At 71.8% G+C, this 114,525-nt stretch carries 93 protein-coding genes, 6 tRNA genes and 3 pseudogenes (2 of these 102 running past the window's edge); 52 read left to right on the forward strand and 50 right to left on the reverse strand.

Annotated elements, in window-relative coordinates; genetic code table 11:
- On the reverse strand, positions 1-882 hold the 5' portion of the coding sequence (locus BR98_RS27930) for a nicotinate phosphoribosyltransferase (RefSeq protein ID WP_035848859.1). Its footprint begins 474 nt before the window's first position; the window shows 882 of its 1,356 coding nt (coding positions 1-882); its start codon is at positions 880-882; its stop codon lies beyond the left edge, outside the window.
- Between the two features lie 191 nt (positions 883-1,073).
- Between BR98_RS27930 and clpS the strand changes: the two genes are divergently transcribed.
- The 6 genes from clpS (at position 1,074) to BR98_RS27960 (ending at position 4,092) form a co-directional block, all read left to right on the forward strand.
- Positions 1,074-1,367 (forward strand): ATP-dependent Clp protease adapter ClpS, encoded by a 294-nt coding sequence (gene clpS / locus BR98_RS27935; RefSeq protein WP_035848862.1) that lies wholly within the window; start codon positions 1,074-1,076, stop codon positions 1,365-1,367.
- 40 nt (positions 1,368-1,407) lie between these two features.
- Positions 1,408-1,986 carry a DUF2017 domain-containing protein gene (locus tag BR98_RS27940; RefSeq protein ID WP_035848865.1) on the forward strand — a complete coding sequence of 193 codons (579 nt, stop codon included), beginning with the start codon at positions 1,408-1,410 and terminating at the stop codon, positions 1,984-1,986.
- Positions 1,987-2,078: 92 nt separating this feature from the next.
- Complete coding sequence (locus tag BR98_RS27945) at positions 2,079-2,501, forward strand: Mov34/MPN/PAD-1 family protein (protein WP_035848871.1); 423 nt, start codon at positions 2,079-2,081, stop codon at positions 2,499-2,501.
- Between the two features lie 127 nt (positions 2,502-2,628).
- Positions 2,629-2,733, forward strand: a complete 105-nt coding sequence (locus BR98_RS42385) for a putative leader peptide (protein WP_324606693.1) — start codon at positions 2,629-2,631, stop codon at positions 2,731-2,733.
- Between the two features lie 112 nt (positions 2,734-2,845).
- A complete protein-coding gene (locus BR98_RS27955; RefSeq protein WP_035848877.1) occupies positions 2,846-3,124 on the forward strand; it encodes a MoaD/ThiS family protein in 279 nt (92 codons plus the stop codon).
- Positions 3,124-4,092, forward strand: a complete 969-nt coding sequence (locus BR98_RS27960; protein ID WP_035848878.1) for a PLP-dependent cysteine synthase family protein — start codon at positions 3,124-3,126, stop codon at positions 4,090-4,092. Before BR98_RS27955 ends, BR98_RS27960 begins: the two co-directional genes overlap by 1 nt.
- A gap of 22 nt (positions 4,093-4,114) precedes the next feature.
- Here the strand turns inward: BR98_RS27960 and BR98_RS27965 are convergent, their stop codons facing one another.
- Positions 4,115-4,561, reverse strand: coding sequence for a type II toxin-antitoxin system PemK/MazF family toxin (locus tag BR98_RS27965; protein WP_035848879.1), 447 nt, complete (start codon positions 4,559-4,561; stop codon positions 4,115-4,117).
- A 164-nt stretch (positions 4,562-4,725) separates the two neighbouring features.
- On the opposite strand from BR98_RS27965, the gene BR98_RS27970 reads away from it, so the two are divergent.
- Positions 4,726-4,920 carry a MerR family transcriptional regulator gene (locus BR98_RS27970; RefSeq protein WP_035848880.1) on the forward strand — a complete coding sequence of 65 codons (195 nt, stop codon included), beginning with the start codon at positions 4,726-4,728 and terminating at the stop codon, positions 4,918-4,920.
- A gap of 233 nt (positions 4,921-5,153) precedes the next feature.
- Complete coding sequence (locus BR98_RS27975; protein ID WP_035848882.1) at positions 5,154-5,900, forward strand: MBL fold metallo-hydrolase; 747 nt, start codon at positions 5,154-5,156, stop codon at positions 5,898-5,900.
- 61 nt (positions 5,901-5,961) lie between these two features.
- On the opposite strand, the gene BR98_RS27980 is transcribed toward BR98_RS27975, so the two are convergent.
- Positions 5,962-7,203, reverse strand: coding sequence for a PTS transporter subunit EIIC (locus BR98_RS27980; protein ID WP_035848885.1), 1,242 nt, complete (start codon positions 7,201-7,203; stop codon positions 5,962-5,964).
- Between the two features lie 194 nt (positions 7,204-7,397).
- Positions 7,398-8,642 carry a PTS transporter subunit EIIC gene (locus BR98_RS27985; protein ID WP_035848891.1) on the reverse strand — a complete coding sequence of 415 codons (1,245 nt, stop codon included), beginning with the start codon at positions 8,640-8,642 and terminating at the stop codon, positions 7,398-7,400.
- Positions 8,643-8,696: 54 nt separating this feature from the next.
- Here BR98_RS27985 and BR98_RS42130 point away from each other — a divergent pair, with 54 nt between their 5' ends.
- The 4 genes from BR98_RS42130 (at position 8,697) to rdgB (ending at position 11,191) form a co-directional block, all read left to right on the forward strand.
- Positions 8,697-9,230 (forward strand): PTS glucose/sucrose transporter subunit IIB, encoded by a 534-nt coding sequence (locus tag BR98_RS42130; RefSeq protein WP_267886096.1) that lies wholly within the window; start codon positions 8,697-8,699, stop codon positions 9,228-9,230.
- 122 nt (positions 9,231-9,352) lie between these two features.
- Positions 9,353-10,078 carry a ribonuclease PH gene (gene rph, locus BR98_RS27995; RefSeq protein ID WP_035848897.1) on the forward strand — a complete coding sequence of 242 codons (726 nt, stop codon included), beginning with the start codon at positions 9,353-9,355 and terminating at the stop codon, positions 10,076-10,078.
- A gap of 83 nt (positions 10,079-10,161) precedes the next feature.
- Positions 10,162-10,551, forward strand: a complete 390-nt coding sequence (locus BR98_RS28000) for a hypothetical protein (RefSeq protein ID WP_035848904.1) — start codon at positions 10,162-10,164, stop codon at positions 10,549-10,551.
- A gap of 31 nt (positions 10,552-10,582) precedes the next feature.
- Positions 10,583-11,191 (forward strand): RdgB/HAM1 family non-canonical purine NTP pyrophosphatase, encoded by a 609-nt coding sequence (gene rdgB, locus BR98_RS28005; RefSeq protein WP_035848910.1) that lies wholly within the window; start codon positions 10,583-10,585, stop codon positions 11,189-11,191.
- Positions 11,192-11,247: 56 nt separating this feature from the next.
- On the opposite strand, the gene BR98_RS28010 is transcribed toward rdgB, so the two are convergent.
- Positions 11,248-11,330 (reverse strand) — tRNA-Leu (locus tag BR98_RS28010).
- 13 nt (positions 11,331-11,343) lie between these two features.
- Complete coding sequence (locus tag BR98_RS42390) at positions 11,344-11,793, reverse strand: HNH endonuclease signature motif containing protein (RefSeq protein WP_083977065.1); 450 nt, start codon at positions 11,791-11,793, stop codon at positions 11,344-11,346.
- A 128-nt stretch (positions 11,794-11,921) separates the two neighbouring features.
- Between BR98_RS42390 and BR98_RS28015 the strand changes: the two are divergent.
- From BR98_RS28015 to BR98_RS28030, 4 genes and pseudogenes are all read left to right on the forward strand, one after another.
- Positions 11,922-12,398 (forward strand): annotated as a pseudogene (locus tag BR98_RS28015) (glycosyl hydrolase family 18 protein); the annotation flags it as partial.
- A 363-nt stretch (positions 12,399-12,761) separates the two neighbouring features.
- Positions 12,762-13,811: a substrate-binding domain-containing protein gene (locus BR98_RS28020; protein WP_083977067.1), complete on the forward strand. Its 1,050-nt coding sequence runs from the start codon at positions 12,762-12,764 to the stop codon at positions 13,809-13,811.
- 1 nt (position 13,812) lies between these two features.
- Complete coding sequence (locus BR98_RS28025; protein ID WP_035848912.1) at positions 13,813-15,336, forward strand: sugar ABC transporter ATP-binding protein; 1,524 nt, start codon at positions 13,813-13,815, stop codon at positions 15,334-15,336.
- Complete coding sequence (locus BR98_RS28030) at positions 15,333-16,376, forward strand: ABC transporter permease (RefSeq protein WP_035848915.1); 1,044 nt, start codon at positions 15,333-15,335, stop codon at positions 16,374-16,376. Before BR98_RS28025 ends, BR98_RS28030 begins: the two co-directional genes overlap by 4 nt.
- 77 nt (positions 16,377-16,453) lie before the next feature.
- Here BR98_RS28030 and bcp read toward each other — a convergent pair whose 3' ends face one another.
- On the reverse strand, positions 16,454-16,927 hold the full coding sequence (gene bcp / locus BR98_RS28035; protein WP_035848918.1) for a thioredoxin-dependent thiol peroxidase: 474 nt from the start codon (positions 16,925-16,927) through the stop codon (positions 16,454-16,456).
- A gap of 203 nt (positions 16,928-17,130) precedes the next feature.
- Between bcp and BR98_RS28040 the strand changes: the two genes are divergently transcribed.
- The 9 genes from BR98_RS28040 to BR98_RS28080 all read left to right on the forward strand — a co-directional run bounded on the left by BR98_RS28040 (position 17,131) and on the right by BR98_RS28080 (position 25,043).
- Complete coding sequence (locus BR98_RS28040; RefSeq protein ID WP_407639502.1) at positions 17,131-17,502, forward strand: DUF3618 domain-containing protein; 372 nt, start codon at positions 17,131-17,133, stop codon at positions 17,500-17,502.
- Positions 17,503-17,653: 151 nt separating this feature from the next.
- Positions 17,654-17,956, forward strand: a complete 303-nt coding sequence (locus tag BR98_RS28045) for a GroES family chaperonin (RefSeq protein WP_232247936.1) — start codon at positions 17,654-17,656, stop codon at positions 17,954-17,956.
- A gap of 171 nt (positions 17,957-18,127) precedes the next feature.
- Positions 18,128-18,496, forward strand: a complete 369-nt coding sequence (locus BR98_RS28050) for a hypothetical protein (RefSeq protein WP_157537958.1) — start codon at positions 18,128-18,130, stop codon at positions 18,494-18,496.
- Positions 18,497-18,681: 185 nt separating this feature from the next.
- Positions 18,682-19,494 (forward strand): ABC transporter permease, encoded by an 813-nt coding sequence (locus tag BR98_RS28055; RefSeq protein WP_051970280.1) that lies wholly within the window; start codon positions 18,682-18,684, stop codon positions 19,492-19,494.
- Positions 19,487-20,299 (forward strand): ABC transporter permease, encoded by an 813-nt coding sequence (locus tag BR98_RS28060; RefSeq protein WP_035848933.1) that lies wholly within the window; start codon positions 19,487-19,489, stop codon positions 20,297-20,299. Before BR98_RS28055 ends, BR98_RS28060 begins: the two co-directional genes overlap by 8 nt.
- An 11-nt stretch (positions 20,300-20,310) precedes the next feature.
- Positions 20,311-21,294 carry an ABC transporter ATP-binding protein gene (locus BR98_RS28065; protein WP_063774852.1) on the forward strand — a complete coding sequence of 328 codons (984 nt, stop codon included), beginning with the start codon at positions 20,311-20,313 and terminating at the stop codon, positions 21,292-21,294.
- Positions 21,295-21,429: 135 nt separating this feature from the next.
- Positions 21,430-22,617: a glycosyltransferase family 2 protein gene (locus BR98_RS28070; RefSeq protein WP_051970281.1), complete on the forward strand. Its 1,188-nt coding sequence runs from the start codon at positions 21,430-21,432 to the stop codon at positions 22,615-22,617.
- Positions 22,618-22,688: 71 nt separating this feature from the next.
- Entirely contained in the window at positions 22,689-23,987 is a 1,299-nt protein-coding gene (locus BR98_RS28075; RefSeq protein ID WP_232247938.1) for a DUF445 domain-containing protein, read from the forward strand.
- A gap of 42 nt (positions 23,988-24,029) precedes the next feature.
- Positions 24,030-25,043 (forward strand): adenosine deaminase, encoded by a 1,014-nt coding sequence (locus tag BR98_RS28080; protein ID WP_035848935.1) that lies wholly within the window; start codon positions 24,030-24,032, stop codon positions 25,041-25,043.
- A 19-nt stretch (positions 25,044-25,062) separates the two neighbouring features.
- Here the strand turns inward: BR98_RS28080 and BR98_RS28085 are convergent, their stop codons facing one another.
- Positions 25,063-26,133 carry a Gfo/Idh/MocA family oxidoreductase gene (locus BR98_RS28085; protein ID WP_035848937.1) on the reverse strand — a complete coding sequence of 357 codons (1,071 nt, stop codon included), beginning with the start codon at positions 26,131-26,133 and terminating at the stop codon, positions 25,063-25,065.
- Positions 26,134-26,254: 121 nt separating this feature from the next.
- On the opposite strand from BR98_RS28085, the gene BR98_RS28090 reads away from it, so the two are divergent.
- The 4 genes from BR98_RS28090 to BR98_RS28105 all read left to right on the forward strand — a co-directional run bounded on the left by BR98_RS28090 (position 26,255) and on the right by BR98_RS28105 (position 29,972).
- Positions 26,255-27,034 (forward strand): HAD-IIA family hydrolase, encoded by a 780-nt coding sequence (locus BR98_RS28090; RefSeq protein WP_035848941.1) that lies wholly within the window; start codon positions 26,255-26,257, stop codon positions 27,032-27,034.
- 26 nt (positions 27,035-27,060) lie between these two features.
- Positions 27,061-28,173 carry a low temperature requirement protein A gene (locus BR98_RS28095; protein ID WP_035848943.1) on the forward strand — a complete coding sequence of 371 codons (1,113 nt, stop codon included), beginning with the start codon at positions 27,061-27,063 and terminating at the stop codon, positions 28,171-28,173.
- Between the two features lie 101 nt (positions 28,174-28,274).
- Entirely contained in the window at positions 28,275-28,961 is a 687-nt protein-coding gene (locus BR98_RS28100; protein WP_035854165.1) for a uracil-DNA glycosylase, read from the forward strand.
- A gap of 117 nt (positions 28,962-29,078) precedes the next feature.
- A complete protein-coding gene (locus BR98_RS28105; protein ID WP_035848945.1) occupies positions 29,079-29,972 on the forward strand; it encodes an alpha/beta fold hydrolase in 894 nt (297 codons plus the stop codon).
- Positions 29,973-29,994: 22 nt separating this feature from the next.
- Here BR98_RS28105 and BR98_RS28110 read toward each other — a convergent pair whose 3' ends face one another.
- The 3 genes from BR98_RS28110 to BR98_RS28120 all read right to left on the reverse strand — a co-directional run bounded on the left by BR98_RS28110 (position 29,995) and on the right by BR98_RS28120 (position 33,861).
- Positions 29,995-31,299, reverse strand: a complete 1,305-nt coding sequence (locus BR98_RS28110; protein ID WP_035848947.1) for a polysaccharide deacetylase family protein — start codon at positions 31,297-31,299, stop codon at positions 29,995-29,997.
- A gap of 238 nt (positions 31,300-31,537) precedes the next feature.
- On the reverse strand, positions 31,538-32,170 hold the full coding sequence (locus BR98_RS28115; protein WP_063774853.1) for a DedA family protein: 633 nt from the start codon (positions 32,168-32,170) through the stop codon (positions 31,538-31,540).
- A 413-nt stretch (positions 32,171-32,583) separates the two neighbouring features.
- Positions 32,584-33,861: a multidrug effflux MFS transporter gene (locus BR98_RS28120; protein WP_035848949.1), complete on the reverse strand. Its 1,278-nt coding sequence runs from the start codon at positions 33,859-33,861 to the stop codon at positions 32,584-32,586.
- Between the two features lie 132 nt (positions 33,862-33,993).
- Here BR98_RS28120 and BR98_RS28125 point away from each other — a divergent pair, with 132 nt between their 5' ends.
- Complete coding sequence (locus tag BR98_RS28125) at positions 33,994-35,079, forward strand: LLM class flavin-dependent oxidoreductase (RefSeq protein ID WP_051970283.1); 1,086 nt, start codon at positions 33,994-33,996, stop codon at positions 35,077-35,079.
- A 55-nt stretch (positions 35,080-35,134) separates the two neighbouring features.
- Here the strand turns inward: BR98_RS28125 and BR98_RS28130 are convergent, their stop codons facing one another.
- The 3 genes from BR98_RS28130 to BR98_RS28140 all read right to left on the reverse strand — a co-directional run bounded on the left by BR98_RS28130 (position 35,135) and on the right by BR98_RS28140 (position 38,654).
- Positions 35,135-37,105 carry a putative bifunctional diguanylate cyclase/phosphodiesterase gene (locus BR98_RS28130; protein ID WP_232247645.1) on the reverse strand — a complete coding sequence of 657 codons (1,971 nt, stop codon included), beginning with the start codon at positions 37,103-37,105 and terminating at the stop codon, positions 35,135-35,137.
- A gap of 287 nt (positions 37,106-37,392) precedes the next feature.
- On the reverse strand, positions 37,393-37,818 hold the full coding sequence (locus BR98_RS28135; protein WP_035848952.1) for an OsmC family protein: 426 nt from the start codon (positions 37,816-37,818) through the stop codon (positions 37,393-37,395).
- Positions 37,819-37,886: 68 nt separating this feature from the next.
- Positions 37,887-38,654: a VOC family protein gene (locus tag BR98_RS28140; RefSeq protein ID WP_035848956.1), complete on the reverse strand. Its 768-nt coding sequence runs from the start codon at positions 38,652-38,654 to the stop codon at positions 37,887-37,889.
- Between the two features lie 215 nt (positions 38,655-38,869).
- Here BR98_RS28140 and BR98_RS28145 point away from each other — a divergent pair, with 215 nt between their 5' ends.
- Positions 38,870-39,202, forward strand: coding sequence for a chorismate mutase (locus tag BR98_RS28145; RefSeq protein ID WP_035848958.1), 333 nt, complete (start codon positions 38,870-38,872; stop codon positions 39,200-39,202).
- An 88-nt stretch (positions 39,203-39,290) separates the two neighbouring features.
- On the opposite strand, the gene BR98_RS28150 is transcribed toward BR98_RS28145, so the two are convergent.
- The 4 genes from BR98_RS28150 to BR98_RS28165 all read right to left on the reverse strand — a co-directional run bounded on the left by BR98_RS28150 (position 39,291) and on the right by BR98_RS28165 (position 42,436).
- Positions 39,291-40,298 carry an EamA family transporter gene (locus BR98_RS28150; RefSeq protein WP_051970284.1) on the reverse strand — a complete coding sequence of 336 codons (1,008 nt, stop codon included), beginning with the start codon at positions 40,296-40,298 and terminating at the stop codon, positions 39,291-39,293.
- A gap of 92 nt (positions 40,299-40,390) precedes the next feature.
- On the reverse strand, positions 40,391-41,548 hold the full coding sequence (locus tag BR98_RS28155) for a sensor histidine kinase (RefSeq protein WP_035848961.1): 1,158 nt from the start codon (positions 41,546-41,548) through the stop codon (positions 40,391-40,393).
- 169 nt (positions 41,549-41,717) lie between these two features.
- Positions 41,718-42,272 carry a TetR/AcrR family transcriptional regulator gene (locus BR98_RS28160; RefSeq protein ID WP_035848964.1) on the reverse strand — a complete coding sequence of 185 codons (555 nt, stop codon included), beginning with the start codon at positions 42,270-42,272 and terminating at the stop codon, positions 41,718-41,720.
- Between the two features lie 90 nt (positions 42,273-42,362).
- Positions 42,363-42,436: transfer RNA gene (locus tag BR98_RS28165), tRNA-Lys, on the reverse strand.
- A 231-nt stretch (positions 42,437-42,667) separates the two neighbouring features.
- On the opposite strand from BR98_RS28165, the gene BR98_RS41615 reads away from it, so the two are divergent.
- Positions 42,668-42,949, forward strand: coding sequence for a hypothetical protein (locus BR98_RS41615; protein WP_051970285.1), 282 nt, complete (start codon positions 42,668-42,670; stop codon positions 42,947-42,949).
- A 16-nt stretch (positions 42,950-42,965) separates the two neighbouring features.
- Here the strand turns inward: BR98_RS41615 and BR98_RS28175 are convergent, their stop codons facing one another.
- The gene (locus tag BR98_RS28175) at positions 42,966-43,406 is read right to left on the reverse strand and encodes a MarR family winged helix-turn-helix transcriptional regulator (protein ID WP_051970286.1); all 441 of its coding nucleotides are present in this window, start codon (positions 43,404-43,406) and stop codon (positions 42,966-42,968) included.
- A 66-nt stretch (positions 43,407-43,472) separates the two neighbouring features.
- Here BR98_RS28175 and BR98_RS28180 point away from each other — a divergent pair, with 66 nt between their 5' ends.
- Positions 43,473-43,880 (forward strand): VOC family protein, encoded by a 408-nt coding sequence (locus BR98_RS28180; protein WP_035848966.1) that lies wholly within the window; start codon positions 43,473-43,475, stop codon positions 43,878-43,880.
- 31 nt (positions 43,881-43,911) lie between these two features.
- Here BR98_RS28180 and BR98_RS28185 read toward each other — a convergent pair whose 3' ends face one another.
- The 5 genes from BR98_RS28185 to BR98_RS28205 form a co-directional block, all read right to left on the reverse strand.
- The gene (locus BR98_RS28185; protein WP_035848970.1) at positions 43,912-44,478 is read right to left on the reverse strand and encodes a DJ-1/PfpI family protein; all 567 of its coding nucleotides are present in this window, start codon (positions 44,476-44,478) and stop codon (positions 43,912-43,914) included.
- A gap of 120 nt (positions 44,479-44,598) precedes the next feature.
- Positions 44,599-44,672, reverse strand: a tRNA-Lys gene (locus tag BR98_RS28190).
- 109 nt (positions 44,673-44,781) lie between these two features.
- Positions 44,782-46,827 (reverse strand): ABC transporter ATP-binding protein, encoded by a 2,046-nt coding sequence (locus BR98_RS28195; RefSeq protein ID WP_035848973.1) that lies wholly within the window; start codon positions 46,825-46,827, stop codon positions 44,782-44,784.
- Complete coding sequence (locus BR98_RS28200) at positions 46,824-47,825, reverse strand: ABC transporter permease (RefSeq protein ID WP_083977071.1); 1,002 nt, start codon at positions 47,823-47,825, stop codon at positions 46,824-46,826. The genes BR98_RS28195 and BR98_RS28200 overlap by 4 nt, the downstream gene beginning before the upstream one ends.
- Entirely contained in the window at positions 47,825-48,808 is a 984-nt protein-coding gene (locus BR98_RS28205) for an ABC transporter permease (protein WP_035848976.1), read from the reverse strand. Before BR98_RS28205 ends, BR98_RS28200 begins: the two co-directional genes overlap by 1 nt.
- A gap of 375 nt (positions 48,809-49,183) precedes the next feature.
- Between BR98_RS28205 and BR98_RS28210 the strand changes: the two genes are divergently transcribed.
- The 4 genes from BR98_RS28210 to BR98_RS28225 all read left to right on the forward strand — a co-directional run bounded on the left by BR98_RS28210 (position 49,184) and on the right by BR98_RS28225 (position 55,595).
- Positions 49,184-50,893: an ABC transporter family substrate-binding protein gene (locus tag BR98_RS28210; protein ID WP_035848981.1), complete on the forward strand. Its 1,710-nt coding sequence runs from the start codon at positions 49,184-49,186 to the stop codon at positions 50,891-50,893.
- 443 nt (positions 50,894-51,336) lie between these two features.
- On the forward strand, positions 51,337-52,530 hold the full coding sequence (locus BR98_RS28215) for a low temperature requirement protein A (RefSeq protein ID WP_051970287.1): 1,194 nt from the start codon (positions 51,337-51,339) through the stop codon (positions 52,528-52,530).
- A 78-nt stretch (positions 52,531-52,608) separates the two neighbouring features.
- Positions 52,609-53,250: a pentapeptide repeat-containing protein gene (locus BR98_RS28220; RefSeq protein ID WP_035848984.1), complete on the forward strand. Its 642-nt coding sequence runs from the start codon at positions 52,609-52,611 to the stop codon at positions 53,248-53,250.
- A 278-nt stretch (positions 53,251-53,528) separates the two neighbouring features.
- The gene (locus BR98_RS28225; protein WP_035848987.1) at positions 53,529-55,595 is read left to right on the forward strand and encodes a phosphocholine-specific phospholipase C; all 2,067 of its coding nucleotides are present in this window, start codon (positions 53,529-53,531) and stop codon (positions 55,593-55,595) included.
- Positions 55,596-56,228: 633 nt separating this feature from the next.
- On the opposite strand, the gene BR98_RS28230 is transcribed toward BR98_RS28225, so the two are convergent.
- Positions 56,229-57,404, reverse strand: coding sequence for an alpha/beta hydrolase family protein (locus BR98_RS28230; RefSeq protein WP_232247650.1), 1,176 nt, complete (start codon positions 57,402-57,404; stop codon positions 56,229-56,231).
- Positions 57,405-57,738: 334 nt separating this feature from the next.
- Between BR98_RS28230 and BR98_RS28235 the strand changes: the two genes are divergently transcribed.
- Genes BR98_RS28235 through BR98_RS28245 form a run of 3 tightly spaced genes read left to right on the forward strand, consistent with a single transcriptional unit; the run spans position 57,739 to position 59,003 of the window.
- Complete coding sequence (locus BR98_RS28235) at positions 57,739-58,203, forward strand: SRPBCC domain-containing protein (protein WP_035848992.1); 465 nt, start codon at positions 57,739-57,741, stop codon at positions 58,201-58,203.
- Positions 58,200-58,553, forward strand: a complete 354-nt coding sequence (locus BR98_RS28240) for an ArsR/SmtB family transcription factor (RefSeq protein ID WP_035848994.1) — start codon at positions 58,200-58,202, stop codon at positions 58,551-58,553. Before BR98_RS28235 ends, BR98_RS28240 begins: the two co-directional genes overlap by 4 nt.
- A gap of 12 nt (positions 58,554-58,565) precedes the next feature.
- On the forward strand, positions 58,566-59,003 hold the full coding sequence (locus tag BR98_RS28245; RefSeq protein WP_035848996.1) for an SRPBCC family protein: 438 nt from the start codon (positions 58,566-58,568) through the stop codon (positions 59,001-59,003).
- 47 nt (positions 59,004-59,050) lie between these two features.
- Here BR98_RS28245 and BR98_RS28250 read toward each other — a convergent pair whose 3' ends face one another.
- Positions 59,051-59,473 (reverse strand): MarR family winged helix-turn-helix transcriptional regulator, encoded by a 423-nt coding sequence (locus tag BR98_RS28250; protein ID WP_035848998.1) that lies wholly within the window; start codon positions 59,471-59,473, stop codon positions 59,051-59,053.
- 95 nt (positions 59,474-59,568) lie between these two features.
- Between BR98_RS28250 and BR98_RS28255 the strand changes: the two genes are divergently transcribed.
- A complete protein-coding gene (locus BR98_RS28255; protein ID WP_035849000.1) occupies positions 59,569-60,360 on the forward strand; it encodes an SDR family NAD(P)-dependent oxidoreductase in 792 nt (263 codons plus the stop codon).
- Between the two features lie 142 nt (positions 60,361-60,502).
- A complete protein-coding gene (locus BR98_RS28260; protein WP_157537959.1) occupies positions 60,503-60,739 on the forward strand; it encodes a hypothetical protein in 237 nt (78 codons plus the stop codon).
- Positions 60,740-60,853: 114 nt separating this feature from the next.
- On the opposite strand, the gene BR98_RS28265 is transcribed toward BR98_RS28260, so the two are convergent.
- The 3 genes from BR98_RS28265 to BR98_RS28275 all read right to left on the reverse strand — a co-directional run bounded on the left by BR98_RS28265 (position 60,854) and on the right by BR98_RS28275 (position 64,753).
- Complete coding sequence (locus BR98_RS28265; protein WP_035849005.1) at positions 60,854-64,072, reverse strand: S41 family peptidase; 3,219 nt, start codon at positions 64,070-64,072, stop codon at positions 60,854-60,856.
- Positions 64,073-64,146: 74 nt separating this feature from the next.
- On the reverse strand, positions 64,147-64,590 hold the full coding sequence (locus BR98_RS28270; protein WP_035849007.1) for a hypothetical protein: 444 nt from the start codon (positions 64,588-64,590) through the stop codon (positions 64,147-64,149).
- Positions 64,591-64,679: 89 nt separating this feature from the next.
- A tRNA-Lys gene (locus BR98_RS28275) sits at positions 64,680-64,753 on the reverse strand.
- Positions 64,754-64,866: 113 nt separating this feature from the next.
- Here BR98_RS28275 and BR98_RS28280 point away from each other — a divergent pair.
- Entirely contained in the window at positions 64,867-66,447 is a 1,581-nt protein-coding gene (locus BR98_RS28280; protein ID WP_035849010.1) for a Na+/H+ antiporter, read from the forward strand.
- A gap of 147 nt (positions 66,448-66,594) precedes the next feature.
- Positions 66,595-68,256 (forward strand): glucose-6-phosphate isomerase, encoded by a 1,662-nt coding sequence (gene pgi, locus BR98_RS28285; protein WP_035849012.1) that lies wholly within the window; start codon positions 66,595-66,597, stop codon positions 68,254-68,256.
- 73 nt (positions 68,257-68,329) lie between these two features.
- On the opposite strand, the gene BR98_RS28290 is transcribed toward pgi, so the two are convergent.
- Entirely contained in the window at positions 68,330-69,091 is a 762-nt protein-coding gene (locus tag BR98_RS28290; protein WP_035849014.1) for an RICIN domain-containing protein, read from the reverse strand.
- Positions 69,092-69,223: 132 nt separating this feature from the next.
- On the reverse strand, positions 69,224-73,909 hold the full coding sequence (locus BR98_RS42135) for a ricin-type beta-trefoil lectin domain protein (protein ID WP_157537960.1): 4,686 nt from the start codon (positions 73,907-73,909) through the stop codon (positions 69,224-69,226).
- A gap of 354 nt (positions 73,910-74,263) precedes the next feature.
- On the opposite strand from BR98_RS42135, the gene BR98_RS28300 reads away from it, so the two are divergent.
- Positions 74,264-81,682, forward strand: a complete 7,419-nt coding sequence (locus BR98_RS28300) for a polymorphic toxin-type HINT domain-containing protein (protein WP_157537961.1) — start codon at positions 74,264-74,266, stop codon at positions 81,680-81,682.
- A 182-nt stretch (positions 81,683-81,864) separates the two neighbouring features.
- Here the strand turns inward: BR98_RS28300 and BR98_RS28305 are convergent.
- From BR98_RS28305 to BR98_RS28330, 6 genes and pseudogenes are all read right to left on the reverse strand, one after another.
- Positions 81,865-81,938 (reverse strand) — tRNA-Lys (locus BR98_RS28305).
- A 66-nt stretch (positions 81,939-82,004) separates the two neighbouring features.
- Positions 82,005-82,694, reverse strand: a complete 690-nt coding sequence (locus tag BR98_RS28310; protein ID WP_035849023.1) for a bifunctional DNA primase/polymerase — start codon at positions 82,692-82,694, stop codon at positions 82,005-82,007.
- A 142-nt stretch (positions 82,695-82,836) separates the two neighbouring features.
- A complete protein-coding gene (locus BR98_RS28315; RefSeq protein WP_035849025.1) occupies positions 82,837-83,181 on the reverse strand; it encodes a hypothetical protein in 345 nt (114 codons plus the stop codon).
- A 207-nt stretch (positions 83,182-83,388) separates the two neighbouring features.
- Positions 83,389-84,857: pseudogene (locus BR98_RS28320) on the reverse strand (AAA family ATPase).
- A complete protein-coding gene (locus BR98_RS28325; protein WP_035849028.1) occupies positions 84,854-86,443 on the reverse strand; it encodes a hypothetical protein in 1,590 nt (529 codons plus the stop codon). The pseudogene BR98_RS28320 and the gene BR98_RS28325 overlap by 4 nt, the downstream one beginning before the upstream one ends.
- Positions 86,440-87,708 carry a hypothetical protein gene (locus BR98_RS28330; RefSeq protein ID WP_063774854.1) on the reverse strand — a complete coding sequence of 423 codons (1,269 nt, stop codon included), beginning with the start codon at positions 87,706-87,708 and terminating at the stop codon, positions 86,440-86,442. Before BR98_RS28330 ends, BR98_RS28325 begins: the two co-directional genes overlap by 4 nt.
- A 205-nt stretch (positions 87,709-87,913) precedes the next feature.
- Between BR98_RS28330 and BR98_RS28335 the strand changes: the two genes are divergently transcribed.
- Positions 87,914-88,564, forward strand: a complete 651-nt coding sequence (locus BR98_RS28335; RefSeq protein ID WP_035849032.1) for a histidine phosphatase family protein — start codon at positions 87,914-87,916, stop codon at positions 88,562-88,564.
- Between the two features lie 30 nt (positions 88,565-88,594).
- On the opposite strand, the gene BR98_RS28340 is transcribed toward BR98_RS28335, so the two are convergent.
- Complete coding sequence (locus BR98_RS28340; protein ID WP_035849034.1) at positions 88,595-90,010, reverse strand: hypothetical protein; 1,416 nt, start codon at positions 90,008-90,010, stop codon at positions 88,595-88,597.
- A 404-nt stretch (positions 90,011-90,414) separates the two neighbouring features.
- On the opposite strand from BR98_RS28340, the gene BR98_RS28345 reads away from it, so the two are divergent.
- Entirely contained in the window at positions 90,415-90,870 is a 456-nt protein-coding gene (locus tag BR98_RS28345) for a hypothetical protein (protein ID WP_051970288.1), read from the forward strand.
- A 186-nt stretch (positions 90,871-91,056) separates the two neighbouring features.
- Positions 91,057-91,977 carry a spermidine synthase gene (locus tag BR98_RS28350; RefSeq protein ID WP_035849036.1) on the forward strand — a complete coding sequence of 307 codons (921 nt, stop codon included), beginning with the start codon at positions 91,057-91,059 and terminating at the stop codon, positions 91,975-91,977.
- Positions 91,978-92,017: 40 nt separating this feature from the next.
- On the opposite strand, the gene BR98_RS28355 is transcribed toward BR98_RS28350, so the two are convergent.
- The 6 genes from BR98_RS28355 to BR98_RS28385 form a co-directional block, all read right to left on the reverse strand.
- Positions 92,018-93,031, reverse strand: coding sequence for a hypothetical protein (locus tag BR98_RS28355; RefSeq protein ID WP_157537963.1), 1,014 nt, complete (start codon positions 93,029-93,031; stop codon positions 92,018-92,020).
- 103 nt (positions 93,032-93,134) lie between these two features.
- Positions 93,135-93,581, reverse strand: coding sequence for a DUF4442 domain-containing protein (locus BR98_RS28360; RefSeq protein WP_035849040.1), 447 nt, complete (start codon positions 93,579-93,581; stop codon positions 93,135-93,137).
- A 103-nt stretch (positions 93,582-93,684) separates the two neighbouring features.
- Positions 93,685-93,760 (reverse strand) — tRNA-His (locus tag BR98_RS28365).
- 205 nt (positions 93,761-93,965) lie between these two features.
- Entirely contained in the window at positions 93,966-94,568 is a 603-nt protein-coding gene (gene orn, locus BR98_RS28370; protein WP_035849043.1) for an oligoribonuclease, read from the reverse strand.
- Positions 94,569-95,406: 838 nt separating this feature from the next.
- Positions 95,407-96,969, reverse strand: a complete 1,563-nt coding sequence (locus BR98_RS28380) for a helix-turn-helix domain-containing protein (protein WP_232247651.1) — start codon at positions 96,967-96,969, stop codon at positions 95,407-95,409.
- Positions 96,970-98,206: 1,237 nt separating this feature from the next.
- On the reverse strand, positions 98,207-98,926 hold the full coding sequence (locus tag BR98_RS28385) for an HAD family hydrolase (protein WP_063774950.1): 720 nt from the start codon (positions 98,924-98,926) through the stop codon (positions 98,207-98,209).
- Positions 98,927-99,723: 797 nt separating this feature from the next.
- Here BR98_RS28385 and BR98_RS28390 point away from each other — a divergent pair.
- Complete coding sequence (locus tag BR98_RS28390) at positions 99,724-100,176, forward strand: universal stress protein (RefSeq protein WP_232247652.1); 453 nt, start codon at positions 99,724-99,726, stop codon at positions 100,174-100,176.
- A gap of 282 nt (positions 100,177-100,458) precedes the next feature.
- Here the strand turns inward: BR98_RS28390 and BR98_RS28395 are convergent, their stop codons facing one another.
- The 5 genes and pseudogenes from BR98_RS28395 to BR98_RS28410 all read right to left on the reverse strand — a co-directional run bounded on the left by BR98_RS28395 (position 100,459) and on the right by BR98_RS28410 (position 107,134).
- The gene (locus BR98_RS28395) at positions 100,459-101,649 is read right to left on the reverse strand and encodes an acyl-CoA dehydrogenase family protein (RefSeq protein ID WP_035849052.1); all 1,191 of its coding nucleotides are present in this window, start codon (positions 101,647-101,649) and stop codon (positions 100,459-100,461) included.
- Between the two features lie 144 nt (positions 101,650-101,793).
- Entirely contained in the window at positions 101,794-102,765 is a 972-nt protein-coding gene (locus BR98_RS28400) for a hydroxymethylglutaryl-CoA lyase (RefSeq protein ID WP_035854181.1), read from the reverse strand.
- Between the two features lie 65 nt (positions 102,766-102,830).
- Positions 102,831-104,183 (reverse strand): biotin/lipoyl-containing protein, encoded by a 1,353-nt coding sequence (locus BR98_RS42800; RefSeq protein ID WP_456152117.1) that lies wholly within the window; start codon positions 104,181-104,183, stop codon positions 102,831-102,833.
- 27 nt (positions 104,184-104,210) lie between these two features.
- Positions 104,211-105,278, reverse strand: a pseudogene (locus BR98_RS42805) (ATP-binding protein); the annotation flags it as partial.
- A gap of 89 nt (positions 105,279-105,367) precedes the next feature.
- Positions 105,368-107,134: a carboxyl transferase domain-containing protein gene (locus BR98_RS28410; protein WP_407639544.1), complete on the reverse strand. Its 1,767-nt coding sequence runs from the start codon at positions 107,132-107,134 to the stop codon at positions 105,368-105,370.
- 142 nt (positions 107,135-107,276) lie between these two features.
- Here BR98_RS28410 and BR98_RS28415 point away from each other — a divergent pair, with 142 nt between their 5' ends.
- The 3 genes from BR98_RS28415 (at position 107,277) to BR98_RS28425 (ending at position 113,818) form a co-directional block, all read left to right on the forward strand.
- Positions 107,277-107,948, forward strand: a complete 672-nt coding sequence (locus BR98_RS28415; protein ID WP_035849060.1) for a TetR/AcrR family transcriptional regulator — start codon at positions 107,277-107,279, stop codon at positions 107,946-107,948.
- 439 nt (positions 107,949-108,387) lie between these two features.
- A complete protein-coding gene (locus BR98_RS28420) occupies positions 108,388-112,188 on the forward strand; it encodes an ABC transporter ATP-binding protein (RefSeq protein WP_035849072.1) in 3,801 nt (1,266 codons plus the stop codon).
- A gap of 211 nt (positions 112,189-112,399) precedes the next feature.
- On the forward strand, positions 112,400-113,818 hold the full coding sequence (locus tag BR98_RS28425) for an MFS transporter (RefSeq protein ID WP_063774855.1): 1,419 nt from the start codon (positions 112,400-112,402) through the stop codon (positions 113,816-113,818).
- Between the two features lie 73 nt (positions 113,819-113,891).
- On the opposite strand, the gene BR98_RS28430 is transcribed toward BR98_RS28425, so the two are convergent.
- Positions 113,892-114,525: the 3' portion of an ATP-grasp domain-containing protein gene (locus BR98_RS28430; RefSeq protein ID WP_035849075.1), read on the reverse strand. Its footprint extends 302 nt past the window's final position; 634 of the gene's 936 nt are visible here — the last part of the coding sequence; its start codon lies off the right edge, out of view; it ends in the stop codon at positions 113,892-113,894.

Here is a 114,525-nt window from a genome sequence, read left to right on the forward strand (position 1 = left end):
CCGGGTGTCCCGGGCGCCCAGCTCGTCCAGCTGGCGGCGGACCCGGTGGGCGAGCAGGGTGAGGTCGCCGGAGTCGATCCGGACCGCGCCCAGCGCGGGCCCGGCCACCTCGACGGCGGTGCGCACCGCCTCGGCCAGGTCGTAGGTGTCCACCAGCAGGGTGGTGCCGGTGCCCATCGAGGCGATCTGCGCGGTGAAGGCGTCCTTCTCGCTGTCGTGCAGCAGGGTGAAGGCGTGCGCGGCGGTGCCGGTGGTCGGGATGCCGTGCGCGAAGCCGGCCTGCAGGTCGGAGGTGGCCGCGAAGCCCGCGATGTAGGCCGCCCGGGCGGCCGCCACGGCGGCGCTCTCGTGGGCCCGCCGGGCGCCCATCTCGATGCACGGCCGCTCCCCTGCGGCGGCCGTCATCCGGGAGGCGGCGGCGGCGATCGCGGAGTCGTAGTTGAGGATCGACAGGATCACCGTCTCCAGGATCACCGCCTCGGCGAAGCTGCCCTCCACGGTGAGCAGCGGGGAGCCGGGGAAGTAGACCTGGCCCTCCGGGTAGCCGTGGATGTCGCCGGAGAAGCGGTAGTCGGCCAGCCAGTTCAGGGTGGTCTCGTCCACCACGCGCTGGTCGGCCAGCCAGTCCAACTGGTCCGTGCCGAAGCGGAAGTTCTGCACTGCGTCGAGTACCCGGCCGGTGCCGGCCAGGACTCCGTAGCGACGGCCGTCGGGCAGTCGCCGGGTGAAGACCTCGAAGACCGAGCGGCGGTGGGCAGCGCCGCTGCGCAGCGCCGCCTGCAGCATGGTCAGCTCGTAGCGGTCGGTGAGCAGCGCGGTCGAACCGGCTGCCGACTCGGTGGGCGCGGCGGACCGCGCCGCCGCGAATGCCTGGGCGTCCATGAGGATGATGCTACTACCACTTAACGTCAGTTTGACGATTTCCCGGGATGAACACAGGTGAACAGTCGGGTCGGAATCGCTCCGAGGTCCCCCGGATGGCAGCATGGGAGGTCAGAGGAGCCATGCCGGGCCGGGCCCAGACCCCGGCCGCGGGATCCCACCGAGTCGTCCCCCGTGAGGAGAAGCCAGCCGTGAGTGTCGCGCCGGCCGAGATCGAACGCCCCGAGGCCGAGAGCCTCCCGGTGGCGGAGCCGGACACTCCGTGGGTGACGATCGTCCACAACGATCCGGTCAACCTCATGAGTTATGTCCTCTACGTGTTCCAGGCCTACTTCGGCTACCCGAAGGAGAAGGCCCGCAAGTTGATGATGGACGTCCACACCCGCGGCCGCGCGGTGGTCTCCAGCGGCACCCGCGAGGAGATGGAACGCGACGTCCAGGCCATGCACGGCTACGGCCTGTGGGCCACCCTGCAGCACGACTGATCACTCGACAGATACGCGAACCGGGACGGTTGTCAGACATATGGCTGGGTTGTTCGAGCAGACCGGCGACGGCGGAGCGGCGATCGCGCTGGAGGAGGTGGAGGCGGCGATCCTGCGCTCGCTCGAAGTGCAGATGCTGGAGTTGATCGGGCCCGGGCCCGGCAGCAGCGAGGGCGAGGACCCGCTGGCCGCGCTCTTCGCCGAGGGCCCCTCCGAGGCGCCGGCCGACCCCGCGCTGGCCCGCCTCTTCCCCGACGCCTACGGCGAGCCGGGCCAGCCGGTGGACGGCGAGACCAAGGCCTTCGCCGGGGAGTTCCGCCGCTACACCGAACTCGACCTGCGGGCCCGCAAGCGCGAGGACGCGCTGCTGGTGGTCCGCTCGCTGGACACCCTCGGGGACGGCGGCGGGGTGCTGCGGCCCAGCGCCGAGGAGTGCCCGCGCTGGCTCGGCGCACTCAACGACCTGCGGCTCACCCTCGGCGTGCGACTGGACGTCACCGAGGAGGACGAGCAGGGCCTGTACGACCTGCCGGACACCGACGACCGCAAGCCGCTGGTGATGGCCTACCTCTGGCTGGGCGCGATGCAGGAGTCGCTGCTGGAGGCGATGACCGGCTGACGGAGGCCCGGTCGACCGACCGGCGGACGGCCGGCCGACCGGTTGACGGACGGCCCGGCCGGGCCCGAGGCGGCTGCCCCTATCCTGGCCGCATGCTGACCATCTCCCGAGAGCTGCACGACGCGATCGTCGCCCACGCCCGCGCCGACCACCCGGACGAGGCCTGCGGCGTCGTCGCCGGCCCGGCCGGCAGCGACCGCCCGGAGCGCTTCATCCCGATGCTGAACGCGGCCCGCTCGCCCACCTTCTACGAGTTCGACTCGGCGGACCTGCTCAAGCTCTACCGCGAGCTGGACGACCGGGACGAGGAACCGGTGATCGTCTACCACTCGCACACCGCGACCGAGGCCTACCCCTCGCGGACCGACGTGAGCTACGCCTCCGAGCCCAACGCGCACTACGTGCTGGTCTCCACCGCCGAGGGCAACGGCAGCGAGGACCCGTTCCAGTTCCGCTCGTTCCGCATCGTGGATGGCGTGATCAGCGAGGAAGACGTGCAGGTCGTCGAGGCCTGACCGGGTGGCCCGCCACCAGTGGTGGCGGGCAGTCCCGTTTCCGTCGAATCTCACAGGGCGACACGAAAGCATCCGAGGAACGAGACGGGCATGGAGGAACCGGGCCGGGAATCTATACGATGAGCCCATGCGTTCCGTCGATGTGAGCAATCAGGCCCCGGGCATCCGCCTCGTGGCGCGCCTGCACATCGACCTGTGCCGGCACGCCGCGGCGATCTGTCCCGACGCCTGAGCACGTCCCGCCCGACCCCGGTCGGCGCGTGCGGCACCACGCCCCACGAGCTTTCGTCAGTCAGTCCCCGCCGCGCCCTGCGGCTCACCACCACCTGCCCAGGAGCGCAGCCATGGCCACTGAGGTCCGCATCCCGACCATCCTCCGCAGCTACACCGACGGCGCCAAGGCCGTAGAAGCCACCGGCGCCACCCTCGGGGAGCTGATCGCCGACCTCAACGTCCGCCACCCGGGCATCGCCGACCGCCTGCTGGACAACGGCGAGCTGCGCCGCTTCGTCAACGTCTACCTGAACGACGAGGACGTCCGCTTCCTCGAGGGCATCTCCACCGGCCTCAAGGACGGCGACAGCGTCACCATCCTCCCGGCCGTGGCCGGCGGCGCTGTCTGATGCGTTACGACAGTCCGCTCGAAGCCGTCGGCAACACGCCGCTGGTCCGGCTGCCCCGGCTCTCCGCGGCCGTGCCCGGCAACGCGGACGGCCTGGTCACGCTCTGGGCCAAGCTGGAGGACCGGAACCCGACCGGCTCGATCAAGGACCGGCCGGCGCTCTACATGATCGAGCGGGCCGAGGCGGCCGGCCGGCTCACCCCCGGCTGCACCGTCCTCGAGCCGACCAGCGGCAACACCGGCATTTCGCTGGCCATGGCGGCCAAGCTCAAGGGCTACAAGATGGTCTGCGTGATGCCGGAGAACACCAGCGAGGAGCGGCGCGAGCTGCTCCGGATGTGGGGCGCGGAGATCATCTCCTCGCCCGCCGCCGGCGGCTCCAACACCGCGGTGCGGGTGGCCAAGGAACTGGCCGCCGAGCACCCGGACTGGGTGATGCTCTACCAGTACGGCAACCCGGACAACGCGGGCGCGCACTACGCCACCACCGGCCCGGAGATCCTGGCCGACCTGCCCACCGTCACCCACTTCGTGGCGGGCCTGGGCACCACCGGCACCCTGATGGGGGTCGGGCGCTTCCTGCGCGAGAAGGTCCCGGGCGTCAAGATCGTGGCCGCCGAGCCGCGCTACGACGACCTGGTCTACGGCCTGCGCAACCTGGACGAGGGCTTCGTGCCCGAGCTGTACGACGCCGAGGTGCTGACCACCCGGTTCAGCGTCGGCTCGGCCGACTCGGTCCGGCGCACCCGCGAACTCCTCGCCGAGGAGGGGATCTTCGCCGGTGTGTCGACCGGCGCGATCCTGCACGCCGCGATGGGCGTGGGCCGGCGCGCCGCCGAGGCCGGCGAGCGGGCCGACATCGTCTTCGTGGTTCCGGACGGCGGCTGGAAGTACCTGTCCACCGGCATCTACAGCGCCGCCACCACCGAGGAGGCGGTCGAGGCGCTGCAGGGCCAGCTCTGGGCCTGACCCAGCCTCAGCCGACGCAGTCTCAGTGGGCCCGTACCGCACGCTCGGTACGGGCCCACGTCGTTGCGTCGAGCAGTCCGACCCGGCGCCGGAACGCACCGAGCTCCACCTCGCGCAGCTCGTCCGTCTCCAGCCAGCTGGCCCGGCCCTGCTGGTCGCCGACCGAGCCCGGCGGCAGGGCCAGGACGCCCGGGCGCTCGGCGTGGTGCTTGCTGGTGATCTTGACCACGGTGGCGGTCCGCCCGTGCACCCGCAGGACCAGGCAGGGCCGGTCCTTGCTGCCGGGCCCGTCCTCGAACGGGACCTCGGCCCACCAGATCTCGCGCGGCGCGGGGCCGCCGCCCGTCCGCTGCGGCCGTGGCCGCGGGGCCGGGACCGGCACGGACTGCTGCTGGCGCAGCCGGGTGTAGCCGAAGACGCCCAGCGCCACGATCACCAGGCCGGCGAGGGCCTCCATCCACACATTCATGTGCTGACCGTACCGGTGTGACAGTTGGGCATTTATCCGTTCCAGGCTGCCGATCTGTCACGGAACCGCCACGGTGCCCGCCGCGCGCTCGAGGGCGACCCCTGCGCCGAAAGGCTGACCACGCACCAGCCCGCTCCGGCCTCGCAGCACCAGGAGGTGGCCAGATGAGCCAGCACAGCACCGATGCGTGGTCCTATCCCGAGATCGCCCGCCACATCGGCGTGCAGGTCGACACCGTTCGCAACTACCGGCGGCACGGCCTGCTGCCCGACCCCGACTTCGTCGACGCGGCCGGCCACCCGCGCTGGTACCCCGACACGGTCCGGGCCTGGGCCCGCCGCCGGCCGGGCCACCGCTGAGCCGCCCCCGCGCCCGCCGCAGCGGCTCTCGTACGGGCCTCCCGCACCGCCTCCCGCACGCCCGTCCCCCGGGCCGCCCCGTTCTGGTGATTCCAGCCACAGCGCGGCACGGGGACGGGGGCAAAGTGCCGCTCCGCCCTTACCCTCGGACTCGCGACCGCTGCCGCTACCCGCCGGTGTGACCCGGCGGTAACCGGCGTGCGCGGGACCTGGATCCGGCGGAGGGGCTCGGGATGAAACTGACTGTGGTGGGGTGCTCGGGGAGCTTCCCGTCGCCCGAATCACCCTGTTCCAGCTACCTGGTCGAGGCAGACGGCTACCGGCTGGTCCTGGACCTCGGCAACGGCGCGCTCGGCGCACTGCAGAGCCACATCGGACTCTACGACGTGGACGCCATCGCGCTCAGCCACCTGCACGCCGACCACTGCATCGACCTGTGCGCCTACTGGGTGGCCCGCAACTACCGCCAGGAGGGCTGCCCCGACCCGCTGCCGGTCTACGGCCCCGTCGACACCCCGGGCCGGCTGGCCCGCGCCTACGACATGCCCGAGCGGCCCGGCATGACCGAGGTCTTCGACTTCCACACCCTGGGCGACGGAAGGCTCACCCTCGGCCCACTGACCGTGACCACCGTGCGGGTCAACCACCCGGTGGAGGCCTACGCCTTCCGGATCGAGCACGACGGCCGCTCGCTGGTCTACTCCGGCGACACCGGTGAGAGCGCCGAGCTGGTGGAGCTGGCCCGCGATTGCGACCTGTTCCTGTGCGAGGCGGCCTACACCGACGGCAAGGAGACCTACCGCTCGATCCACCTCAACGGCCGCGAGGCCGGCGAGCACGCCGCCGCCGCCCGGGCCCGCCGCCTGGTGCTCACCCACATCCCGCCGTGGACCGACCCGCAGCGCAACCTGCGCGACGCCGAGGCGGCCTTCGCCGGGCCGGTGGAGCTGGCCAAGGCCGGGGCTGTCTACGAGATCTGAGTGAACGTCGAAGGGGCACCGACCGTGGCGGTCGGTGCCCCTTCGGCAGCTCGGGCGGGCGTTACGCCTTGGTGAGGTCCTCGAGTTCCTCGTCGCTCTCGCGACCGGGGGTCTTGAGGTTGAACTTGGTGATCGCGAAGCGGAACACGAAGTAGTAGACCGCCGCGAACGCCAGGCCGATCGGGATGATCAGCCACGGCTTGGTGGCCAGGTGCCAGTTGATCCCGTAGTCGATCAGGCCGGCCGAGAAGCCGAAGCCGTCGTGCACCCCCAGGGCCCAGGTGATCGCCATCGAGGCCGCGGTGAGCACCGCGTGGACCGCGTACAGAACGGGGGCGATGAAGAGGAAGGTGAACTCGATCGGCTCGGTGACACCTGTGACGATGCTGGTCAGGGCCATGGACATCATCATGCCCATGACGACCTTGCGGCGCTCCGGCCGGGCGCAGTGCGCGATGGCGAGCGCGGCGGCGGGCAGTGCGAACATCATGATCGGGAAGAAGCCCGAGGTGAACTGGCCGGCCGTCGGGTCACCGGCCAGGAAGCGGTTGATGTCACCGTTGACCACGGTGCCGCCCGGCTTGGTGAAGCTGCCGAGCTGGAACCACGCGTAGGTGTTGACGAACTGGTGCATGCCGATCGGGATCAGCGCGCGGTTGACCAGGCCGAAGAGACCGGCGCCGACCGCGCCCGCGCCCGCGAGCTTGTCGTTGCCGCTGGCGATGGCGTCACCGATCGGGCCCCAGCAGAGGCCGAACAGAATGCCGAGCGCGGTGCCGACGAAGGCCATGATGATCGGCACCAGCCGGCGCCCGTTGAAGAAGCCGAGCCAGTCCACCAGCTTGGTCCGGTGGAACTTCTGCCAGAGCACGGCGCTGAGCAGGCCGACCACGATGCCGCCGAAGACACCCGGGTTCTGCGGCTTGCCGTCGTTGATGCCGCCGTGGATCGGGAACGCGGTGAGGACGTTCTTGAACACCAGGTATCCGACCAGGGCCGCCAGTGCCGTGGAGCCGTCGGCCTTCTTGGCGAAGCCGATGGCGATGCCCACGCAGAAGAGCAGCGGCAGGTTGTCCAGGATGGCACCACCGGCGGTACCGAAGACCTGCACGAGCTTGGCCGGGAAGTGCCACTGGGTGTGGATGTCGTCCTGGCCGAGCCGGGCCAGCAGGCCGGCTGCGGGAAGTACGGCGATCGGGAGCTGGAGGCTGCGGCCGATCTTCTGAAGGCCGGGCAGCACGCCCGAGCCGAACTTCTTGGTCGGCGCCGCGGCGGGCGCCGGTGCCTGCGCAGTCGTACTCATGGGGGTGGTTCCTAACGCCATGGCGTGCCGGGCGGGGTGCGGGCCGGGTCCGGTACGCAAACTGGTCTACACCACTAGTGGTGTAGACCAGTTTTCTAACACGCTGCGAGAAGCCATGGAACCCTGGACGGCCTCGCAGGTGGGAAGAGCTATGAAATCGAAACCTTGTTGAGGATTGGCGATCATTGCCGGGGTCAGTCCTTGGTGACGTCGACCACTTCGTCCTCGGGCTCGCGCCCCGGGGTGTGCAGGTCGAACTTGGTGATCATGAATCGGAAGAGCGCGTAGTAGACCACCGCGAAACAGAGGCCGATCGGAATGATCAGCCAGGGCTTGGTGGCCAGGGTCCAGTTGATCAGATAATCGATCAGTCCGGCAGAGAAACTGAAACCGTCGTGCACGCCCAGTCCCCAGGTGACACCCATCGACACACCGGTCAGCAGTGCGTGTGCGACGTACAGCAGCGGGGCGACGAAGAGGAAGGCGTACTCGATCGGCTCGGTCACGCCGGTCACGAAGCTGGTCAACGCGACCGAGATCATCAGGCCGTAGATCTCCTTGCGGCGGTGCGGCTTGGCGCAGTGGGCGATGGCGAGCGCGGCGGCCGGCAGCGCGAACATCATGATCGGGAAGAAGCCCGAGGTGAACTGGCCGGCCGTCGGATCGCCGTGCAGGAACCGGGGGATGTCACCGGTCCAGGTGTGGCCCTGCGCGTCCTTGTAGGTCCCGTACTGGAACCACATGAAGGTGTTCAGGAACTGGTGCATGCCGATCACCAGCAGTCCGCGGTTGGCCACGCCGAACAGCCCCGCGCCCAGCGCTCCCCGGGCCGAGAGCCAGTCGCTGAAGTGGGTCAGGCCGTGGCCGACCGGCGGCCAGATCCACAGGCAGAACACCGCGAACACGATCGCCACCCCGGCCATCAGCATCGGCACCAGCCGGCGGCCGTTGAAGAAGCCCAGCCAGTCGGGCAGCTTGGTCCGGTGGAACCGCACCCAGAACCAGGCGGTCAGCAGGCCCAGGATGATGCCGCCGAAGACCCCCGGATTCTGGAAGGTCGGCGGAATGGTCGGCGGCTTCACCGGGAACTGCAGCAGGATGTTGTGGTAGACGAGGAAGCCGGCCACCGCGGCGAGCGCCGTCGACCCGTCCGCCTTCTTCGCCATCCCGATCGCCACGCCGACACAGAAGAGCAGCGGCAGGCCCAGTACCGGGTCCAGCAGTGACCCGCCCGCGCCGGCCAGCACCTTGGCGACATTGGGCCAGTCGGCGATCCTCCCGTCCGGGCCGAAGACGTCCGGCTGGCCCAGGCGATTGAGAATGCCGGCCGCGGGAAGCACCGCAACCGGCAGTTGGAGGGAGCGGCCCATCTTCTGCAAGCCGCCGTAGAAGCCCTGCCACCACTGTTTCGGTGGCAGCGCCGCGCTCGCTGAGCTCATCCTCGTCCTTCCGCCGCCGGCCGTCGGGGTGCGAGAGGAGCTGGGGAGCAATCGGTGCAGACCCGCACGTTTTGGAAGTACGCCAAGATTGGTGTAGACCAGCTGTGGTGCAGCCGTACGTGCCATGGACCCGAGCCCCACTCACCGTCATCCTGGGAGGAAGATCCACCAGGCGCGCGCGGTACTGGGCCAATCGAGGACCAGCGTGGCGCACCACTCCGAACCGGGCGATCCTGGTCGCGCGGGTGCGCGCGGCGGGCAACTGAGTCCGCGTCACCCGGCACCGTCGTACGGCACACCGCAGGACGGCCCCCGGCAAGGCAGCCGGAGCGCCGAGACAGAGGGAGAAAGACCATGGCCAGCAAGGCTGAGAAGATCGTCGCCGGTCTCGGCGGTATCGACAACATCGAAGAGGTCGAAGGCTGCATCACCCGGCTGCGCACCGAGGTCAAGGACCCCTCCCTCATCGACGAAGCCGCCCTCAAGGCCGCCGGCGCCCACGGCGTCGTCAAGATGGGCACCGCGATCCAGGTCGTCATCGGCACCGACGCCGACCCGATCGCCGCCGACATCGAGGACATGATGTAAGTCCCACCGCACTCCCGAGGGCCCGTCACCGACGCCGCGGTGACGGGCCCTCGGGCATGCCGGGCCGGGGTACGCCCCCGGCTGGGGCCCGGCCGCGCCCGGACCGACTACGCTCAAGCGCTATGTCACGCATCGACGGCCGCACCCCCGACCAGCTCCGCCCGATCACCATCGAACGCGGCTGGAGCAAGCACGCCGAAGGCTCCGTACTCGTCTCCTACGGCGACACCAAGGTGCTCTGCACCGCCAGCGTCACCGAAGGCGTCCCGCGCTGGCGCAAGGGCAGCGGCGAAGGCTGGGTCACCGCCGAGTACGCCATGCTGCCGCGCGCCACCAACACCCGCGGCGACCGCGAATCCGTCCGCGGCAAGATCGGCGGCCGCACCCATGAGATCAGCCGACTCATCGGCCGCTCGCTGCGCGCCGTCATCGACCACCGCGCCCTCGCCGAGAACACCATCGTGCTCGACTGCGACGTCCTGCAGGCCGACGGCGGCACCCGCACCGCCGCCATCACCGGCGCCTACGTCGCCCTGGTCGACGCCGTCTCCTGGGCCCGCGACAAGAAGCTGCTGCGCGCCAAGGGCCAGCCGATCACCGGCGGCGTCAGCGCCGTCAGCGTCGGCATCATTGGCGGCGTGCCGATGCTCGACCTCCAGTACGAGGAGGACGTGCGCGCCGAGACCGACATGAACATCGTCTGCACCTCCGACGGCCGCTTCGTCGAGGTCCAGGGCACCGCCGAAGGCGCGCCGTTCGACCGCGACCTGCTCAACCAACTGCTCGACCTCGGCACCCTCGGCTGCGCCGAACTGGACCAGATCCAGCGCAAGGCCCTCGAGCTCTGACCGCGGGGTGGCCATGGGCTGTACACGGAGTCCGTCCAGACCGTACGGTTCCCGCAACAGCCCTCCACACCCATAGGACTGAGATGCCGCCCAGCATCAACCGCCCCGCCGCCCTCGCCGTGGCCGCGCTCATCCTCGTCCTGCCGCTCAGCGCGGTCAGCTGCTCCGCCGCACAGAAGGCGGTCGACTGCGGCAACACCGCGGTCCGGCTGGGCTCCGACCTCAACGAGGTCAACAACGCCTACAACAACGCCAACAACGACCCCGCCGCAGCCGGCCGGGCGCTCGCCAAGCTGAAGGCCGACCTCGACAAGGCCGGCAAGAACAGCAGCAGCAGCGACATCACCAAGTCCATCGACGACCTGCAGAAGCAGGTCGACAAGGTCCAACAGGCCGTGGACAAGAAGCAGGTCCCCGACCTCGGGCCGCTCGGCGACGCCGTCGGCAACTTCACCAAGGTCTGCACCGGCTGACGGTCCGCGACACTGCGGAATACTGGGGGCCATGAGCACCCCTCGCCTCGTCCTGGCCACCCGCAACCAGCACAAGGTCGCCGAGCTGCGCGCCATCCTCGGCGACGCCGGACTGACCGTCGAGCTGGTCGGCGCCGACGCCTACCCCGAGATCCCCGACGTCCCCGAGACCGGCGTCACCTTCGCCGAGAACGCGCTGCTGAAGGCGCACGCCCTGGCCCGCGCCACCGGCCTGCCGGCCGTCGCCGACGACTCCGGGCTCTGCGTGGACGTGCTCGGCGGCGCCCCCGGGATCTTCTCGGCACGGTGGGCCGGCAAGCACGGCGACGACCGGGCCAACCTGGAGCTGCTCCTCGCCCAGCTCGCCGACATCGCCGCCCCGCACCGCGGCGCGCACTTCGCGTGCGCGGCAGCCCTGGCCCTGCCGGACGGGACCGAGCGCGTGGTGGAGGGGCGACTGCTGGGCACGCTGCGCACGGCGCCCGCGGGCGAGGGCGGCTTCGGCTACGACCCGATCCTGCAGCCGCTCGGCGAGACGCGGACCTGCGCGGAGCTGACGGCGGCCGAGAAGAACGCGATCAGCCACCGGGGGAAGGCGTTCCGCGGGCTGGCGGTGGCGGTGGGGGAGTTGGTGGGGTGAGAGCAGTGAAGGCCGGGCTGAATGCGCCCGGCCTTCGATTTGCAGGTAATGCTGCGTGCGGCCTGAGGGATTCGAACCCTCACGGGGTCTCCCCCAATGGCTCCTAAGGCCATCGTGTCTGCCGTTCCACCAAGGCCGCTCTTGTCAAGGCATCATGCTACTTGCCTTGCTGCGCTACTCGCACCCGCCTTCTTTCGGCAGTACGTCGGGGTGACGGCGTGACAGTTCGGGCAGAGTAGGCGCAGGTTCTCCGGTCGGTTGTCCGACCGGTCCCCGTTGACGTGATCGACCTCAAGGGTGAGCGTCCTGCCACGCCACTGCGGGCCGGTGCCGCAGTCCTCGCACAGTTCCGGCCGGCCGAGCTCAGCCAGGGCGCGGCGGATCCGCTCGCCTGGCAGCCTCTTGGCGTCCCAGGGGCGCTTGGCCAGGAGCTCCAGCAGCTCGCGGGTATTTCCCTCCTTGCCAAGGGCAGCGATCGTCCCCGCCCCGCGTAGCGGCTCATCAGGAAACCGGATGAACGGGTGATGCGAATCACCGCAGTTCCCGTTCGACCGTTGACAACTGATTGGTACAGACCTGTTGACCCTTGTGGTCCAGACCACATAGGTTCATCGCCAATCTGCAACGTGGCAGCCGGTCGGCGGACCGCTCGTCACCTGCGGTTTGTCCTCGACCCCCACGCGCGCGCTACCCCACTGGCGCGCACCGACACTCTCTCCTGGAGGACCGAGTGTTGATCCGCAATGAGGCGGCGCAGCGTCCCACCGCTGCCGGCCGTCGTCGATCCTCCGGCCGACGGGTGGCGTTCGCGGCCACTGCGGCGGCCGGGTTGGCCGGGCTGTTGCTCGGGACGCTGGGGCTGGCGCCCTCGCAGGCGGCTTCGGCCGTCGACAACCAGTCCTGTCGGCCGGACGGGATCAACACCTTCGCGGACTCCGCGGTGGCGTTCATCGAGAAGTACGGCTTCAACGGGGTGGACCTCGACTACGAGTACCCGACCTCGATGAACAACGCGGGCAATCCGCTCGACTGGACCACCGCCAACGCCAAGCGTGGCTCCCTGATGAAGGGTTACGCGGCGCTGCTGCAGACCATGCGGCAGAAGCTGGACCGGGCCAGCGCGGCGGACGGCAAGTACTACCTGCTCTCGGTCGCGGCCCCGTCCTCGGGCTACCTGCTGCGCGGCGGGCCACTACTACAGCAACAAGTGGTGGACCAAGGGCGACGACCCCACCGCCAGCGGTGCGTGGGGTGTCTGGAACGACCTCGGCCCCTGCTGAGCCGATAGGCCCGGCAGCTCGCTGAGGCGGTGGACGGCGGTGGCGGTGCACCCGGTCGGGGGGTGCACCGCCACCGCTCTTTGCTGCCCTGACACGGCACGGTTCCCGCGCGAAGTGGCAGGGGCTGCCAATTTCAGCCGATCTGGCAACGGTTCCGTTGCGGCCTGTGCGTATCTGTGCGAAAACCCTTGACTCCTCTGGATTCAGCAGGTGTCATATCACGCGTCACGTTCGAACCTGTTTGGTTCTGATTGATTGTGGTCCCATCCACCGCACTAGGAGCCCCACCCATGACCACCGTGCGCAACCGCCGCCGCACCACCGCCGCTGCCCTCGGCCTGCTCGTCGCGCTGGGCCTGACGGCTTGTTCCACCGGACAGGAGACCACCAAGGCCGGCGGCGACGTCGCCACCGTCAACGGGAAGATCTCGCTGACCTACCTGCAGAAGCAGGGCGACCAGGAGTACTTCATCGGCGAGGCTGCGGGCGCCAAGGCCAAGGCCGCGCAGCTCGGCGTGGACCTGAAGGTGGTCAACCTCGGCAACGACGCCAACAAGACGATCAGCGAGGTCCAGTCCGCGATCGCACAGAAGAGCAACGGCCTGATCATCGTCGTCCCGGACCCGGCCGTCGGCCCGCAGGTGGTGCAGACCGCCAAGGACGCCAAGGTCGCGCTGCTCACCTCGGACGACCAGATCTGCACCACCGGCCCGGCCCCGGCCTCCTGCGACAAGTCGGCGCTGGTCCCGCGGATCGGCTTCAGCGGTCAGCAGATGGGTGGCGAGGTCGGCAAGCGGGCCGCCGAGGAGTTCAAGAAGGCCGGCTGGAACGCCGCCGACACCCGGACGATCTCCGCCTGGAAGCAGGACGTGACGGTCTGCGGTGACCGGGTGAAGGCCGCCAAGGACGCCTTCGCCACCGGCTCCGGCGCCACCGTGCAGAACATCGACGTGGCCACCGACAACACCCCGACCGGTGCCCAGGACAAGATCGCCGCCACCCTGACCGCCAACCCGGGCGTCAAGCACTGGGTGATCTGGGGCTGCAACGACGAGAACGTGCAGGGTGGCATCACCGCCACCGAGAACGCCGGCATCAGCGCCGACAACGTGATCGGTGTCGGCCTCGGCGCCTACCTGGCCTGCAAGGACTGGGGCAGCGGCAAGCCCAGCGGGATGAAGGCCGCGCTCTTCATCAACGGCAGCGACGTCGGCGCGCTGGCCGTGCAGACCATGGTCGACAAGCTGAAGAACGGCAAGGACTTCCCGCAGGAGGCCTTCGCCCCCACCACCATGGTCGACGCCACCACCTGGCAGTCCGCCGGCGTCAAGTGCAGCTGACATGACGAACGTGAACACAGGGGCGGGTGTCCGGGGGCTCGGCAAGCGGTTCGGCGAGGTCCGGGCGCTCGGCGGAGTGACCCTGGACTTCCCGGCCGGCCAGGTCACCGCACTGATGGGTGAGAACGGGGCCGGCAAGTCGACCCTGCTGAAGATCCTGACCGGCGATCACCAGCCCACCGAGGGCACGGTGCTGCTGGACGGCGCCGAACTGGTACTGCAGTCCCCGGCCCGGGCCCGGGCCGCGGGGATCCGGATCATCCCGCAGGAGCCGGAGATCATCCCGCACGTCTCGGTGGCCGAGAACGTCTACGCCGGCGCCCTGCCCCGCAAGGCGGGCCGCCGGCTGGACCGGGCCGAGCTGCGCCGCCGGATCGAAGCGGACCTGGACCGGCTCGGCTTCGACCGGGTCCTCGACCCGGACCTGCTGGGCTCCCAGCTGACCCCGGCGCAGCGTCAACTGGTCGAGATCCTGCGGGCGTTGACCGGGGAGGCGAAGGTGATCGCCTTCGACGAGCCGACCAGCTCGCTCTCCGAGCAGGAGGTGGAGGCGCTGTTCGCGCTGATCCGCCGGCTGCGCGACGCGGGTGTGGCGGTGATCTACGTGTCGCACCGGATGAAGGAGATCTTCCAGCTGGCCGACCGGATCGCGGTGCTGCGCGACGGTGCGCTGGCCGGGGTGCTGGACGCGGCGACGGCGAGCGAGGGCGAGCTGGTGCGGCTGATGGTGGGCCGGGACCTGTCGCAGATGTTCGTGCGGCAGAATGTCGCGACCGACCGGGTGGTGCTGGACGTGCAGCATCTGACCACCGACGCGGTGCGCGACATCAGCCTGACCATCCGGGCCGGCGAGGTCGTGGGGCTGGCCGGGCTGATCGGTGCGGGGCGCTCGGAGCTGGCGCTGGCGCTGGCCGGGGACCTGCCGGTGCGCTCCGGCATCGTGCGGCTGGACGGGCGGCAGCTGCGCTCGGGCCGTCCCGGCGAGGTGATCAGCGCGGGTCTGGGGCTGGCACCCGAGGAACGCAAGGCCCAGGCGCTCTTCCTGCACCGCTCGATCCGGGACAACACCTCGCTGGTGGTGCTGGAGCGGCTGCGGCGCTGGCGGTTCGTCAGACGGTCGGCCGAGCGGGAGTTGGCGCAGAGCTACAGCGACCGGCTGCGGGTGCGCACCCCGTCGATCGAGCACGAGGTGCGCAAGCTGTCCGGCGGGAACCAGCAGAAGGTGGTGCTGGCCCGTTGGCTGGCCCGCAAGCCGAAGGTGCTGATCCTGGACGAGCCGACCCGCGGTATCGATGTCGGCGCGAAGGCGGAGATCTACCAGATCATCGCCGACCTGGCCAAGGAGGGCGTCGCGCTGCTGGTGATCTCCTCCGAGCTGCCCGAGGTGCTCGGTCTCGCCGACCGGGTGGTGGTGATGCAGAACGGCCGGATCACCGGGGAGTTGGACCGGTCCGAGGCCACCGAGGAGCGGATTCTGTCGCTCGCGATGGCCGACGACCTCAGTGATGAAAGTAGGAGTGCATGAGCACGACGACGGTCTCCGACAACGCTCCCACCGGGAGCGTGCCACCGGCCAAGCCCGGTGGCGGTAGGGCCGGCGGTCTGCTGGCCTCGGTCGGCGGGCAGAACCTCAGCCTGATCGCCGCGCTCGCGGTGGTGCTGACGCTGTTCGGTTCGCTCAACGACAACTACCTGAGCTGGAACAACATCCAGGTGATCGCCGAGGCGGTGACCATCACCGGCCTGCTGGCCGTGGTGCAGACCGTGGTGATCATCTGTGGTGGCCTGGACATCTCGGTCGGTTCGCAGGCGGGCCTGGCCTCGGTGGTCAGCGCGATGGCCTTCACCTCCACCGGCAAGAACCCGCTGCTCGGTATGGCGGCGGCGATCGGGGTGGGAGTGCTGATCGGTGCGCTGAACGGCGTGGTGATCGTCTACGGCCGGGTGAACGCCACCATCGCGACGCTGGCCGGCCTGGCCGCGTACAAGGGGGTGGCGCAGCTGATCTCCAACGGTGCGGCGCAGGGCTACGTGCTCAACGACAGCCTGTTCATCTTCCTCAGCCGGGGCAAGATCGCCGGGCTGCCGGTGATGGTGTGGATCCTGATCGTGGTGGCGCTGGCGGTGCACGTGCTGCTGAAGTACACCGACATCGGCCGCAACATCTATGCGATCGGTGGCAACGACACGGCGGCCCGGCTGGCCGGCATCAACATCAACAAGTACCTGATCGCGGTCTACGGGCTGATCGGCGTGGTGGCCGCGGTGGCGGGCATCCTGCTGACCGCGCGGACCGGCTCCGGCCAGCCGGTCTCCGGCAGCGAGGGCCTGGAGCTGAAGGCGATCACCGCGGCCGCGCTCGGCGGCTGTGCGCTCAAGGGCGGCAAGGGCGGTATCGGCGGCACGCTGCTGGCCGTCGCTCTGCTCGGTGCGCTGGAGAACGGGTTGACGGTCCAGGGGATCAACTCGTTCTGGCAGAACGTGGCCCAGGGTTCGCTGCTGGTCGTCGCTGTGGTGATCCAGCAGCGGCGCAGTGGCGAGCGGGCAGTGGGGTTGCCCGGCTGACGACCCGTCGGCCACGAAGGGCGGCGGCCCCGGCTCCTGTGTGGGGAAGCCGGGGCCGCCGTCGCGTTCAGCAGACCCTAGGCCTCGATCTTGAGGTCGCGCAGCAGCTTGGCGACGTGCCCGGTGGCCTTGACGTTGTACAGGGCGCGCTCGACCTTGCCCTGCTCGTCCACGATCACGGTGGAGCGGATCACGCCGACCACGGTCTTGCCGTAGAGGGTCTTCTCGCCGTACGCGCCGTACGCCTCCAGGACCGACTTGTCCTGGTCCGAGAGCAGCGTCACCTTGAGGTCCTCGGTCTCGCGGAACTTGCCGAGCTTCTCGGGCTTGTCCGGCGAGATGCCGATCACGTCGTAGCCGGCGCCGGCGAAGACCTGCAGGTTGTCGGTGAAGTCGCAGGCCTGGGTGGTGCAGCCCGGGGTGAGGGCGGCGGGGTAGAAGTAGACGATCACCTTGCGGCCCAGGTGCTCCGCGAGGGAGACCTGCTTGCCGTCGGCGTCGGGCAGGGAGAAGGCGGGGGCGGTGTCCCCCGCCTGGAGGCGCTCACTCATGCGGCCACCTCGCTGCGCTCGGTGGTCGCTTCGCGAGACACGCCCCTCTTGATTGTTCGCTCGCTTCGCTCACTCACGTTGGTTTCTCTCCTCGTGCGGGACCAGGTGGTCGTGCCACCGCAAACCTACCCCCGTTGGTGGGTGGGACTGCGCGGCGTCGCGGCGGAGCTGACAGACTGAGCGGCAGCAGACCGTGACGTCAGGTGAGTGAGGTGGCCCGGGTGGGCAAGGGGAAGACCAAGGACAGCCCGAGGGACGACGCGGGCCGCACCACGGCCGAGATCGAGGCGAACATCGCGCGCACCCGGTCCCAGCTGGCCGACACGCTCGACGAGCTCGCCATGCGGGTGCACCCGACCACGATCGCCGACCAGGTCCGCGCCAAGGCGCTGGCATCCGTGGAGCAGAAGGTCGGGCGGGTGTACGTCGGCGCCAGCCGGGCCGTGGAACAGGTCAAGGCGCAGTTCGTGGACGAGAAGGGCCGGCCGCGCCAGGAGCGGATCGTTCCTGCGGTGCTGGTCGGTGGCGGGGTGCTGCTGCTGGTCGCCTCGGCGCGCCGGCGCAAGGGCAAGTAGCGGCCATGGTCCGGTGCCGGGATCGCGGGCCAGCGCCACGGTGCGGGCCCGCGCCAGGTACGGTCGGGGCGTGAGCGTGAACGACGACGAGCAGAACAGGCAGTCCGAGCACGGCCGGCACGACCGGCTGGGCGAGAAGCTACCGATCCGGATGCTGCACGACCGCGTGCTGGTGCGCCCCGAGGGCGGCGAGGGCGAGCGCCGCTCCACCGGTGGCATCCTGATCCCCGCCACCGCAGAGATCTCCAAGCGCTGCAGCTGGGCCGAGGCGGTGGCGGTCGGCCAGAGCGTGCGCTCGGTGGAGCCGGGGGACCGGGTGCTGTACGACCCCGAGGACAAGCTGGAGGTCGAGGTCCGGGGAGCCACGTACGTGCTGCTGCGCGAGCGGGACCTGCACGCGGTGGCGGCGGAGCGGCTGAAGGACTCGGAGGGGTCGACGGGGTTGTACCTGTAGCGGTCCTGACGGCCTGTCGGAGCCCCCGCCCGGTTCTCGGGCGGGGGCTCCCGGCGTTCATGCGTTCGGGCTAGGCGGGGTGGCCGCAGGGTGCTATTCGGCTCACTGTTTGGAGCGGAGCGGGTTCGCTCCGTATGCAACAGTCAAGCCCTGAACAGGAGAAGTACCCTCATGCGTGCCTTATGGACGGCTGCCGCGCTCGCTGCGGCGATGAGCCTCACCTCGGTCACCGCTGCCTCCGCCGCCGTCCCGCTTCGTGAGATCGACGGGCCCCGGGTGGCCGTGACGGTGCCGGTGGCCCCGGCAGCGCCGGCGGTGCCGCTCTGGGCCGAGGCGCCGAAGGCGGCGCCGGCGGTGACTCCGCCGACCACGCCGACGCTGCCCACCACGCCGACGCTGCCGACCGGCGCCCTGCCCGACACGGGGGCGCTGCTGAAGCTGCTGAGCAGCCTGCTGTCGACCATCACCAGCCTGCTGGCGAGCCTCGGCCTGCCGGTGACCCTGCCCACCCTGCCGACGCTGCCCAGTACGGGTGGCTGAGCGGTAAACCACTGCGGGAGCAAGCAGTCGCCCGCTAACGTGGTCTGACACAACCTCATACGCACCGAACCAGCCCCGACCAGCGTCCGGACCCCCCCAGGTCCCGCAGGTCGGGGCTAGTCCGCGCGCGGGGTGTGCGCAGGGGCGGTGGTCGCTCCGCTGAAATGTCGACAAGGAGACAAATCATGGCGCAAGCGGTCGGGCTCTACCTGGCCATCGCGCGCGGCGCGTTCCGCCGCTACTCGACGTACCGGATGGCGACCTTCTCCGGTGCCTTCACCAACTCCGTCTTCGGCGTCATCCTGGCCGCCACCTTCCTGGCCCTGTGGCGGGCCAGGCCGGGGCTCGGCGGGTACGACACCGCGCAGGCGGTCACCTACATCTGGGTCAGCCAGGCGCTGCTGGCGGTCGTCGCGGCCTGGGGCGGCGGGTTCCAGGACGACGTGCAGGCGCGGTTCCGCAGCGGGGACATCGCCATCGACCTGTACCGGCCGGTGGACTTCCAGGGCTGGTGGCTGGCGAACGACCTGGGCCGGGCGGCCTTCCAACTGCTGCTGCGCGGGGGAGTCCCGCTGACGGTCGGGGTGCTGTTCTTCCACGCCCGGCTGCCGCACTCCGCGCTGACCTGGCCGCTCTTCCTGGTCTCGGTGCTGCTGGCGGTGGTGGTCAGCTTCGGGCTGCGCTTCCTGGTCTCGCTGCTCGGCTTCTGGCTGCAGGACTCCGAGGGCGTGCGGGCGATCACGGTGGTGGTCTCGATGTTCCTCTCCGGCATGCTGCTGCCGCTGGCCCTGTTTCCGCCGGCGCTCGGCACGGCGGCCCGCGCGCTGCCCTGGGCGGCGATGGTGCAGGTGCCCTGCGACGTCTTCCTGGAGCGCCACCCCGGCCGCGGTGTGGCCGACCAGCTGGCGTTCCAACTGCTGTGGGCGGTCGTGCTGTTCGGCGCGGGACGGCTCGCGCTGCGGCTGGCCGCCCGGAAGGTGGTGGTCCAGGGTGGGTGAGCTGCGCTGGGCGGTGACCTCCTGGCGGCTGGCCGCCGCCATGTGGACCCGGGCCGCCTTCTCCTACCGCGTCTCCTTCGTGCTGCTGAGCCTCGCCAGCCTGCTGATCACCGGGCTGGACTTCGTGGTCCTGGTCCTGATGTTCCGTCACACCGACCGGCTCGGCGGCTGGAGCCTGCCGGAGATCGGCCTGCTCTACGGGACCTCGGGCTTCGCGATCGGCATGGCGGACTTCTTGGTCGGCACCGTCGACGGGCTGGGCGAGCGGATCCGCACCGGCGCCCTGGACGTGCTGCTGATCCGCCCGGCACCGGCGCTCTCGATGGTCTGCGCCGAGCGGTTCACCCTGCGCCGGCTGGCCCGTCCGGCGCAGACGCTGGCGGTGCTCGGCTGGTCGCTGCAGGCGCTGCCGGTGGCGTGGAGCTGGGACAAGGTGCTGCTGCTGATCGTGATGCTGCTCTGCGGCACGGTGATCTTCGCCGCGCTCTTCGTCGGCCTGTCCGCCACCCAGTTCTGGTGGGGCGAGGCGCGCGAGCTGCAGAACGCCGCCACCTACGGCGGGGCCACCCTGCTGCAGTACCCGCCGACCATCTTCGCCAAGGACCTGCTGCTCGGGGCGACCTTCGGCGTGCCGCTGGCCTTCGTCAACTGGCTGCCGGCGCTGCACATCCTGGGCCGCCCCGACCCGCTCGGACTGCCGCCCGCGTTCCGGTTCGCCTCGCCGCTGGCGGCCGGCCTGAGCGTGTTGGCGGCCGGACTGGCCTGGCGAGCCGGGCTGCGGGCCTATCGAGGAACCGGAAGCTGAAGGAGACGGGTATGGAACTGATCGAACTCGACGACGTGTCACGCACCTTCACCATCCGCACCAGGACCGGCCGGCTGCGCCGCGAGCGGCGCGAGGTCCGGGCGGTGGACGGCCTGAGCTTCACCGTGCGGGCGGGGGAGTGCGTCGGCTACATCGGGCCGAACGGCGCCGGGAAGTCCACCACCATCAAGATGCTCACCGGGATCCTGGTGCCCAGCAGCGGCCGACTGCGGGTGGCCGGGGTGGACCCGGCCCGGGAGCGGGTGGCGCTGGCCCGCCGGATCGGGGTGGTCTTCGGGCAGCGCACCACGCTCTGGTGGGACCTGCCGCTGCGCGACTCCTACCAGCTGGCCCGCCGGCTCTACCGGATCCCGCCGGCCCGGTTCGCCGCCAACTACCAGCGCTGCGTCGAACTGCTCGGCCTGGGCGACCTGTTGGACACCCCGGTGCGTCAACTCTCGCTCGGCCAGCGGATGCGCGGGGACCTGGCGGCCGCGCTGCTGCACGACCCGCAGGTGCTCTACCTGGACGAACCGACCATCGGGCTGGACGTGGTGAGCAAGGCGCGGGTGCGGGAGTTCCTGCGCGAGGTCAACGCGGCCGGCACCACGGTGCTGCTCACCACCCATGACCTCACCGACATCGAGCAGTTGTGCGGCCGGGTGATGGTGATCGACCACGGCCGGGTGGTCTACGACGGCGACCTGCCCGGTCTGCACGCGGCCGGCGAGAGCGAACGCACCCTGGTGGTGGACCTGGTGCGGGCGGGCGCGCCGATCGAGGTGCCCGGGGCCCGGGTGGTCAAGGTGGAGGGCTCCAGGCAGTGGCTGGCCTTCCCGGCCGAGCGCAGCGCGGCGCCGATCGTGGCCGCCGTCGCCGACCGCTACCCGCTGCAGGACCTCTCGGTCCGCGAGCCGGTGATCGAGGACGTGATCGCCCGGATGTACGAGCCGGATGCACGAGGGAGCGGTGATCGGCTGAGCGGGCGGCGGTGAACCCGTAACCAGGCCGGCCCGCGCGCGGTTGGAGGGGTGGAACGGGTGGTGTCGGGTGTTCTGGGAGCCCCGACGCCACCCGGCGCAGGCTGCTCGAGCCCGGCGTGGGTTGCTCGAAGGAGCGCAGTGGGAGTGATGAGCGGTGCGGTCCCCGAGGTGACCGTGGTGATCGCCTGCCACAACGCGATGCCCCAGCTGACGGCTGGTCTGGACTCGCTGGTCGGCCAGTCGATCCGGCGCCGGCGCCCCGGTGCGCTGCAGGTGCTGGCGGTGGACGACGGGTCCACCGACGACAGCGGCACCGAGCTGCGGCGGTACGAGGAGCGGCATCCGGAGCTGTTCACGGTGCTGGGCGGGGCCGACCCGGGCGGCTCGGCGGCCGCCGGCAACCGGGCGCTGGATCGGGCGCGCGGACGGTTCGTCCTCTTCCTCTGCGCCGCCGACCGGCTCGGCCTGGAGGCGCTGGAACGGCTGGTGGCGCTCGCCGACCGGGCCGGGTCCGATGTGGTGCTCGGCCGGACGGTGGGCGTCGGCGGCCGCCAGGTAGCGCAGGAGATCTTCGAGCGGACCCGGGAACAGGTGACCTTCACCGACTCCGCCCTGGCCTGGGCGCTCTCGGACAGCAAGCTGTTCCGCCGCGAGCTGCTGGTCGGCCACAGCCTGCGCAAACGCGAGGACCTGCCCGCCCACTGCGAGCAGCCGTTCACCCTGGAGGCTTGCCTGCACGCGCGGCGGATCTCGGTCCTGGCCGACTACGACTGCTACTACGCGATGCCGCGCCCGGACCGCAGCCCGGTCACCGTCCGCTCCCGGCACGAGGCTCGGCTGCGCGGGGCGGCCGCGCTGCTGGAGGTCGTCGAGCGGCTGGCCGAGCCGGGTCCGGAGCAGGCCGTGCTGCGCGGGCGGGTGTTCTGCTGGGACGTCGCGAGCCTGCTGCGGACCGAGTTCCTCACCCTGGAGGAGCCGGTGCAGCGCCGCCTCTGCGCCGGCGTCGGCCGACTGCTCGACCGGCACTGCCCGCCGGCCGACTTCCAGCAGTTGGCGGTCCGCGACCGGCTGCGCCTCGACCTGGCCCGCCGCGGTCGGGTGGCCGCGCTGCGCAGGCTGATCCGCTACCAGGCCGCGTACTGGGAGGCCGCGCAGCCGAAGGTGGCCGGGGAACGGGAGCCGGTGCCGGTCGTCCCGGCGCCGGCTCATTCGGTGCCGGTGCCGGTGCCGGTGCAGTTGTGGCGCGGCATCGTCCCGGAGCAGGTCCGCCGTCGACTGCGCCGCCAGCCTGCTTGGCGCGGCTTCGTGGAACGGGCCTACGCGCGCTGGGGGTAGCGGCACAGCTCAGGGAGAGATCAGGGGCGAGTAACCCGAAGATCGGACCGGTGATCAGTGACACTGGTCGGGTGGAGAGCGAGAACGAGGCCGCGGTGGCCGCCTCCGGGGTCCGGTTCACCGCCGCCGACGAGGAGAAGCGCCGCGGCGTGCGGCGGATGAAGACGATCGCGACCGGCTTCCTCGCCGTCGCCACCGTCGTCTACGCCCTGGCCACCTGGGCGGGCGCGGCCGGCTGGGGCAGCTGGACGGGCTACGTCTCGGCCGCCGCCGAGGCCGGCATGGTCGGCGCGCTCGCCGACTGGTTCGCCGTCACCGCGCTGTTCCGCCGCCCGTTCGGCCTGCCGATCCCGCACACCGCGATCATCCCCACCAAGAAGGACGCCTTCGGCCGCTCGCTCGGCAGCTTCGTCGGCGAGAACTTCCTCTCCGCCCAGGTGGTCCGCACCCGCCTCGCCTCGCTCGGCATCGCCCGCCGGCTCGGCGAGTGGCTGGCCGCCCCCGGCAACGCCGAGCGGGTCACCACCGAGGCCTCCGCCGCGCTGCGCGGGGTGCTCGCGGTGCTGCGCGACGAGGACGTGCAGGCCGTGGTCAGCGAGGCGGTCACCCGCCGGGCCGCCGCCACCCAGGTGGCCGAGCCGATCGGTCGACTGCTCGGCAAGGTGGTGGCCGACGGCGGCCACCACGGGGTGGTCGACCTGGTCGCGGTCCGGGTGCACGACTGGCTGACGGAGCATCACGGGGACGTGGTCGAGAAGGTCGCCATAAAGTCGCCCGGCTGGACCCCGAAGTTCATCGACCACCAGGTCGGCGAGCGGGTCTACAAGGAGCTGATGCGCTTCGTCACCGCGATCCGCGACAACCCGGACCACCCCGCCCGCGGCGCGATCGACACCTTCCTGGCGGACTTCGCCGTCGAGCTGCAGACCGACCCGGCCACCCAGGCCCGGGTGGAGCGGGCCAAGGCCGAACTGCTGGCCCGCGGCGAGGTGCAGGAGCTGATCGCCTCCTCCTGGAGCGCGGTGCGCGCCCTGGTGCTGGCCGCCGCCGAGGACGAGCAGAGCGAGCTGCGCCGCCGGATGCGCGAGGGGGTGCGCTCCTTCGGGACGCGGCTGGCCACCGACCGGCGGCTGCAGACCAAGACCGACGGCTGGCTGCAGGACGCGGCCAGCTACGTGGTGGAGACCTACCGCGCCGAGATCACCTCGCTGATCTCGGACACCGTGGCGAGCTGGGACGCCGACGACGCCTCCCGCAAGATCGAGGCCAACGTCGGCCGCGACCTGCAGTTCATCCGGATCAACGGCACCGTGGTCGGCGCCCTGGCCGGTCTGCTGATCCACACGCTTGCCACCGCCCTGGGCGGTTGACGAGGTCTAATGGAGGGTCTTCGAGAATCTGGAGGAGTGCGGATGGACGCGTTCATTGCGGGACTGCCCAAGGCCGAGCTGCACGTGCACCACGTCGGGTCGGCCTCGCCGCGCGTGGTGGCCGGCCTGGCCGCCCGGTACGAGGGCAGGACCGCGGTCCCGGCGGACCCGGCCGCGCTCGCCGAGTACTTCACGTTCACCGACTTCGCGCACTTCATCCAGGTCTACCTCTCGGTGGTCGACCTGATCCGCGACGCCGAGGACGTCCGGTCGCTGACCTACGGCGTGGCCGAGGACATGGCCCGCCAGCAGATCCGCTACGCCGAACTGACCGTCACGCCGTACAGCTCGGTGCGCCGGGGCATCCCGGACCTGGCGTTCATGGAGGCGATCGAGGACGCCCGCAAGAGCGCCGAGCGGGACTTCGGCATCGTGCTGCGCTGGTGCTTCGACATCCCGGGCGAGGCGGGCCTGGCGTCCGCCGAGGAGACCGCCCGGCTCGCGCTGGAGGTCGGCGCCGAGGGCCTGGTCAGCTTCGGCCTGGGCGGCCCGGAGATCGGCGTGCCGCGCCCGCAGTTCAAGCCGTACTTCGACCGGGCGCGGGCGGCCGGCCTGCACAGCGTCCCGCACGCCGGCGAGTCCACCGGACCGGAGACGGTCTGGGACGCGATCCGCGAGCTGGGCGCCGAGCGGATCGGCCACGGCACCCAGTCCGTCAAGGACCCCGCGCTGGTGGACTACCTCGGCGAGCACCGGATCCCGTTGGAGGTCTGCCCGACCTCCAACCTGGCCACCCGGGTGGTCGAGCGGCTGGAGGAGCACCCGATCCGGCAGATGGTCGACGCCGGCCTGCTGGTCACCGTGAACAGCGACGACCCGCCGATGTTCGGCACCGACCTCAACACCGAGTACGCGGTGGCCGCCCGGCTGCTCGGGCTGGACGAGGCGGGCGTGGCCGACCTGGCCAGGAACGCGGTGGAGGCCTCGTTCCTGGACCAGGCGGGCAAGCGCCGGCTCACCGCCGAGATCGACGCCTACCTGGCCGGCTGGGCGTAGCGCCGGTCCGTCCCGCTCGTCAGCCGAGCGGGACGGTCTGCCCGACGGCCGCGCTCTGCCGGGCGGCCTCCAGGACGGTCAGGGTGGCGACGGCGTCCTGCGGGTCGACCGGCGGCGGCGTGCCGGTGGCCAGCGACTGGGCGAGCCCGGCGTAGAAGGCGGGGTAGTCGCCCGGCAGGGTGGGCACCCTGGCCTGCTTCTCGTCGGTGCCCAGGATGCCGTAGCGAGACGGGTCCTCGACGCCCCAGGACCGGCCGTCGTCGGGTCGGCGGCCGGCCCGCAGGTCGCCCTCCTGCGGGTCCAGGCCGTGCTTGACGTAGCCGGCGCTGTCCCCGAGCACCCGCAGCCGGGGGCCGCCCAGCGGGGCGATCGAGCTGGTCCACAGGTGCGAGCGGACCCCGCTTGTGTGGGTCAGGGCGAGGAAGGCGTCGTCGTCCACCACCGCGCCGTCGCGCCGCACGTCGATCTCGGCGTAGACCGAGGAGACCGGGCCGAACAGGGTCAGCGCCTGGTCGACCAGGTGGCTGCCCAGGTCGTAGAGGGTGCCGCCGGCCTCGGCCGGGTCGGCCAGCTCCCGCCAACCCGCCTTCGGCTTGGGCCGGAACCGCTCGAACCGGGACTCGAAACGGTGCACCAGGCCGAGCGCGCCCTGCTCGACCAGGCGGCGCGCGGTCAGGAAGTCGTTGTCCCAGCGGCGGTTCTGGAACACGGTGAGCAGGGTGCCCCGGGAGACCGCGAGACCGCACAGCGCCCGGGCCTCGGCGGCGGTGGTGGCCAGCGGCTTGTCCACCACGGTGGCCAGACCCGCCGTCAGCGCGGCCCGGGCGAGCGGCAGATGGGTGCGGTTGGGGGTGGCGACGACCACCAGGTCGTACTCGTCGGCCCGGTCGAAGAGCTGCTCGGGGGAGTCGAGCGGTGCGGCGTCGGGGTGCTCCTTCGCCAACTGGGCGCGGCGTTCGGGATTGGCGGTCACCACGGCGGCCAGCCGCAGGCCGGGGGTGGCGGCGATCAGCGGGGCGTGGAAGGCGGCGCCGGCCAGGCCGTAGCCGATCAGCGCCACCCGGTACGGGGTGTGGGGAGCGGTGGTCATGAGTCCCACTCCACCACACCGGGCGTCCGCTGGGCGGAACGTCGCTGTTGGCGGACGGACGGGCCGATTAGGCTGGCCCCGTCGGGGCAGCCGGTTTCGCAAGACTTCAGGAGACACCTAAGTGGCAGAGCGCAAGCCCATCGAGTCGTGGCTGACCGACATGGACGGAGTCCTCATCCACGAGGGCACTCCGATCCCGGGCGCCGACGAGTTCATCCGCCGGCTCAAGGAGTCCGGGAAGCCGTTCCTGGTCCTCACCAACAACTCCATCTACACCCCGCGCGACCTGGCGGCCCGGCTGGCCGGCATGGGCCTGGACGTGCCGGAGGAGTGCATCTGGACCTCGGCGCTGGCCACCGCGAAGTTCCTCAAGGGGCAGCGTCCGGGCGGCACCGCCTACGTGATCGGGGAGGCGGGGCTGACCACCGCGCTGTACCAGGCCGGGTATGTGCTGACCGACAACAACCCGGACTACGTGGTGCTCGGCGAGACCCGCACCTACAGCTTCGAGTCGCTGACCAAGGCGATCCGGCTGATCAACGCCGGCGCCCGGTTCATCTGCACCAACCCGGACGAGACCGGCCCCTCCCCCGAGGGCGTGCTGCCGGCCACCGGTTCGGTCGCGGCGCTGATCACCAAGGCGACCGGGGTGGACCCGTACTTCGTCGGCAAGCCCAACCCGCTGATGATGCGTGAGGCGCTGAACACGGCGGGCGCGCACTCGGAGACCGCCGTGATGATCGGCGACCGGATGGACACCGACATCGTGGCCGGCATGGAGGCCGGGATGGAGACCATCCTGGTGCTGACCGGGCTGACCGCGGCCGCCGACGTCGAGCGGTTCCCGTACCGGCCGACCAGGATCGTCAAGTCCATCGCGGACCTGATCGAACTGGTGTGACCGGCTGACTCTGGGGGGAGCGGGGGATGCCGGAGGTCAAGGAGAAGCGGGTCACCTGGGCGGAGCTCTACTTCGACCTGGTCTTCGTCTTCGCGATCACCCAGGTCTCGGGGCTGCTGTACCAGAGCCAGGGCGCCGGCGCGGTGCCGCGCGCCCTGGTGGTCTTCATCCCGGTCTACTGGTGCTGGGTGGGGACCACCGTGCAGGCCAACGTCCGGGACGTGGACAATGCCCGGGACCGGCTCGGGATCTTCGCGATCGGGCTCAGCGGTCTGGGCATGGCGATGGCGCTGCCGGACGCGTACGGCTCGCGCGGACTTCTCTTCGGGCTCTCGTACTGGGTGGCCCGGCTGGTGCTGCTGGCCATGCTCAGCTCGCTCGCCGGGGCCTGGCGCGGGCCGTTCGGGATCGGCCCCGTGATCAGCGGTCCGCTGCTGGTGGCGGGCGGCCTGGTGGCGGGCGACGCGCGGCTGGTCCTGTGGGCGACGGCGGCGCTGATCGACCTGGCCGGGCCGGCCGTGCTGCGCAACCGGCTGGCGTCGGTGAACTACCACCCGGGGCACCTGCCGGAGCGGTTCGGGCTGCTGATGCTGGTCGCAGTCGGTGAGTCGATCGTGGCCACCGGCGCCCCGGTGGCCGCCGAGCGCACCCTCAGCGCAGCCGAACTGGTCGCCGTGGCGGCCGCGTTCACCATCTCCTGCGCGCTGTGGTGGGTGTACTTCGTGCACGCCAACGACGCCATGCGGTACGCGGTCACGGTCACCGGGTCGCGCCGGGACCTGATCCGGCGGCTCTTCTCCTACGCGCACCTGGTGCTGATCGCCGCGGTGCTCGCGGTGGCGGTCGGCTTCCACGGGACGGTGGTGCGGCCGGGGCAGGAGCTGGGCCTGCGCACCCTGGCCCTGCTCTACGGGGGCTGCGCGCTCTACCTGCTCACCTTCAACTACACCCGGTGGATCATGTTCCGGGCGATCGCGACCACCCGGCTCGGCGCGGCGGTCGTGGTGCTGGCCCTGCTCCCGGTGGTGCGGCGGATGCCGGCACTGGGCGCGTTGCTGGTGCTGGCGGTGGTGCTGGTGATGCTGGTGGTGCTGGAGGAGGCCCGGGTCCGGCGCCGGGTCGCGGCCGAGGCGACCTGAATAGGCGCTGTCACTGCGGCTGTGTAGCGTGCGGGGTGAACGAGCGGGCCCCGAGGAAGGTTGATGCGGTGACTGAGGTCGCTGAGGTGGAAGCTGCGGTGCTGGAGAACGAGTTCGAGCTGCCCGAGTCCTGGCGTGAGGTGCTGGCCGCCGAGGTCGAGCAGCCGTACTTCGCCGAACTCGCCGAGTTCGTCGGACGGGAGCGGGCCGAGCACCAGGTCTTCCCGCCGCGCGGGCAGGTCTTCTCCGCGCTCGCCGCCACCGGCTACCAGGACGTCCGGGTGCTGGTGCTCGGTCAGGACCCGTACCACGACGACGGCCAGGCGCACGGCATGAGCTTCTCGGTGCTGCCCGGCACCAAGACCCCGCCCTCGCTGCGCAACATCTTCAAGGAACTGGGCACCGACCTGGGCCTGCCGGTGCCGGACAACGGCTACCTGATGCCCTGGGCCGAGCAGGGCGTGCTGCTGCTCAACGCGGTGCTCACGGTGCGCGCGCACGAGGCCAACTCGCACAAGGGCAAGGGCTGGGAGAAGTTCACCGACGCCGTGATCAAGGCGGTCAGCGCCCGCCCGGAGCCGTGCGTCTTCGTGCTCTGGGGCAACTACGCCAAGAAGAAGCTGCCGCTGATCGACACCACCCGGCACGCGGTGGTGCAGGGCGCGCACCCGTCGCCGCTGTCCGCCAAGCTCTTCCTGGGCAGCAAGCCGTTCTCGCAGATCAACGAGGCGCTGGCCGGGTTCGGCGGCGAGCCGGTGGACTGGACGATCCCCAACCTCAAGGGCTGAGCCGGGCTGTGGTGGCCGCCGCCACACCGCGGCGGCCGACAGCGGTGGCCGAACCCATGTCGCGGTGGGCGGCGGGCTCGTAGGGTGCCGGGACCACGAGCCGGAAGGTGCCCGCCCATGCGTTCTGACCCGTCCACCGTCGAGGAGACGGCCGTCGCCGTTCCCGGCGGCGAACTCGCCGTGCTGCGCTGGCCGGCCGTCGACCCGGGCGCGCCCACCGTACTGGCGCTGCACGGGATCACCGCCAACGCACTGGCCTGGGGCGCGGTGGCCCGCGAACTGGCCGGCCGGGTCACCCTGGTGGCCCCGGACCTACGCGGCCGGGCCGGCAGTGCGGCGGTGGCCGGTCCGTACGGCCTGGCCCGGCACGCCGCGGACGCGGCCCTGGTGCTGGGCGAACTCGCCGCAGGACACGGGCCGGTGGCGGTGGCGGGCCACTCGATGGGTGCCTGGGTGACCACCCTGCTGGCACTGCGACGCCCCGAGCTGGTGCGCCAAGTCCTGCTGGTGGACGGCGCGGTGAGCTTTCCGTTGCCAGCGGATGCGGCCGCGGACCAGGCGTTGGCCGCGGTGCTCGGCCCGGCGCTGGCCCGGCTCTCGATGACCTTCGCCGACCGGGCCGGCTATGCCGCGTTCTGGCGGGCCCACCCGGCCTGGCCGAGCCTGGACCAGGACGCGATGGCGCCCTACCTCGAGCGCGATCTGACCGGCACCGAGCCGCAGTTGAGGTCAGCCTGCGTGCGGGAGGCGGTCGAGACCGACGGCGCCCAGGTGCTGTTCGACCCCGAGGCGGCCGCCGCGGTGCACGCGCTGCGCTGCCCCGCCGAGCTGCTGTGGGCCGAGCGCGGGCTGCTCGACCAGCCGCAGGGCCTCTACGACCGGTCGCGGCTGGCCGGTCTGGATCTGACGAACAGTCAAGTACCGGGCACCAACCACTACTCGGTCCTGATGGGTGCGCCTGGCGCGGCCGTGGTGGCGCAGCGGATCCTCGCGGCGGCGGGCGTGGCCTGACCGGCCCGCCCGCCGCGAGCCGTCAGTGGCTGGGGGAGGCGGCGGGGGCACCCGCCGCGCCCAGGAAGCTCTCCCAGCCGCCGCTCGGTGCCTGGCCGATGCCCAGCGTGCGCAGCTTGCGCAGGGTGGACTCGTCCTGCAGCTCCAGCCACTCCACCAGCTGGCGGAACGAGACCAGCTTGACCTCCGGCTTGTCCGCGATGTCCTTGATGGTCGCCTCGACGGCGTCCATGTAGATGCCGCCGTTCCACTGCTCGAAGTGGTTCCCGATGAACAGCGGTGCCCGGTTGCCGTTGTAGGCCCGCTCGAAGCCGGTCAGGTAGCTCTGGTGGGCGGCGTCGCGCCAGGCGTTGAACTGGCCCTGGTCGCCCTTGGGGTTGCCGTTCGACTGGTTGGCCATGATGTTGTAGTCCATCGACAGCACCTCGAAGGTGTGTCCCGGATACGGTATCGACTGCAGCGGGAAGTTCCAGATCTTGCCGTCCTGGACCTTCTGCGGCCACATCTGCTTCTCGCCGGGCGAGCTCGCGTCGTACTTCCAGCCCAGCTTGGCGGCGGTCGGCAGCAGGCCCTTCTGGCCGTCCAGGCACGGAGTGCGGCCGCCGATCAACTCCTTGCGGTAGTCGAACGGGAAGGCCGGCACGTCGGTGAAGCCGGTGTTGGTCTTCCACTGGGTGACGAAGCCGATCGCCTGCTGGATCTCGCTCTCCCAGTCCTCCGGCGACCACTTGTTCACGCCGTTCTTGTCCGGCCGGGTGGAGCAGAAGTGCCCGTTGAAGTGGGTGCCGATCTCGTGCCCCTGCAGCCAGGCCTGGCTGATCAGCTTGATGGTGTTCTTGACCGCGCCGTCCGACAGGTAAGGGATGTCGGAGGCGCCGACCGAGTGCTGCGGCGGGTGGTAGAGGTCCTTCTTGCCGCCGGGAAGGCAGTAGATGCCGGAGAGGAAGAAGGTGAAGGTGGCCTTGTGCTCCTCGGCGAGCTTGAGGAAGCGGGCGAACTGGCCGTCGTCGGTGGCGCCCGCGCCGTCCCAGGAGAAGACCACGAACTGCGGCGGGCGCTCACCGGGCTTGAGCTTCTCGAACTTCGGCTGGTTGGGCTGCGGGCCGGTGTCCGAGGTGGAGCCGTCGCCGATCGGCGCCGCCTTGCCGGACGGCGACGGGACGGCGGAGTCGCTCGGTGTACCGGAGGGCGAACCGGCGGAGGAGGAGGCGCCGCCCTTGGCGCTGTCCTGATGCGAGCCGCCCCCGCTTCCGCACGCGGTCAGTGCTCCGAGGGCGGCGGTGGCCGCGCCGGCGCTCAGCACGGTCCTGCGCGAGATGCTGCTCATGGTCTCCCCAGCCAGGTCGCGCCCGGCGCTCCGCGGGGTGAGCGGGAGCGGCCGGGCAAATTACGGCATTTGATCATTATTTTCCCATCAGGATGTCATGAAGCCGGGGCCGACTCAAAGGACATCCTCACGGAAGACACTCCTGGCCAGACGACCCGAAGTCGCGCGATGGCTCCGCGAATCCGGGTTCTGTTGCAGTCCTGGGACAAAGCCGCAGGTGCGCGCGGGCGCGGCCGGATCAGGCGGCGTCGGTGAGGGCGTCGGTGAGGGGAAGCGCGGTGGCCGACAGGCGCCGGTTGCGGCGGACCAGCCGGGCGACGGCGGCGCTGATCGAGGTGGCCGCGGCGCAGGAGACCAGCAGGCTCAGCCAGGTGGTGTTGAACACGTGCAGATTGAGCCAGCCCAGGGCCACGATGTAGCCGGCCCAGATCAGCGCGGCCAGCGCCGACCAGCGCAGGAACCGCCGGGCGTGCTGCGGCGAGTGCCCCATGGCCAGGTCGAGCACGGTCCGCCCGCCGGGTACGAAGCGGGCCACGATCACCACGACGGCGGCCGTCCGGCTGGTCCGCTCGTCCAGGGCCTGCTGCACCCGCCGTACGCTCGCGGCCAGTTGCGGACGTCGGCTCAGCCGGCGGCGCAGGAAGGGTGCGCCGCGCCGGGCCAGGGTGAGCAGCAGGACGTCGCCGAGGAAGGAGGCGAGCGCGACGGCGATGGCCAGCACGATCGGCGCGCCGGTCACCGAGGAGGTCTTGAGGACCGCCAGGATCACCAGGGTGCCGCTCGGCAGGAACGGCAGGAAGGCGTCGCCGAGGACCGCCAGCACCGCCAGCACGCAGAACCAGGACGACGTCACAAGCGCCGCACTACCCATGATCAGAACTCCCTCCGGACCGCCCGGAGGAGAATCAGGTGGCTCAGGCAACCAACGCTAGCGGCTCCGACTTGGAGCCTGCTCGGCGCCCCCTGGGCAATCGGTCACGGAAAGGCGTGGGCCCCTGCGGCGGGGTGTCCGCCACAGGGGCCCACGAGGGTCGCCCGGAACTGGTCCAGTCCACTGGCCTTGCTGAGGAGTGCGGCGCTGGTAGGCGCCCCGCACTGGTTCCATAGCCTGCCCGATCAGGTACGCCCGGCGCGAGTGCACGGGCTGGCGAGAACCGGCGCTGGCGTGATCCCGCCATCACTCAGTGCAGCGAAATTGGCGAGAAGCGGCAGTAGACAGAATGTCAGGTCCACTGGCGGGTGACGTGCGCTCAGGCCCGCAGCAGTCCCAGGTGCGTACTGGGCTCAGGCCCGCAGTGGGTCCGGGATCGGCGACCAGGGTCGGGCCAGCGCCACGAAGACGCCCAGCGCCGCGACCGCGGCGCCGAGGATCACCACCGCCATCGGCAGCGCGCTGGCGTGCCCGCCGAGCCCGACCAGTGCGGGCGCGATCGCCCCGGTGAGGAACTGCATGGTGCCCAGCAGCGCGGAGGCCGTACCGGCCGCGTGCGGCGCCCGCTGCAGCGCCAGGGCGGAGCTGGGCGGCGCGACCACGCCGAGCGCGGCCGCCATCGTGAACAGCCCGGCGGTGACCGGCACCAGTCCCGCGTGCCAGACCGAGGACATCAGCACCAGTGCCACCGCGGCCAGCACCAGCAGCAGCACGCCGGTCAACTGGACCCGGTGCGAGTCGAACCGGCCGAGCAGCAGCCGCCCGGTCAGCTGCGCCATGCCCACCAGGCCCAGCTCGACCAGTGCGAAGATCAGGCTGTAGGCCTGCGCCGAGCCGTGGAACACCTCCTGCACCACGTAGGGCGAGCCGGCGATGAAGGCGAACAGCGCCCCGAAGCCGCAGGCGACGGTCAGCAGATAGGCGCTGAACAGCCGGTCGGCCAGCAGCGCGCGCATGGTCCGCAGGGTGTCCGGCAGTCCGCCCGCGCGCCGTCGTTCACGCGGCAGCGTCTCGCGGACCAGGACCGACGCCGTGACAAAGATCACCACCCCCAGCGCGGCCAGCACCGCGAACACCCCGCGCCAGGAGGTGAACCGCAGCACCTGCCCGCCCAGGATCGGTGCCAGCAGCGGCGCCGAGCCGGAGACCAGCATCAGGGTGGCGGCGAACCGGGCTGCGGCCAGCCCGTCGAAGAGGTCCCGGACCACGGCCCGGGAGATCACGATGCCGGCCGCACCGGATAGCCCCTGCACCACCCGGCAGACGATCAGCACCCGGACGTCGGGCGCCAGCGCACAGCAGGCGGTGGCGGCCGCATACAGCGCCAGGCCCACCAGCAGCGGCCGGCGCCGGCCCAGTGCGTCGCTCAGCGGCCCGGCCACCAGCTGGCCGAGCGCGAGCCCGACCAGACAGGCCGTCAGGGTCAACTGGACCAGTGCGTCCTGGGTGTGCAGCCCGGTGGTGATCCGGGGCAGCGCGGGCAGGTACATGTCCATCGAGAGCGGTGCCAGGGCGGCCAGCGAGCCCAGCACCAGGGTCAGCAGCAGACCGACCTTGGCGCCGTTGCTCGCGGCCGGCGCGCTGTCGGGCACGGCGGCGGGGGAGAGGGCGGTCTGGGGAGTATCCGGCATCGGACCACCGTAAGGGGTGTCACTCGAGCTTGGGCATGTCGAGTGGGAACAGTCCACGCCGGCCGGCTGTTGTGGCGCAGCGGAGCAGTGGCCAGGAGTGGAAGCCAGTGGCCAGGAGCGGAAGGTGGAGCGATGACCAGCGAGGAGCAGCAGAGCCGGGCCGAGACCCCTCGGGCCGACATCAGGGGCGTGGTCCGGGGCACCGCCCCCGCCCCGCTCTCGATCCTCGACCTGGCCACAGTCGGCGCCGGCCACACCGCCGCCGAGGCACTGGCCGCCACCACCGAGCTGGCCCGCAGCGCCGAGGCCTGGGGCTACCACCGGTTCTGGGTGGCCGAGCACCACGGCATGCCGGGTGTGGCCAGCTCCACCCCCGCCGTGCTGATCGCCCACCTCGGCGCGCACACCAGCACGCTGCGCCTCGGCTCGGGCGGCGTGATGCTGCCCAACCACGCGCCGCTGGCCATAGCCGAGCAGTTCGGCCTGCTCGAGGCGCTGCACCCGGGCCGGATCGACCTCGGCCTGGGCCGCGCGCCCGGTAGCGACCCGGCCACCGCCCGCGCGCTGCGTCGCGGCGCGGCGGACGACGCCGACGAGTTCCCGCGCCAGCTCGCCGAGCTGACCCACTTCCTGGACGGCGACTTCCCCGACGGACACCCGTACGCCCGGCTGGCCGCCGTGCCGCGCGGCCCCGAGCGGCCGCCGCTCTGGCTGCTCGGCTCCTCCGGATTCAGCGCCCGGCTGGCCGGCCGGCTCGGCCTGCCGTTCGCCTTCGCGCACCACTTCAGCGCCGCCAACACGGTGCCCGCGCTGGAGCTCTACCGCTCGCACTTCCAGCCCTCCGCGGTGCTGGCCGAGCCCTACGCGCTGATCGGGGTGAGTGCGGTGGCGGTGCCCGAGGGCGGGGTCGAGGCGGCCCGCTACCTCGCCGCCTCCGCCGGGCTCGGCATGCTGCGGCTGCGCCAGGGCCGGCCCGGGCCGATCCCCACCCCCGAGGAGGCCGCGAGCCACCCGTACAGCCCGGCCGAGGCCGACTTCCTGGACTCCTGGCTGGCCAACGTGGTGCTCGGCGAGCCCGGCCAGGTGGCCGACGGCCTGGAGGAGCTGCGCAAGCGCACCGGCGCCGACGAGCTGATGGTCACCTCGCACATCCACGGCCAGCAGGCCCGGCTGCGCTCCTACGGACTGATCGCCCAGGCCTACGGGCTGACGGGGTGACGGCCTGACGGTGTGACGGCCTGGCGGGGTGACGGCGTGACGGGCTGACCGATGGTCAGGGTGCCACCGGTGACCACTCGGCGCCGGTGGTCCTGACCCGTCCCTCGCGCAGTATCGCGGCGACCAGCGTGGCGTCGCCGGGCCGTGCGAAGAACCAGCCCTGCGCGGTGTCGCACCCGGTCAGCCGCAGCCGCTCGGCCTGCGCCGCGCTCTCGATCCCCTCGGCCGTCACGGTCAGCCCCAGGTCGTGGGCGAGCCGCACCATCGCGACGACGATCTGCGCGTCCGCCTCGCTGCGCCGCGAGCGCGGCTCGGGGCGGCCGAGCGGGGCCGGGTCGCGGAAGCCCTCGATGAACGTTCCGTCCAGTTTCAGGGCGTGCACCGGCAGCCGGGACAGATAGGCCAGGTTGGAGTAGCCGGTGCCGAAGTCGTCGATCGCGATCCGCACGCCCATGTCGGCCAGCGCCTGCAGCGCCTGCAGCGGACGCCCGCCGGGCCCGAGCACCGCGCTCTCGGTCAGCTCCAACTGCAGCAGCCGGGCCGGCAGACCGGTGCGGTCCAGCACCTGGGCCACGTCGGCCACCACGTCCGAGTCCCAGACCTGACGGGCCGCCAGGTTCACGCTGACGAAGGCCTCGGTGTCCGGGAACTCGGCCAGCCAGCCGCGGGCCTGTCGGCAGGACTCCTCCAGCACCCACTTGCCGAGCGGCACGATCGCCCCCGACTCCTCGGCCAGCGGGATGAACCGGTCCGGCGACAGGGTGCCGAACCGCGGGTGCCGCCAGCGCACCAGCGCCTCGGCGCCGTGCACCGTGCCGTCGGCCAGGCCGACCAGCGGCTGGTACTCGACGGTGAACTCGCCGCGCTCCAGCGCCGGACGCAGCGCGGTGGTGAGCAGCCGCTTGGTCAGCTGGTGGGCGCCGCGGTCGCGGTCGTAGAGGGTCCAGCGGGCCCGGCCGTCCGCCTTGGACCAGTAGAGGGTCGCGTCGGCGTCCTTCACCAGGTCGGTCGGGCTGGTGGAACTGACGGGACGTTCGACCACCCCGACGCTGGCGGTGACCGCCAGCCGGTGCCCCGCCACGTCGAACGGCCGCTCCAGCACGGTGAGCAGCTCGGCCGCCAGCGTGGTCAGCTGCTCGCTGCCCTCGCTGTCCGGGACCAGCACCGCGAACTCGTCGCCGCCCAGGCGGGCCACCAACTGCCCGTCGCCGGTGGCGAACCGCCGTTCGAGCCGGGCCGCCACGGCGCTGAGCAGCTGGTCACCGATGTGGTGGCCGAGGGTGTCGTTGATCGCGGCGAAGCCGTCCAGGTCCACGTAGCAGATGCCGACCCGGCGCCCGCCGGCCGACTGGTCGCCGTCGGCGGCGAGGCTGCAGGCGGCGTTGAGCCGCTCGAAGAAGAGGGTGCGGTTGGGCAGCCTGGTCAGCGGATCGTGCAGCGCCTGGTAGGCGAGCCGGTCGCCGAGCCGGCGGCGCTCGGTGACGTCCTCGAACATCGCCAGCGTGTAGTAGGGCAGCCCCTCGGCGTCGCGGATCAGCGAGATGGTGACGCTGCTCCAGACCTCGCGCCCCTCGCGGTGGTTGAGCCGCTTCTCCACCCGCACCCGGTCGCGCCGCCCGGCCACCAGCTCGCGGTAGAGCCGGCGCGGCGAGTCCTCCCGGTCGATGATCTCGTGGATGTGCATCCGCACCAGCTCGTGCGGCTCGCGCCCGAGCATCGCGGCGAAGGCCGGGTTGGCCTCGATCACCAGGTCGTCGCTGTCGATCAGCAGCATGCCGATGCCGGCGTCCGCGAAGGCCGCGCGGAACCGCGACTCGCTGGCCCGCAGGGCGGCCAGCAGTTCGTCGGCGTCGGGGGTGACCGCGGCGGGCAGCGGGGTGGCGCAGTTGGGGCAGTGCGAGGGCGGCGGCAGATGGATCGGGACGGCCCTGGCGACGGGCTCGCGCAGGGTATCGAGGGCGGGGTGCACTGTCTCCTGGCGCACGCCCTGCTGGTGTGCGTCGGCCCCCTCGTTCCGGCCTCGCACGGCACGCTCCCGTCCGCTGCTGATGACGCTCGCTGGCTGACGCTGCTGCGGGCGCCGCCGTGACGGGCCACGGTCGGCCGGGTCACGGCTGGTTGGCGGCCGCCCGTCAAAACAGCGCACTGTCGCCGATCATAGGGCGCGGCGTGAAGGCTGGGCCACAGCCGTCAGGGTGATTCGCCGGGATTTCGGGGGAGGGCCGGGGGAAGCGGCGGGGCGACAGCTACGCCCCCGGCGGACACCGTGAGGTGCGCGCCGGGGGCGTACGCCGGAACTGTTCTGACCGGGTCTCAGATGAGCTCGGCCGTCAGCGTGATGGTGGTGCCGGTCAGCGCCTGGCTCACCGGGCAGTTCTTCTTGGCGTCCTCGGCGGCCGCCTGGAAGGCCTCCGCGTCCAGGCCGGGCACCTCGGCGCGCACGGTCAGGTGGATGCCGGTGATGCCCTCACCGGGCTGGAAGGTCACGTCGGCCTTCGTCTCCAGCCGGGTGGGCGGGGTGCCGGCGCCGTCCAGGCCGTGCGACAGGGCCATCGAGTAGCAGGACGAGTGCGCGCCCGCGATGAGCTCCTCGGGACTGGTCTTCCCGTTGGCCTGCTCCGCCCGCGCGGGCCAGGACACCGGCTGGCTGCCGATGCCGGACGAGTCGAAGGTCACCACGCCCGAGCCCTTGAGGAGATTGCCCTCCCAGACGGTGTGCGCCGTACGAGTGGTTGCCACGATCGGTACCTCCTGCTGATTTCTCTGTGAGTGCCGGTCACGCCGGCTCCAGCCTATGGCAACGGCCCTCACGGCATCTGACAGAAGGTCACCTGCGCTCCGGTCGGGTCGGCGCAGGGCACCATTCGGCCGTACGGGGAGTCGAACGGCTCGCGCAGCACCCGCCCGCCCAGGCCGGACACCTGCTCCGCCGCATGGTCGGCCTCGACCACCGCGAAGTACGTCGACCAGTACGGCTGGCGCACCGCGGTGCGGTAGCGGCCGCAGACCGGCAGGCCGTCCGAGCCCGGCACGCTCCAGGCCGTGTAGTCGAAGGTCCGGCCGTCGCCGACCTGCTTCTGCTGGTACGGGAAGAGCTCGGCGAAGAAGGCGTCGCTCTGCTCGCCCTCGGGAGTGGCCAGCTCGTGCCAGCACATCGCGCCCGGCTCGCCGTAGACGGCCGCGCCCTGGTGGCCGGCCGGCTGCCAGAGGCCGAAGGCGGCGCCGGCCGGGTCGAAGGCGAAGGCCAGCCGGCCCGCGCCCGGCACCTGGTGCGGGCCGAACACCGCCGTGCCGCCGCAGCGCGCGACGCGCTCGTAGACGGCGTCCAGGTCGGCGGTGGCCAGGTAGACGTTCCAGGCCGGCGGCAGCTTCTCGCCACCGCTCGGGGGTGGCATCAGCGCGGCGGCCGGGCGGCCCTCGCTCAGGCACATGGTGTAGCCGTTGTAGGCCGGCCCGAGCTCCTGGAACTCCCAGCCCAGGATGGGTCCGTAGAAGTCCTGGGCGCCGAGCGGGTCGGAGGTGGTCAGGTCGACCCAGCAGGGGGCGCCGTCGGGGTAGGAGTCGCGCACGGGCATGGGGCGGGGGCCTTTCTGAACTGACGGTGTGTTGTGCGGTCAGAATCGGTCGGGCCGTGACACCCCGCAACCCGAGCGTTCCGCACGGTCACCTGTCCACATGTCGGACGAGCCGCGCAATTGGGGCGAGTCGTGGGCCTGCTCCCTGTTAGATTTGCCCGGCCCGCGCGCCGGGCAGACCACGTTGGCCACCGGCAACCCGGAGCAGACACGCGATGACCGAGCAGCCCACCACCCTGGACGACATCGACCCCGAGGTCCGTGCCGAGCTGGCCGGGCTGCGGCAGAGCATCGACAACATCGACGCCGCCGTGGTCCACATGCTCGCCGAGCGCTTCAAGGCCACCCAGCGGGTGGGCACCCTGAAGGCGGCCCACCACCTGCCGGCCGCCGATCCGGCCCGCGAGCGGGACCAGATCAAGCGGCTGCGGGAGCTGGCGGCGGGTGCGCATCTGGACCCGGTCTTCGCGGAGAAGTTCCTCAACTTCATCATCGCGGAGGTGATCCGCCATCACGAGGCGATCGCCCAGGATGTCAGCGGCAAGTAGCGGGTGGTGAGTGAGCGCTTGCTCAGGCGTTGAGCAAGCGCTCACTCACGCGTTGAGCCAGGCGTTGAGTCATGTGCCGAGCAAGCGCTCAGTCACGCGTTGAGCAAGCGCTTGCTCCGGCCTTGACCGAGTCGGCTCGGTGCTCGGGCGTCAGGGCCGGCTCCTCGGCCTCGGCGGGGCGGGTGACCTGGGCGGCGAAGGCCCCGAGCAGCACCAGCAGGCCGCCGAGCAGCTGCGGGGTGCCCAGGTGTTCGCCGAGCAGCACCCAGGCGAGCACGGTGGCGACCACCGCCTCGATGTTGGCGACCACACCCGCCACCGGCGGCGAGAGGTGGCGGACCGAGACCACGCCGGTCAGATAGGCGAGCACGGTCGCGATCAGGACCATCCAGGCAGCCGGCAGCAAGGCCGGGACGTGCTGCCCGGCCAACGTGACCTGCCCGCCGAGCCGTGACCAGTCGGCGTTCCACGGGCGGGTCACCACGGTCAGCGCCACCGCCCCGATCAGCAGCCCGTACGCCGACACGCCCAGCGGGTCGGCCGGCTTGTCGCCGCGGCTGCCCGCGTCGGCGAGCACGAAGTACCCCACCTGGCAGCAGGCCGCCGCCAGTGCGAAGAGCACGCCGAGCGCGTCGAAGCTCAGCCCGTGCCAGGCCTCCACCACGCAGATCAGCCCGGTGACGGCCACCGAGGCACCGATCATGGCGCCCCGGCTGATCGGCTTGTGCTGGACGAAGCGCACGTACCCGAGCAGCAGCAGCGGACCGAGGTACTCGATCAGCAGCGCGACCCCGACCGGGATCCGGGAGATCGCCGCGAAGTAGCAGGCCTGGACGCCGGCCACCGCGAGCAGCCCGAAGCCGAGCAGCAGGCCGGGCCGCTCGCGCACGATCGCCCGGTGCTTCCAGGCGAGCGGGAGCAGCACCACGGCGGCGCCGGTGGCGCGCAGCCAGACCACGTGCAGCGGGGAGAGCCCGGCCTCGATCAGCGGTTTGGCGGCGGTGCCGGAGCCGCCGAAGGACAGGGCGGAGACCAGCGCGAGGGTGAGGCCGAGGGCCCGGCGGGAGGGTGGCGGAACGGCCGGGGTGGTGTGCATCGGGGCATTCTGCCAGCTAAGGGACGGCTATGAAAGGGGCCATCCTGCATTACGGTGCTGTCATGGCTGGACTGCCGGCGGTGGAGTGCCGCTCACTGGCTCGGCATCGCGGCGGGGAGCTGACTGGCCGTCAGCTCGGCCAGTGGCAGCCAGAGGTGGACCGCGAAGCCGCCGTCCTCCTGGGTCTCGGCGGTGATCCGCCCGCTCAGCAGGCTCGCCCGCTCGCGCAGACCCACCAACCCGTGCTGCCCGCCCGGCAGCTCCGGTGCCGCCGTGCTCCCGCAGGGCGCGGCGTTGCGTACGGTGACCAGCAGGCAGTCCGGCTCGATCCGCACCGCGATCTCGGTGGGCGCGCCCGGTGCGTGCTTGCGCACATTGGTCAGCGCCTCCTGCACCGTGCGGTAGGCGGCCCGCTCCACCGGCTCCGGCAGCGGGCGTTCGGCCAGCCCCTCGATCCGCAGCGTGGCGTCCACCTCGGCGGCCGCCACCAGTCGGGGCAGGTCGGCCAGCCGGGGCTGCGGCACCAGCTCGGTCGGTCCGGCGCCGGCCGCCCGCAGCACCAGGATCATCGAGCGCAGCTCCTCCAGGGTGGCCACCGCCAGCCCGCGCAGGGTGGCGGCGGTCTCCCGGGTCTGCGGGTCCTTGGTGGTCACCTGCAGCGCGCCCGCCTGCACCGCGATCAGGCCGGCCTGGTGCGAGACCACGTCGTGCATCTCACGCGCGATCCGGGCCCGCTCCTCGGCGACCACCGTCTTCGCGTACAGCGCCCGCTCGTGGTCGCGCAGCACCGCCAGCTCGGCGACCCGGGCGGAGAGGTCCAGCCGGGTCTGGGCGAGCAGCCCGAGGATCACCGGGCCGGTGCCCAGCATCGCGGCGTAGATCAGGTGCTGGGTGATGTCGCTGATGCTCTCCTTGGCGAAGTCGCTGATCGGCCAGGGTATGAAGCTGCCGACCACCACGGCCAGCGTCGCGACGGTCTTCTGCCAGACCGGGCGGCTGGTCCTGGAGACGGTGTAGGCGGCCACCATGGAGGCGATCATCGCGCTGCCCGCGTACAGGCCGGGCAGGGTGAGCAGCAGCACGGTGCGCGGGAAGCGCCGACGCAGCAGCAGGACGCCGGCCGCCCCGAGCGAGACCCAGAAGTGCCAGTCACGCGGTGGCGGGAAGTTCAGCAGCGCGTCCAGGGTGGCCGGCACCACCAGCAGGACGTCCACCGCGAGCGCGTGCCAGCGCCGCTGGGGTCGCCACACCCACCCGGCCGCACTGCGCAACCGCCGGCCTATTCGCGCCGCCGGTTTTGCTCTGTTGGCCACCACACCCTGCTCCGATCCACGCCTGACCCCACCCGCGCGACCGTACCTCACGGACCGCGCGTTCGGGCGTGTCGAAAGTCCCAGCCCTACGGTCCGGGCCGAGGACTCAGCCGGTGAGCAGGCCGAGGATTCCGCTGACGGCCTGGTCGAACGGCTCGGTGGAGTCGGCGGCGCGGGCCAGCACGTAGCCGCCCTGCAGCACCGCGACGACGGCGGTGGCCGTGGCCGCCGGGTCGAGCGGGCGGATCGGCTCGCCGCGCTCGACCCCCTCGGTGAGGACCTCGGTCAGTCGCCCGCGCAGCCAGGCGAACATCTCCTCCACCGGCCGGCGCAGCAGCGGGTCGGCCATCACGTCCGGGTCCTGGGTGAGCCGCCCGATCGGGCAGCCCTTGAGCACCTCGCGCTCGCGCCGCAGATAGGCGGTGATCCGCTCGACGGCCGTGCCGGGGAGGCTGAACTGCGCCTCGGCCTGGGCGCGCCGCTCCTCGGCGGTGCGGGTGATCGCGGCCAGCGCGAGGTCCGGCTTGCCGGTGAAGTGGTGGTACATGCTGCCCTGGCCGACCCCGGCGTGCTGCTGGATGGCCTTGGGGCTGGTGCCGACGTAGCCGCGCTCCCAGAGCAGGGCGCGGGTGCTCTCGATCAGGCGGTCCTGGGTGGTCATCCGCCCAGTGTACCTACCAGTCGGTACAGCCGGGGCCGAAAAGCGAGCGGGCGTCCCTTCCGTGAAGGAAGGGACGCCCGCTCGGTGTTGTGCGCCGCCAGGGACTCGAACCCCGGACCCGCTGATTAAGAGTCAGCTGCTCTAACCAACTGAGCTAGCGGCGCCTGCTTCAACGCGGAGAACATTACCTGATCAGCGGGCCTTTGCTGAAATCGGACCGAGCCCGGCGGCAACGGGTTCCCGAGGGGCGGAAGTTGGATCGTCATTCAAATCAGCTGATCGAGTGACTGAAATGGTCCATCGCAGCTCACAGGGCACAGAATGGGCCGATTCCCCCACACTCATCCCCTGGCCACCGGGACCAGCCGGAGTGGCTCTCGCACGTCAACTCCAATGTGCTCAAGGTGAAGCTGGCGACCGCGATCGTCGGCATCTCCTCCATCCACCTGCTCCAGATGTTCGTCAACATCCAGGCCACGCCCCGGGATTCGCTGATGTGGGGCACCATCATCCACATGGCCTTCATCCTCTCGGCCTGCATCCTGGCGTACATGGCCGGACCGATGGACTTCCACAGCGGCGACATCCCGCCGCACGAGGCGCACGCGCCCGGCGGCGGGCCGCAGCTGCCGGCCCAGGAGCTCGCCACGGCCGCCCCGGAACCGGTGGCGGTCTGACTCGGCGGCGCCGGACTCAGCGGCCTGCCGCGTGCACCCGCAGCAGCAGCGCGTGCAGCTGGGCCCGCTCCTCGGCGGTGAGCGGTGCCAGCACCTCGTCCTGGACGGCGGCGGCTTCGGCCTGCAGTTCCTCGAGCGCCCGCTGTCCGGCGGGGGTGAGGCTGACCTGCACCCGGCGGCGGTCGGCGGTGGACCGGGCGCGCTCGACCTGGCCGGCCCGGGCCAGCTCGTCCAGCAGCTTCACCATGTCGCTCGGGTCGATGGCCAGCCGCTCGGCGAGCTCCCGCTGCACCTGCGGGCCGAAGTCGGCGAGTGCGGCCAACACCGCCATGTGCCACAGCCGCTGCCCGCGCGCGGTGAGCCGGGTGATCAGCAGGCCGCGGGCGGTCCTCCCGGTGCGGGAGAGCAGGTAGGTGGTCAGGCCGAGCAGGCTCGGGGGTGTGGCGGTGGCGTCCATGGGTCAGATTGTAGGGTGGGGACCAATGGTGGGTGAGCACCCATCATTTGCTCCGGGAGGGAAACGATGGACGCGCTGTACCCCCGCCTGCTGGTCACCCGGTTCGCCGAGTGCTTCCGCTTCTACGACGCCGTACTGCCCCAACTCCTCGGCGCGGTACGACAGAAGGGCGACGAGTCCGGCCCGTACGCCAACTGGGACGTGGCCGACCAGGGCGTCCTGGTGCTGTTCGACCGCGCCGCGATGGCCGGCGTGGTCGGGACCGCCGCGCTGCCGCCGACCGCTCCACCCGCGCAGGACGCGGCGATGCTGGTCTCCCGGGTCCCGGACGTGGACGCCGCCCTGGCGCTCTGCCTGGCCCACGGCGCGACCCTGGTCGCCGAGGCGACCGACCGCCCGGACTGGGGGCCCGAGCTCCGGACCGCGCACCTGCGCGATCCGGAGGGCACCCTGATCGAGCTCCAGTCGTACTGACCGGCGACCGGCTCCAGGGCCGGACGGGCCCCTAGCTCGCCGGGGCCTTGGTACGCAGGACCTCGATGAACGCGCGCAGCCAGCCGGGGTGGTCCGGCCAGGCCCGCGCCGACACCAGGACCCCGTCCACCACGGCCTCGGCGTCCCGGTACGTCGCGCCCGCCGCCTTCACGTCCGGCTCCAGTGCCGGGTACGCCGCCGTGGTCCGCCCGCCGAGCAGGTCCGCCGCCGCGGTGATCTGCGGCCCGTGGCAGATCTGCGCCACCGGCTTGTCCACCTCGAAGAAGTGCTTCACGATCCGCTGCACCTCGGGGTCGTTGCGCAGGTACTCCGGCGCCCGACCACCCGGAATCACCAGCGCCGCGTACTGCGCCGGGTCCACCTCGGTGAACGCCAGATCCGCCGGCCAGGTGTACCCCGGCTTCTCGGTGTACGTGTCGAACCCGTCCTCGAAGTCGTGCACCACGAACCGGAGCTTCTTGCGGCTCGGCGCCGCGATGTCCACCTGGTACCCCTCCTCCCGCAACCGCTGGTACGGGTAGAGCACCTCCAGGGACTCCGCCGCATCCCCCGTGACGATCAGCACCTTCACAGCCATGGCCGGCCTCGATTCCGAAAGGGTCCGAAAGGGTTGGTCACCGGCCCCGTTCCTCCCCGTTCGGCCACCTGCGGAAACGCCGAAGGCCCCTCGCTCTCGCGAGGGGCCTTCGGCTGTCGGTGCGCCGCCAGGGACTCGAACCCCGGACCCGCTGATTAAGAGTCAGCTGCTCTAACCAACTGAGCTAGCGGCGCTTGCTGACGACGAGAACATTACACGGCGCTGAGGGAAACACCGAATCGTCACCAGGTGACAGCGGAGGGTGGTGGCGATTCGGTGTTTCGGCTGCTAGGCGGGGCCGACCTACGGGTAGTGGCAGGCGGCCGCGTGCGGGGCGTACGGGTCGAGCGGCGGGGTCGTGCTCTCGCAGCGGGGGCGGCGGTCGGCGGGCAGGGCCGCGTAGACGGGGCAGCGGGGGCGGAACGGGCAGCCCACGGCGCGGGTGGTGGGGGACGGCGGGTCGCCGGCCAGCAGGATCCGGTCGCGGCCGCGTTCGGCGACCGGGTCGGGCAGTGGCACGGCGGAGAGCAGGGCGCGGGTGTAGGGGTGCAGCGGGCTCGCGAAGACCTCGGCCGCCGGGCCCTGCTCGACCGTGCGGCCCAGGTACATCACGCTGACCCGGTCGGCCAGGTGCCGGATCACCGACAGGTCGTGGGAGACGAAGAGGTAGGCCAGACCCAGCGAGGCCTTGAGCTCCTGGAGCAGGTTGAGCACACCGGCCTGGATCGAGACGTCCAGTGCCGAGACCGGTTCGTCCAGCACCAGCAGTTGCGGCTCGACGGCCAACGCCCGGGCGATGGAGACGCGTTGACGCTGGCCGCCGGAGAACTCGTGCGGGTAGCGGGTGGCGTGCGCCGGGTCCAGGCCGACCCGGCCGAGCAGCTCGGGGATCCGGCGGGCGATCAACTCCCTCGGTGCACCCTGGGCTTGGAGCGGTTCGGCGATGATGTCGCCGATCGGCAGCCGCGGGTCCAGGCTGGCCATCGGGTCCTGGAAGACGATCTGCACCCGGGAGCGCAGACCTTGGGCCTCGGCCCGGCCGAGCGCCGAGGTGTCCTGTCCCAGGATCTCGATCCGGCCGGCCTCCGGGGCGCGCAGGCCGAGGATCTCGAAGAGCGTGGTGGACTTGCCGGAGCCGGACTCGCCGACCAGGCCGAGGGTCTCGCCGCGCCGGATGTCCAGCTCCACCCCGTCCACCGCGTAGACCTCACCGACCTTGCGCTTGAAGGCCGTTCCCTTGAGCACGGGGAAGGTCTTGGCCAGCCCGGTCACCGTCAGCACGGCGGGCAGGGTGTGGCGCGGGGCGGGCGCGGCCGGCGGCGGCAGCACCGGTACGGGGTAGACGTCGGCCGGGGCGGGGCGGTCGGCGGCGAGTTCGGCCGACCGCAGGCAGGCGGCCCGGTGGCCGGCGGGCCCGGCCAGCGGCGGCTCCTCGGTCCGGCAGTCCGCGACTGCGAGCGGGCAGCGCGCCGCGAACGGGCAGCCGGCCGGCAGCGCGTTGAGCGCGGGCGGACTGCCCGGGATCGGGACCAGCGGGCCGCCGGTCCGGTCCAGCCGCGGGACGGCGCCGATCAGGCCCAGGGTGTACGGGTGGTGCGGGGCGGCGAACAGCTCGTTGACGGAGGCGGTCTCCACCATCCGCCCCGCGTACATCACCGCCACCCGGTCGGCCATCTGCGCGATCACCCCGAGGTCGTGGCTGACCAGCACCAGCGCCGCGCCGGTCTCGCGCTGCGCGGTCCGCAGCACGTCCAGCACCTGGGCCTGGATGGTGACGTCGAGGGCGGTGGTCGGTTCGTCGGCGAGCAGGATGTCCGGCTCGTTGGCCACCGCCATCGCGATCATCGCGCGCTGGCGCATGCCGCCGCTGAACTCGTGCGGGAAGCTGTCGAGCGCGCGGGCCGGGTCGGGGATGCCCACCAGGTCGAGCAGTTCGGCGGCGCGCCGGCGCGCGGTGGCCTTGTCGACCCGCTGGTGCACCCGGATCGCCTCGGCGATCTGGTCGCCGATCCGGTAGACCGGGGTGAAGGCGGAGAGCGGGTCCTGGAAGACCATCGAGATCCGCCGGCCGCGGATCCGGGCCAGCTCGGCGCCGGGCAGGCCGACCAGCTCGCGGCCGTCGAGCGCGACCGAGCCGCGCACCGTGGCGGTGCCGGGGAGCAGACCGAGGACGGCGAGCGCGGTGACCGACTTGCCGGAGCCGGACTCGCCGACGATGCCGAGCGTCTCGCCCTGCCGCAGCGTCAGGTCGACACCGCGTACCGCGGTGGTGGCCGCCCGACCGCGCGCGGCGGCGAAGTCCACCCGCAGGTCGCGGACGGCGAGCAGGGGGGTGGCGGTGGTGGTCACACGGAACCCTTGTCAGCTACGGGGAGTGGGGCGGAAGGGGTGGCGGCCGGTACCCGGGGTGCGGGCAGTCGGCGGGCCGCGCGCAGCGCCCGCCGGGAGGGCCGGCGGCCGGCGTCCGCGGTCGGGTCGAGCGCGTCGCGCAGCCCGTCCCCGATCAGGTTCACCGCGAGGACGAAGAGCACCAGCAGTCCGGCCGCGAAGTAGAACATCCACGGGTAGGTCGGCGCCGCCTCGGTGCCGTCGGCGATCAGCGTGCCGAGCGAGACGTCGGGCGCCTTCACGCCGAAGCCGAAGTAGGAGAGCGCGGTCTCGCTCATCACGGCCGAGCCGACCGCGATGGTGGCGTCGACGATCAGATAGGAGGCGCAGTTCGGCAGGATGTGCCGCACGATCACCCGCAGCGGCCGAACTCCCATGAACTGCGCGGCCCGGACGAACTCGCGCTGCTTCAGGGAGATGGTCATAGACCGGACCACCCGCGCGGTGATCATCCAGTTGAACGCCGCCAGCAGCACCACGAAGGCGATCCAGCCGGCCGAGCGCAGTCGCGGGGAGATGATGGTGATGATCAGGAAGCTGGGGAAGACCAGCATCAGGTCCACGAAGAAGATCAGCAGCCGGTCGGTCCAGCCGCCGAAGTACCCGGCGCAGGCGCCGACCAGTCCGGCCAGCACGGTCGACAGCAGGGCCACCAGCAGGCCGATGATCAGCGACTTCTGCAGCCCGCGCAGGGTCTGCGCGTAGACGTCCTGGCCGAGCCCGCCGGTGCCGAACCAGTGTGCGTCGGACGGGGGTTGGCGCAGCGCGCCGTAGTCGGTGTCGGTGTACGTCCAGTGCGTGAAGTACGGGCCGACGAAGGCCAGCAGGAAGAGCAGCAGCACCAGCGTGCCGCCGACCAGCACACCGGGCGCGCCCAGCAGCCGGGTCAGCACCAGGCGGCCGCGCCCGGTCGTCCGCACCTTCACGGATGAGCCCCCCTTCACGGACGAGTCCCCCATCACCCACGCACCCGGGGGTCGAGTGCGGCGTGCAGCGTGTCGGCCAGGAAGCCGGAGGCCAGCACCGTCACCGCGGTGAACAGGTTGACCGCGACCACGGCGTTGGTGTCGTTCTCCCGGATCGCGCTGATGAACCACTCGCCCATGCCGTGCCAGCCGAAGATGGTCTCGGTGAAGGTGGCGCCGGTGAAGACGCCCAGGAAGTTGTAGGCGAAGAGCGTGGACATCGGGATCACGGCGGTCCGCAGACCGTGCTTGACCAGCGCCCGACGGCGGGTCAGGCCCTTGGCCTCGGCGGTGCGCAGGTAGTCCGAGCCGAGCACGTCCAGCATCGTGCCGCGCTGGTAACGGCTGTAGGTGGCAAGGCCGATGAGCGCCAGCGAGAGGGTGGGCAGCAGCAGGTGCACCCCCCAGTCGGCCAGGTGTGCGCCCAACCCGCCTGCCAGGCCCGGGGTTTCGTAGCCGGTGAAGTTGATCAGCTGGTGGCCGGAGGCCTGGTTGACGGCGATCGCGCCGTTCTTCAGGAAGAGCGCCAGCAGGAAGACCGGGGTGGACAGCAGGACGAACGAGGTGAGGGTCAACGCCCGGTCGGAGATCCGGTATTGCCGCACCGCGCTCCAGGCGCCGGCGATCACGCCGAGCAGCATGCCGAGCAGGCTGCCGAGCACCAGCAGTCGCAGCGAGACCCAGATCCGCCGGCCGAAGTCGGCGTTGACCGAGGTGTCGTGGATGCTCTGGCCCAAGTCCCCGTGGAGCACGACCCGTTCGGCCCAGTGGCCGAAGCGCACCACGACCGGGGTGTGGTCGTTGATGCCGAGCGCGGTCAACTGGCGGTCCACGGCGGCGGCTGCGGGGCGCGGCTGCTTCTGCTCGAAGTAGGAACGCGGGTTGAGTGCGGCGCTGGAGAGCGCGTAGGCCAGGAAGACCGCGACCACCAGCAGGAGCAGGTAGTAGGCGAGGCGCTTCGCCAGATAGCGCAGCATCAGCGGCCGCCCGGGGCGCCGAGGGCGCGACTCCTGAAAGTCATGACCATTTGCCTTCGCTCGAGGGGTGTTCGAAGCAGCTTCGCGCAGCGGAATTCTGGGACCGTCCGGTCGGTCGGTCAAGACCCGTGCGTCTGGCTGCTTCGGCCGGTTCGGCGAAGCAGCAGGTCAGAGTGTTTCAGTCAGTTGCGGACTGGGTGTTGCGGCGGTGTTGCGGCCCATGGCGATTCGATCAGCAGTGAACACCGTCCTCTGGTAAGCGAACTGAAGCGCTGTTACGTTCTGCTGGCCGGCACACCGACTTGTCTGCCCACCTTCAACGCTCGCCACACCCGGCGGGCTCATGCCACCCGACTCCTCCCGGAGGGACCCTCCATGGATGCCACCCCGCGGCCGCGCCGCCGCCTCGCCCGCTCGCTGGTCGCCGCCACCGCGCTCGTCCTGGTCGTCACCGGCTGCAGCTCCAGTGGCGGTTCGGGCACCAGCAACGAGGCCACCAAGAGCGCCCAACCAAGACTCGACGCCCAGGACATCAATCCACAGCCGCTGGACAAGGTGAAGGACGGCGGGGAGTTCCGGCTACCGCTGCAGCAGTGGATCACCCAGTGGAACCCGCTGCAGGTGGACGGCACCTACGGCGACTCGGTGGAGATCATGAAGATGATCGAGCCGGAGCTGTTCCGGGTCGACGCCACCGGCACCTTCCAACCGGTCAAGGAGTTCCTGCAGTCGGCCTCGGTGGTCTCCAGCTCCCCGCAGGTGGTGCTCTACAAGCTCAACCCGAAGGCCAAGTGGTCCGACGGCAAGCCGCTCGGCTACCTGGACTTCAAGGCGGTCTGGCAGGCCGCCAACGGCAAGAACACCGCCTACAACGTGTCCAGCACGGGTGGCTACGACCAGATCGGCGACATCTCGCAGGGCGCCGACGCCACCGAGGTCAAGGTCACCTTCGACAAGCCGTTCGCCGACTGGCAGAGCCTGTTCTACCCGCTGCTGCCGGCCGCCGGGATCTCCACCCCGGACGACTTCAACAAGGGCTGGGTGGAGAAGGTCCCGATCACCGGTAGCGCGTTCAAGATCGGCTCCCAGGACAAGTCGGCGCAGACCATCACCGTGGTGCCCGACCCCTCCTGGTGGGGCCCCAAGCCCAAGCTGGACAAGTTCACCTTCCGGGTGCTCTCCTCCTCGGCGATCACCCAGGCCTTCCTCAACAACGAGGTGGACTACGCCAGCGCCGGCCGCGCCGACGCCTACAGCCAGCTCAAGGCCAACCCCAACGCGGTGATCCGCTCGGCCAGTCCGTGGGACGAGGTGCACATCTCGTTCGGCTCCAACGGCGCGCTCGCCGACCAGAAGGTGCGTCAGGCCCTCGGCAAGGCGATCGACCGGCCCTCGCTGATCAAGGTGGTCAACCAGGGTGTCCCGGTGCAGTTCGCGGAGCTCGGCAACCACCTGCTGATGACCAACCAGGCCGGCTACCAGGACAACTCGGGGGAGTGGGGCAAGTTCGACCTGGCCGGCGCCAAGCAGCTGCTCACCGCGGCGGGTTGGCAGGACGCGGGGGCCGGGCAGCCGCGCACCAAGGACGGCAAGCCGCTGGAGCTGCACTTCATCATCTCCGACGCCTCCTCGCAGCAGACCGTGGACCTGGCCACCGCCACCCAGGGCATGCTGCTGCAGGCCGGGGTGAAGATCGACGTGGACAAGGTGCCGGCCAACGACCTGGACGAGAAGTACATCAACGTCGGCAAGTTCGACCTGGCGACCTGGCGCAACACCGGCTCGTTCCCGCCCTCGCTGGTCATTCCGTTCTACCAGCAGCCGGTCGGCGACAACGTCTTCCAGAACTACTCGAAGCTCAGCACCCCGGAGATCGACTCGCTGCTCAAGCAGGCGGCCTCGACCCTGGACCCGGCCCAGGCGGCCAAGCTCTACAACCAGGCGGACGCCAAGATCTGGGAGCTCGGCCACACCGTCGAGCTGTACCAGCGTCCGCAGGTGACCGCGTTCCGCAAGGGGCTGGCCAACTACGGCGCCTCCGGCCTGGCGGACACCGACTACACCGCGGTGGGCTGGGAGAAGTGACGCACCATCACCAACCTTGAGCCGAGGCGCTGTCGGGCGGCGCGGTGAGGTCGACGCGCTGTCGGGCAGCGCGGTGATCACGAGGCCGGTCGGCGGCAGCGGGGGAGGTGCCTCCCCCGCTGCCGCCGCACTGGCCTTGACCTTCCGCGATGCCCGCAGGACGCCTTTCTCGCCGTTCCACTCGCAGGGGAATCTATCGGGGCAATCGGGGCGATCGCACCCCGCGACACCCCAGGCGCGGCGGCTGGCCGGGGAGCTGTCACCCGGTTCGCGCACTGCCGCGTCAACCCACCTTGACGCCCGGTGTGGACGCCTGCGCGGGTCAGGTGACCCCCGGCCATGGCGTGCCGTCGCGGTGCGTGCGCGGAGCAGTCACGGCTGCCACCATCGGGTCGGGGGCGGCCCGCTCCCGTCACGACGGCGAGCCGGGAGACCCGCAACCGATGTCCGCTGGAACCTCCAACGCACCCGACCCGGTGGTGCGGCGCATGCTGCCGCGCCGCCGTGACGAGAGCCACCGCGTCGCGACGCCGCTGGAGCTCTTCTTCGACCTCTGCTTCGTGGTCGCCGTCGCCCAGGCCGGAAGCCAGCTCGCGATCACGCTCGCCGAGGGGCACACCCGGGTGGCCCTGGTCGGCTACCTCTTCGCCTTCTTCGCCGTCTGGTGGGCCTGGATGAACTTCACCTGGTTCGCCTCCGCCTACGACTGCGACGACGTGCCGTACCGGGTCACCACGCTGGTGCAGATCACCGGCGCGCTGATCCTGGCCGCCGGCATCCCGCGGCTCTTCGTCGACCGGGACTTCACCCTCGGCGTGCTCGGCTACGTGGTGATGCGGCTGGCCCTGGTCACCCAGTGGCTGCGCGCCGCCCGCGGCGAGAGCGGTGCGGCGCGCCGCATGGCCCGCGGCTACGCCGCCGGGATCGCACTCGTCCAGGTCGGCTGGGTGCTGATGCTGCTGCTGCCGAGCTCCGCCGTCACCTGGGTCCTCCCGCTCGGGGTGATCGCCGAGCTGGCGGTGCCGGCCGTCGCCGAGCGTCGGGTGCAGAGCAGCTGGCACCCGCACCACATCGCCGAACGGTACGGACTGTTCACGCTGATCGTGCTCGGCGAGACCGTCTCGGCCGCCACCGTCGCCATGCAGAGCGCGGTGGACGAGCACGAGGCACTGGGCAAGCTGATCCCGATCGCGATCGGCGGCCTGCTGCTCTGCTTCTCCGCCTGGTGGATCTACTTCGCCGCGCCCATCCACGAGCACCTGCGCTCCAACCGGCAGGCCTTCCTCTGGGGCTACGGGCACTACCTGGTCTTCGGCTCGGCGGCCGCGATCGGGGCCGGCCTGGAGGTCGCCGTCGAGTACGCGGTGGGCAAGGCCCACGTGTCCGCGGCGGCCGCCACCGCGGCCGTGACCGTGCCGGGGGCGCTCTACCTGATCACGGTCTGGGCGCTGCACTCGCGGCACAACAAGCGCGGCGCCGCGCAGTGGGTGCTGCCGGTGGCGGCCGCCCTGGTGCTGCTCTGCACGGCGCTCGGCGAGGCGGGGGTGCTCGCGGCCGGGCTGGTGGGGGCGGCGGCGGTGGCCGGGGGCGTCTGGTTGCACGCCCAGACGTCAGAGGCGGCTGCGACCATCGAGTGACCCAGCTCGATCGTCGCGCCCGATCTCGCCCCGATCTCGCCCCGATCGTCGTCCCGCTCGTTGCCCCGAGGACCGCGCATGCCGCTCGCCGACCAGCCGTACGCCCACCTGCTCCAGCCGCACCAGGGACCGCTGCGCCGGGACCAGCGCTACGACACCGTGCACTTCGACGGCCTGACCTTCGACGGCACGCAGGCGAGCGGCGCCAGCTTCCTGGAGTGCGCGTTCACCGGCGTCACGGTCAGCGACGCCAGGCTTCGGCAGGCCCGGTTCATCGAGGTCTGGCTCGAGCAGAGCCGCTGGATGGCCACCGACCTGGCCGAGAGCGAGTGGCAGGACGGCACGCTGCTGGGCGGCGTCTTCGCCGGGATCGCCGCGTACAGCTCGCAACTGCGCCGCCTGACGCTGCGTCAGTGCAAGCTGGAGGCGGTCAACCTGCGCTCGGCGGTGCTGCGCGAGGTGGTCTTCGAGGACTGCCGGCTGCGCGACGTGGACTTCGGCGGGGCCAAGCTCACCGACGTCTCCTTCCCGGGCAGTTCGCTGGAGCAGGTGCGGTTCGGCGGCGCCCGGATGGACAAGGTCGACCTGCGCGGCGCGAGCCGCCTCGAGCTGCCGGACGGGCACGAGGGCCTGCGCGGTGCCGTCATCTCCTCGGCGCAGCTGATCGAGCTGGCACCGCAGTTCGCGCAGGCGCTCGGGGTGCTGGTGCGGGACGTCTGACCCGTCGTCGCTGCGGGCGGCCTGACATGCGCCCGAGGTTTGCAGTTCACCGCCCGGATGCTCGCTGACCTGCGAAAGAACAGTCCAACAAACCTTCATGGAGGGTCCTGGCGCGTACCCGTCGACTGGGCCAGGATGTCGCGCGGCCCATGTTGTACACACAACCCGAGCGCTTTCTCGGGTGGCTGCGGCATGCGGACAGGGCCTCGGGCGCCCGGCATCCGCCGGTGTGCCGGCTGCCGCCACGCGCGGCGAGAGCGAAGGGTTGGCGATCAGCGATGACAGAGCTGAGCCGCAGAACGTTCATGGCCGCGTCGGCGAGCGCGGCGGCCGGTGCTGCCGTGGCCGGGACGGTCGGCGCGACCGGTGCGCCCGCCGCCGCTGCCGCCACCACGGCCGCGCCGAGCAGCACGGGCACGATCACCGACGCCCAGCACATCGTGATCCTGATGCAGGAGAACCGCAGCTTCGACCACTACTTCGGCACCCTGAAGGGCGTGCGCGGCTTCGCCGACCGCTCCGCCATCCAGATCGCCGGCGGGTACTCGGTGTTCAACCAGCCCAACGGCGGTGGCCGGCAGTACCCGTGGGCGTTCAACCCGACCGGCGCTTCCGGCAGCCCCGAGACCACCGCGCAGTGCAACGGCGACCTCTCGCACGCCTGGTCCGACCAGCACGCCGCCTGGAACGGCGGCAAGATGGACGCCTGGGTCTCCGCCAAGCGCACCGTGCGAACCATGGGCTACCTGCAGCGCGCGGACATCCCGTTCCACTACGCGCTGGCGGACAACTGGACCGTCTGCGACGCCTACCACTGCTCGGTGCTGTCGGCCACCGGCCCCAACCGCACCTACCACTGGTCCGGGATGATCGACCCGGCGGGCACCGCGGGCGGCCCCGCCTACGACGGCGGCGACGAGTCCGGGCTGCGCTGGCAGACCTACGCCGAGGCGCTGGAGAACGCCGGCGTCTCCTGGAAGGTGTACCAGAACGCCGCCGACAACTTCGGTGACAACGCCTTGGCCTACTTCTCGCAGTTCGCCAACGCCCCGGCGGGCAGCGCGCTCGCGGTCAAGGGCATGGGCTCGGTGCCGAAGGTCACCGGCCGCACCCCCGACGACATCGCGGCCGCGATCCGCGCCGACGTGCTGGGCGGCACGCTGCCGCAGGTCTCCTGGATCGTCGCCGACCAGCAGTCCTCCGAGCACCCCTACGCCACCCCCGAGGACGGCGCGCACTTCGTGCACATGGTGATCGACGCGCTGAACGCCGACCCCAACGTCTTCAACTCGACCATCCTGCTGATCAACTACGACGAGAACGACGGCTTCTTCGACCACGTCCCGCCGCCGGTCGCCCCCGCCGGCACCGCCGGGGAGTTCTACAACTCCACCAACATCGGCCTCGGCTTCCGGGTCCCGCTGCTCGCCATCTCCCCCTGGTCGCGCGGCGGTTGGGTCAACTCCGAGGTCTTCGACCACACCTCGGTGCTGCGCTTCCTGGAGAAGTGGACCGCCGCCATCGGCAAGCCCGCCCAGTGCGTGAACATCAGCGACTGGCGGCGGCACGTGTGCGGCGACCTCACCTCGGTCTTCGACTTCGCCAACCCCGTCTACGGCCTGCCCGGCCTGCCCGACACCTCGCAGACCATCGGCCTGGCCACCTGCGGCCCGCTGTCCAACCCGTCGCCCACCAACAACGCGCTGCCCGCCCAGGAGCCCGGCACCCGCCCCGCCCGCGCGCTGCCCTACCAGCCGAACGCCAACCTCGACCACCTGGAGTTCGGCTCCAACGGTGTGATGAAGGTCTGGCTGAAGATGGACAACGCCGGTGGCGTCGCCGGCGGCACCTCCGCGCACTTCGCCGCCTACGCCAACGCCTACCGCAGCGGCGGCCCCTGGCAGTACACGCTGGCCCCCGGCGCCAACACCAGCGACTTCTTCAACTGCGGCACCAACTACGGCGCCGGCAAGTACGACCTGAGCGTCACCGGCCCCAACCGCTTCCTGCGCCGCTTCACCGGTGACGCGACGAAGGCGGGCAAGACGGCCGCCGTCACCTGCTCCTACGCCGCCGCGCCGGACACCGGTCAGCAGGCGGTCTGGTTCAAGCTCACCAACACCGGTACGTCGGCGGTGACTTTCACCATCAAGTCCACCAACTACCGTACCGACGGCCCCTGGACGTACACGGTTGCGGCGGGGGCGAGTGTGAGCGACTACTTCAACGCCGTTGCCTACACCGGCGGGTGGTACGACTTCACGGTGACGGTGGACTCCGACGCCAGCTGGTCGCAGCGGTTCACCGGGCACATCGAGACCGGGGCGGCGAGCGTCTCCGGCTGACGGTCTGGCTGGTTTGTTGCGTACGACGTGCGGCCCCTTCCTGTCGGCGGACAGGGAGGGGCCGCACGTGCATGGCGGACACCAAGTCACTGTCCTTTGTTCAAACTGACGACACGTCAGAGTCTGAGGAGTGGTGAAATATCACATTGCAACGGCGCTGGCAGGTCTGGTGTCCGTTCTGTAGTGATGGCATTGATGACAGGGAGAACCCTCATGACTCGTGCACTGCTCCTCGCCGCTGGTGCGGCCGGCCTGGCGCTCAGTAGGCGGCCCGGCCCGGCCCGGCCCGGCGCTGGTGCGGAGCGCTCCGCACCAGCGCCGGGCTGCGCACGTCACGGCTCCCTCCTGAGCCCAGCTCACCAGACCTGCTCGCCCGTCCGGCGGCGCCGCGCGTAGGCGATGGTGAGAACGGCGACCAGCGGGCCCCAGGGCAGCAGGGGACGTAGCAAGCGTCCATGATCACGCCCGCCGTACCCTGCGGGACGTCGGGGTTGGCCAGTGGCCCGCTCGGCGCCAGCGTGACCGCCGCGCACAGTCCCAGAGCGTCATCGTCCGTCAGGCCGCGACCGCTCCCCCGCGCGGGCGAGCCGCACCTCGACCCATGGGGTGACGACCGCGCCGCGGTCTGTTGGCTCAGGGGAGGAACTTCACCTCGGGGAAGGCCGCGGACGGGCCGTCGAGGAGGTGGCCCCGGCGGTGGCGGAGGTGTTGGTCGAAGAAGGCGAGGGGGTAGGCCTGCTGGATCCGTACCGCGCGGGCCGGGTCGAGGGTGCCGATCCAGTCCCGCAGGTCGGTGTCGCTCATGCCGATCAGCTTGCCCATTTGTGGGATCAGCGCCTGGTTGTCGCCGTACGAGCCGTGGACCGCGCCGTCGGCCTGGATGTTGAGCCGCCAGTCCCGCAGGTGCGACCAGAACTCGGCGGCAGCGGGGTCCTGGGCCCGGGAGAACACGGCGGTCATCATCATGAACGGCCGGTCCAGGTCGGTGGTGATCGTCGGCTGCATCGGACCGTCGAGGCTCAGCCCGGCCCGGACGCGCTGGTCCTGGAGCATCAGGAGGGCGGTCGCCGTGCCGCCCTTCGACCAGCCGAACATGCCGATCCGGTGCGGGTCGAGGGCGCCGAGCAGTCCGGCCGGCAGGGGCCGGCGGTCGGCGTCGGGATTGCGCCCGGCGGCGAGTTGCTCCACGCAGTCGAGGACGAACCGCACGTCGGTGGCGTAGTCCCGTGGGTACATCGCGAAACTGTCGTCCCTGACCGGGGTGAGGATCCGGCCGTCGGGGAACTCGGTGAACCCGTCGTAGGTGTGGTCCACCGTCACCACCACGTACCCGTGGCTGGCGAGTTCCTGGACCACGATGGTGTGGTCGCCGCGGTGGCTGCCCGAGCCGTGCGAGAACAGGACGACGGGCAGTCGGCGGCCGGTCCGGAGTACCGGCGCGCCCTGGTGGCCGGCCGTGAGCGGCGTCAGCGGGGCGTCCTCGGCCGGGAACCCCGCGTCGGCGAGGAAGGGCCGCAGGAGCTCGACGGACATCCAGGGCGCGAGCGGGTACCGCTCGACGTCCCGGGCGGGGTACCAGACGCTCGCCATCAACTCGCGGTGCTTCCCCGGGCCGGCCACCGGATCCGGGCGCGAGGCGTCGACCAGGTGCAGTGCCACCGTGCCGACCGGGTGCGGTCCGGTGGGCGCGGGCAGGGTGAGCCGCGAGGGGCCCGGGTCGGGCGAGGTCGCCGAGGCGGGACGCGCGAGGCCGAGCGGCACGGCCACTCCGACCGCCAGCGCGGCCCCCAGCAGGCGACGACGCGTCATGCCGTCTCGGTTGGTGAACGGCGTGCTTGTCACGAACCCTCCCAGGTCAATCCATCGGCACGGGAACCGTTCTGACGGATGGTCAGATCCACGTCCGTGCGCATGGTCGAACGCTGTCACGGGAGGTGTCCGTGCACATCCGACCGTCGGACGACCCGTCGGCCGTGCTCGTTGGCCCACGGGTTTACACCCACGGGCTGATCCGGCCGGACCGTCGTCGATGATCGCTCGCGCGGGGTCGCCGTCACTCGGCTAGCGCAACGTTTGGTTGCGCGATCGCCGGCGGTGGACTACGTTTATATGCAACCGAAGGTTGCGAAAGAAGAGGACGGCCATGGAGTACGGGAGCATCGAGCGCGAGCTGCACATCGACGCCTCACCCGAGGTGGTGTTCGAGGTGCTCAGCAGCCCCGAGTACATCCGGGACTGGTGGAGCGCCGAGACCGAGTTCGAGCCGGCTGCCGGCGTGACGGGCAGTTTCACCTGGACGGACCAGGACAGTGGCGCACAGGAGTCCGCCCTGTTCACGGTCGTCGAGGCCGACCCGCCGCGGACCTTCTCGTTCCGCTGGACGTACGACGAGGCAGCGGTCGCGGGTCCCGGCAACTCACTGCTGGTGACCTTCGAGCTCCTCCCGAAGGGCGAGGGCACCACGGTTCGCTTCCGCGAGACCGGCTTCCGCGAGCGGGGCTGGGAGGCCGCCGTGCTCGAAGCGCACTACAACGACCACCGGCAGGGCTGGGACTTCTACCTGCCGCGCATGGCGGCAACCGCCAACCGGCTGGCGGCCGCGCGATGAGCACCGCCGTCGACGACGAACTCTGGTCCGCGATCGGTGACCCGACCCGGCGCCGCATGATCGACCTGCTGCTCGCCGAGGGGCAGGGGACCGCGACGACCCTCAGTGCGCAACTGCCGGTGACCAGGCAGGCGGTGACCAAACACCTGGTCGTCCTCGACCGGGTCGGGCTGGTCCGGTCCGCGCCGGCCGGACGGGAGAAGCGGTACCACGTGGACGAGGCGCAACTGGCCCGTGCCGTCGCCCAACTGAACTCCGTGGGCGCGATGTGGGATGCCCGCCTGCGGCGCATCAAGAGCCTCGCCGAGGCGATCCAACGAGCCAAGAACACCAAGCAGTCGGAGAACTAGGAGGAGATCGAGATGGTGGACATCCTGCACCGGGTGGGCATGACGGTGGCGCCCGAGAAGGTCTACGAGGCACTCACGACGGTCGAGGGCCTGGCCGCGTGGTGGACGACCGACACCAGCGGGGACGGCGACGGCCTGCTGAAGTTCCGCTTCGGCGACCTCGGCGGCTTCGACATGAAGGTCCTCGACCTGCAGCCGAATTCGCGAGTGCTGTGGGAGGTCGTCGACGGTCCGGCCGAGTGGGTCGGCACGACGGTCAGCTTCGACCTGACCCAGGACGGCGAGTGGACGATCGTCATGTTCGAGCACGCGGGCTGGCGCGAGCCGGTCGAGTTCATGAACCACTGCAGCACCAAGTGGGCGACCTTCCTGATGAGCCTGAAGTCGCTGGTGGAGACGGGCACTGGTGCGCCGCACCCGCACGACGTGACGATCAGCAACTGGCACTGAACGCCGCAGCGGCGAGGCCGAAGGTGCGCCGAAGGGCGGCCTCGGCTTCAGCCCTCCAGGATCAGCTGCAGCAGCTCCCGCAGCGACTCCCGCTGGTCCTCGCTCAGTGGGGCGAGCGGGCTGCCGGCGAAGGGCATCCGGGTGCGCAGGTCGGTGACCACGGTGCGGCCGGCCGGGGTGGCGGCGACCAGTTTGACCCGCCGGTCGCCCGGGTCGGGGCGGCGTTCGACCAGTCCGCGCGCCTCCAGGCGGTCGATGATCGCGGTGACGTTGGAGGGCTCCGCGTGCAGGTGCTCCGCGATTCGGCGCATCGGTACCGGCTGCTCGGCGGCGAGCAGGGCCTTGGCCTGCAGCGGGGTGAGCTCGTGGGTGCCGGCGGCGGCCTCGGACTCCTGGGCGTAGCGGCGGTTGATGGCCGCGAAGAGGCCGGTGACCTGCCGGGCGAGCTCGTCGGAGGGGGTGGGAGGCATGGGATCAGTCTAGCGATGTGCTTGACAGAGTGAAATATCGGCGAGCATAGTTATGGAGGAAGGTAGTTATGGATCATAAGTAAAGGTGAAGAGCCATGAAGACTGTTCTGGTCACGGGGACGTCCACGGGGATCGGCCTGGCCACGGCGCTGGCGGCGGCGGACGCCGGCTGGCGGGTGATCGCCACCATGCGGGACACGGGCAAGGCCGCCCCGGAACTGAAGGAGCGGGCGAACGTCGAGGTGCGGCGGCTGGACGTGACCGACCCGGCGTCCGTCGAAGCCTGCCTGGCCGGGCTGGAGCGGCTGGACGCGGTGGTGAACAACGCCGGCGCCGGGCACCTCGGGACGCTGGAGCAGGAGAGCGTCGACGAGGTGCGCAAGGTGATGGAGGTCAACTTCTTCGGCGTGCTGAACGTGACGAAGGCGGCCCTGCCGCTGCTGCGGGCCAGCAAGGGCCGGGTGGTGACCGTCACCAGCGTCGGCGGCGTGGTCGGCCAGCCGTTCAACGAGGCGTACTGCGCGGCCAAGTTCGCGGTGGAGGGCTACATGGAGTCGCTGGCCCCGGTGGCGGCCACGGCCGGTGTCAGGGTGAGCGTGGTGGAGCCCGGGGCCGTGGCCAGCGAGTTCGTCAGCAATGTGGACGCGATGCCGGAGGTCGGCCCGTACGCGCCCGCGCTCGCCAACTACCTGGCCCGCGCCCGCGAGGCCTTCGCCAGCGCCCAGACCTCGGAGCAGGCGGCGGCCCCGATCGTGGCGCTGCTGGACGCCGAGCGCCCCGCCTTCCGGGTGCAGACCTCCGAGGCGGCCCGCGCCTTCACCGGCCTGAAGCTGGCGGACGGCGACGGTTCGGCGGTGCAGGGCCTGACGGCCGGCTGGATCGCCTGACCGCAGGCCGCGAGTCCCCGCCGCACCTCTTCCGTACCACTCCCGGGCACCTCCGGGGCACCTCCCGACATGCGGGTCGGCGCTACCGGTGACATGTTGGTGGCAGCCCAGGTCGGACGAACCGCGAGGAGGAGACATGGGCATGATGGACAGGCTGAAGAGCATGTTCGGCGACCACAGCGAGAAGGCCACCCAGACGGCGGACACCGCGAAGGAGCGGGCCGCCGATGCCGGCCAGCAGGCCGCGGAACACATGCCGGGCCCGGCCGCCGACGCGCTCGGCAACATCACCGGCAAGGCCGCCCAGCCCGGTGACGCGGACATCCAGCAGGCCGAGTCGAACATGGAGAGCGAGGGTGGCCACGAGTGGGAGAAGTAGCCCGCTGACCCTTGGTACTGAGCGCAGCTGAGTGGGGCCCGACCATCCCGGTCGGGCCCCACTCGGCTGCGCTCAGCCAGACTCGGCCGCGCGCCGGCCGCGCCTAGCCGCGCCTCAGCCGCGCGGCGGCAGTGGCGGTCGCCGCAGGTCGGGCCGCACCGTGTCGGCGATCGGCGGCGCGGCGGCCGGGTGCTCGCGCAGCAGCTCCAGCGCCACCCGCACCGCCTCCTGCAGCTCGGTGTTGCGCCCGGCCGCCCAGTCGGCGGGGCTGCGCAGCACCGGGAGGTCCGGCTCCACCCCGTGGTTCTCCACCCCGAAGCCGTAGCCCTCGATGAACCAGGAGGCGTTGGCGGGGATCTGCAGCTGGCTGCCGTCGCCCAGGGTGTACCGGCCGATGGTGCCGACCACCCCGCCCCAGGTCCGCCGGCCCACCACCGGGCCCAGCCCCAGCAGCCGCACCGCCAGGATGATCACGTCCCCGTCGGAGCTGGTGGCCTCGTCGGCCAGTGCCACCACCGGGCCGCGCGGCGCGTCGCGCGGGTAGCGGACCGCGCGCCGGCCCCGGGTGTGGTCCCAACCGAGCACCCGGCGGCTGAGCTTCTCCAGCACCAGCTCCGAGACGTTGCCGCCGGCGTTCCCGCGCACGTCCAACACCAGGGCGGGGCGGTCGAGTTCGCGGCGCAGGTCGCGGTTGAACTGGGCCCAGCCGGAGCCGCCGAGGTCGGGGATGTGCAGGTAGCCGCAGAGCCCGTCGCTGAACTCCCGTACCAGCTGGCGCCGTTTGGCCAGCCAGTCCTGGTAGCGGATCGGCCGTTCGTCGGTCAGCGGGGTGATCGCGACCCGGCGCACCGGGCCGTCGGTGCCGCGCCGGAAAGCGAGTTCGAGGGTGCTGCCGCCGGCTCCGGCCAGCAGCGGGGCGGGGCCGCGCACCGGATCGGGGGCGCGGCCGGCGATGGCCACCAACTCGTCGCCGTCGCGCACCTGGTGGGCGGCCAGCGGGGCTCTGGCCCGGGGATCGGAGGACTCGCCGAGCAGCACCCGGCGCAACAGCCAGCGGCCGTCGGGATCGCGGTTGGCGCTGGCGCCGAGCAGGCCGAGCGGCTGCTGCACCGGGGCCGGGCCCTCGCCGCGCCGGGCGGGGGTGACGTAGGCGTGCGAGGTGCCGAGTTCGCCGAGCAGTTCGCGCAGCAGGTCGGCGAAGTCGTCGGGCGAGGCGATCCGGTCCAGCAGCGGCTCGTACTGGGCGACCAGGGCCGGCCAGTCCAGGCCACCCATCTGCGGGTCCCAGAACTGGTCGCGGACCAGCCGGGCGGCCTCGTGGTAGGACTGGCGCCACTCGGGGCCGGGGTGCACGGTGTGGGTGATCCGGCGCAGGTCCACCGGTAGGGCGGCGCCGGAGAGCGAGAGCAGCTTCATCACGCCGGAGGAGAAGGTGGAGACGGCGGTGCCGTCGCCGGAGACCGCGAAGCCGTCGATCTGCTCCTGCAGGGTGGAGCGGGTGGCGCCGGCCAGGTCGAAGTGCTCCAGGGCGGGGCGGCCCGAGGTGTCGGTGGGGCTGGCGAAGGTCTGCCCGAGGGTGCCGGAGATCGGCCAGCGCAGCCAGACCAGGCCGCCGCGCACCGGCGCGGGGGAGGAGTACTTGGAGGCGATCACCGGGAAGGGCACCAGCCGGTCGGCGAGCCCCTCGCGGTCCACCAGCACGGTGCCGTCCCCGGGCGCCGGGTCCGGCTCGTCGCCCACCGGAGCCGCGAACGGGGACGGGGTGTCGGCGGCCAGCGGGACCAGGTACGGACGGCAGCCGAGCGGGAAGGAGAGGTCGCCGGTGTGCACGTCGTGCACCGGGTCGAAGCCGCGCCAGGAGAGGAAGACCAGGTAGCGGCCGTCCCGGGTGAAGACCGGCTGCTCGTCCTCGAACCGCCCGTCGGTGACGTCCACCGGCAGCGCCTCGGCGCCCTCCAGGTCGAGCCGGAGCAGTCGGACCTTGCGCAGCGACCGGCCCGCCACCGGCTGCGACCAGGCCAGCCAGCGGGAGTCGGGGGAGAAGGCCAGGCCGCGGATCGGGCCGTAACTGGAGCGGGCCAGCTCGCGCACCGCGCCGTCGGCGGTGTCCACCAGCAGCAGCCGGCCGTCCCCCGAGGCGGCGGCCAGCGCGTGGCCGTCGGGTGCGGCGACCAGTTCCAGCACCCGGCCCAGCCGGCCGGCGGCGATCCGGCGGGCCGGGTGCTTGACGGCGGCGCCGGGCAGCGGGGCCAGTTCGATCGCGTCCTCGCCCTCGGCGTCGGTGACCCAGGCGACCTCGCCGGTGTGCCCGAGCATCACCGGCAGCCGGGCCCGCACCCCGGGCGTGTCGGCGAGCGCGCGGGCCGGCCCGTCCCGGTGGGTCAGCCAGTACAGGCTGCCGCGCACCCCGACCACCCCGGAGCGCCCGGTCGCGTCGCAGACCAGGTCGTTGAGCTGGCGCGAGGCGGTCACCTGGTACGGCCGGCGCCCGGCCCGGGAACCGCCGAGGCGGATGGTGAGGCGGCGCGGCGCGGGCGCGTCCAGGCTGTCCAGCAGCCAGATGTCGCCGGCGTGCTGGTAGACCACCCGGCGGCCGTCGGTGCTGGCCTCGCGCGCGTAGAAGCTCGCGTGGTCGGTGTGCCGGCGCAGGTCGGTGCCGTCGGGGCGGCAGGAGTACAGGTTGCCGATGCTTTCGTGGTCGGAGAGGAAGGCGACCCGCCCGTCCACCAGCATCGGCGAGGCGAGGTGGCCGGGCAGCTCGGGCAGCAGCTGCTGGCCGTCCAGCCAGAGCAGGCCGGTGGCGCCGCCCCGGTAGCGCTTCCAGGCGGCGGGCTCGTGCGGGGCGGCGGCGGTGAGCAGCAGCGTGTGCTCGGCGCTGACCTGTGCGTCGCGGATCGGCCCCCAGGGCTGGCGGCGGCCCGGGGAACCGTCGAGCGGCAGCGCGTGCGCCCAGGTGTAGTGGGCGAACGGCTCGTGGAACGAGGTGACGGCGAGCACCTCGCCGCTGGGCAGCCAGCCGCGGACCCGGGTGTCCTGGCTGCCCCAGTAGGTGAGCCGGACCGCCTCGCCGCCCTCGGTGGGTGCCGTCCACACCTCGGGGGTGAGCGCGAACCAGCTGGTCCAGGCGACGGTGCGGCCGTCGGGGGAGAGCCGCGGGTGGCTGACCCGGATCCGGTCGCAGCTGACCCGCCAGGCGCGACCTGACGCACCGTCGGGGCCCAGCAGCGGCCCCAGCGGCGCGAGCCAGACGTCGTCCTCGGCGATCAGGGTCAGCAGATCGCCCGTCAGGTGGGGGAATCGCAGATAGCCGCGCTGGTCGGTCACACCTCCCATCGTTCGGGGGCGGTGCGGGCCCGGCAACCGGAGGGGTGCCCGGGCGGCCCCCGGCAGCTACACCGGTCTCGCGGTTACGCCGGCCGCTCGCAGCCGGCCGGCCAGATCTCGTGCACCCAGAGACCGGCCTTGCGGGTCAGCGCGGAGATCCGGGCCGGTTCGCCGCCGTCCTCGGCGCCGTCCCAGACCGCGATCAGCTCGTCGATCATGCCCACCATGGCCCGCCCGAGGTCGTCGCCGAGCCCACCGGCCGCCACCGGCGCCAGCCGGTGCACCGCGGTGGCCTCCCGGGCGAGCTCCCCCTGCGGTCGCGCGCCGCCGGCCGGCACGATGACCTCCAGCTTGCCGCCGTGCTCGCGGACCGCCTGCGCGAACCAGGTCTCCGGGCCCGGCCGCAGCGCGGTCACCCCGACCAGCTCGTACGGTCCGTAGGTGGTCACCAACCGCCACAGTTCGCCGCGGACCAGCATCTCGGTGAGGTCCGAGAGTCCCTGGTACCCGGTGATTCCGACGCGCATCGTCGAGCCCTCCTGTCAGGGCCGTGCCGCTCACAGCGTACGGGAACGCCGAAGGCCCCCCGCTCTCGCGAGGGGCCTTCGGCTGTCGGTGCGCCGCCAGGGACTCGAACCCCGGACCCGCTGATTAAGAGTCAGCTGCTCTAACCAACTGAGCTAGCGGCGCTTGCTGACGAGCAGAACTTTACCGAAGAGGGGGGCGAATCTCCCAATCGGAATGAGATCTGGAATGGTTTGTCCAAGCGAAGCCGGAGCTGTCCGTTTGGAGGGGATTCGCCCGTGGGCCAGCTGTCCCTGTTCTTCCTGGTGCTGCTCGCCTCCGTGGTGACCATGCCGCTGGCCCGGCGGACCGGGGTGCCGCAGCCGGTGCTGATGACGGTGCTCGGGATGGTGATGGCGGTCGTGCCGCAGATCCCGGACGTGGCGGTGGCTCCGGAGCTGATCCTGCCGCTGGTGCTGCCGCCGCTGATCTTCGCGGTGGCGCGGCGCGCCTCGCTGGCCTACTTCCGGGCCAACCTGCGCTCGATCCTGCTGCTCGCGGTGGCCCTGGTGGTGGTCACCACCACCCTGGTGGCCGCGACCTTCCACGCCCTGGTCCCGGCCGTGCCGATCGCCGGCGCGGTGGCCCTGGGCGCGCTGGTCTCGCCGCCCGACCCGGTGGCCGCGGTGGCGGTGGCCGGCAGCGTCGGGCTGCCCCGGCGGCTGGTGGCGGTGCTGGAGAGCGAGGGCCTGTTCAACGACGTGACCGCCATCGTGGTCTACTCGCTGGCCGTCGAGGCGGTGGTGGACGGCGACTTCTCGATCCCGCACGCGCTGCTGCGCTTCGTGCTCTCGGCGGTGCTCGCGGTGGCGATCGGGGTGGCGCTCGGCTGGCTGACCACCCGGATCGGGGCGCTGCTGGCCGACCCGACCCAGCAGGTGGCGCTCAACCTGCTGGTCCCGTTCGCCGCTTACACGCTGGCCGAGGAGGTGGAGGGCTCCGGGGTGCTGGCCGTGGTGGTCACCGGCCTCTACCTGGCCGACCGGGCCGCCGACGCCGACGACGTCTCCTACCGGCTGGTCGGCGGCGCCTTCTGGGACATCGTGGAGACCCTGATCACCGGGGTGGCCTTCGGCCTGATCGGGCTGGAACTGGCCACCGTGCTGAAGGACGCCGGAGCCGGCTGGCACTCGATGCTCGGTGACGCGGCCGTGGTGATCGCCGTGGTGGTGCTGGTCCGGCTCTGCTGGCTGCTGCCGGCCGCCTGGGTGTCCAAGCGGCTCAGCCGGGGTGAGGACGACATCCCGATCAGCTGGCGCGAGACGGTGGTGCTCTGGTGGTCCGGGATGCGCGGGGTGGCCACCGTGGCGCTGGCGCTGGCCGTCCCGCTGACCGTGCACGGCGGCGCGCCCTTCCCCGAGCGCGGCCGGATCGTCTTCGTCGCCTTCTGCGTGGTGCTGTTCACCCTGCTGGTGCAGGGCCTCTCGCTGCCCTGGCTGGTCAGGCGGCTCGGTATCGACCCGCATCTGGACCTGCGCGAACAGCAGGAGCGCCGGCTCTGGTGGCGGGCCGCCAAAGCGGCCCTCGCCCGGTTGGCGGAGCTCGAGGAGGAGCAGAAGCTGCCGATTGAACTCGTGGAGAAACTCCGGGAACGCCAGCATGACCGGCTGGCCCGGCTCTGCCCCGAGCAGTACGAGGCGGAGGAAGCCGCCGAGGCCCGGCAGCGGGTCTCGCACCTGAGCACATTCCGTTCGGTGGAGCAGGAGTTGCTGGCCGCCTCGCGCCGCGAGATGGTCGCCGCGCGCGGCGAGCCCGGCGCCGACCCGGAACTGGTCGACCACGTACTGCGCGGACTGGACCTGCGTTCGGAGCGGAAATGACCCACTGCGTCAGGTGCTGATGGCGCAAGGGGGCCTGACAGTTCCGTAGGCTGGGCGCGGTCAAGCCGCCAAAAGCGTCGGCGCTACCCGGGCCCATCCCTCACGGCCCCAGCACCGCACCCAGACCGAAATCGAGGAGAGAAACCGATGCCGGAGACCCCCGCCAGCGGACGTACCCCCCTGGACCGCACCCCGCAGTGGGCCGCCCTCGGGAAGCACCGGGCGGAACTCGGTGAGCTGCACCTGCGCGAGCTGTTCGCCGCGGACCCGCAGCGCGGCAGCCGCTACACCCTGCAGGTCGGCGACCTGTACCTGGACTACTCCAAGCACCTGGTGACCGACGAGACGCTGGAGCTGCTGCGCTCGCTGGCCGCGGACCGCGACGTGTTCGGCCTGCGCGACGCGATGTTCCGCGGCGAGAAGATCAACGTGACCGAGGACCGCGCCGTCCTGCACACCGCCCTGCGCGCGCCGCGCGGCGCGGTGGTCGAGGTGGACGGCGTCAACGTGGTGCCCGAGGTGCACGCCGTCCTGGACAAGATGGCCGCCTTCTCGAACCGCGTGCGCAGCGGCGAGTGGACCGGGCACACCGGCAAGCGGATCAAGAACATCGTCAACATCGGTATCGGCGGCTCCGACCTCGGTCCGGCGATGGCCTACGAGGCGCTGCGCGCCTACACCCAGCGTGACCTGAGCCTGCACTTCGTCTCCAACGTGGACGGCGCGGACCTGCACGAGGCGGTGCGCGACCTGGACGCCGCCGAGACGCTCTTCATCGTCGCCTCCAAGACCTTCACCACCATCGAGACCATCACCAACGCCACCTCGGCCCGCGACTGGCTGCTCACCGAGCTGCGGGCGGATCAGGGGGCGGTGGCCAAGCACTTCGTGGCGCTGTCCACCAACGCCGAGGGCGTCGCCGACTTCGGCATCGACGTCGAGAACATGTTCGAGTTCTGGGACTGGGTCGGCGGCCGCTACTCCTACGACTCGGCGATCGGCCTGTCGCTGATGATCGCCATCGGCCCGGAGCGGTTCCAGGAGATGCTGGACGGCTTCCGCCTGGTCGACGACCACTTCCGCACCGCCCCCGTGGAGCAGAACGTCCCGCTGCTGCTCGGCCTGCTCGGCGTCTGGTACGGCCAGTTCTTCGACGCCCAGTCGCACGCGGTGCTGCCCTACTCGCACTACCTGTCGAAGTTCACCGCCTACCTGCAGCAGCTGGACATGGAGTCCAACGGCAAGTCGGTGCAGCGCGACGGCGACCCGGTGGGCTGGACCACCGGCCCGGTGGTCTGGGGCACCCCCGGCACCAACGGCCAGCACGCCTACTACCAGCTGCTGCACCAGGGCACCAAGGTGATCCCGGCCGACCTGATCGGCTTTGCGAAGCCGGTGGACGACCTGGCGCCCGGCCTGGTGGCCCAGCACGACCTGCTGATGGCCAACTTCTTCGCCCAGGCGCAGGCCTTCGCCTTCGGCAAGACGGCCGAGGAGGTCCGGGCCGAGGGCGTGGCCGAGTTCCAGGTCCCGCACCGCACTTTCAAGGGCAACCACCCGACCACCGTGGTGCTGGCCAGTGAGCTGACCCCCTCGGTGCTCGGCCAGCTGATCGCGCTCTACGAGCACAAGGTCTTCGTGCAGGGCGCGATCTGGAACATCGACTCCTTCGACCAGTGGGGCGTGGAGCTCGGCAAGGTGCTGGCCAAGAAGATCGAGCCGGTGCTGCTGAGCGGTGAGGGCGGCGACCACCTGGACAGCTCCAGCGCGGCCCTGGTCGCCAAGTACCGTACGCTGCACGGTCGCTGACGGAAACGAGCAGAACGCCGAAGGCCCCGCGGTCGAGTCGACTGCGGGGCCTTCGCGCGCTACCGACTCACCGTCAGGCGATGGCCAGGCCGGCGAAGCTCCACTCCTGGTTGGGGCCGGCGTTGCAGTCCCAGAGCTCCAGTTGGGTGCCGTTGACCGTGCTCGAGTGCGGGTCGTCCAGGCAGCGCCTGGAGGCCGGGTTGTAGAGGCTGCCGTCGGCGCGCGGGATCCACTGCCGGGGTGACTGGTCGGTCACGGTGGCCTTGAGGTCCACGCCGGGCAGGACGTCCGGGTAGTCGGCGGAGTCGCCGCTGACGGTCGGGGCGGGCAGCGCGAACGGCAGGGTGAGGCTGAACCGGTGGCCGTTCTCGTCCTTGAACGCGGCCAGTGGGGCGGTGCCGCCGCCGGAGAGGGCGACGCCCGAGGGAGTGGCGGCGGGGGAGAGGGTGCCGTCCGCGTTCTTGCTCAGCGTCGCGTCGACATCGGTCCACTTGCCGTTCTTCTTCACCCGGGCGGGCCGTGCGTGGCGGGTGACGGTGAAGGTACCGTCCGGGTTGGCCACCGTCTGGCTGGTCTCGGTGGTCAACTCGTCGATGGTGACGGGCTTTCCGGTGCGCTTGGCAGCCGCCTTGGCGCGCTGGCTCGGGCCCGCCTGGGCGTCCGTCAGCTGGAGGCTGCCCGGCGCGGAGGCCTTGCCGGGGGCCGGTTGCCCGGGCTGCGGGTCGGCGAAGGCCGGTATCGCGAGTCCGGCGACCACCGTGGTGAGGGCGGCCACCACGGAGAGTCGGCGCAGGGCGCGCTGTCCGGCCGGCCGCGGTGGGCCGCGGTGAGACATGAGAGTTCCTTTACGAAGTTTCCCAATGAGCAAGGTCCCTGGCTCGGACGAGTGTGCCGCCCGAACCAGGGACCCGGTGGTGCGTGTGTCAGGCCGTCAGACTGGCTGACTGTCAGAAGGTCGGACTGACTGTCAGGCTCCGTTCAGCGCCATGGCCCAGGTCTGCGCGGGCGTGCCGTTGCAGTCGTAGAGCTCGAGCTGGGTGCCGTTGGTGGTGCTGGCGTTCGGGTCGTCCAGGCAGCGCCCGGAAGCCGGGTTGTAGAGGCTGCCGTTGGCCCGCGGGACCCACTGCTGGTTCGCGCCGCCGTTGCACTGCCAGATCTCGATCATGGTGCCGTTGAGCGTGCCGTTGCCGGTGGCGTCCATGCAGGCGCCGTTGTTGGTGATGGTGCCGTTGGCGTTGATCACCCACTGCTGGCCCGTGGCACCCGAGGTGGAGCAGTCCCACACCTGGACGTGGGTGCCGTTGGTGGTGCTGCCGTTGTTGTTGTCCAGGCACTTGTTGGTAAGGGCCGAGTGGACCATGGCCACGTTGGTGGTGACCGGGATCGCGAAGTCGTTCACCGTGAGGTTGCTGACGCTGCCCTGGTAGGAGGTCTGCGGCAGGCTGTTGTACTTGTAGCGGCCGACCACCAGCGGACCGGTGATGCCCGGGCGGGCGTCGTGCTGGCCGGTGCCGGCGAGCACGCCGTTGACCCACAGGCTGGTGCGGCCGGTGGTGGCGTCGAAGCTGGCGGTCAGCTTGGTCCACTGGTTCAGCGTGACCTTGGCCGCCGAACCGAGCGCGGTGGCGGTGGTCTGGTCGTAGCCCCAGGCGTTGTCGTCGGCGGGCTTCATGGCGAAGCGCCAGGTGCTGTCGCTCATCTCCGGCCAGATGATGAAGCCGCTGCCGTAGGTGCCCTCCTGGCTGACGACCACCCCACCGGTGTTGGAGGTCTCCTTGGTCCACAGGGTGATCGAGAAGGACCGGTTGGTGTCGACGGACTGGCCGGCGGTGTCGATCTCGTTGCCGGTGCCGCCGGTGAAGGAGGCCACCGTGGTGCTGACGCCGTTGACGGTGTCGGTCGGGAAGGTGACGTTGCCCTTCACGGTGCCGTTGTGCAGGCCGACGGTGTCGGTGACCACGCCGCCCACCGGGGCGGTCAGCGGCCAGTTGGCGTTCGCCTGGTGCAGCGCGCCGACGTACTGCGGGTAGTAGTTGGTGAACTGGGCCAGCCCGCCCGAGGTGGGCGCGGCGCCGGCGAACTCGTTGATCTGGCCGGGGCCGTTGACCGTGTAGAGGTCGGGGTTGCCGTCCGCGTTCACGTCACCGGGGGAGGAGACGACCGGGTTGTCGGCGTTCACCAGGCCCAGCGGCAGGACCGGCTGGCTGGTGTTGGCACCGGTGGGCGAGGTCCACTTCTGGTCGAGGTAGCCGGTGCCGCACTCCCAGGTGACCACCTGGGTGCCGGGGTTCTGGTTGGAGGCCGGGTCGGCCATGCAGAAGTTGGACTGCGGGTTGACCAGCGTCCCGAGGGCCGCGTTGTACACCCACTTCTGCGAACCGGTGTTGTTGCAGGTGTAGAGCTGGAGCCCGGTGCCGTGGGTCAGCGAGCCCTGCGGGACGTCGACGCACTTGCCGAGCACGTGCAGGGTGTTGTCCGCGCCCACGGTGAAGCTCTGCGCGTCGGAGCCGTTGCAGGTGTAGAGCTGGATCTTGGTGCCGTTGGCCGTGTTCGCGCCGGAGACGTCCAGGCAGAGGCTGCCGCCGCCGCTGGCGGTGATACCGCTGGTCAGCGAGTTACGGGTGGGGGCGACCAGGTTGCTGTTCGGCAGGCCACTGGCGTCGAAGCTGAGCGGGAAGCTGCTGATGGCGCCGGTGATGGTGTTGCGGACCCACAGGGTGGGGGTGCCACCGGTGGTGGTGCCGTTGGCGACGGTGGCGCCGACGGTGCCGGGGGCGATCAGGCTGGTGATGTTCCAGTCGCCGGTGCCGATCTGGTAGGCCTTGCCGAGGTAGACGCCGGAGCGGGCGCTGCCGGTGTAGTACCAGAGCTTGCCGTTCTCGACGGTGATCAGGTCGGCGTACTGCTGGGCGCCGGAGAAGGCGCCGGGGGCGACCAGCTGGGTCAGGCTCGACCAGTCGGTGCTGTTGTAGCCGGTGCAGTCACCGGCCGCGGTCGGCACGCAGGTGGGCTTGTTGGTGGTGCCGACGTTGGCGGTGTTGGTGAACTTGCCGTTGGTGCCGCCGGTGGTGCCGTCGTTGCGGTACAGGTAGAGCTGCTTGGTGTTCTTCTGGAACGCCAGGATGTCGTCCACGGTGGACTGCGACTGGTTGCCGCGGTGGGTCACCAGGTAGTTGTTCCAGCTGGTCCCGTCCGGGCTCTGCGCCGGGGTGGAGGCGACCTGCGGAGTGGCGTTCGGGTCGCTGTTGCCGGGCACCATGCTGAGGTTGCCGTCCGGACCGGGGGTGATCAGGTCCGGAGTGCCGTCACCGTTCAGGTCGCCCGCGACGACCTTGGTGTTGGCGTTCCACGGCGCGTAGAAGGAGTACTGCGCGGAGGTCGGCTGGGTGTTGCCCGCGTTGTCGACCGCCCGGACGTACAGGGTGTGGGTGCCCCACTGGCTGGCCGTCAGGTTGACCGGGATGTTCGCGGTGGCGCTGCCGCCGGATCCCGCCGTCCCGGCGACGTAGTTGTAGCCGCTGACCGGGATGTTGCTGTCGAGCGACCACTGGAAGCCCGCCACACCACTGGCCAGGCAGGCCGCGAGGTTGCAGCCGGTGGGCGTCGGGTCGATGCTGCTGACCTGGAGGCTGATCCCGGTGTCACCGGCGTGCGCGGTCGGCGTGATGCCGCTGCCCAGCGGAGGGAAGGCCGTCGAGGAGGTGAAGCTGGCCAGTTTCGGCGCGCTCAGGTCGGCCGTGAAGTAGCAGTAGGAGGAGCCGCCGCTGTTCAGGGTGCCGTCGCTGGCCCAGGCGTTCCAGCCGTAGGTGTGGCCGTCGGAGACGGGGCCGCCGATGTTGGCGGAGGAAGTGCCGCCGTTGCCGACCCAGTTGCCGACCGGCCAGGTCGCGGTGGCGGGGCCACCGGAGCCGTTGTTGACCATGTTGTCCCAGACGTGGAACCCGGCCTGCAGGTTGACGCCGCTCATCTGGGTGGTCAGGTGCGCGCTCAGCGTGATGTTCGACGCGTTGCCGTTGAGCGTGGTCATCCCGATCCAGCCGGCGGGGCCGCCGTTGCAGTCGGGGCCGCTCGGGTTCTGCGAGTTCGGCGAAGTCACCGTCTGGTCAGGGGTGTTGGGCGCGATGTCGAACTTGGTGACGACGTACGGGTTGGTGCTGAAGCGCATGAACCCGTAGTTGGTCGAGTACTTGCTCTCGTTGCCGTAGAGCAGGAAGGTCAGGTTGTTGTAGCCGAGGTGCTGGCTGACCGCGCTGGTGATGTCGAAGTTCACCGGCCGGTTGCCGCAGCCGGCGGCCGCGCTCGGGACGTCCTGGGCGCCGTAGCCCGCGACGTAGCCGGGCTGGCTGGCCCAGGTGGTGCCGCCGCCGATGCCGCCGGTGAGGTTGAGCCCGACGCCCCAGGTGTTGGAGCAGCCGTGGTCGGCGCCGTAGGTCTCGGTGAAGTACGCGGTGGAGTTCTGGATCACCATGCTGCTGTTGGTGTAGCTGGTGTCGAACTCGTAGTAAGTGCGGTACAGGCCGAAGCAGTTGGAGTCGTACTGCTGGTAGCCGATCGCCTCGCCGTTGGTCTGCGCCTGGTCGTAGAGCGCCTGGCTGGGGCAGCCCTCCTTGACCTCGGTGTAGTGGTTGGTGCCACCGGTGACCGGGCTGACGTAGGGGTCGTAGTAGATCGGGTACTGCAGGTTGGGGTCGGCGAGCTGGTTCGCGTCAGGGGTCAGCGAGATGCTGGAGCTGTCGGCCTTGACGGCGAGCTTGCTGATGTGGGCGCCGTGGCCGGGGCCGTCCTTGCTGGAGCCCTGCGTGCCGGCCGGGTCGACCACGGCCTGCGGTGCGGCGGGTGCGGCGGGGGAGACCGGGGCCGACTTGGGGGCGGTCTCGGCGGCCAGGGCGCTGGCGCGCGGCGCGTTGGTGGCGGGCGCGGGGGTGCTGGCGGAGTCCCACATGACCGGCGCGGGCGCGGTGAAGGCGGCGGCGCCGTCGGCGGCCTTGAGGGTGAGGTTGCCGTCCTGGTCGCTGCTGGTGCTCAGGCCGTTGGTGCTGGTGGCCAGGCGCAGCGTCTTCAGGGCCGGGTTGGCGGCGGCGGCCGCGTCGTGCACGACGAGGACCTCGCGGAAGGCGCCCTGGTCGGTGACGGTGGCGTTCAGGTCGACGCCGGGCAGCACGTTGGCGTAGCTGGCGGTGTCACCGTTGATGGTCGGTGCGGGCAGCGCGAACGGCAGGGTGAAGGAGAACTTGTGGCCGGCCTTGTCGGTGAAGGCGGCCAGCGGGGCGGTGCTGCCGCCACCGGAGAGGGTGACGCCGGAGGCCGCGGCAGCGGGGGAGAGGGTCCCGTCGCCGTTCTTGGTCAGCGTGGCGTCGACATTCGTCCACTTGCCGTTCTTCTTGACCCGGGCGGCCTGCAGGTGCTTGGTGACGGTCATCGAGCCGTCCGGGTTGGCCACCGTGAGGTTGGTCTCGGTGGTCAACTCGTCGACGGTGACGGGCTGTCCGGTCTTCTTGGCCTTTGCCTGGGCGCGCTGCGTCGGGCCCATCTGGGCGTCCGTCGGCTGGCTGGCGGCGGGCGGGGCGTCCTTGCCCGGGGGCAGCTGCCCGGGGTGGGAGTCGGCGAAGGCCGGTGCGGCGAGGCCCCCGATGACCGTCGCCAGGGTTGCCACCACGGACAGGCGGCGGATGGATCGCTGTCTGGACAGCGGCGATGAGCCGCGGTTCGACATGAGAGGTTCCTTTGGTCAGTCTAAAAAATTGGCAAAATCTTTGACGGTGCGTCGCGAGATGTGGTGGCGGAGTGTCCTGACGTGATGTCCGAATGACACCCCGAAACGACACTTCGCCCTTCTTGGCACCTACTCCCCGTGAGCCATGTGACTGATGTGGCGGGCTGAGACCGCCGGGGCACATTAATGCCATGCCTGTTCGAGCGGCAATACGAGCCGATAATGATCTCGTCGAGCCGGGGGCTCGGACGGTGACGGCCACTCAGGCCGTGAGATCAACGGGGGAGTACTGTCGTGCGTGAACGACATGCCTGGTTCACTGCTGCCCGCACGAGGGGCCGGCATCGACGCGGCGTCGTGGCGGCCGCCACGGTGGCGGCACTGGCGATGGTGGTGCCGATGGCCCACGCCGACACGGTGGTGGGCGGCTACCGCTACCAGGGCAAGGCCTGGACGGCGGATCCGCTGCCCGACCAGCCGAAGGTCAAGGGCCATCCGGCGAACAGCGCGGCGAAGCCGGCCGTGCCCGAGCCCAAGGGCACCCGGGCCCTGGTGCCGCACAAGCCGACCGCGCCGGTTTGGCCGGGGGCGTCCACCGCGACGGTCAACCTCGGTGACAAGAGCGCGAGTTCGGTGAAGGTGGCGGCGGCCCCGGCAGCCCCCGCGACCCCGGCCGGCCCGTCGGCGGTCCAGCCGTTCGCGGTGCCGTTCGCCGCGCCGAACACGCCCGCAGCGGTCCAGGTGCAGACCGTGGACCACGCCAAGGCGCAGGCCGCGAACGTGGACGGTCTGCTGGTCGGCCTGTCCCGGGCGGACGGCTCGGGCGCGCCCGGCAAGGTCGCGGTCTCGGTCGACTACGGTTCCATCGCGCAGGCGTACGGCGGCGGTTGGGCCTCCCGGCTGCAGCTGGTGGCGATGCCCTCCTGTGCGCTGACCACGCCGCAGCTGGCGCAGTGCCAGACCCGGCAGCCGCTGCAGACCACCAACGACCCGGTGACGCACCAGCTCACCGCGACGGTGGCGCTGCCGGCCGGCACCACCTCGAGCGCCCCGCGCGCGATGAGCATGATGGCCGCGCCGATGGCGGCAAGTTCCAACGCCACCACGGCGGTTGCGGCCGTGGCCGGCACCGGCGGCTCGCAGGGCAACTTCGCGGCCACGCCGCTCTCCTCCTCCGGTGCCTGGGCGCACTCCGCCGCCGGCGCCTTCACCTACAGCTACCCGATCCCGGTGCCGCCGGCGCTCGGCGGCAAGGGCCCCTCGGTCGGCCTGTCCTACGACTCGCAGTCGATCGACGGCGAGACCTCGGCCCGCAACTCGCAGTCATCCTGGATCGGTGACGGCTGGTCCTACAGCCCGGGTTACGTGGAGCGGTCCTACAAGTCCTGCACCAACGACGGGATCGACAAGTCCGGCGACGAGTGTTGGGCGGGCTGGAACGCCACCCTCTCGCTGGGCTCGCACAACGGCCGGCTGCTGCGCGACGACAGTGGCCAGTACCACCTGCAGAGCGACGACGGCACCAAGGTCGAGCTGCTCAACGGCGCCTCCAACGGCCTGTGGAACGGCGAGTACTTCAAGGTCACCACGACCGACGGCACCCAGTACTACCTCGGCCTGAACCACGCGCCCGGCACCACCTCGGACGCGGCCACCAACTCCGCCTGGGGCGTGCCGGTCTACCACCCCAACTCGGGCGACCCCTGCTACGACAGCAGCAAGGGCAACTCCTCGCAGTGCGCCCAGCAGATGGGCTACAAGTTCAACCTGGACTTCGTGGTCGACGTGCACGGCAACGTGCAGCGCTACGACTGGGCGAACGAGACCAACTACTACAACATGGGCAACGGCCAGTCCGCCGGCTCCGGCGGCACCATGACGCCCTACACCCGCGGCGGCTACCTGACCCAGATCTCCTACGGCTACAAGCTGGCCGACGAGCAGGCCGGCCACGACCCGGCCGCCAAGGTCAGCTTCACCACCGCGCAGCGCTGCGTGGTCTCGGACAGCACCTGCCAGTACTCCAACCTGTCGACCTCGACGGCGACCAACTGGCCGGACACCCCGTACGACCTCAACTGCACCTCGGGCATGGCCACCTCCGGCACCTACACCGACACCAACGTGTGCCGGGTCGGCGCGCCGACCTTCTGGTCCACCTACCGGCTGAAGTCGATCGACACCTCGGTGAAGGTCGGCAACTCCTGGCAGGCGGTCGACTCCTGGGCGCTGACCCACCTGTTCTCGGACGCCGGCGGCACCATGGACCCGGTCACCGGTGCCACCGTCGACCCGAAGGACGCGGGTGCGCTGCAGTCCGTGATGTGGCTGCAGTCCATCCAGCGCACCGGCCAGGACACCTCGGCCGGCGGCAGCGGTCCGATCACCATGGACCCGGTGACCTTCACCGGCATCGAGACGGACAACCGGGTCGACGGCCTCACCCCGGCCGCCCCGCCGCTGTACCACCCGCGGATCTCGAGTCTGCAGACCGAGACCGGCGAGTCGATCGCGGTGACCTACAAGGCACCGGAGTGCTCGCGGGTCAACAACACCATGCCGGCTTCGGCCGACTCGGACACCATGGCCTGCTACCAGGTCTACTGGACCACCCCGGGTGCCAAGGACCCGATAGCGGACTGGTTCAACAAGAGCCTGGTCGCGCAGATCTCGGACAACGACGCCACCAAGGCCGGCTCGCCGGCCCGGATCACCAAGTACGACTACAGCGGTGGCGCGGCCTGGCACCGCGACGACAACGAGCTCGCCGACGACCAGTACCGCACCTGGAACGACTTCCGCGGCTACCGCACCGTCACCACCACCAGCGGCGCGGCCCCGGACCCGATCACGCAGAGCGTGGTCAACTACTTCCAGGGCATGGACGGCGACTACAAGGCCGACGGAAGCAAGCGCTCGGTCAGCCTGAGCAACTCGCTCGGCGAGTCCGCCGCCGACAGCCCCTGGCTGGCCGGCACCCCGCAGGAGAGCGACAGCTACGACAAGGCCGGCGGCTCGATCGTCGCCAAGTCCCTGCCGGGCGTGCCGAGCCTGACCACCACCTACTCCGTGCCGCGGACCGCCTGGACCTCCAAGAGCCCGGCCCCCGCGACCCTGTCCACGCTGCCGGACCTGACGTCCCGTCGGACCACCTCCGCGAGCAGCAGGCAGCTGAGCCTGCTGGCCAACGGCAGCTGGCGCACCACCAGCAACAGCACCAGCTACGACAGCCTCGGCCGGATCTCCCAGCTGGACCAGAAGGGCGACAACTCGGTCCCCTCGCAGGAGAGCTGCACCACCACCAGCTACGCGACCCCGCCGGCCGCCAACCCGATGATGCTGGAGTTCCCGAGCGAGGCGATCACCGTCTCCGGGCCCTGCGGCACCGCGCCGAGCGCCACCACGACGCTCAGCGACAAGCGGTTCTTCTACGACGGTGACGGCAGCATCGGCAACCCCGGTACCCTGGGCCGGCTCGGCGCCGACGGCTACATCACCGCCACCCAGGCGGTGCAGTCCTACGACGGCTCCGGCAACCCGGTCTTCCGCACCACCGACGCGGCCTCCTACGACCAGTACGGCCGCACGGTGAAGACGCTGGACAGCGCGGGCGCCGCCTCGACCACCACGTACAGCCCGACGAGCGGCACCCTGCCGACCGGCGTGTCCACCAGCAACCCGCTGAACTGGACCGCCAGCAGCAGCCTCGCCCCGGCCCGGTCACTGACCACCCACTCGGTGGACGTCAACGGCCGGATCACCGACACCACCTTCGACGCGCTCGGCCGGGCCACCCAGACCTGGCTGCCCGGGCGGGCCAAGGGCACCCAGTCGCCCGACAAGCAGTTCAGCTACGCGGTGCACGGTGCGGGCAGCAACCCCGACCCGTCCAGCGTGACCACCAAGACGCTGCGCGAGGACAACAGCTACAGCTCGATCATCGCGATCTACGACGGCTTCCTGCAGCAGCGGCAGAGCCAGAGCACCACCTCCAACAACTCGGCCGGCCGGCTGATCTCCTCGGTGCACTACGACAGCCACGGGTGGCAGACGCAGAGCGCGGGCCCGTACGTGGACGCCACCACGGCGCCCGGCAGCACGATGTTCGTCGAGGTGGAGAACACCCTCCCGTCGGAGACCGTGCTGGCCCACGACGGCATGGGCCGCACCGTCAGCTCCACGCTCTACTCCAAGGCCACACCGCTCTGGACCTCCAGCACCACGTTCCGGGGCGCCGACCAGGCCGACAGCACCCCGCCGCCCGGCGGCACGCCGACCACGACCTACCGCAACGCGCTGGGGCAGACCACCGCGAAGGTGGCCCACGCCGGCGGGACCGTCGGTGATGTGACGACCAGTTACAGCTACACCGTCGGTGGCCAGGTGGCCTCGATCAAGGACAGCGCCGGCAACGCCTGGACCTTCGGCTACGACCTGCTGGGCCGCAAGATCTCGCAGACCGACCCCGACTCCGGCACCATCAAGACCACCTACGACTCGATGGGCCACGTCGCGACCCTGACCGACGCGCGTCAGCAGGTCCTCTCCTACACCTACGACCAGCTGGGCCGTGCGACCGGCGAGTACGCCGGCGCCGACACCACCGACAAGACCAAGCAGCTGACCGCCAGCACCTACGACACGATCCTGCTCGGTCACCAGACCTCGCAGACCCGGTACGTCGGCGGCTCGGGCCCCGGCGGCAGCGCCTACACCCAGGCGGTGACCGGCTTCACCACCTCCTACCAGCCGACCGGCTCGACCATCACCATCCCGGCGAGCGAGGGCAAGCTGGCCGGTACCTACACGGTGGGCGCCAAGTACACCTCCAACACGGGGTTGCTGTCCGACAGCCTCTTCGGCACCGAGGGCGGTCTGCCCTCCGAGGACGTCGGCTACGGCTACAACCTGATGGGCGGTCTGGTCGCCAGTGGCTCGGACACCACGCCGTACCTGGACGTGGCGTCGTACAGCCCGCTCGGCCAGATCCAGCAGTCCACCTACGGCGTGCTCGGCAAGCAGCTGCGCACCGCGCAGACCTACGACGAGGCCACCGGCCGCACGTCCACCAACCGGGTCTCGCTGCAGACGGCCACCACCAACCCGCTGTCGGCGACCACCTTCGGGTACGACCAGTCCGGCAACCTGACCTCGGTCAGCGAGCTGCAGTCCTCCGGCGGCACCGACCAGGTCTTCGACACCCAGTGCTTCCAGTACGACGGCCTGAAGCGCCTCACCACGGCGTGGACGGACACGGCGGGCCAGTCCGCCCCGACGGCCGGTCAGTTGGCGCACTGCAACTCGGCCAACCCGGCCCCGGCGAAGATCGGTGGCCCGGCGCCCTACTGGCAGAGCTACAGCTACAACCTGCTCGGTGACCGGATCCAGCAGGTCAAGCACGACGTCAAGGGCGTCACCGCCAACGACGTGACGCAGACCAGCAGCTACCCGGGCAACGGCGTGCAGCCGAACTCGGTGGCCTCGGTCACCACCACCGGACCGGGCGGGACGGCCACCCTCACCCCGCACTACGACGCGGCCGGCAACACCACCAGCCGTGCCACCACCGGCGTCGGCGTCGGCAACCAGACCTTCAGCTACGACGAGGAGGGCCGGACCAAGGCCGTCACCACCACGGTCGGCGTCAACACCCCGCAGACCACCGGCTACCTCTACGACGCCACCGGTGACCTGCTGATCCAGCGCGGACCGAGCAGCACGATCCTCTACCTCTTCGGCGGAGCGGAGCAGCTCACCCTGACCGGCAGTACCGTCACCGGCCAGCGCTACTACCACCACCCCGACGGCACGGTGATCGTCCGTTCCAGCACCGGCACCGTCACCTACCAGTTCGCCAACCAGCAGCGCACCGGGCAGCTCCAGGTCGACGCCAAGACGCTCGTCGTCACCCGGCGTGCCTTCGACCCGTACGGCAACCCGCGCGGCACTGTGCCCGGCACCTGGTCGGACAACCGCGGCTTCCTGGGACAACCGGTCGATCCGACCACCGGCCTCAACCTGCTGGGAGCCCGGCACTACGACCCGGCACTCGGCCGGTTCCTGCAGGTCGACCCGGTGCTGGAGGCCGGCGACCCGCGCCAGATGGGCGGCTACACCTACGCCGCGGACAGCCCCACCAACGGCACCGACGCGACCGGCCTCGACTTCTGGGACGACGTGGAGGACTGGGGCAACGACGCCGGCAGCTTCATCGGCGGTGTCGGTGACTCGCTCATCGGCGACGCCTACGCGTTCACCGTCGACGGCTTCGAGACCTTCGAAGACGGCTTCGAGAACATGCCGTGCCTCGGTGACATCTACTGCACTCCGCACTACCACGAGGAGTTCACCGACAACCACCCGCTGGCCGACCTGTTCAACATCGACACGGACTCCACCGCCTACGAGGCCGGCGACTGGACCGGGACGATCGGCAGCTTCGCGCTCGACGGCATCGGTGCGATCAAGTGGGTCAGCGAGGGCATCTCGGCGGTCCGGGCGGCCAAGGCGGCCGGCGACGCCGGCGACATCTGGGACCTGACCAAGCGCTTCTTCACCCACGACAGTCCGCACAACACGCCCTCCGACACGAGCGGCGGCACCGGTAGCGGTAGCGGTGCCCACCCCGATGGGCCGAGCACCGGCACCGACCGCGGCGCCAAGGGCAGCGACGGTGGCGGCGGCAACGGTGGCGACGGCGGTGGTGGTGGCGGCTCCGACGGTGGGGGCGGCGGCGACGGCGGTGGCGGCTCGGACGGTGCCACCTGCAGCTTCTCGCCCGACACCAAGGTGCTGCTGGCCGGGAACGCCAGCAAGCCGATCGGTGCGATCCAGCCCGGTGACACGGTGGAGGCCGGCGACCCGACCACCGGTGCCCACCAGGGTGCCGAGCCGGTCACCAAGGTCCTGGTCAACCACGACAACGACCTGGCCGACCTGACCGTCAGCACTCCCGACGGCCAGCAGTCCACCCTGCACACCACCGCCAACCACCCGTTCTGGGACGCCACCGCGCAGGGCTGGGTCCCCGCCGGGGAACTGGCCACCGGCGACCGTCTGCAGAGCGCGGACGACAGCACGGCGGTCCGGGTCGTCTCGGCCACGGTCACGCCCGGCGAGGCCGACCGCTACAACCTGAGCGTCGCGCGGCTGCACACCTACTACGTGCTGGCCGGCGGCACCCCGGTGCTGGTCCACAACAAGAACTGCCCCGACACCGTGGTACTGGGCGAGGGAAGCGCCTCGGAGCCGCTGGCGACGCAGCTCAAGGCGGACGGCGACCCGCGTGCCCACACCTTCAACGGCGACGCCTACTCGGGAGTGGAGGGCGGTGGTCCGAAGTGGATGACCGGAGTGGTCGACGCGGTCGGCAACCCGGACCGGGTGACCCTCCACGTCACGCTCGACGGACTGGACGGCCTCGAGGGCGGAATGGGAGCGGCCTTCAAGCAGGCGGCGGAGTACGGCGAGCGGTACAGCCTGGCCGGCGGCCCGGACAAGTGGCCCTTGTCGGGTCAGTGCGGGACCTGCTGGGAGATGAGCGTGCTGGCTCGCAAGGTGCAGGAGTACAACAAGACCTTCGCGCTGTACGGGGACACGGAGTACGGCCGGGCCTGGGACACCATCACCTGGTGGTCGCGCGACGAGAACGGCAAGTTCGTGGACGTCACCGACCTCTTCGAGGAGCCGGACTGGCTGAAGTACAGCGGCTGATCCGCACCCGCTGGGCATGATCCCCTGGGCCTGGCCGCCGGATTCCTCCGGAAGCCGGGCCCAGGGGCTTTCCGGCTCTCCGGGGCCTTCTGGCTCTCCAGGGCTTTCTGGCTCTCCGAGGCTTTTCGGCACGAGGAAACGCCGAAGGCCCCTCGCTCTCGCGAGGGGCCTTCGGCTGTCGGTGCGCCGCCAGGGACTCGAACCCCGGACCCGCTGATTAAGAGTCAGCTGCTCTAACCAACTGAGCTAGCGGCGCCTGCTGACAGGGAAGACTCTAGCAGCGGCCTCAGGCGGAGCCAAAATCGAATACCGCCGCCCGGGCTCAGGCCGGGAAGAGCGGGCGCAGCTGGGCCGGGCGGGTGACCAGCGGCGCCCCGGCCGTGCTGGGCTCGGGTCGCGGCGCTGCCCGGGCCGGCTCGGGCCGGCCGCCGGCCTCACCGCCGGTCTCGCTGCGGGCGGCCCGAACGCAACCCCAGAGCAGCACCCCCGCGCTCGGCAGCCAGGGCTCGCGGGTGTCGGGAGCCACGATCCACCGGCCCGCCCCGCCGCCTCTCGCGTCGCTGCCCGTGGTCGGAGCGGTCGGAGCGGCCAGGATGCCCGGGGCGATCTGGTCGACCTCGTCGTCCGGCCGCCGGACCGGCGGGACGGTGACCGCGTCGCCCAGGCCGTGGCAGAGCAGCGGCGGCACGTCGCGCGCCCACTCCTCCCAGGCCAGCAGGGTGCGCAGCCGGGGCGCCGCACCGGGCTGGACGAAGAGCAGGGTCCGCCCCCGGTAGGCGGCCACGGGTCCACAGCCGGGGCCGGAGGCCCACAGTTCGTCCAGCACCCGGCGGCCGAACAGGGCCGGCATGCTGATCACGTCGAAGGCCCGGCCGCAGGGCAGCACGATCGGGGCCCAGGGGCGCGACTCCCACAGTGCGCGCATGCTGCGCGGGTACTCACTGGCCGAGGCGAGCCAGGCCTCGCCGGCATCGGTGAGGTGCTCCACGGATTGGCAGTCCCAGATGTCCACGCCCAGCAGGGTGCTCCCGACGGGATGCGCTTCGCAGCGATAGTCGGATTTGCCGGACAGGGGCCCGATGGACGGCGTAGCCTTTCCCGCCGCATATGCCAGCGGCCGGTCTGCCGCCGCGCGGGTCGGTCGATCGCGCCCGTCAGTCGATCGCGCCGCGCTGGCGCAGCAGGCCACGACCGTACTCGACCATGCGCGCCGCGTAGTCGGCCGTCCACTCGGCCCGGGCCGCGATCTCGGCCGGGGAGAGCGCGTCGAACCGGCGCGGATCGGCCAGCTGGGCCGCCGCTATCGCCTGGTAGTCGGTGGCCCGCTCGGCCGCGATCCGGAACGCCAACGCCAACTCCGTCGACCGGCGCAGCAGTTCCCCCGGGTCCTCGATGCTCTCCAGCTGGAAGAACCGCTCCGGCTCGGCCACCAGGGCATCGGGCTCGAAGAGCAGCGGGGCCGGACGCAGCCGGCGCGGCGGATCTTGGCGATCGGGCATGAAGAAGCACCTTCGGAGACGAGGAACGGCGGCAGCTGGAAGTGCCGCCGTCATGACGGCCGTCGTCCATTGTCGCTCCTGCCCCACCGATAGCGGAACGGTGCGGGGGCGGGCGACCGGTCGGCCCGCGCCCCGGGGCGTGTTTCGTCAGATGACCGTGCTGGTCACAGACTTACCGAGGGCCGGTCACAGCCGCTGGTCGCGGTCTCAACCGAGGCGCACGCGGTGCTCGGCGAGGTGCTGCAGGACCCGGTGGTTGGCCTCCCAGCCGTCCGGGAACTGGGCGCCGACCCGTTCCAGCAGCGGGATCACCTGGCCGCCGATCTTCTCCTCCCAGCCGTGCGGGATCCGCACCGCGCTGCCCAGCTGCACCGGGTCGGTGGCCGGGTGCTCGTCCAGCAGCTCGGGGATCCCGGCCCTGGCCACCACGATGCAGGCGTGCCGGTGCCGGGAGGCCAGCACGCACAGCCGCCCGGTCTCCAGATGGAACGCGGTCGCGTCCGGCCGGCCGGAGAGCGGGTGCAGCACCACGGTGACGTCGTACTCGCGCCCCTGCAGGCGGTTGGCGGTGTCCACGGTGACGGCCGGGCCGGCCGCCGGATCCACCGGGATGCCGAGCCCGGTCAGCGCCGCCCGGACGGCGGCGGCCTGGTCGCGGTGCGCGGTGCCGACCGCGATCCGCCCCGGGGTCAGCGGCGCCCGGCCCTGCTCGGACTCGGCCACCAGCGACCGTTCCAGCAGTCGGCGCACGGTCTCGGCCACCGCTGCCACCGCCTGCGGGTCGGTCCGCACGGTGTGCCGGGCCGGCAGTTCCAGCAGCGCCCAGCCGTGCTCGGCCGCCTCGTCGATCGCGGCGTCCACCGCCCCGCCGTCCGGGCGGACGGTCGGGATCAGCAGCCGCTCCCCCGGGCCGGTGCCGGAGCGGAACGGGGTATAGGGGTAGAAGGCGGCCGAGATCAGCGGCGCGGCCGAGGCGGGCAGCCGCCAGGAGACCGGCAGCCGGTGCGGCTCGATCGCCGGATTGTGCGCCAGCAGGGTGACCACGGCGCTGCTCGACGGGTCGTACGAGAGCCCGCTCCACTGCTCGGTGCCGACCACTGTGAACGGGTCCAGCTGGCCGGGGTCACCGACGAACAGCGCCCGCTCGAAGAGCCGGGCGACGGCCAGCAGGGCGTCCGAGCGCATCTGGTACGCCTCGTCCACGATCGCGTGCCGCCACGGCTCGACGTCCTTGACCCACTGCCACTTGGCGGCGGTGGAGATCACCACGTCCTGTTCCAGCAGCTCGCCCGGCTTGCTGCTGGCCACCACGTTCGGATGGCGCAGCGCCTCGGCGGCGGGCCTGGCGTCGGAGCTGTGCAGCCGGCCGATGGTCAGCTCCCCGGCCTTGGCGGCCAACCGGTCGACCAGGTCGTCCACCTGACTGTTCGTCTGGGCCACGATCATCAGCCGCTCGCCCGCGCCCACCAGCTCCTGGGCGGCCTTCACCACCAAGGTGGACTTGCCGGCGCCCGGCGGGGAGTCGACCACCACGCCGCGCGGCGCGCCGGGGCCGGGTGGACCGTGGCCGCCAGGATCGCGGCCACGGCGGCGTCGGCAGCGGCGCCGGGACGGGTGCCGGAGTCGGTGCCCGGCTCGGAAACCACGGGCTCGAGGAAGCTCACAGTGCTGGTCATGCCCACTCTTCAACGGTGGCAGTCGAATTCTGCGCGGCGGACGGAGGTCCACCGTGTGTCCACGGAGTGTCGTCCGGCTCGGGCAGCGGGGCGGATTGACGGACCGTCAGCTCGAACAGGGTGAAGGTGACCGGCTCCCCGGGCTCGGGCAGGCTGCCCGGTTCGGGCTCCTTCCGCCGACCCATCCCGTTCAGCACCCGGACCGTGACCAGGCCGGCGGCCGGGTCGAAGGCGGTGATCTCGGCCTTCTGCGCGGCCGGGCCCCCGGCCCGGTGCACCTCGCGGCCCGGATCGGCGTGCGGCCGGTCCGCGGTGCGCACGGTGAGCAGCGGCCGCGGCTTCGGCGAGCGGCCCGTGGTGTCGTACTCGGGCACCAGCTCGGTCACCACACCGCTGAACGCCTCACCGGCCAGCCGCCGTTCGGCCATCGCCAGCGGATCGTCCAGGGCCTCCTGGACATCCAGCCGGACCTGCTCGCGCTCGCGCTGGGCCAGTTTGCGGGCAGCCGTCACGGCGTCGTCCAGCCGGGGCTGCGGCGGCTCGCCGGCGGCCAGCCGGTCCCGGTGGCCGGTGTACGACCAGCGGTCGCTCTCCCAGCGCTCCGGCAGGTGGGCGGCCGGCGGCAGGGTCCGCAGCAGCTCCAGGCCGCGCCAGACGTCCTGCCAGGTCGGGAGCAGGACCGAGAGGAGTAGCTCCCGCAGCTGCTCGACGGACCGGTCGAGCACGGCCTGCGCCTCGGGCACCCGCTGCTCCTGCCGCTGCGCCTGGCGCAGGGCGGTCAGGGCGGCGTCGTAGCGGGTGATCGCGGGGGCCAGCTCCTTCTCGTCGAACCGCGGGTCGGTGGCGGGGCCGGCCGGCGGGTGGAGCAGCTGGCCGCGCTCGTCCCGGGCGGTCTCGGCCAGCTCGGCCGCCTGGGCGCCGGTCAGGCCGGGCGGCGGTGCGTGCCAGGCCAGTTGGGCGGCCAGGTGCTGGTCCTCCAGGAAGCTCTGGCCGGTCGCCCAGTGCCGGGCCAGCAGCCCGGTCAGCGGCAGCAGCAGGCTGGAGCCCGGGACTTGGGCGCGCTCGGTGAGATGCGTCAGCCAACGGCCCAGCAGCGGCACCCGGGTGGGGGAGGGGTACGGGCCGGGGTCGGGGTCCTCGGCGGTGCGGCGGAACCGGGTGGCCCGACCGAGCAGCGCCAGATGGCGGACCGCGCCGGAGTTGGGCACGACCAGCTGTGGCGCGTCCGCGCAGAGCTCCCGGGTGATCAGGGTCTTCTCGCCGGTCTCGGCGTCCTTCTCGGACCCCTCGATCAGCTCCACCTCGGCGCCGAAGGACTCCAGGTAGGGCAGCAGGTCGTCGGCGAAGGCGGCCAGGAACTCGGCGCGACGCTCCCGGTTCAGCGGTTGCGGCACGAAGTGCAGGGCGGGCGCGGCGCGGTCGGTGCCGAGCAGCACGGCCAGCGGTGCGCCGTCCTCCACGGCGGTGGCCAGCGGGACCAGCACCATGGGCCGCTCGGCCAGGTGCCGGTGGCGGACGGTGGCCAGCGGCTCGGCGTGCCCGCTGCGGATCGCCTCCAGCCGGGCCAGCGTGGTCAGCAGGCTCATCGCGACACCACCGCCGGCTGGACGGCGTGCTCGGCGGCGTGCTGGACGGCGTGTTGGGCAACTGGTTGGGCGGCGTGCTGGGCGGCTGGTTGGGCGGCGAGCGCTTCGGCGCGCAACTGGGCCGCGTAGCGCAGCCGTTCGGCGGCCGGGTCCTCGGGTTCGCCGGTGGCCGCGGCCTGGCCGGCCGCTGCCGCCAGTGCCTCGGTCACCGTGTGCAGCCCGCCGAAGTCCGCCCGGACGCCACGGCCGAGCTGGGTCACCACATCCGCCCCACGGGCCTGGGTCCGGCAGAGGAACCCCAACTCGCAGCTGGAGAGGCACTCGGGGCCGTAGGAGGCCGGCACCGCGTCCACCGCCTGGGCCAACTCGGCCACCGGCCTGGTCGGTTGACCGGCCTGATCGGGCGCGAGGTCGAAGCTGGTGCCGGGCGGCAGCGCGTCCAGCAGCTCCTCGATCCTGGTCATCCGCGCCAACTGGCGGCGAGTGGTCGCGAGTTCGCGTCGGACATCGATCGCGGCGGCGGTCGGCCGCTGGCCGAAGTCCTGTGGGCAGACCAGCAGGACGGTCGGCTCCGGACTGCCGGGCAGTTGCGGATCCTGGTACGGGCCGTACTGGTCGTCGTGGCCGGCCGCCTCCTGCAGCGCCAGCACGTAGACCGCGGCCTGCCGGGCGGCCGCGCCGACCTTCGCCGGATCGGCCGAACCGTCCAGCACCGGGAAGGACTTGATCTCCACCACGGTGCACCGTCCGCCGTGCACGATGACCGCGTCCGGCTCCAGGTAGGCGGGCGCGCCGGCCACCGTCAGCCGCAGCATCGGGTGGTCCAGCAGGGTCCACCGGCTCGGCTCCTCGATCGAGGCGGCGACCGCCTCGGCCAGCGCCTCGGCCGTCCGTGCGGCGCGCACCGCCGGGCCCGCGCTGGTCAGCAGGTCCGGCGCGTCCAGCCGGTCGCCGTCGCCCGGCGGCAGACCGAGGTGCCGGCGCAGCGGGGCGAGCAGGGCCGCGCAGCCGTCGGCCTTCAGCCGGGCCTCGAAGACCGTGCCGCGGGCGATCGCGAACGGGGAGCGGCCGAACGGCGCCGGGCGGCCGAGCCGGCCGGCCACCGCGCCCTTGTCCACTCCGGCGGCGTCCAGCAGGGCCCGGCGGCGGCAGCCGGGATTGGCGGCGAGAGCGGCCAGCGCGCGGGCGTCCAGACCGCGCGGCTCGGAGCCACCGCGCAGGGCGGCCAGCCGACGCGCGGGCTGATCGGAGAGCGAGACGTTCATGGTGCTCGCCAGTCTTGCACCCGGCACCGACAATCCGGGCGCGCGGCCCGGGGTCCGGGGCCGCGGCCACGACCTGGCGCAGTACTCGGGTCCCGGGGCGCGGGGGGTGTACCCGGGAGTAGCCGGCGGGTAGGGAATCATGGCAGTGCCCCCGTGACCAGGCCGCTGCCCCGTCACCCGCGTCCAGCCCGCACAGGAGTCCGCGATGCCCGCTCGTCTGATCCTCGTCCGCCACGGTGAGACCGCCTGGTCGGCGAGCGGCCAGCACACCGGCCGGACCGACATCCCGCTCACCGAGGAGGGGCGCGAGATGGCCCGCCTGGTCGGCGCGCGCCTGAAGCGAGCGCCCTGGGACGGTCTGCCGGACGCCCGGGTCTACACCAGCCCGCTCTCCCGGGCCAGGGAGACCTGCGAACTGGCCGGCTTCGGCGACCGCGCCGTGGACCGGCCCGAACTGCTCGAGTGGGACTACGGCGCGTACGAGGGCCGCACCGGCCTGGAGATCCGTGAGCACGACCACCCGGGCTGGCTGATCTGGCGCGACGGCGTGCCCGGTGGCGAGAAGCTCTCGGAGGTCGCGGCCCGGGCCGACGCCTTCCTCGCCTCGATCGAGGAGGACCACGGCACCCCGCACCCCGACACCACCACCATGCACGCGGCCGACTGCGATGTGATGGTCTTCGCCCACGGGCACCTGCTGCGGGTGCTGGCGTCCCGCTGGCTCGGCCTGGCGCCCGAGTACGGTCAGCGGCTCAAGCTCGGCACGGCCGCGCTCTCGGTGCTCTCCTGGGAGTACGGGCTGCCCGCGATCGAGATCTGGAACGACCACAGCCACCTGGACGCGCTCGGCGACTGACGCTCGGTCGGTGGGCCGTCGGGTGGGCCGTCAGGCCGCCACGGCCTGGTCGTAGTCGTCCAGGAAGGCGCGGACCTCGGCCACCGCGCGGTGGCCGCGCAGTCGGCTCGCGGTGTCGGTGAGCATGCCGCGGATCCGGGCCGACCTGACCTCGCCGAGCAGGGCCACCGCGGCGCTGCCGTGTGCGGCGGCGCCGTGCAGGTCCCCGCGCCCGAGCCGGTCGTGCGCCAACTCGGCCGTGTACAACGCCCGGTTGCGCACGAAATGCGGCTCCTGCAGCGCTATGGCCTGCCCGGCCCGGCTGCTGGCTTGGTCCCACTCGCCGAGCGCGGCCCAGCACTGCGCCTCCAGGCCGGCGATCTCGGCCTCGCCGAAGAAGGACATCCACTCCGGATCGGCCTCGCACTCGCCCCGGTCGAAGAGCGTGTACGCGCGGGTCAGCGCCCGTTCGCAGGCGCCCCGGTCGTGCAGCAGCGCCCAGCCGCCGGCCTCGCGCATGGCGAGCAGCGCCAGCAGCCGGTCGGAGTCCAGGTTGCGAGCCGCGCTCTGGCCGGCCTGGGCGGCCCGCAGCGCCTCGCGCGGTCGTCCGGCGTCCCGGGCCAGGAAGGCGCTGTTGCAGAAGACGTGCGCCTCCAGCGCCGCGTCGTTGGCCATCCGGGCGGTGGCCAGCGCCTCGGCGTAGAACGAGCGGGCGTCGCCGAGCCGGTTGGAGTCGTGCGCCAGCCAGCCCACCGAGATGGCCAGTTCGCCGGCGGTGGACTGGAGCCGGCGCTCGGTGGTGAGCGAGTACTCGCCCTCGTTGAGCAGCACGTAGGCGTGGCGCAGGGACTGCCCGGCCCGCTCGAACAGGCTGTCCGCGCCGTGCACGTCGTCGGCCAGCCGGATCTCCCGGACCGCCTGCTCGACCAGTCGGACGTCGGCGGCGCCGACCTTGCGCGGCGCGGGCAGCGGCAGCGGCGCGGGGCGCGGGACGGCGGCCCCGGCAGGTGCGTCCAGGCCGAGCACGCTGGCCAGGGCGGTCGGTCCGCCGCTCAGGAACGTACGGCGACGCACGTCGTCGTTCTCCTCGTCGGGATGGTGCGGCGCGGCATCGAACCGCGCGAGAGGTCTGGGGTGGGGCTGGGCCTGGGCCTGGGGCTGGGGCGTTCGCTGCGCCGACGGACGGCGACGGACGTCGGTGCGGGGCGAGAAGCCGAGGTCCTCCAGGGAACGGTCCGGCCAGATGTGGCGGAACACCCGCTCGTAGGCGTAGTTGGGGCAGCGGATCTCGCCGGCCTCGACGCGTCCGATGTAGCGGGCGTCGCAGGAGACGTGTTCGCCGATCTCCCGGGCCGCCCGGCGGATCGCGGTGGCGAACTCGGCGGGGGACAGGTCGCCGCGCAGCTCGCGCATCGCGGCGTTGGGGGAGGGGGCGGGAGGGGCGGCTGCGGGGGCCAGGATTGCCATGAGTCGCTCCGAGCATCGTGCGGGGTGGGGCCCGTGGGTCGGGTGGTCCCGACCGAGGCGACGGCTCGACAGTACCGGCTGTCATCAGGGTCTCACGATGGGTGTCCGGGAAAATTGCGCTTATTACTGGCTAAAGCGGACATTTCTTGGGAGATCTGCCATGAAATGCCATGGCTTGCTGTAAGGCGCCCCGTGGCTATCTGTGGGTCAGGCCCGTTGTGTTGATATCGGGAGACCGGGCGCTGCCCGCCTCTCGGCCGCAGTGCCAGCCACATTCATACCATCAGTTCACTTGTCTTACTGACGGGTCATCAAGTCTCCGCTCACTGTGCGAAGTCGAGCGGCCCGAGGTGGACAGGACGGGCAGGGTGGTACGGGGAGCGAACCGAACCAGGAGGGCCCGCATGATGGTCACCGGAGCGCCACAGTTCCACTCGGTCGAGCCCCCGCCCCTCGGTCGACCGGCGGCCGGTCGCACACCTGCGGGGCGGTCGGCCGCCGCACGCGCGGCCGTCACCCGGGGGTACAGCCGGCGGTGCGACACCGTCACCGTGCCGCTGCGCTATGGCCTGGAGACCGTCGACATCCTGCGGCTGCGGGGGGCCTGCGGTTCGGTGGTGCAAGGGGAGACCGGAGCCAGCGTCGACTTCCTGGTCCCCGCCGGCACGGCCGAGCTCTGGCATCTGCCCGGCACCTCCTGTACCGCCGGCTCCGCCGCCCTGTCGGCCACCGACCCACGCTGGCTGCTGCCACCGACCGGCCCCGGGCTGAGCCCGAGCACCACGGATCCCTGGGTGCTGCGCTCCGCGCTGTGCGAGGCGGCGCGCACTCTGACGGCCGGTGGCCTGGGGCCTTTCTGAGCCTGGTGGCTGTGCGTCCTGGGCTCCGTGCTTCTGCGCTCGGCGCATCCTGCCTGGTGTCCTGCCTGCCCGCGTGTCCTGCCTGAGCGTCCTGCGCACGCTGGTTGCGTGTCCCGCGCACCCCGGTTGCCCGTTCCGGGCCTCCCACCTGCGCGTTCCGTGCCGGCACCGGCGATACTTCGCTCCATGGGACGAGAGCGACGGGCCCCGCGCAGGCGGCCGACCACGGACGACGCGACCGCTGCCGTCGAGGCTGCCGACGTCGGCGGCCCGCGTTCACGGCGGACCGACACCGGTCTGGCCGAGCTCGTCCCCGACCGCGACCACCCGCAGGCCTGGTCGCTGCTGCTCGACGGCGCCCCGCAGTCGCACGTCGACCTCGCCGACCCCACTCGGCTCGGCTTCGAGTACCAGCGCCGACTCGGTCACCTGGTCGACCTGGCGGCCGAGCCCGGCAAGCCCATCCAGGTGCTGCACCTCGGTGGCGGCGCGCTGACCCTGGCCCGCTACACCGCCGCGACCCGGCCACGCTCCCGGCAGCAGGTCGCCGAACTCGACACCGGTCTCACCGAGTGGGTCCGCGCCGAACTCCCGCTGCACCCGAACTGGCAGATCAAGGTCCGTGGCGCCGACGCCCGCACCGTCCTGGAACGGGCCCCCGAGGCCGGCGCCGACCTGGTGATCGCCGATGTCTTCTCCGGTGCCCGGGTCCCCGCGCACTGCACCACCGTCGAGTTCGCCACCCTGGCTGCCCGAGCCCTGGCCCCTGGCGGCCGTTATGCGGTGAACATCACCGACGGCGCCGGGTTGGCCTTCGCCCGCTCCCAGGTGGCCACCCTGCTGGCGGTCTTCCCCGAAGTCGCCCTGATCGCCGACCCGGCGGTGTTGCGCGGCAAGCGCTTCGGCAACCTGATCCTGGCGGCGGCTCACACCCCGCTGCCGATCGCGGAGTTGACCCGCCGGGTGGCCAGCGACTCCGCGCTCGGCCGGGTCGAGCACGGCGCGGATCTGGCCGCCTTCACCGGTGGCGCAGCCGTCGCCACCGACGCGGCCGCCGCCCCCTCGCCGGCCCCGCCCCCGGACGCGTTCAAGTGGGCGGGCCGCTGACCACGGCGAGTGGGGACACCCGAGGGTGAGGGCGTGCGGCTCAGTGGCCGCGTGGCAGCCCTCGGTGCTTGTACATCGCCGCGCCGGTCAGCAGCAGGCCCGCGGCGATCGGGATCAGCACCGCGTTCTCCACGCCGGTGGCCGCGAGCGGTCCCGCCGAGGTGGCCGCGGCCACTGCCTGCTCGCCGATGGCGATCGGCCCGGCGTGGTTCGGCAGGCTCGCACCGGGCTCCGTCCCGGTCGCCGGGAGCGGGGCGCCGACCAGGGACCGCTCACCGTCGCGGGAGGCGGCGAGCTCGGCGGTACGGGCCGTGAACGCGACTGCCGAGCCTGCGTAGGCCGAGCCGCCGCCGGCCTGCCCTTCGTCGGTCGTGCCCGCAGGATCGGCGGCCGCCCCGTGGGTCCACGCCTCACCCGTCCGCCAGGCGTCCGGCGAGGAGTTGGCACGGTTCCTCGCCGCCTCGCTGTCGGACGCGGCAGGTGAGCCGATCCCGCCGAAGATCCGCCCCGACCGTTCCCCGCTGCCGCTGCCGCTGCCGCTGCCGCTGCCGCTGGCGCCGCTCGCCGAAGCCGGGTGCCCGGCGTCGCCGGTCGCGGGTGCGGCTTGGGTACCTCGTGCACCGGGCTGGGCGGGCACGGCGGGCAGCAGTACAGCGGCGAGGGCGAACGCGTCCGGTACGGCCGTCGCCTGTCCGGGCAGGGGCAGGTCGCCCGCGCGGATCCGGCTGTGCAGCAGCTGGTCGACGTTCCCCGCCTCCGCCCCAGCCGTGCCGAGGACGCCGCCGTCGCCGGTACCGGACCCAGGCGCACCGACGGTCCGGACCGTGTCGCTGGCCACCTGTCCCGCGCCGACCCCGGTGCTCGCGTAGGCGTAGGCGGCCGTCACGCCGAGCCCGAGCCCCCAGACCTGCGCGAGCACCGCACCGCCGGCCGCCAATGTGCGGGCTCGTTGCCGGGGCAGCCGGTGGCCGCTGCCGGGCGCCGGTACCGGTGCGGGGGCGGACGAGGCGGCGGGCGGCGGTTCGGGCGCGGGTGACGCGTGATTGGCTCGCACGTGAGAGGAGAACGAGCCGCCCCGTCACGAGGTCACGGCCGCGCCCCAGGCGCCGGCAGGGGCGATTTTCAGCCGATCTGACGTTATGACAGATCGGGCCCGCTCAGCCGTTGGGCCGCAGCGTCCAGAGCACGCTCATCACGCCGGTCACCGCGCCGTCCTCGCGGGTGATCTCCACCGCCACCGGGAACTCCGGGCGCTGCCCGGCGTCCAGCTCGGCGATGATCTCCTCGGCCGGGCGACCCAACGTGGCGGTGGCGGTCACGGTGCCCATCGCCAGCTTCTTGTAGGCGATCTCGGCGCTGACGGCCAGCGGCACCGCGCGCGAGAGCTGGTCCCCGAAGGCGGCCAGCACGATGCAACCGCTGGCCGACTCGCCCAGGGTGAACATCGCACCGGCGTGCGGCCCGCCCACGTGGTTGTGGAAGTCCGGCTGGTCCGGCAGCTGCAGCACGGCCCGCTCCGGGCTCGTCTCCAGGTAGGTCAGGTTCAGCGTGCGGGCCATCGGAACGGTGGAGGCCAGCAGCTGGCCGATGGTGGGAGTCGTCATGGCGGCTATGTTACTTGCGAGTAGCCGACTCGGACAGAGGGGATTCGGATAGTCGGAAACGCCGAGAGGGCCTGATCTCGAAGAGATCAGGCCCTCTCGGACTTGGGGTGAGTGACGGGACTCGAACCCGCGGCCACCTGGACCACAACCAGGTGCTCTACCAACTGAGCTACACCCACCATCTGTCCGGCGCGTTCCCGCGCTGACAGGAAGAACTCTACAGGATCCGAGCGGGTGCTCGCGCCAGGGTTTCGCGGTGCGGTGGGAGTGCGGGCAGGTGGGTGACCTGGGTCACAACGACCGCGCCCAGCACCGGACTCCGGGTGCTCCGGGTGGCACCCGGAGGTCGGCCTGTCGCCCCGCTCCGCCTCAGTCCGCTCCGCCTCAGTCCTCGGACAGCTGGTACTTGGCTGCGATCCGTCGGGCGTCCTCGGTCTCCGGCCCGGGCGCCGGAACGAACACCGCCTCGCGGTAGTACTGCAGTTCGGCGATGCTCTCCCGGATATCCGCCAGCGCCCGGTGGCTGCCCCCCTTCTGCGGGCTGTTGTAGTACGCCCGGGGATACCAGCGGCGGGACAGCTCCTTGATCGAGGAGACGTCCACGATCCGGTAGTGCAGGTGTCCCTCCAGGGCCGGCATGTCCCGGGCCAGGAAGCCGCGGTCGGTGGCCACCGAGTTCCCGCACAGCGGGGTCTTCCCGGCCTCGGGCGCGTGCTGGCGGACGTAGTCGAGCACCAGCTGCTCGGCCTCGGCGAGCGTCACCCCGTCGGCGAGCTCGTCGAGCAGACCGGAGGAGGTGTGCATCTGGCGCACCACCTCCGGCATGGTCTCGAGCGCCTGGGCCGGCGGGCGGATGACGACATCCACGCCCTCGCCGAGGATGTTGAGCTCGGAGTCGGTGACCAGCGCCGCCACCTCGATCAGCGCGTCGCGCTCCAGGTCGAGGCCGGTCATTTCACAGTCGATCCATACCAAACGGTCGTTCACATGACTCACCCTACGGCGCTCCTACCCGTGCTGGGCAGCCGCCGGGCCCGAGGCGCGGGCGGGTTGGGTGGCTGACGGTCCGTCAGGTGACCGGTTCGGGCCGCTCCGGGGGCGGCCCGGGGGATGCGCCGGTCCGGCGGATGGGACGGCGGGGCGGGCGGAACCCCGCTGTCGGGGCGCGGCCCGGCAGTCGGGGTTCGATCCGTTGCCGGGGCGCGGCTCGCCCCGGCAACCGTCGGTCAGTCCGGCGCAGGCGGTCAGGCCTCGGGCTCCGCCGTCGAGGGCCCGTCGGGATCGGCCTCGCTGCGCGCCGACCCGTCGGTGCGACCGGCGGCCGTGGCGGCTCCCACGGTGCCGTTCCCGCCGGGGCTCGGCGGGCGTCGCATCCCCCCGGCCGCGCGCTGGTCGCTGACACCCCGCTGACCGTTCGCCGTCCCGGCCACCCCCGCTGCGCCGGCCACTCCCGCTGCGCCCGTGGTGCCGGTGAGTCCCGTCGGGCCCACCACACCCGGTCGTCCGGCCAGGCCCGTTCGAGCCGCGGCACCGGTGACCGGTCGGACCGCCGGCCGCGAGGCCGGTCGCCCCTCCGCGCCCCGTTCCGAACGCGCCTCACCCCGGCCGTCCGTGGGCCGGTCGGTGCGGTGGCCCGCGCCGGCACCGCGCGCGCTCGGCTGCGGGTGGCCGTCCTCCGCCACCGCGTGCTCGACTGGCCGGGCAGCCGGACCGGGCCCGCGTCGCGTCGCCGGACCGGGCTGCGGAGGTACCAGCGGACGGATCCGGTTCTTCCCCGGTGCCGGAAGCGCGGCCTGCCCGCCACCGCGCGCCTTGCCGCCGCCCGTCACACCGCCCGAACCGCCCGAACCACCCGAACCACCTGCGCCACCTGCGCCACCCTGGCCGGTGCCGATGCCCGAGCCGGCGACCATGCCCAAGCCGGCCGAGCCGCCGGAAGCACCGAGCATCCCCCGCCCGGGCCACCGCTGCCCGCCACGGTCGTCGCCCCGCCTGGCGCCCCGCTCGTCGCTCCGCCATGGGCGCCACTGCTCGCCGCCGTGCCGGCGGGAGCGGCACCGAAGGCCATCGCCGCCGCTCCGGCCAGACCGGCCGTCGACCCGGCGCCGGCCAGTCCGGCCGTGCCCTGCACCGCGCCCTGCGCGGGCATGCCGACCAGCGCGCCCGGCCCCGGGCGGCGCGCGCGGTAGCTGGTCCGATAGGCGGCGGGGGAGACGCCGAGCTGTCGCCGGAAGTGCCCGCGAAGCGCCACCGGCGAACGGAACCCGCAGCGCCGGGCGACGTCGTCCACCGAGAGCTCCGAGGTCTCCAGCAGCCGCTGCGCCTGCAGCACGCGCTGGGTGATCAGCCACTGCAAGGGCGCGCTGCCGGTGAGCGTGCGGAACCGCCGGTCGAAGGTGCGACGGCTCATGTAGGCACGCGCGGCCAGCACCTCGACGTCGAACTGCTGGTTCAGGTTCTCCAGCGCCCAGGTCACGACCTCGGCCAGCGGGTCGTTCCCGATCTCCTCAGGTAATGACTGGTCGATGTACTGCGCCTGACCGCCGCCGCTGCGGCGGTTGGGCACCACCAGGCGGCGGGCCAGCGCGTTGGCGGCCTCGGCACCGTGGTCGCTGCGCACCACGTGCAGGCAGAGGTCGATCCCGGCGGCCGTGCCGGCGGAGGTGAGCACGTCGCCGTCGTCCACGAAGAGCTCGCGCGGGTCGACGTGCACCCGCGGGTAGCGCTTGGCCAGGGTCGGCGCGTACATCCAGTGCGTGGTGGCGGGTCGACCGTCCAGCAGGCCGGCGGCGGCGAGCACGAACGCGCCCGTGCACAGCCCGATGATCCGCGCGCCCTCGTGGTGGGCCTTGCGCAGTGCGGCGATCGCCTCGACCGGTGGCGGCTGCGAGATCGACCGCCAGGCCGGGACGACGATGGTGCCGGCCCGGGAGAGCGCCTCCAAGCCGAACGGCGCGGTGAGCGTCACGCCTCCGGTGGTGGTCAGCGGGCCCTCCTCGCCCCCGCAGACCAGCAGGCGGTAACGCGGGACGCCGGCGTCCTGGCGGTCCACCCCGAAGACGGAGAGCGGGATCGAGCTCTCGAAGATGGGCGCACCGCTGAAGATCAGCACGGCCACGGTCTCACGCCGGCGACGCCCCGCGAGCTTGCGCGGAGCGACGCCCAGGCCGGGGCCGGGCACGCCCGGTCCTGCGCCGCCCGGTCCCACGCCGCTCTGGCTTGCGTTGCTCTGGCCTACGCCGCTCTGCGCCATGGTGCTCTGCCCGACGCCACCGAGGCCCGCGCCGCTGCCGAGGACACCAGCGGGCGAGTTGACGGGTAGTCCGCTGTTCGGTCCGGACGCCGTGCCGATACCGGTCTCGGGGGCACTGCCAGGACCTGATGCCACGACAGCTCCCATCACCGTCGACGCGGACAGCGACCCGAACGACGACTCCTGACGGACCGTTCGATTCGGTCGCGGACTATTGAGCATGCCTGTGCCAGTGAGCGTGTCGGTACCAGTGGTGTTGGCGGCCTTCGCCTGGGCGGTGAGCGTGACGGTACTTCTCGGGACGCGGGCCCCCCGGCCGGCCGGGGACTGGCCGCTGTCAGGACCTGTCTCGCTCCTGCTCACCCTGTTCAAGGCGCCCAAGCCCCCTCGGTGGTGTGGTGTGGTGGTGCGGCACTGCTCAACAAGATCGAATCTACTGGGTGGACCGTTGCCGTTGTGACAAGTTCACCATCCGACGCTATGTCGACATGGCAATTTGGCGTGATGCATTCGATCACGAAGCGTGGCACCCGTCGACCCCCCTGGGAAGGGGGCAGGTGGGCCGGCGGCTGGTTGCGGCACTGCCGACCCCCGTCGGTGCTGGACGCCTGACCTCTGAGGGAGGCGTGGCCTGGCGCGATGCCCAACCCTGCTTGACCGGACCGAGACTGACTGAAAATCGGTGTTGCGGAGCAGGGGCGCGTGGTGCACGTGTGCGCCCTGTCGGTGCTGCCCCTGCGCCGCACGGGGGTGCCTGTTGTGTCGCGTCGGGCCACATCGAGGGTACGTCGATGCAGCCTCCGTCACGGCGCCGGTTCGAGCCGGGTCGGGTCCGGACTCGGTGCCACCCGGTGCCGAGCCCGCGCCGAGCCCGCTCCGACCCCGCTCCGACCCCGCGCCCACCCGGTGCCCACCCGGCGCCTACCCGGCCGGGCGCGAGCGCCGATCCGGCCGGACCGACCCGGCTCGAACCGGCCATCCGCCCGGGGTGGCACGGAGTGCGTGGCGCGGTGATTCGCCCGGAAAAGCGCCGGGCCGGCTCGGCGGTCGGCGAGCGAGATCTTCGTTGTCAGTGTTCTGTTGTCGAACAAACTCGTTTCAAGCGCATCTCGATGCCCCCAATTCTCTGGATTATCAGTTAGTCGCCCAGCGGCATTGCGAGGATATGCAGCCACCGCGATCGCGGACTCATCGCGTGCGCAGCGGGGGAGCGACGCGGTAACGGCCCCTGCTCCACACTTGAACGACGTCTCCGGACGGCAGGCCGAGGCGATTTTTCTTCCGCAGTCGAACGGTATCTTCCGTCCCCTGGCGGCCCGTTGTGCCCTCGCTCAGGCGCTCGCCGTCCGCTCGCCCTGCCACCCCTGGCCGCTCACCCTGTGGTGCCCGTCCCCGCGACCGTCCAGGACCGCGTTCCCGGGCCCAGGACGGGGTGGGAACCGAGCACGAGCTCCACCGCCTCGGGAAGCCCCGGCGCGCTCAGTGTGGGCCGGTAACCCCGCTCCGACCAGGGACGTCCGTGGTGCAGCCAGACGCTGCGGATTCCGGCCACCTCGGCGCCGGCTATGTCGGCGGGGGCGTGGTCGCCGATCATCCAGGTGTCCGCGGCCCAGTCGGCGGCCGGGGGCACGCCGCAGCGCTGCGCGGCGATCTCGAAGATCAATGGGTCCGGCTTGGCGCAGCGTGCCTCCTCGGAGACCACCCAGGCGTCGACCAGGGCGCCCAGCCCGGTTCGCCGGATCTTCTCGACCTGGGCGCCGGTCCCGCCGTTGCTGACGATGGCCAGCATCCAACCGGCGGTCCGCGCCGCCCGCAGCGCCTTCACATGGGAGTTCGGGCAGTGGATATGAGAATTGATCCCCCGTCGGTAGTGGGTCAGCAGGGCGTCCAGCGACAGGTCCAGGCCGTACCGACGCAGTGCCGCGCCGAGCACGGTGCTGCGGGGGACGTAGCCGCCGCCGTCGATCGTGGTCAGCCAGTCGAGGTCGCTCGGTGGCAGGCCGTATTCACTGAGAAACCCCGCGGCCCAGGCCTGGAAGGCGGCGTCTCGTGGGAGCAGCGTGTTGTCGAGGTCGAGCAGCAGCAACGGCATGGCGTGCATGCTGCCAGCGGCGCCCCCTTCGAGGAAGGGAATCCGCAGATCGGAGCGGTTGTCGGCGCGCTGCAGCGGTCCAGGGCACGTTGGTTGCAGCTCACCGGTCTCAGGTGTCACGGCATCCTCATCAAGCCCACCTCCTTCTGAACTCCGCACCTACGGTGCGTGGCCAACCTGTTGCGTCCACAGACTCCGTCAGGCAAGCTCCTGGGAACCGCGCGAAGCGGGGCGTCATCTCGCTGTTACGGGGCGCGCGTCGATTACTTCGCGCCGCCGCCATTAGCGGGATCGTTGCCGTACTCAGCCGCAATGGCTGGGCGGCCAGGTCCGGTCGTCGTACTCTGAAAGGAACAGGTCACTTACGGTGCAGCTCGGCCTCAACCGACCACGTGCCAATGAATGGCCTGCCGCCTGCGCAGCGCTGTCCTTCCTGTCGGCCCATCTCACTCGAAGAGTCTCGAATCATGGCCGGTTTTGAGTCTCCCCGATCTTCAGACCTGCTCCGCTTTCCCGGAGCGGCAGATATCTCCACGGCGGATTCGCTGCTCGACGCATCCCGGTCACCACAGTCGCCGCAGTCAGGGTCCCGTGGTGGAAAGCCCGGTAGTGGAAAGACCGGCGGCGGAACAACGCGCCGCAGTCGGCTCATGTCTTGGCAACGCCGTCGGCAGGCGGCGTCGGCCGAGGTTTCGGATGGTGTCGGTACCACGCCAGGTGCCGGCGAGGATGGCGGAGGCGACGTGAAGTCCCGGCACCCCAAGCAGACAACTCCTCTTGGTGAGGAGACGCCCACGTTGCAGACCGAGAACACTCGGTCCTGCGACCCGGCCTTCCAACACGGTGTGGTGGTCGGCTTCGACGGCTCGCTGTCCAGCGAGCGGGCACTCGCCTATGCCGTGGGCATGGCCCGCCGTTCCCAGTGCGGCCTGGTCATCGTGCATGTGGCCAACCGGCTGCCCACCACGGTCTGGGCGGGCTGTGAACCTCCAGTCTTCGTGGACGCCCCCGACTACCGCACCGAGGTGCTCGGCCTGGAGCTCGCCTGCGCGGACTTCCTGACCGGTGTCCCCTGGATCCTGGTGGAGCGTGGCGGCGACATCTGCCACGAGATCGAGGAGGTCGGTAAGGAGTACGCCGCCGACGCGATCGTCGTGGGCACCACGCACCGCCTGATCGGGCGGATTTTCGGCTCGATCTCGGGCCGACTGGCCCGCCGGGCCAACCGACCGGTGATCGTGATTCCCTGAGCTTCTGCAGTCTCTGCGCCGGCGTCAGAGTGGCGTGCCAAGTGGGTTGGTATTACTGATTCCGATATGCCAGGGAATCCGTTCGATTGCCTCCGAGTCGGCCACTGAGTGCCCGTCAGGGAAGCCGTCCGCCCACGAACACGGCGGCTCACGTTTCTTCGCCCCGTCGGGCCGACCCCGTGGACGACCAATGGACAGGCGGGGCCTGGGAGGGTCGGGGTGGGGTCCCGACGGCCGGCGGGGTGACCGGCCGTCAGGACCGCGATGGTGACCTGCGCAGGGTCAGGAGTTCATGCCCAACTCGCGTGCGATCAGCATCCGCTGGACCTCGGAGGTGCCCTCGCCGATCTCCAGGATCTTGCTGTCGCGCCAGAAGCGGGCGACCGGGTACTCGTTCATGAAGCCGTAGCCGCCGTGGATCTGGGTGGCCTCGCGGGCGTTGTCGACCGCGGCTTCGGAGGAGTAGAGCTTCGCGATGGCGGCCTCCTTCTTGAAGGGCTCGGCGAGCAGCAGCCGGGAGGCCGCGTCCCGCCAGGCCAGGCGTGCCATGTGGGCGCGGGTCTCCATGTCGGCGATCTTGAACTGGATGGCTTGGTTGGCCCCGATCGGGCGGCCGAAGGCCCGCCTGGTCGCGGCGTAGCTGAGCGACTGGTCGACGCAGCCCTGGGCCAATCCCGTGGACAGGGCGGCGATGGCGATGCGGCCCTCGTCGAGGATCCGCAGGAACTGGGCGAAGCCCCGGCCGCGCTGGCCGAGGAGGTTGACTTCGGGGACTCGGCAATCGGTGAAGGACAGCTCGCGGGTGTCGGAGGCGTTCCACCCGACCTTCGAGTACTTCTTCGACACCTGGAACCCGGGGGTGCCGACAGGCACGATGATGGAGGAGATCTCCCGCTTTGACGAGGGATCAGCGCCCCCTTCACTCGAACGAGCGATCGGTTCGGTGAGCGCGGTCACCGTGACCAGGCCGGTGATGTCGGTGCCGGAGTTGGTGATGAAGCACTTCGTCCCGTTGATCACCCACTCCCGGGTGGTCTCGTCGAACCGGGCCGTGGTCCGGGTCGCGCCCGCATCGGAGCCGCCCTCGGGCTCGGTCAGGCCGAAGGCGCCGAGGATCTCGCCGCGCGCCAGCCGGGGCAGCCACTCGCGCTTCTGCTCCTCGGTGCCGAAGCGGTAGATCGGCATCGCGCCGAGCGAGACGCCGGCCTCAAGGGTGATGGCAACCGAGGAGTCGACCCGGGCGAGCTCCTCCAGGGCGAGGCAGAGCGCGAAGTAGTCGCCACCCATGCCGCCGTACTCCTCGGGGAACGGCAGGCCGAACAGGCCCATCCGTCCCATCTCCTTGACGATCTCGTACGGGAACTCCTCCCGCTCGTAGAAGTCGCCGATCGTCGGCGCGACCACATCGTTGGCGAACTCCGCGACGGTGCGGCGAAGCTCCTCGTACTCGGAATCCAGTCGGTGGTCGAGCATCTGATCCTCCATTGGTTCGCCCGATTGGGTGTGCCGGGCGCAGGGTGGCGCGACGGGTGTCGCAGAGGCGAAACGGCGCGCGATGGCGCGCCAGAACGGAGCGCGCTGTGCCGATGCCTCGCATCGGCACAGCGCACCGGTTGATCAGCCTGTCGAGGACGGGAGCGTGGCGGCGCCGACCAGGGCCTGGACCGCGCGGGACGGGCTGGGACGTCCCAGCCGCCCGGCCAGCCAGGCACTGGTGGCGGCGAGCGCGGTGAGGTCCACGCCGGTCTCGATGCCGAGACCGTGCAGCATCCACACCAGGTCCTCGGTGGCGAGGTTGCCGGTGGCGCTCTTCGCGTACGGGCAGCCGCCGAGCCCGCCGGCCGAGGCGTCGACGACGGTGATGCCGTGCCGCAGCGCGGTGAGGGTGTTGGACAGGGCCTGCCCGTAGGTGTCGTGGAAGTGCACGGCGAGCCGCTCCACCGGGACCCCGGCGCGGTCGAACGCTTCGAGCAGTCCGGCCACCTGCCCCGGCGTGGCGACGCCGATGGTGTCGCCCAGGCTCAGCTCCGCGCAGCCGAGTTCGAGCAGCCGCAGCCCAGCGGTGACCACCTGGTCGGCGCCGACCGGGCCCTCCCACGGATCGCCGAAGCACATCGAGAGGTAGCCGCGGGCGCCCACGCCGGCCTCGACCGCCCGGGTGACGACGGGGCGGAACATCTCCAGCGCCTCCGCCATCGAGCGGTTGAGGTTCCGCTGGGCGAAGGTCTCGGTGGCGGAGGCGAAGACGGCGATCTCGTCGGCCCCGCGAGCCAACGCCCGCTCGAGGCCGCGCTCGTTGGGCACCAACACCGGCAGCCGGAGTCCCTGGTACTGCTCGCGCAGGCCGGTGACCCGGGGGAGCAGCTCCTCCGCATCGGCCAACTGGGGGACCCACTTGGGATGGACGAAGCTGGTGGCCTCCACGGTCCGGAGCCCGGCCGCAGCGAGTCGGGCGATGAACTCGGCCTTCACCTCGACGGGGACCAGGGAGCTCTCGTTCTGCAGGCCGTCGCGGGCGCCGACCTCGTGGATCCGCACCCGGGCCGGTAGCGCCGGGTCCCGGACCACTGCGGGCAGCCCGAGTTCCAGCACTCCAGGGTCGGCCGACTGCTCCGAACGGGTGGAGTTGTCGGGGGCCTGGTTCTGAGTGCTCATCAGGAAGCCACCTCCTCGGGCTCCGTGGTGGCGGCCGTCTCGTCGGGCAGGACGACCGCGAGCAGCTGCTCCATCGCGACGGTGCTGCCTGCGGTGATGTGCAGCTCGCTGACCGTGCCGTCGTGCGGCGCGGAGATCACGTGCTCCATCTTCATGGCCTCGAGGACCAGCAGGGCCTGTCCGCGCCGGACCACGTCTCCCACCGAGGCCTTGACCACGGTGACCGTGCCCGGCATCGGCGCGGTGAGCGCACCGTGGTGCGCGTCGGCGGACGCGGTGCGGTCGGCGACCGGGTCGTAGGGGTGCACCGCCCAGCTGTCGCCGTCGCTGCCGAGCCAGATCACCGGCCCGACGCCGGCCGCCGGGGCGTTGTCAGTGGCGAGCGCAAAGGTGGAGCGCAGACCGTCGAGGGTGAGCGACAGACTCGTGCCGCCGAGCGTGGCGCGGGCCCGGCGGATCGGCCCGTCACCCAGACGGACCAGCAACTCCGGGAAACCCGTTGACGGACTGTCAGAGGCCTCGATTACGGTGTCGGCACTGACAGGTCGTACTCGTACCGACACCGGGTCCTGCCCGGAGACGCGGAGTCGGTGCGTCGTCCAGGCCGGTTCGCCGGCCAGGCGCCAACCGGAAGGGAGCGCGAAGGGATCGGTCCAGCCGTCGGAGGAGGCTGGCGCGAGCAGCAGGTGCCGCACGAGTGCCGCGGCGAGGTAGACGGCTTCCGAGACGGCGGGCGACTGCTCGGTCGCGGAGGCGGCGGCTGACGGTACCTCGGAGCTGACCACCGCGAGGTCCCGCGAGGTGTAACGGTCGCGACTGTCGTCCAGCAGTTCGGGGTGTTGCTGGACGGCTCGCTCGACCAGTCCGGTGTCCAGTCGGCCGGCGACCACCTCCGGGTGGGCGAGCAGTCGGCGCAGGAAGCCGGTGTTGGTGGTCAGACCGAGGATCCGGGTGTCCGCGAGCGCGGCGCGCAGGCGGAGCAGCGCTGTCGGGCGGTCGGGTCCGTAGGCGATGACCTTGGCCAGCATCGGGTCGTAGACGCTGCCGATGTCCGTGCCGGCGGTGAGGCCGGAGTCCACCCGCACGCCCTCACCGCGCGGCTCGTCCAGCAGGAGGATCCGGCCGCCGGTCGGCAGGAAGTCCCGGGCCGGGTCCTCGGCGCAGATCCGGGCCTCGATGGCATGACCGAGAAAGGAGACGTCCGACTGAGCGAACGACAGAGACTCACCGGCCGCGATCCGCACCTGCCACTCGACCAGGTCGAGCCGCTCCGGCGCGGACTCGCCGGCCGGGGACGGTCCGGCTGACCAGGCGACGGACGGACGGTCCGGTTGAGCGGTGCCCGGCTGCACGGTGCCCGGCTGTGCAGTGGCGGACCGACCGGTGGCCGACCTGCTGATCGCGACCGCGAGTTCGGTCACGGGGTGCTCGACCTGGAGGCGGGTGTTCATCTCCATGAAGAAGAACTCGCGGACCGGTGCCGTCCCGTCCGCTGCCGACTCCGCGTCCGCTCCCGACTCCGCGTCCGCCCCCCACGCCGCTCCCGGCTCCGCTTCTCCCCGGCCGCCGGCCGAGGGCGCGTCCGGATCGTCACCGGGCACGATGAACTCCACCGTGCCTGCACCGGTGTACCCGCAAGCCTCGGCCGCCCGGACGGCGGCGGCCCCCATCGCGGCCCGCGTCTGCGGGTCCAGCAGAACGGAGGGTGCCTCTTCGATCAGCTTCTGATGCCGGCGCTGCAGACTGCACTCGCGCTCGCCGAGGTGCACGGTGGTCCCGTGGGCGTCCGCCAGCACCTGTACCTCGATGTGGCGGGGGCGGTCGACCCAGCGCTCCAGCAGCAGGGTGTCGTCGCCGAAGGCGGTGCGGGCCACCCGGCGGGCCGCGGCGAGCTCGGCGGGCAGCTCGGCAGGGTCGCGGACCAGCCGCATGCCCTTTCCACCGCCGCCGGCCGACGGCTTGATCAGCACCGGGTAGCCGATCTCCTCGGCGGCGCGGATCAGCTCCTCGTCACTGGTCGCCCCGCCACGGCTGCCGGGCACCACGGGCACGCCGACCGCGCGGACCGCCTCCTTGGCGTTGATCTTGTCGCCCATCAGCTCCACGGCCGCGGCCGGCGGGCCGATGAAGACCAGTCCGGCCTCGGCGCAGGCCTTGGCGAAACCGGGGTTCTCGGCCAGGAAGCCGTAGCCGGGGTGGATGGCCTGGGCACCGGTGCGCAGGCCTGCGGCGATGATCTGGTCGCCCCGCAGATAGGTCTCGGCGGCGCTGCTGTCACTGCGGTCGGCGGGGCCGAGCCGGACGGCGAGGTCGGCCTCGCGGACGTGCCTGGCGTCGGCGTCGGCGTCGCTGTAGACGGCGACCGACCGAACGCTGAGCCGTCGCAGGGTGCGGATCACCCGCACGGCGATCTCGCCGCGGTTGGCGACCAGGACGGTGTCGAACATGGGAGGTGTTCCTCCGAGGCGAGGGAGTGGAGCAGAAGAGGACGAGGGGACGGAGCGGGCAGACCGGGGCGGCCCGGAGAGAGCCCAGGTCACATCCGGAACACGCCGTACGGAGCGGGCGGCGCGAGCGGGGCGTTGGCGCAGGCGGTCAGGGCCAGCCCGACCACCGTCCGGGTGTCCATCGGGTCGATCACGCCGTCGTCCCAGAGTCGCGCGGTGGCGTAGTACGCGTTGCCCTGCCGTTCGTACTGTTCCCGGACCGGGCGCTTGAACTCCTCCTCGGCCTCGGCGGGCCACTCCTCGCCACGTGCCTCGAACTGGTCGCGGCGCACGGTGGCGAGGACCGAGGAGGCCTGCTCGCCGCCCATCACCGAGATCTTGGCGCCCGGCCACATCCACAGGAAGCGAGGTGAATAGGCACGACCGCACATCGAGTAGTTGCCGGCTCCGTACGAGCCGCCGATCACCACGGTCAGCTTCGGCACCCGGGTGCAGGCCACCGCGGTGACCATCTTGGCGCCGTGCTTGGCGATGCCACCGGCCTCGTACTGGCGGCCGACCATGAAGCCGGTGATGTTCTGCAGGAAGAGCAGCGGGATGCCGCGCTGGTCGCACAGTTCGATGAAGTGCGCGCCCTTCATGGCGGACTCGGCGAAGAGCACGCCGTTGTTGGCGACGATCCCGACCGGGTGGCCGTGGATCCGGGCGAACCCGGTCACCAGGGTGGCGCCGTACTCGGCCTTGAACTCCGCGAACCGGCTTCCGTCCACCAGGCGGGCGATCACCTCGCGGACGTCGTACGGCGTGCGCGGGTCCACCGGTACCGCGCCGTACAGCTCGGCCGGGTCGACGGCCGGCGGCTCGACCGGGGAGAGCGGCCACGGGTGGGCCGTGCGCGGGCCGAGGCCGGCCACGATGGTGCGCACGATGTCCAGCGCGTGTCCGTCGTCCTCGGCCAGATGGTCCGTCACACCCGAGGTGCGGGAGTGCAGTTCGCCGCCGCCCAGCTCCTCGGCGGTGACCACCTCACCGGTCGCCGCCTTCACCAGCGGTGGCCCGCCGAGGAAGATGGTGCCCTGGTTGCGGACGATCACGGCCTGGTCGCTCATCGCCGGGACGTACGCGCCGCCGGCCGTGCAGGAGCCCAGCACGGCGGCGATCTGCGGGATGCCGGCGGCCGAAAGGCGGGCCTGGTTGTAGAAGATCCGGCCGAAGTGGTCCCGGTCCGGGAACACCTCGTCCTGCATCGGGAGGAAGGCGCCGCCGGAGTCGACCAGGTAGATGCACGGGAGGCGGTTCTCCAGTGCCACCTCCTGTGCCCGGAGGTGCTTCTTCACCGTCATCGGGTAGTAGGTGCCACCCTTCACGGTGGCGTCGTTGGCCACCACCATGACCTCGCGCCCGGCCACCCGGCCGATTCCGGCGATCACACCGGCTGCCGGGGCGGCGCCGTCGTAGAGGCCGTCGGCCGCGAGCGGGCAGATCTCGAGGAACGGCGAGGCGGGGTCGAGCAGGGTGTCCACCCGGTCCCGGGGCAGCAGCTTGCCGCGCGCGGTGTGCCGGTCCCGTGCCTTGGCGCCCCCGCCGAGCGCGGCCTGGCCGAGCTTCTCGCGCAGCTCGGCGACCAGAGCCTGGTGCGCCTCGGTGTTGGTCCGGAAGGCGGCCGAGCCGGGGTCGACGGCCGAGCGCAGCCGCGGCGCCGGGGCAGCTGCCGCAGGGCTCACCGAGGACGCCGCAAGAGCGGACGCCGCACCAGCGGACGGGCCGACGGCCGAAGCCGCGCCTGGAGCCGTCAGTGCGCCGGCTCCCGTGGTTCCGGCGTTCCCCCACGGATCATGAGGGGTGAAGCCGGGCATCGACAGGGCCATCCCAAGAGCTCCCTTGCTCCCGGAAACCAGTGGACGGAGAGGCCGGTAGGCCCCGCGCCCCCAAGTTAATGGTTGTTAACTCCTGTGGCCAGGTTAACCAGCGATAACCCCCCTGTCTACGATGGGATTCATGTCGAACAGCCCTGGTGTCCCCGCGACCCCCCGCCGCGACCAGATCCGCCGCGAGGCTGCTCGGCTTTTCGCCGCCCGCGGCTTCCTCGGCGTAGGTGTGGACGAGATCGGCAAGGCGGTCGGGATCAGCGGTCCGGGCCTCTACCGGCACTTCTCCGGCAAGGACGCGATGCTGGCCGACCTCCTGGTCGGGATCAGTGAGCGGCTGCTGGACGAGGGGCGCCGCCGGGCCGGCGCCGCGCACGGCCCGCGGGCCGCGCTGGACGCGCTGATCAGCGGCCACGTCGACTTCGCGCTGGACGACTCCGACCTCATCACGCTGCACGACCGCGAACTTCTCCACCTCAAGGAGGAGGACCGGCGCCAGGTGCGTCGGCTGCAGCGCGAGTACGTCGAGCTCTGGGTCGCCGCCGTCCAGGCCGCGTTCCCCGGGCTGGCCGCGCCCGAGGCCGAGCCGGCCGCCCGGGCCGCCGTGCACGCCGTCTTCGGACTGCTGAACTCCACGCCGCACAGCATCGGCGTTCGCCCGTCGTCGGCTTCCGGCCAGTCGGCTGCCGCCGGCGCGGAGCGCGTCGGCCTGCTGCCGCGCGCCGAGATGGCCGCCCTGCTGCACCGCCTCGCCCAGGGTGCGTTCGACGCGGCCGGCGTGTCCGATGGGAACGCCGCCTAGACCGCGGGCCCCGTAGAGCGCTGGCCGCAGGCCGGATCCGGACCCGGCGTTAGTCGTAGGACGAGCGCCCCCCGGCTCCTCCGTCCGGCGACCGGTGCGCCGGTGCTTCAGGTGGCGCAGCCTGGGAGGGAAGGAAAACCGGCCGGCGACGGTTGGTTCGTGCCAGGTCAGCTGTGCCAACCGTCGGTACGTCGTGGACGACCGCCTCACGAAATGGTTAGTATCCCTAAATATGCCTGAGACTCACGGCTCCACCAGGGAGATACCCGCAGCGGGGACAGTCGAAGGACCGTCCGCCCCCGCGAGGCACACCCCCGCCGCTCCCGGCGCCTCGGCCCGGCCTGCCCCGGCTGCGCCCACCAGGTCCCAGACGGCAGCCGCCCCAGCCCATGCCCCAACCCCAGCCCGCACGCCCACCCCGGGCCCCACGCCCGGCTGGTTGCGCCGTCTGGGCTCCTACTGCTGGCGCTACCGTCGCAACTTCCTGCTCTCCTTCGGCGCCTCGCTCGGCGGCATGGCGGTGACCGCCATCGTCCCGCTGATCACCAAGCTGATCATCGACGACGTCATCACCGCCCACACCCGCTCGCTCACCCCGTGGGCCGCCGCGCTGATCGTTGCCGCCCTGCTGGTCTTCGGCTTCACCCAGATCCGCCGGTACAGCGCGGGCCAGCTCGCCCTCGACGTCCAGCTCGACCTGCGCACCGACCTGTTCCGCTCGCTCACCCGCTTCGACGGCGCCCGCCAGGACGAGCTGGACACCGGTCAGATGGTCGGCCGCGCCACCTCTGACCTGCAGCTGGTCCACGGTCTGCTGTCGATGCTGCCGATGATGACCGGCAACCTGCTGCTCTTCGCCATGTCCATCGCGGTGATGCTCTGGCTCTCCCTCCCGCTGACCCTGGTCGCCCTGGTGATGGGCCCGGCGCTGTGGTGGGTGGCGACGCTGAGCCGCAAGCGGCTCTTCCCCGCGACCTGGGCCGCTCAGCAGGAGGCCGCGGCCGTGGCGGGCGTGGTGGACGGCGCGATCGGCGGCGTCCGGGTGGTCAAGGGCTTCGGCCAGGAGGATCAGGAGCTCGGAAAGCTGGAGCACGCTTCCCGCAGCCTCTACAGCGCCCGACTGCGGGCGATCCGACTGAACAGCCGCTTCACTCCGGCGCTGCAGGCGGTCCCCGCGCTCGCGCAGGTCGCCGTGCTGGCGCTGGGCGGCTGGCTGGCGGTCAACGGATCGGTCACCCTCGGCACCTTCGTCGCCTTCTCCACCTACGTGGCCCAGATGACCGGTCCGGTCCGGATGCTCACCATGGTGCTGACGGTCGGTCAGCAGGCACGCGCGGGCGTGGAGCGTGTCTTCGAGCTGATCGACGAGCGCCCGCTGGTCCAGCAGGCCCCCGACGCCCGCGAGCTGCATCCGGCGGCGGGCGTCCCGGTACTTGAGTTCGACCAGGTCGACTTCCACTACCAGCCGCACCAGCCGCACCAGGCACAGCAGCCGACCCAGCCGACCCAGCCGACTCAGTCGTACGACCACGCGGACGAGCCCGGCTCCGTGGAGCCGGCCCACACCCCGGTGCTGCGCGGCCTCAGCCTGAGTGTCGCCCCGGGCGAGACGCTCGCCCTGGTCGGCGCCTCCGGCTCCGGCAAGTCCACCGTCGCCCAGCTGATCCCGCGCTTCTACGACCCGACCGGCGGAACGGTTCGGCTCTACGGTGAGGACCTGCGCGAGCTCACCCTCGACTCGGTCCGCTCGGTGATCGGCATCGTCCCGGAGAACAGCTTCCTCTTCTCCGACACCGTGCGTGCCAACATCGCCTACGGTCGCCCGGACGCCACCGACCAGGAGATCGAGGCCGCCGCCCGCGCCGCGCAGGCCGACGGCTTCGTCCGAGAGTTGCCCGAGGGCTACCAGACCAAGGTGGGCGAGCAGGGCCTGACCCTCTCCGGCGGTCAGCGTCAGCGGATCGCGCTGGCCCGCGCGATCCTGGCCGACCCCAGGGTGCTGCTGCTGGACGACGCCACCTCGGCGGTCGACCCGCAGATCGAGGCCGAGATCCATCAGGCGCTGCGCACCGTGATGGCGGGTCGCACCACCGTGCTGATCGCCCACCGCCGTTCCACCCTGCAGCTCGCCGACCGGATCGCGGTGCTGGACCGCGGCCGCCTGCTCGACCTCGGTACCCACGCGGAGCTCGAGGAGCGATGTCCGCAGTACCGCGCGCTGATCACCGACCCTGAGGCCGACCTCAAGGCCGACGCGGCAGCGCGCACCACAGCCGAGGCCCCGGCGTCGGTCACCACCCCCGCCACCGGCACCCGCTCCACCGGCAGCCAGCGGCCCACCTCCCGAAGCACGGGCGCCCGCTCCGCCGACCCCGAGCTGCTCGCCAAGGTCGCCGCGCTGCCTCCGGCCACCGACCTGCCGGGCGTCCCGCTCGCTGACGCCGCCGCCGGTGACCTGCACTTCTCGCTCGCCCGGCTGCTCAAGCCGTTCCGCGCGCCGCTCGCACTCGCCTTCGTGCTGCTCGCGCTGGACGCGGGGGCCGGACTGGTGCTGCCGGTGCTGATCCGGCACGGCATCGACAACGGCGTCACCAAGGCGGCCATGGCCGGCGTGACCGCCCCCTCGGCAGCCGCACTGCTCGTGGTGCTGCTCGACTGGCTGGTGCAGAGCCTGGAGACCAAGGTCAGCGGCCGCACCGGGGAACGCGTCCTCTACACCCTGCGCCTGAAGATCTTCGGGCACCTCAACCGGCTCGGCCTGGACTACTACGAGCGGGAACTCTCCGGCCGGATCATGACCCGGATGACCACCGACGTCGACGCGCTCTCCTCCTTCCTGCAGACCGGCGTGGTCACTGCGGTGGTCAGCCTGCTGACCTTCTTCGGGATCTTCGCCGCCCTGCTGATCATCGACACCGGCCTGGCCCTGACGGTCTTCGCGGTCCTGCCGGTCCTGGCGGTGGCCACCCTGGTCTTCCGTCGCAAGTCCACCACCCAGTACCAGCAGTCCCGGGAACTGATCAGCTCGGTCAACGCGGACCTGCAGGAGAACGTCGCGGGGATACGGATCGTCCAGGCGTTCCGCCGCGAGGGCGACACCGTCGACCGGTTCGTCGAGCGCGGTCGGGCCTACCGCGAGGCTCGCGCGAAGGCGCAGCTGTACATCTCGCTGTACTTCCCGTTCGTCCAGTTCCTGTCCAGCGTCGCGGCCGCACTGGTGCTGATCGCGGGCGCCTCCCGGGTGGACGCCGGGACGCTGACGGTCGGTGCGCTGGTCGCCTACCTGCTCTACATCGACCTGTTCTTCGCCCCGGTCAACCAGCTCTCGCAGATCTTCGACGGCTACCAGCAGGCAGCCGTCGGCCTCGGCCGGGTCCGCGAGCTGCTGCGCACGCCGACCAGCACGCCGGCCGCCGCCGAGCCGGTCCCGGTGCAGCGGCTGCGCGGCGAGATCCACTTCGACGGGGTCAGCTTCGCCTACAACGGCGGCGGTGCCGGCAGCCCGGACGTGCTGACCGGCATCGACCTGCGGATCCCGGCCGGACAGACGGTCGCCCTGGTGGGTGAGACCGGCGCCGGCAAGTCGACGCTGATCAAGCTGGTCGCGCGGTTCTACGACGCGACCGGCGGCACGGTCCGGATCGACGGCACCGACATCACCAGCTTCGACCTGACCGGCTACCGGCACCGCCTCGGCGTGGTTCCGCAGGAGGCCTACCTGTTCGCCGGTACCGTCCGCGAGGCCATCGCCTACGGCCGCCCGGAGGCCACCGACGCCGAGGTGGAGGCCGCCGCCCGCGCGGTCGGCGCGCACGAGATGATCAGCGCGCTCACCGACGGTTACCAGCACGAGGTGGCCGGGCGCGGGCGCAACCTGTCGGCCGGTCAACGCCAGCTGATCGCACTGGCCCGCGCCGAACTGGTGGACCCGGACATCCTGCTGCTGGACGAGGCCACCGCCGCGCTCGACCTGGCCACCGAGGCGGCCGTCAACAACGCCTCCGACCGGCTGCGCGACGGTCGTCCGGACCGCGCCGGCCACCGCACCACACTGGTCATCGCCCACCGCCTGACCACCGCCGAGCGGGCCGACCGGGTGGTGGTGCTGGACCACGGACAGGTGGTCGAGGACGGCACGCACGACGAACTGCTGGCGGCTGACGGTCCGTACGCCAAGCTCTGGCGGGCCTTCGTCGCGGACGGTCATCCGGACCACGTTTCGGCCGAGGTGATCGGCTGAAAACCGCTGCCATCTGTTAGCCGATCGGCCGTTCTGCCAGTGGTTTGATTACGGAGCGATTTCGGCTCTGCGCCAAGCCGGTTGACACGCGGCCCACGGGGCGCCACCTGGTCCTCGGGTGGCGCCCCGACCTGGTAAACAGGCGGGGCGACCGCGCGGACAGCGGGACGCGATCCCCCGTACCACCTTGAGGTCGAGAGGCCCCCAGCCCATGTCTTCGCGTACCCGCGAGGCGGGGCGCAGTACTGCGCACCACGCTCCCACCGCCGGCAGCCTGCTCGGCGCCTCCGTCGGCGCCACCCCTGCCGACGCCAACCCCGCCGGCACCCGCTCCGGCACCGGCACCCGCCCCGCCAGGGCTCCCGTCGGCGTGGCCCTCGCCGCCGACCGGTCGCGGCTGCCGCTCGTCGCCTTGTTCACGGTCGGTGCGCTGCCCGCCTATCTGGCGCCTTGCATCGTCAGCCGGGTGACCGGCGAGCTCCAACTGACGGCCGCTCAGGCCGGCGTCGTCGGCACCGTCCTGCTGCTCGCCTCCGCCCTCGCAGGGATCGCCCTGGCCGGTCGGGTCGCGGTGATCGGTGGGGCCAGGCTCGCGCAGGGCGGACTGGTCCTGCTGCTGACCGGGTTCACCGCTGCCGGCACCGCCACGGTCGGTGCACCCGCACTGCTGCTGGTGGGCTGCCTGCTCGGCGGGCTCGGCGCGGGAACCGCCGCCGCCGTGGCTGCCACCGGGATCGCGTCCTCGCCCGACCCGCACCGCACCACCGTGCTCGGCCTGCTCGCCACCTCGGCCGCCGCCAGCACGCTCTACCTGCTGCTGCCGCGCCTCGGCAGCGTGCACGCCCTGCCGTTCCTGGCCCTGGCGCTGACCGGCGCACTGGCCTTTCCGCTGACCCTCCGACTTCCCGCGACGCCATCGCCGAACCCGAACCCGACGCCGACACCCACACCGACGCCGACACCGGATCCGACCGCTGCCCCGCACTGCTCCCAGCGCCTGCCGCGCCGCGCCGCCGGACTGGTACTGGCGGGCAGCATGGTGCTCTGGTCGCTCGCGCAGAACGCGCTCTGGGGAGTCAGCGGACAGATCGGGCAGCACCGGGTGGGCCTGACCGAGCAGCGGCTCGGCCTGGTCTTCGCGGTGGCGCTCGGTGCCGGGCTGGTCGGCGTGCTGGCCTCCGGCGTGCTCGCGGACCGGGCCGGGCGGGTGGTGCCGGTGGGCCTCGGCACGGCCACCATCGCGGTCTGCGTCACGGTCAGTGCGGACGCTCGCTCGGCGGCCGCCTTCGCGGGCGGCGAGGTGCTCTGGAACGCGCTCTACCCGTTGGTGTTCAGCTACTTGATCGGGGTGGCGGCCGCGCTCGACCCGACCGGTCGCTGGACGGTGCTGACCGGTGCGGCCTCCGCGTTGGGCCTGGCAGGCGGCCCGCTGGCGGGCGCCACCCTGGTCGCTGGGCTGGGCTGCCCGCTGCTCGCGGCCGTCCTGGGCGGCACGCTGCTGCTGACCGCCGTCCCGCTGGCCCTGGTCGCCCGCACCGTCGAGGCCGCGCCGGCGTTCGCCGGGCGACCCGTCCGCCTGCCGATCCCCACCCAGCGTGTCCCGGAGCCGGCCGTTGCCCCCGCTCCCTGACAGCGAGCCGGTGCCGACCAGTCCCTGCCGACAAGTCCCTCACGGCGAGCCCTGACGGCGAGTCGGCTACGGCTCAGGTGGAGATCAGGGAGGAGAGCAGCCCGGACACCTCGGTGCCTCGTGGCAGGTCGCTCACCTGGCCGTCGCCGACCTCGACCACCATCCAGCCGCCGCCGTCCGCCCGGAGCGCCAGGTCGGTGGTGACGAAGCGGCAGCCCAGGGCCCGTACCAGCGAGCGCACCACGGTCAGGTCGGGCGCCGGAAAGACCTCGGGCGTGTCGGGGTGCGGCCCGGTCAGCACCGGCTCGCCGTCGACCCACCAGACCCGTGCCTCGCTGGCCCGCTCGGCACCCTCCTGGCGCGAAGTGCGGCCCCCGGTACGTTCACCCGTCTCCTCCACCTCGTCCGCACCGACCCGCGCGAACGCATGGAAACGCCGCAGCACCACCCCGCCCGCCAGGAACTCGCCCTGCAGCTCGACGAACCGGCCCACCACCCGGGCCACCCCGGCCAGGTCGGCGAGTTCGGGAATGAAGCAGGCCTCGTGCCACTCGTGCTTGCGCGACTTCACGAAGTCCTTGACGATCGCCGGCCCGTGGCCGCCCAGCCGCGCCACCGCCTCGGCCAGCTCGGCCGGGCTCGGATCGGCCGCCAGCCAGACGCTGTCCGGCGTGGCACCCTCGAAGGTGCCGTACCAGCCGGGCAGT

Origin of the sequence: Kitasatospora azatica KCTC 9699 (assembly GCF_000744785.1) — a bacterium.
Classification (GTDB): Bacteria; Actinomycetota; Actinomycetes; order Streptomycetales; family Streptomycetaceae; genus Kitasatospora; species Kitasatospora azatica.

What these genes read in the sequence shown, in the direction of transcription:
- BR98_RS27960 (WP_035848878.1), top strand. Translation starts at nt 3,124, where the DNA reads ATGCGTTACGACAGTCCGCTCGAAGCCGTCGGCAACACGCCGCTGGTC.
- BR98_RS28315 (WP_035849025.1), bottom strand. Translation starts at nt 83,181, where the DNA reads ATGCCCGATCGCCAAGATCCGCCGCGCCGGCTGCGTCCGGCCCCGCTG.
- BR98_RS28145 (WP_035848958.1), top strand. Translation starts at nt 38,870, where the DNA reads ATGACCGAGCAGCCCACCACCCTGGACGACATCGACCCCGAGGTCCGT.
- BR98_RS27985 (WP_035848891.1), bottom strand. Translation starts at nt 8,642, where the DNA reads ATGAGCTCAGCGAGCGCGGCGCTGCCACCGAAACAGTGGTGGCAGGGC.
- BR98_RS28105 (WP_035848945.1), top strand. Translation starts at nt 29,079, where the DNA reads ATGCGTTCTGACCCGTCCACCGTCGAGGAGACGGCCGTCGCCGTTCCC.
- BR98_RS28160 (WP_035848964.1), bottom strand. Translation starts at nt 42,272, where the DNA reads ATGACCACCCAGGACCGCCTGATCGAGAGCACCCGCGCCCTGCTCTGG.
- BR98_RS28095 (WP_035848943.1), top strand. Translation starts at nt 27,061, where the DNA reads ATGCCGGAGGTCAAGGAGAAGCGGGTCACCTGGGCGGAGCTCTACTTC.
- BR98_RS28215 (WP_051970287.1), top strand. Translation starts at nt 51,337, where the DNA reads ATGTCCGCTGGAACCTCCAACGCACCCGACCCGGTGGTGCGGCGCATG.
- BR98_RS28045 (WP_232247936.1), top strand. Translation starts at nt 17,654, where the DNA reads ATGCTGCACGACCGCGTGCTGGTGCGCCCCGAGGGCGGCGAGGGCGAG.
- BR98_RS28070 (WP_051970281.1), top strand. Translation starts at nt 21,430, where the DNA reads ATGAGCGGTGCGGTCCCCGAGGTGACCGTGGTGATCGCCTGCCACAAC.
- BR98_RS28065 (WP_063774852.1), top strand. Translation starts at nt 20,311, where the DNA reads ATGGAACTGATCGAACTCGACGACGTGTCACGCACCTTCACCATCCGC.
- BR98_RS28125 (WP_051970283.1), top strand. Translation starts at nt 33,994, where the DNA reads ATGACCAGCGAGGAGCAGCAGAGCCGGGCCGAGACCCCTCGGGCCGAC.
- BR98_RS28385 (WP_063774950.1), bottom strand. Translation starts at nt 98,926, where the DNA reads ATGCCGTTGCTGCTGCTCGACCTCGACAACACGCTGCTCCCACGAGAC.
- bcp (WP_035848918.1), bottom strand. Translation starts at nt 16,927, where the DNA reads ATGAGTGAGCGCCTCCAGGCGGGGGACACCGCCCCCGCCTTCTCCCTG.
- BR98_RS28000 (WP_035848904.1), top strand. Translation starts at nt 10,162, where the DNA reads ATGCCGCCCAGCATCAACCGCCCCGCCGCCCTCGCCGTGGCCGCGCTC.
- BR98_RS27975 (WP_035848882.1), top strand. Translation starts at nt 5,154, where the DNA reads ATGAAACTGACTGTGGTGGGGTGCTCGGGGAGCTTCCCGTCGCCCGAA.
- rdgB (WP_035848910.1), top strand. Translation starts at nt 10,583, where the DNA reads ATGAGCACCCCTCGCCTCGTCCTGGCCACCCGCAACCAGCACAAGGTC.
- BR98_RS27965 (WP_035848879.1), bottom strand. Translation starts at nt 4,561, where the DNA reads ATGAATGTGTGGATGGAGGCCCTCGCCGGCCTGGTGATCGTGGCGCTG.
- BR98_RS28030 (WP_035848915.1), top strand. Translation starts at nt 15,333, where the DNA reads ATGAGCACGACGACGGTCTCCGACAACGCTCCCACCGGGAGCGTGCCA.
- BR98_RS28350 (WP_035849036.1), top strand. Translation starts at nt 91,057, where the DNA reads ATGGGACGAGAGCGACGGGCCCCGCGCAGGCGGCCGACCACGGACGAC.
- BR98_RS28085 (WP_035848937.1), bottom strand. Translation starts at nt 26,133, where the DNA reads ATGACCACCGCTCCCCACACCCCGTACCGGGTGGCGCTGATCGGCTAC.
- BR98_RS28210 (WP_035848981.1), top strand. Translation starts at nt 49,184, where the DNA reads ATGGATGCCACCCCGCGGCCGCGCCGCCGCCTCGCCCGCTCGCTGGTC.
- BR98_RS28330 (WP_063774854.1), bottom strand. Translation starts at nt 87,708, where the DNA reads ATGAACGTCTCGCTCTCCGATCAGCCCGCGCGTCGGCTGGCCGCCCTG.
- BR98_RS28220 (WP_035848984.1), top strand. Translation starts at nt 52,609, where the DNA reads ATGCCGCTCGCCGACCAGCCGTACGCCCACCTGCTCCAGCCGCACCAG.
- BR98_RS28055 (WP_051970280.1), top strand. Translation starts at nt 18,682, where the DNA reads ATGGCGCAAGCGGTCGGGCTCTACCTGGCCATCGCGCGCGGCGCGTTC.
- BR98_RS28335 (WP_035849032.1), top strand. Translation starts at nt 87,914, where the DNA reads ATGCCCGCTCGTCTGATCCTCGTCCGCCACGGTGAGACCGCCTGGTCG.
- BR98_RS28340 (WP_035849034.1), bottom strand. Translation starts at nt 90,010, where the DNA reads ATGGCAATCCTGGCCCCCGCAGCCGCCCCTCCCGCCCCCTCCCCCAAC.
- BR98_RS28415 (WP_035849060.1), top strand. Translation starts at nt 107,277, where the DNA reads ATGTCGAACAGCCCTGGTGTCCCCGCGACCCCCCGCCGCGACCAGATC.
- BR98_RS28410 (WP_407639544.1), bottom strand. Translation starts at nt 107,134, where the DNA reads ATGCCCGGCTTCACCCCTCATGATCCGTGGGGGAACGCCGGAACCACG.
- BR98_RS28255 (WP_035849000.1), top strand. Translation starts at nt 59,569, where the DNA reads ATGAAGACTGTTCTGGTCACGGGGACGTCCACGGGGATCGGCCTGGCC.
- BR98_RS28240 (WP_035848994.1), top strand. Translation starts at nt 58,200, where the DNA reads ATGAGCACCGCCGTCGACGACGAACTCTGGTCCGCGATCGGTGACCCG.
- BR98_RS28050 (WP_157537958.1), top strand. Translation starts at nt 18,128, where the DNA reads ATGCGTGCCTTATGGACGGCTGCCGCGCTCGCTGCGGCGATGAGCCTC.
- BR98_RS28260 (WP_157537959.1), top strand. Translation starts at nt 60,503, where the DNA reads ATGATGGACAGGCTGAAGAGCATGTTCGGCGACCACAGCGAGAAGGCC.
- rph (WP_035848897.1), top strand. Translation starts at nt 9,353, where the DNA reads ATGTCACGCATCGACGGCCGCACCCCCGACCAGCTCCGCCCGATCACC.
- BR98_RS27940 (WP_035848865.1), top strand. Translation starts at nt 1,408, where the DNA reads ATGGCTGGGTTGTTCGAGCAGACCGGCGACGGCGGAGCGGCGATCGCG.
- BR98_RS28250 (WP_035848998.1), bottom strand. Translation starts at nt 59,473, where the DNA reads ATGCCTCCCACCCCCTCCGACGAGCTCGCCCGGCAGGTCACCGGCCTC.
- BR98_RS28425 (WP_063774855.1), top strand. Translation starts at nt 112,400, where the DNA reads ATGTCTTCGCGTACCCGCGAGGCGGGGCGCAGTACTGCGCACCACGCT.
- pgi (WP_035849012.1), top strand. Translation starts at nt 66,595, where the DNA reads ATGCCGGAGACCCCCGCCAGCGGACGTACCCCCCTGGACCGCACCCCG.
- BR98_RS28120 (WP_035848949.1), bottom strand. Translation starts at nt 33,861, where the DNA reads ATGCCGGATACTCCCCAGACCGCCCTCTCCCCCGCCGCCGTGCCCGAC.
- BR98_RS28235 (WP_035848992.1), top strand. Translation starts at nt 57,739, where the DNA reads ATGGAGTACGGGAGCATCGAGCGCGAGCTGCACATCGACGCCTCACCC.
- BR98_RS28360 (WP_035849040.1), bottom strand. Translation starts at nt 93,581, where the DNA reads ATGACGACTCCCACCATCGGCCAGCTGCTGGCCTCCACCGTTCCGATG.
- BR98_RS28025 (WP_035848912.1), top strand. Translation starts at nt 13,813, where the DNA reads ATGACGAACGTGAACACAGGGGCGGGTGTCCGGGGGCTCGGCAAGCGG.
- BR98_RS28080 (WP_035848935.1), top strand. Translation starts at nt 24,030, where the DNA reads ATGGACGCGTTCATTGCGGGACTGCCCAAGGCCGAGCTGCACGTGCAC.
- BR98_RS28175 (WP_051970286.1), bottom strand. Translation starts at nt 43,406, where the DNA reads ATGGACGCCACCGCCACACCCCCGAGCCTGCTCGGCCTGACCACCTAC.
- BR98_RS28290 (WP_035849014.1), bottom strand. Translation starts at nt 69,091, where the DNA reads ATGTCTCACCGCGGCCCACCGCGGCCGGCCGGACAGCGCGCCCTGCGC.
- BR98_RS28185 (WP_035848970.1), bottom strand. Translation starts at nt 44,478, where the DNA reads ATGGCTGTGAAGGTGCTGATCGTCACGGGGGATGCGGCGGAGTCCCTG.
- BR98_RS27970 (WP_035848880.1), top strand. Translation starts at nt 4,726, where the DNA reads ATGAGCCAGCACAGCACCGATGCGTGGTCCTATCCCGAGATCGCCCGC.
- BR98_RS28115 (WP_063774853.1), bottom strand. Translation starts at nt 32,170, where the DNA reads ATGGGTAGTGCGGCGCTTGTGACGTCGTCCTGGTTCTGCGTGCTGGCG.
- BR98_RS28140 (WP_035848956.1), bottom strand. Translation starts at nt 38,654, where the DNA reads ATGCCCGTGCGCGACTCCTACCCCGACGGCGCCCCCTGCTGGGTCGAC.
- BR98_RS28345 (WP_051970288.1), top strand. Translation starts at nt 90,415, where the DNA reads ATGATGGTCACCGGAGCGCCACAGTTCCACTCGGTCGAGCCCCCGCCC.
- BR98_RS27955 (WP_035848877.1), top strand. Translation starts at nt 2,846, where the DNA reads ATGGCCACTGAGGTCCGCATCCCGACCATCCTCCGCAGCTACACCGAC.
- BR98_RS28265 (WP_035849005.1), bottom strand. Translation starts at nt 64,072, where the DNA reads ATGGGAGGTGTGACCGACCAGCGCGGCTATCTGCGATTCCCCCACCTG.
- BR98_RS28180 (WP_035848966.1), top strand. Translation starts at nt 43,473, where the DNA reads ATGGACGCGCTGTACCCCCGCCTGCTGGTCACCCGGTTCGCCGAGTGC.
- BR98_RS27980 (WP_035848885.1), bottom strand. Translation starts at nt 7,203, where the DNA reads ATGAGTACGACTGCGCAGGCACCGGCGCCCGCCGCGGCGCCGACCAAG.
- BR98_RS28395 (WP_035849052.1), bottom strand. Translation starts at nt 101,649, where the DNA reads ATGCTCGACCACCGACTGGATTCCGAGTACGAGGAGCTTCGCCGCACC.
- BR98_RS28205 (WP_035848976.1), bottom strand. Translation starts at nt 48,808, where the DNA reads ATGCTGCGCTATCTGGCGAAGCGCCTCGCCTACTACCTGCTCCTGCTG.
- BR98_RS28150 (WP_051970284.1), bottom strand. Translation starts at nt 40,298, where the DNA reads ATGCACACCACCCCGGCCGTTCCGCCACCCTCCCGCCGGGCCCTCGGC.
- BR98_RS28200 (WP_083977071.1), bottom strand. Translation starts at nt 47,825, where the DNA reads ATGGGGGACTCGTCCGTGAAGGGGGGCTCATCCGTGAAGGTGCGGACG.
- BR98_RS28230 (WP_232247650.1), bottom strand. Translation starts at nt 57,404, where the DNA reads ATGACGCGTCGTCGCCTGCTGGGGGCCGCGCTGGCGGTCGGAGTGGCC.
- BR98_RS28325 (WP_035849028.1), bottom strand. Translation starts at nt 86,443, where the DNA reads ATGAGCCTGCTGACCACGCTGGCCCGGCTGGAGGCGATCCGCAGCGGG.
- BR98_RS28245 (WP_035848996.1), top strand. Translation starts at nt 58,566, where the DNA reads ATGGTGGACATCCTGCACCGGGTGGGCATGACGGTGGCGCCCGAGAAG.
- BR98_RS28225 (WP_035848987.1), top strand. Translation starts at nt 53,529, where the DNA reads ATGACAGAGCTGAGCCGCAGAACGTTCATGGCCGCGTCGGCGAGCGCG.
- BR98_RS42385 (WP_324606693.1), top strand. Translation starts at nt 2,629, where the DNA reads ATGCGTTCCGTCGATGTGAGCAATCAGGCCCCGGGCATCCGCCTCGTG.
- BR98_RS28110 (WP_035848947.1), bottom strand. Translation starts at nt 31,299, where the DNA reads ATGAGCAGCATCTCGCGCAGGACCGTGCTGAGCGCCGGCGCGGCCACC.
- BR98_RS27945 (WP_035848871.1), top strand. Translation starts at nt 2,079, where the DNA reads ATGCTGACCATCTCCCGAGAGCTGCACGACGCGATCGTCGCCCACGCC.
- BR98_RS28270 (WP_035849007.1), bottom strand. Translation starts at nt 64,590, where the DNA reads ATGCGCGTCGGAATCACCGGGTACCAGGGACTCTCGGACCTCACCGAG.
- BR98_RS28020 (WP_083977067.1), top strand. Translation starts at nt 12,762, where the DNA reads ATGACCACCGTGCGCAACCGCCGCCGCACCACCGCCGCTGCCCTCGGC.